Raw genomic sequence first — 82,213 nt, forward strand, 5'->3', positions numbered from 1 at the left:
CCCAACGGTGCTCCGGGTGCTCCCGGTGCCAACGGTTCGCCTGGTGCTCCGGGCGCTCCCGGTCCCAACGGCGCTCCCGGCGCCCCCGGTGCTCCCGGCGCTCCCGGTGCCAACGGCTCGCCGGGTGCTCCTGGCCCCAACGGTGCTCCGGGTGCTCCCGGTGCCAACGGTTCGCCTGGTGCTCCGGGCGCTCCCGGTCCCAACGGCGCTCCCGGTGCTCCGGGTGCCCCCGGCCCCAACGGTGCTCCGGGTGCGGCGGGCTCACCGGGCGCTCCGGGGGCACCTGGTCCCAACGGTGCTCCCGGCGCCCCTGGTGCCAATGGTTCGCCGGGTGCTAATGGTTTGCCCGGTGCCAACGGATTGCCGGGAGCTAACGGCTCGCCTGGCGCCAACGGCTCGCCCGGTGCCAACGGCTCGCCTGGCGCCAACGGCTCGCCCGGTGCCAACGGCTCGCCTGGCGCCAACGGCTCGCCCGGTGCCAACGGCTCGCCCGGCCCTGCTGGGCCGCCCGGCCCTGCCGGACCTGCTGGCCCTGCCGGTCCGGCCGGACCGCCCCAGTCTCCAGGGGGTCACGGCGGTCAGGGTCACGGCGGTCATGAGCAAGGTGATCACGGGAACGACCAGGGCAACCACGGCAGCGTTCCGGCCGACCACGGCAACGGCAAGGGCGGTCACGAACAGGGTGTGCCGGCCGTGCGTCCGCACGAGTCGGGGCAAACACTCGCTGCCACCGGCTCCGGCACGTCGATCGCCATGGCGGTCGGCTCGGCGGCCGCCGTCGTGCTGGGAGGCTCGATCCTCATCCTCGTGAGGCGTAGCGGACGGGCCGCAGCTCGCCGCCGGCACTAGCCCTCGCAGGGACGGGCGGCGCGCGTCCGGAGCGGGTCCACTTCGCGCCGACGGACTGACGCTCGACCACGTGGCGCTGTCCCGGACAGCCGGAAGGCCGTTCCGAGACAGCGCCACGCCCTTGGCCGCAACGGTGGTCGGATCGGTGTTCCCGGCCTCGTGCGCGGGCTGATCCGCCTGACCCGGTACTGTCCGTCGCGGCGGCGAGGAGACGGAAGTAACGGTGGGCTCGACCGGCGTACGGGTCATCGGGGCCGTGCCCGACCAGGAGGCTGCGGCGCTGCCGGGGAGATTCGCGCACCTCGTCACGGCCGACGACTTCCGCAAGCCGACGGGCGTCGTCTCCGCTGCTTGGCTCACCGAGGGCCCGGGTGCGTCGATACTGCGGGCATCTGCATTTTGCAGATGTTGGAGCTAGAATGCAGATATGACAGCCCTCACCATCCGGGACGTCCCGGACGATCAGATCCAGACCCTGAAGATCCGCGCCGCCCAGGCCGGCAAGTCGCTCCAGGCGTTCATGCAGGACCTGATTGCCAAGGAGGTGTCCAAGCCCACGATGGCGGAGATGATGAGCAGGCTGAACCGGGAGACCACAGCCGACATCGGCACCGCTGATGTCCTCGCTGCCATCGACGAGGGGCGAGCCGGGCGTTGATCGTCATCGACTGTTCCGCTCTGGTCCTGGTCCTCACGGCCCACGGTCCCGACGGCGAACTCATCCGGAGCCGGGTGGCCGCGGCGGGGGACGTCCACGCTCCCACCCTCCTGGACTACGAGATCCAGTCGGCCCTGCTCGGCATGCAGCGCGGCGGCAAGCTCACCGAGCAGGAGGTGGAAAGGGCGGTCGCCGCCTACCGGATGCTTCCCATCACCAAGCGGGAGACGCTGCCGTTCTGGGACAGGGTGAAGAAGCTGCATGCCAACCTCAGTGCCTACGACGCCCAGTACGTGGTCCTGGCGGAAGCCCTCGGCGTACCGCTGATCACCAGCGACGCGAGGATCGAGCGCAGCGGGGCGGCGAAGTGCGACATCGAGGTCTTCGCCTCGCTCCGCCCTTAGCCTGCGCGGCGCGACCCCGGTGGTGCGGGCCTTCCGGACTGCGTGCTGCTGGACCTCATGACGGATGACCCCACCTCCCATGGGCGCGCGTGCGGACGGGTCCCGGCGTACTGACGGGTGCCGCCCCGGTCCACCCCCGTGGGGCCGGGGCGGCACCCGGGCTCAGTGGGGGGTGTCCTGCGGGTACCAGCGGAGTTCGACGGTGTTGCCGTCCGGGTCCTGGACGTAGAGGGAGGTGGCGGTGCCGCGGGCGCCGTAGCGGGGGACGGGGCCTTCGAGGACGGTGAAGGTGCCGGAGTCGATGACCTGCTGCCAGTCGAGGGGCTCGACGGTGAGGCAGATGTGGTCGACGTTGGACTCGTGCCGGGGGCGGTCGGTCAGGTCGATGATGGTCTCGGGGGTGACGCGGACGGACGGGAAGGGCGCCTGGCCGGCGCGCCACTCGTCGACGCGGACGGGCTCCAGGCCCAGCGGGCCGGTGTAGAAGGCGAGGGAGCGCTCGACGTCCGAGACGTTGAGGACGAGGTGGTCGAAAGCTACGACGCGCATGGCGGGTCCTTCGGGGGGTGGGGAGGTCGGGGATCGGGCCAGCTGGTGGCGCAGGTGGACCACACTGCCGCGAGCGGTTCCACGTGGTCGGTGACGGGTTCAACGATCCTCCGGAGCGGATCCGGCATCAACGCGCGATGAACGTACGATCGTTGAGCAGGATTCAACGATCGAGGGGTGGGGCGGGATGCTGGAACGGCTGGAGATCGAGGTCTTCCTCGCGCTCGCGGAGGAGCTGCACTTCGGCCGGACCGCCGAACGCCTGCACCTGAGCACCGGGCGGGTCAGCCAGGTGGTGAAGAAGCTGGAGCGCCGGATCGGCGGCCCGTTGTTCGAGCGCACCAGCCGCTCGGTCCGACTCGCCCCGGTGGGGCGGCAGTTGGCCGACGATCTGGTCCCGGTGGTGGAGGCGATGGCGGCGGCCCTGCGCCGGGCGGAGGACGCCGGCCGGGGCGTCACCGGGGAACTGCGGGTCGCGTTCCTCGGTGAATGGACGGCGCCGGTGCTGCTCAAGGCCGTCGCCCTGTTCGGCGAGCGGCACCCCGACTGCCGGGTCGACGTCCGCGAGGTCCAGCTCGCCAACTCCCGGGCGAGCCTGGTGGACGGCTCGGTGGACGTGCTGATCGCCTCGTACCCGTTCGACGGCATGGCCCGCGGCCCGGTGCTGCTGACCGAGCAGCGGGTTCTCGCGGTGGCCGCCGGGCACCCGCTGGCCGCGGAGCGGTCGGTGTCGATCGAGGTGCTGGCCGACCACCCGGTGGTGCAGTACCCGGCCGTCACCTCGGTGACCTTCAAGCGGGACCGCACCCCCGACCACACCCCGGCCGGCCGCCCGGTGCCCAGGGGCCCGTCCGGCGGCACGTTCTCCGAGATGCTCAGCCTGGTCGCCATGGGCCGGGGTGTCCTGCCGGTCGGGGAGCACTCCCGCCGCTACTACCCCCGCCCGGACGTCGCCTACGTGCCGATCCACGACGCGCCTCCGATCGAACGCGGTCCGGTCTGGCGGGAGGGCAACACGACGGGCCGGGTGTTGGCGTTCGTCCGCGCGGCGGCGGACGCCGCCGGGGTGACGGGCTGACCCGGAGGCGCCGGGCAGAAGGAGCCGGGCGGAGGCGCCGGGGCAGCGGGAGTGCCCGGGGCAGGGCTCAGGGTCCCGGCGCGGTTCAGCCGACGTCGTCGGGGCCGGTGAAGGCGGGCGGGGTGTAGCCGGGGCCGGTGAAGTCCGGGGTGGTGAACGCGGCGGGGCGGGAAGTACGGCCCTCGGGGTCGGTCACGCCGTCGGCTCCGGCTCCGGGGCCCGGGCCGGGGCTGGTGAAGGCGGGCGAGGTGTAGCCCGGGCTGCTGAAGTCGGGTCTCACCGCGGCACCGGGCCCCGCCGCGGTGCCGGCCTCCGCCGCAGTGCCGCCACCGGCTCCCGCCGCCGCGCCCGGCACCGGCGGGAGCGCGGCGTGCAGGTAGGGGAGCAGGCCGCGGTCGCGCAGGGCGGCGCGCCAGGCGGCGCGGGCGTCGGCGAGTTCGGCGGCGAGCTCGGGGTCGGTGCCCGCCGGGGCGGCGGCGGTGCCGTCGCGTATGGCGGTGAGCAGGAGCCCGACGATGCCGATGGCCATCGCGGCGACCCCGGCGGCGAGCGCGACCCAGCCGGCCGTGACGAGGGAGCGGGCGAGCGCGAGGTCCGGGTCGGCGGCGCGCAGCAGGTAGCCGATCAGCAGCAGGAGGACGGCGGCGGCCCAGGCCAGGATGGGGGTGAGCACGGTGAGGACCGGGAAGAGCCCGGCGCCGCCGTTCGCCGAGCGCAGCTGGGTGAGCAGGCCGGGGGCGGTGGGCTCGGTGCCGGGCGGCGGCGGGGGGATGGCGCGCAGGCTCTCGCGCAGCCGGGTGTAGTGCGCGTACTCGGTGGTGGCCGCGGCGTTGACGCCGTCGGCGTCGCGCAGCGCGCGGATGCGCAGCTGGTCGGTGGTGAGCGCGCCCGGGGCGCGCAGGGCGGTGAGGACGGTGCGGTCGCGCAGGGCTTCGGCGAGGAGGCGCTCGTACTCCGGGCGGTCCTCGGCGAGCAACGGCGGGGGGTTGGACATGGGGGACCCCGTTCGTGCGCCCCCGGTTCGCTCCGCCCCGGGGGCGCGGGCGCCCTCAGGACGCCGAAACGGGCGCGGAGGCGGGCCGCCGGACGGGCGGCCGGGTGTGGTGTGCCTCATGGTAGGGGCGGGGGCGCCCGGGCTGACAGTCGGTTTCCGGAATTTCGCGCCCCGGGCTGCGCGCGTGCGACGGCCCGGGCGCCGGGAACGGGTGTTCGACCCGGACTGTCCGAGGCTTTTGTCCGGAGCTCTTGTCCGGGGCGCTAGTTGATGGGCAGTCGGGCGACCAGCAGCCGCCCCTCCATGGTCACGCCGCCGTCCATCGCCACCGCGAGTTCGTCCGCGTACACGTACGGGCCGGGGATGTGCGGCGGCTGGCCGTCGTCCGCGTGCACCGCGCCGGTGAGGTACGGGATCGGGCTGTGCCCGTGCACGATCCGGCGGCCGCCGTAGGTGTCCAGCAGCTCGTGGACGGCCATCGGTCCGGCGTCGCCGCGGAAGGCGAAGCGCTTGGTGAAGCGGCGGAAGCAGTCCCACCACTCGTCCACCGTGCCGTCGGCGAGCAGCCCGTGCACGGCGTCGTTGACGTCGGGGATGGACTCGCCGTACTCCAGGTACGCGGTGGTGTCGGAGTGCAGCAGCAGGTGGTCGTCCTCCAGCGCGATGGCGGGGAGCCGGGACAGCCAGCTGATGTGGTGCCCCTCCAGGCGGTCCAGGTCGGTCTGCTGGCCGCCGTTGAGCCGCCAGGCGGCCAGGAAGGAGGCGGTGCCGGCGGTGGACTGGACCGGCTCGTCGCCGTACCGGGCGGCGCCGAGGAAGAGCAGTTCGTGATTGCCCATCAGGGCGCGGCAGTAGCCGCCGGCCGCGGCGGCCTCGGCGGCGAGCTGCATGACCAGGTCGATGACGCCGATGCCGTCGGGGCCGCGGTCGGTGAAGTCGCCGAGGAACCAGATCCGGGCGCGGCCGGCCGACCAGTGGCCGTCGGCGTCGATCAGGCCCTGGTGGTGCAGTTCGGCGCGCAGCTCCTCCAGGTAGCCGTGCACGTCGCCGACGACGTAGACCGGGCCGGGCGGCTCGCCCGGGCCGGGAGCCGGGTACGGGTAGGTCGGGGCGGCCGGGTCGGGCAGCGGCGGGCCGAGCTCGATGGTCGGCGGGTCGTCGCGGCCGTCGAGCTGGAGGGCCGGGGAGGGCTGGTCGGGGAGGGTCGGCTCGTAGCCGGCGCGGTCGTCGTAGCCGCTGGTGTCGTCGTAGGCCGCGTGCTCCTGGCCCTCGTACGTCCCGTGCTCCTGGCCGTCGTAGGCCGGGTGTTCCCGCTCGTCGTATCCCTGGTGGTCCTGGTGGTCCTGGTGGTTCTGGTGGGAGAACGCCGGTGCCTGGTCCTGGGCGTTGCCCCCGCTGTGGCCCTGGGCGTGCACGGTGTGGCCCTGGCCGTCGGTGTGCCAGTGCTGTTCCAGGTAGCGGGCGCCGCCGTAGCCGCTGTACGTCTCGGCGTCGTAGGGGGTGCCCGGGTAGCCCTGGACGGGCTCGGGTTCGTAATAGGTGCCGTACGGCAGCACATCGAGGTCCGGCTGGTGGCGGGGGCCCGGGTGGGGGTGCTCGGGCCCGGGGAAGCGGTCCTCGGGTGTCATTCGCCCATCATAGGAAGACCACTCTCCCGCCGTCGTCACCTGGTGGGCATCCAATCCTCCGGAGCGTCAGCCGGGCGGGCCCTGCGTGGTCCGTTTTGCCCTGGCTCGGTATGGTCTCGTCGGCTCTGGTCGGGCGGCTTTCGTGCTCGCCCGGCTGCGGTCGGTGTCCGGTCGAGGTCCGGACCAGGGGGTGATCGGCGTCCTCGACCGGGGCCGACCGGGGCCGACCGGGGGCCGATCGGGGGTCTTGGCCGACGCCCCGTCACCTCGGTGGACGCCCCCGTCGACGCCGGTCGGTGTCACCGGCCGGCGCCGCCGGGCCCCGCCATCGGTCTAGACCTCACCCGGGAGGCGGGGCGGGCTGACGGTGGTGCGCGGACTCCGGCGCTGGGAGGACGCGCGGACGATCAGCTCGGTCGGCATCAGGGTGCCCGGCGGCGGTCCGGTGCCGGCGGTGCGGAAACGGGGCGGGAAGAGCCGCGCGATGTCCACGCCCGTCCCGGAGTCCACGCCCTCGATGGCGTCGATGAGCAGGTTGACCACGGTGGTGCCGATCTTGCGCGGCTTGAGCGAGAGCGTGGTGATCGGCGGTTCGGTGGCCGCGTAGACGTCGCTCTCGCTGCAGCAGACCAGGAGCAGGTCGTCCGGTACCCGCAGGCCGTACCGGCGGGCGGCGGCGAGCAGGTCGGTCCCGTTGGGGTCGAACAGTCCGTAGACGGCGTCCGGCCGGTCGGGGCGGGCGAGCAGCCGGTCGGCGGCGACCGCGCCGGCCGCCGGGTCGTGCGCCGGGTAGGTCTCGTACACCGGTTCCTGCCCGACCTTGGTGCACCAGCCGAGGTAGGCCTCGGTGGAGAGCCGGGTGTAGGTGTCGGTGCTGGTGCCGGTGAGGAGGCCGATCCGGCGGGCGCCGGCTTCGGAGAGGTGGTCGAGGATGCCGAGCACGGCGGCCTCGTGGTCGTTGTCGACCCAGGCGGTGACCGGGCAGTTGCCCGGTTTGCCGTCGCTGACCACCGGGACGCCGGACCGGTACAGCTCGCTCACCAGCGGGTCCTGGTCGGGCGGGTCGATGACCACGGTGCCGTCCAGGGCGATGTTGCCCCAGACGTCGTGGCGCGAGGAGGCGGGCAGCACCACCAGCGCGTAGCCGCGGCCGAGCGCGGCGCTGGTGGCGGCCCGGGCCATTTCGGCGAAGTACGCGAACTCGGTGAAGGTGAAGGGTTCTTCTCCGTAGGTCGTGACGGTCAGCCCGATCAGGCCGGACCGTCCGGTGCGCAGGGTGCGGGCCGCCGCCGAGGGGCGGTAGCCGAGGCGCTCGGCGACTTCGCGCACCCGGCTGCGGGTCTCGTCGGGCAGGCGCCCCTTACCGTTCAGCGCGTCGGAGACGGTGGTGATCGACACTCCGGCGGCTGCCGCCACATCCCGGATGCCGGCCCGCTCCAGGCGCCGTGAGGTGGTGGGTCGCCGACCGCTCTGGTTGGCTGCTGCTGTCATGGCGGACCGATCGTATGGCTCCTGACAAGGGTCTGTGACCGGCGCATCGGGAGCCTTCGAAGATACGTTTCTCCACGAGTGAGCCGGGGTGCGCTCCTTCGATACCCGCCCGAAACCTGGCTTCTTACCTCTGACATGTGCCAAAGGAACCGGGCAGAATGGCTGATCTCCGCCTGTAACCCGTCCGGGCATCTCACTCCTACGGGTGAGGGCGCTCGGTATCGTGCAAGGCACCCGACCGGGGTGGTCCGGGCGCGTCAGGAGGTCCCGGGCACGGAGGGTGAACCCGTCCGTGGCGGGCGCGCGCACCGGACAGTTGTGCAACTTCTGGAAACGGAGTACGACCGTGAGCAGTGGTACGTCAGCGCAGGGCCCGCGGCTGCGGCCGACCCTGGACGGCATCCCCACCTACAAGCCCGGCAAGCCGGCCGGCGCCGACGCCTACAAGCTGTCCTCGAACGAGAACCCCTACGACCCGCTGCCCGGTGTGCTGGAGGCGGCGGTCAAGGCGGCCGGCTCGCTCAACCGCTACCCGGACATGGGCGTCAGCGAGCTGACCGGGGTGCTCGCCGAGCGCTTCGGCGTGCCCGCCGAGCACATCGCCACCGGCACCGGCTCGGTCGGCGTCGCCCAGTCGCTGATCCTCGCCACGGCCGGCCCGGGCGACGAGGTGATCTTCGCCTGGCGCTCCTTCGAGGCCTACCCGATCATCACCCAGATCGCCGGCGCCACGCCCGTCCCGGTGCCGATCACCGCGACCGGCGACCACGACCTGGACGCGATGCTCGCCGCGATCACCCCGAACACCCGGCTGATCTTCGTCTGCAACCCCAACAACCCCACCGGCAACGTGATCCACCGCGCCGAGCTGGAGCGCTTCCTGGACGCCGTCCCCGGCGACGTCCTGGTGGTCGTGGACGAGGCCTACATCGAGTTCATCCGCGACGCCGAGGTGCCCAACGGCATCGACCTCTACCGCGACCGCCCCAACGTCTGCGTCCTGCGCACCTTCTCCAAGGCGTACGGCCTGGCGGGCATGCGGGTCGGCTTCGCCGTCGCCCACGAGCCGGTCGCGGCCGCGCTGCGCAAGACCGCCGTCCCGTTCGGCGTGAACCAGCTCGCCCAGAACGCCGCCGTCGCCTCGCTGCGCGCCGAGGAGGCGCTGCTGGAGCGGGTCGACGCGCTGGTCGAGGAGCGCAACCGGGTGGTCGCCGGGCTGCGCGCGCAGGGCTGGGAGATCCCGGACTCGCAGGCCAACTTCGTCTGGCTCGGGCTCGGCGAGCGCTCGGCGGAGTTCGCCGCGGCGTGCACCGAGGCCGGCGTGATGGTGCGGCCGTTCCCGGAGGGCGTGCGGGTGTCGATCGGGGAGACCGAGGGCAACTCGATCTTCCTGGCGGTGGCGGAGGCGTTCCGCAAGACGCTCTGAACGCTCTGAACGTTCTGGCGTTCCCGGGCTGCTCGTAGGACGGGCTGCTCGTAGGACGAGCTGCCCGTCCTCGCAGGGGCGCGCCGGTCGACGGCGCGCCCCTGCGGCGTTCCTGCCCTCGTTCCCGTTCCGTTCCCGCGCGGTCCTTCCGGTGTCCGCTCCGCGGTCGTCCGTTCGTTCCCGGCTCGCTCCCGGATGGCTGTGGATCGCTGGGAGCCTGCTGGGAGTTCGGCCAACGGTTGGCCACGGAGCGCCCAAGCGGGCCGCGCGAGCCGGACGTTCTGTCCGGAATGCCCGGATCCGGCCGGTCAGTCTTCTCCCAGCTCGCGCCCAGGGCGACGCAAGAGCTCCCCGCGAAGCTGTCCGGCATGAAGGTGCTCCCACGGCGGCGCGGTGCCGTCCTCGTCAACTCCGCGCTGGGCGTGGCTCTGCTGGGCGGCGTGGCCCTGGTGTACTCCACGGTCAGCGGAAGCTCCGGCCCGGCCTCGGCCAAGCCCACGACCCGTACGGCGACGGTCGCCAAGGGAACGGTCCTGGCCACCGTGTCCGGAACCGGCACCCTGGTGTCTCCCACCGACGCGGCGCAGGATTTCTCCACCGGCGGCCGGCTCACCGCGGTCAAGGTCGCGGTCGGGGACGCCGTCAAGAAGGGCCAGGTGCTCGCCACCGTCGACACCACGGCGGCCCAGCAGCAGGTGGACGCGGCCCGGGTGGCCCTCACCACGGCCAACGCCAACCTCACCAAGGCGCAGGCCGGGGTCACCACCACGACCACCGAGCCGCTGCCCGGCGCCACGAGCGGGGCAGCGGGCAGTGCCGGTGGCGGACGCGGGGCGGGTGGGAGCAGTACGCCCGCCCCGCAGACCACCACCATCACCACCACCAAGGTCGACGACGCGGCCGTGGCCCAGGCCCAGCAGCAGGTCGCCACCGCGCAGACCAACCTGTCCAACGCCCAGGCGGCGCTGGCCGGCACCACCCTGACCGCCACGGTGGACGGTACGGTCGCCTCGATCTCGAACAAGGTCGGCGACACCGTCGGGGCGACCGCCTCCGGCTCCACCGGCTCCGGCACCTCCGCCGCCGGCAAGTCGTCCGGCACCAGCACCGGTTCGGGCACGCCGAGCGGCTTCATCGTGCTCACCAACCCGACCGGGATGCAGGTCACCGCGAACTTCTCCGAGCTCGACTCGCTCAAGCTGAAGAAGGGCGAGGCGGCCACCGTCGCGCTGAACGCGCAGGCCGACACCAAGCTCAACGCGACCGTCCTGTCGGTCAGTTCGCTGCCCAGCGGCAGCGGCTCCGGCGGCGCGGCCGGCTCCTCCGCGGTCCAGTACGCGGCCACGCTGCAGCTGACCGGCGACACCAGCACGCTGCGCACCGGCCTCAGCGCCACCGTCCAGGTGATCACCGGCGAGGCCGACAACGCGCTCTCGCTGCCCACCTCCGCCCTGTCGGGCACCGGCGCCTCCCGGACCGCGACCGTGCTGCACGAGGACGGCAGCTCCGAGCGGGTCACCGTCGGGGTCGGCGTCGAGGGCGACAGCACGGTGCAGGTGGTGTCGGGGCTGAAGGAGGGCGACAAGGTCGAACTCCCCACCACCAGCGCCGGGAACGGCTTCCCGAACGGCTCCTTCCCGGGCGCCGGCAACGGCCGGGGCGGCAACGGCGCGGGCGGCGGGGTCTTCCCCGGCGGTACGGGCGGTGGCGGTGCCGGTGGTGGCGGCGGCGCGGGCGGCGGCCGGGGCGGTCGGGGCTGAGCATGCGTCACGTCATCGACAAGCGCGTCCCCGCGACGCCCGTGCCGGTGATCCGGATCCGCCGGCTCACCAAGGCGTACGGGCACGGCGACGCCACCGTGCACGCGCTGCGCGGACCGGACGATCCGGAGACCGGCGAGCCCCAGGGCGTCAGCCTGGACATCGAGCAGGGCGACTTCGTCGCCGTGATGGGCAGTTCGGGCTCCGGCAAGTCCACCCTGATGAACATCCTCGGCTGCCTCGACGTCCCGACCGCCGGCCGCTACCTGCTGGACGGCGTCGACGTCGGCCACCTGGACGAGCAGCAGCTCTCGCTGGTGCGCAACCGCAAGATCGGCTTCGTCTTCCAGTCCTTCAACCTGATCCCGCGCACCACCGCCCTCGCCCAGGTCGAACTGCCGCTCGCCTACGCGGGCGTGCGGGCCGCCGAGCGGCGCCGCCGGGCGCTGGCCGCGCTCTCCCTGGTCGGCCTCGGCGAGCGGTCCGGGCACAAGCCCAACCAGCTCTCCGGCGGCCAGCAGCAGCGCGTCGCGGTGGCGCGGGCACTGGTCACCGCCCCGGCGATGCTGCTCGCCGACGAGCCGACCGGCAACCTCGACAGCCGGTCCACGGAGGAGGTGCTGGCCCTGATCGACGGGCTCAACGCCACCGGCCGCACGGTCGTGCTGATCACCCACGAGGACGAGGTCGCGCGGCACGCCAAGCGGGTGCTGCGACTGGTCGACGGGCAGATCGTGAGCGACGTCCGGCAGGCCCCGGTGGAGGGGCCGCCACCTGCCCTTCGTGACCTGGGAGTGCCCGCGTGATCCTCTGGCAGACACTCCGCTTCGCGGTCGGCGGCCTCGCCGCCAACAAGGTGCGCTCGGCGCTCACCATGCTCGGCGTGCTGATCGGTGTCGCCTCGGTCATCCTGCTGCTGGCGGTCGGCAACGGCTCGTCGGTCGCGGTCAAGGACTCGATCACCTCGCTCGGCACCAACTCGCTCACCGTCAGCTCCGGTTCGGCGGCCGGCGGCGCGCGGGCGGCCTCCTCGGTGAAGAAGCTGACGGTCGCCGACGCCAAGGCGCTGGCCGGCGACGCCGACCCGGCCGCGGTCAAGTCGGTCGCCCCGGTCGTCACGACCAGCGGGACGGCCCTGTACGGGAACATCTCGTACAGCCCGGGCTCGATCGTCGGCACCTACCCGGCGTACTTCGAGACCTCCAACCAGAAGGTCGCGAAGGGCGAGTACTTCACCAACGACGACGTGCTCGGCTCGCGCAAGGTCGCGGTGCTCGGCGCCACGACGGCGAGGCAGCTGTTCGACACCGAGGACCCGGTCGGCAAGCAGATCGTCCTCGGCGGCACCCCGTTCACCGTGGTCGGCGTGCTGCAGGCCAAGGGCGGCACCGGCTTCACCGATCCGGACGACGTGGTGATCGCCCCGCTGCCGACGGTGCAGAACGCCTTCACCGGGTTCGGCGCGATCAACCAGATCCTGGTGCAGGCCGCCTCGGCGGACACCACGACGGCGGCCCAGTCGGAGATCACCCGGGTGCTGCTCGCGGCGCACGCGATCACCGACCCGACCAAGGCCGACTTCCGGATCACCAACCAGGCCTCGCTGCTCACGGCGCGGGAGAGCACGACGAAGACCTTCACCGTGCTGCTCGGCGCGGTGGCCGCGATCTCGCTGCTGGTCGGCGGGATCGGGATCACCAACATCATGCTGGTGACGGTGACCGAGCGGACCCGGGAGATCGGCATCCGCAAGGCGCTCGGCGCCCCGCGCGCGGTGATCCTCGGGCAGTTCCTGACCGAGTCGACGCTGCTGTCGGTGATCGGAGCGGGGTTGGGCGTGGCGGCCGGCATGGTCGGTTCGCACTTCAGCATCGTCGGCATCAAGCCGGTGGTGATCCCCGAGTCGGTGCTCGGCGCGTTCGGCATCGCCGTCGCCATCGGGCTCTTCTTCGGCAGCTACCCCGCCAACCGGGCCGCCTCGCTGCGGCCGATCGACGCCCTTCGGCACGAGTAGGACACCACTCATGAGCAAAGAGATCGCCACGGTCAGCAGTACCCCGGCCGAGCAGGTCGCCCTGCTCTCCACCCCGCCGGACGCCCGCGACGTGAGTGGGGAGCTGGCCGCTCCGCCCCGGCGGAAGCTGCCCTGGATCAGCCTCGCGCTGGCGGGCGGCGTGATCGCGACCGGCGCGTTCGCGGGCGGGGTCTGGTACCAGCAGAACAACGGGACCACCGACGGGAAGTCCTCCCGGCCCTCGGCGGCCGCCGGTGCCCAGCGGCCCGCTGCGGGCGGCGGCGGGTACGGGCAGGCCGGCGGCGGGCAGGGCGGGGCCGGGCAGAACGGCTCAGGTCGTAGGGGTCAGGGCGCCGGTCAGGGCACTGGTCAGGGTCAGGGACAGGGCGGACAGCCCGGCTTCGCCCGGGGCACGGTGAAAGCTGTGGACGGAAACGTCGTGTACCTGACAGACTCTAATGGCAACACCGTCAAGGTCACCACCGGCGACGCGACGAAGGTCCAGCTCAACAAGGAGGGCAAGGTCGCCGACCTGCAGCCCGGCCAGAGCGTGACCGTCGTCGGCACCCCCGACGCCAACGGTGGCTACACCGCCAACCAGCTCGTCGAAGGCAGCGCTGCCGGCGGCTTCGGCGGCGGAGGCTTCGGTGGAGGTGGAGCCGGCGGCAACCGGAACCCGTCCGGCGGCTGACCCGGAGCCTGTCGGACGAACCGCGAGGCCCTCGCCCTTTCCGGGCGAGGGCCTTCGCGTGTGCTCAGCGCGGTTCGCCCGCGTGTGCTCAGCGCGGTTCGCCCGCGTGTGCTCAGCGCGGTTCGCCCGCGTGTGCTCAGCGCGGTTCGCCCGCGCGTGCCCGGCGCGGTTCGCCCGCGCGTGCCCGGCGCGGTTCGCCCGCGCGTGCCCGGCGCGGTTCGCCGTCGTCCGGGCGCGGCATCCTCAGGGTCGCGATGACGCCGAGGGCCACGGTGGCGATCGCGAGGGCCAGGAGAGCGAGGAGGACGGCCCCGACGAGGAACCTCACCGCTCCCACACCGCGTTCCGGTCGAGTTCGCGGAGGAGGTGGAGGAGGTTGAGGAGCGTGCTCACGGGCGCGTTGGCGAAGTCGACGAGCAGTCGCCCGTCGAGCGTGGTCTCCCCGGCCGAGGCGGAGCCCCACAGGAGCCCGTGCTGCAGGCCCCGCCGGTGCAACTCCCCCAGCAGCGTGGTGATCTGCGGGGCGGAGTAGTCGAGCATCCGGGGGTCGTCCGGGGCGATGGGCTGTCGGCGGATCACGCGGCGCGGTCCAGCTCGTACCAGACCGTTTTGCCACGCTTCCGGGGGTCGACGCCCCAGCGGTGGGTGAGCCCGGAGACCAGCTGGAGGCCCCTGCCGGACTCGGCCGTGGGGGCGGTGGTCCGGTCCTGGGGGAGCGCGTCGCTCTCGTCGGCGACACAGACCCGGAGGGTGTGGTCCAGGAGGGAGAAGTAGACGACGGGCGCCGGGGTGGCACCGTGCCGCCAGGCGTTCGCCTGCTGTCTCTTCCCGTAGTAAGAGAGGCTGAATGAACGCCCCGCCCAGGATCGGCCCGGACGGGGCTGCGAGGGTCTTACTGGTCGAGCTGTGCGCGGACCTTCGGTGCGCACCTTGGGCAAGCCAAGATGGGCCACCCGGGGCCGCTGACGGCCTCGACGTGAGCCACTTCGGTCACGTTGTCGCTGGTGTCGCCACAACGGCGACAAGGGCGCACGGGGGCTTGATCAATGCGGGGCCAGCACTGCCCAAAGGCGTTCGCGTGGTCGCCAGGGTGGAACGGGTCACGCACGCACGGGATGCGGTTGATCCCGATGGCAGGACCGTGCTCCCATCCGGGGCGACGGGCGCCGCAAGTCGGCTTCTCGGTAGCGGCGAGGGTCATCACGCCACCGCCCCAGCGAGGGTGTGAGGGACACCGGTTGTGATGCTGTCGAGCCAGTGTGAGGGGTCGGGCAGATCGAGCTGCGCCGCGAACGCTGCTGCCCGTCGCCGGGTCTGCTCCCAGCGTTCCGCCTGCTCTTCCGCCTGCCGCGCCAGTACAGCCGTCTTCTCGTCGTCGGGGGCCTGTTCCCACGCTTCGAGGTACAAGGGGACGAGCCGGGACGGCTCAGGAACGGGCATGGTGCGAACCAGCAGATGGGCGCCGAAGGGGCGTCGCCACCCGCAGATGACGCGCGGTTGGGGCGCCTGGGTGTCGGGGGCGCGGTGCTGGCCCTGAGCCGGCAGCAGTAGGCGCAACGCCCATAGGAACGCGAGAACGATAAGGTCGGTCACGTCGGAGCCCTCCACGGCTTCGGCCAATCCCCGGGGCGGGTGCAACCGCCGCCGGGGCTTTTGTTGCATTGAAAGTACCCTGCTTGTATAGGTACGTCTACCCTTGATCAGGCTCATCCATGGCTATGGCGCGACGGCCAGGCTTGTCTAGGCTTCTTCCTATGGCTTCCTCCGTGATCGACTATGAGTCCCCCGATCCGCCCTACAGGCAGATTGCGGCGGACCTGATCAGGGATATTGAGAACGGCTCTCTCGCAGTCGGGCGCCCGGTGCCGTCCGAATCTGATCTTGTCCAGCGGTACGGCGTCGCCAGGAACACGGCCCGGAATGCAATCGCCTACCTCAGGCGCGAGGGGTACGCCTTCACGGTGCCCCGGCGCGGCAGCTACGTGAAGGATCGAACAAAGGAGTAGCCCCGCCCAGGCGAACCCGGACGGGGCCGTTTCGAGGGATGATTCAGCGGGACTTCGGGACGACGAATCCTCGCGCCGGACCGGCCTGCCGGGACCGACCCTCGATGACTGTCAGTGCTTCGTCGGTGATGTCCCGCCGGGTAGCAGCATCGGCGCTGTCGTACACCCTCCAACGCCCGTCCGGGTTGTCGTGGTCTTCGGGAGAGACGATTCCCCGAATTCCTAGCTGCCGAAGGGTGTTGGCCACTTGCTGGGCTTCGCTCTCATCCATGCGTCCCGCCCTTTCGCGTTCGGTGGGCCCAGGCTAGTGGGCTTCGCCGCCCCCACCTCCGCCACCGCCGTTGCAGTGCGAAGCGCACGCTCCGGGGTTGATCGGTCCGCACCCGCCGGGCACGGGGGTGTGGGAGCAGTTCGCGGCCACGGCCACCAGTGCGCGGGTCGGGCCGGTCCACAGCTCGTAGTCCGGGGTGTACCCGGCTTCCTCGATGAGCGCTACGGTCCGGCTGAGCGCGTCCGCGTCGTGACGCGTCGGGTCGGGGCGCTCGGGGTAGTGGTGGACGAACCCACCGATCTTGTCGCACAGCTCGGCGTAAACGCGGGTGTGCAGAATGAGCGCGTGCCACCCCTCGTCCACGACGTTGGACGGCGTGATGCGCACGGCAGGGAACGTGCGGGCGGCGACGACGAACTTGAGCGCTTCGGTAACGATGCGCTCGGCGGTGTCGGCGGCCATGCCCGGGTTGTTGTCCAGGACAGTGAAGACAGCTCCGTCGAACTGCGCCGGGGTGAGCAGGTTGCGGACGTCGGGACCGACGGGGCCGGGCGGACGCTCGGGCGTGGTCATACTGGTGTCTCCTCACATCGTGCGGAGTTCCGGGCACCGGTTGGTGTCCGGGGCGTGCGGTGTTGCGGAACCCGCTCCGGCTGGCTGCCTGCCAGGGATGACCGGCCGGGGCGGGGGCTTGTGGTCCGCCCGAACCGCGTAGCCGCTCACGGGCTTGGCCAGTTCGAACGGCTGTCGGGGCGGGCGCCCAAGGCGGTTCGCTTCGTACTGGTTCTCGACGGCCGGCGGGCCCGCGCATCGAATCGTCTTGTACTTCGGACTGCCGTCTTCGACATGCCGGATCAGCACGGCCGTCGCGCGGATCTGGCCCGTCGTTGGGTCAGCAAATTGATCCCGCCCGAGCACCGTCCAGCGACGTCCGAATCCGTCCACGAACACGCCTTGTAGCCCGGGAAGTTGAAGGCGGAGAACGCAGGTGTCCGGTTGGGGGCATTCGCAGCGCCCCGTGTTGGCCACCGTGACAAGTCCAGCCGAGAGGACCACGGGTCCGGAACCGTGGGGGGACACCCGACTACCCCCCGATCGGGTGATAGGTCACCGTGACGTCCGCCCACTCGTGATGAGCACCCGTCGCGTATGTCCACCGCCGCTGCCGCTCTGCGATCTGCCGCCCATGTCGAAGCAGGACTTCCCCGAAGTCGATCATTTCGCGCGGGGGTTCGAGGTCCCACCACTGCCGGGCGGCCGTCGCGATCAACTGGGCAGCCAGACGTTCGAAGCTGTCGCACGACAACCACCCGCGCGTGTCGGCCGTGCCTGCGATTCCGGGCAAGCCATTTGTAGCGGGCACGCCCGGCTGTCCCTTGAACCGAAATTCGGCACGCCACATGCGGTCGACAGGACCGCCACCGGAGAGCATGCCGCCCGTCACGGGCGTACTGGACTTGGGCAGCAACATCGTTCCTCGTGGGCAGTTGTGTGATTCCAGGCGCCGGCCAGCGCCCAGAAGAGTGGTCTGGAGAGGTGGTCCCGCCCATCCACGACGGGGGGCATGCACGGACGGGACCACCGGTTCCCCGCACCGGGACGCCCGCCCAGGTCGTCACCACGGTGGGCGGAGGTACGGGAGTCTGAAGGCGTCACTCGGGAGTGCGGGGGAGTCCCAGGCGCCACCGGTCGAGTTCCGCACGCAGCGCCAGACGCTGGACGTAGGCCCGCTCATCGCGAACGATCTGTCGTCGACGCGGGCTGAACATCGTTACTGGCCAAGTGAATTGAATCTTGAGACCCCAGAGCATCTGAGCTGTGGCCACCGGGTGGGTAATCCGACTAAGCCACAGCCGTCGACGGGACCGACCGATCACGCGACCACCGGGGTGGCGGTGACGCGGGGACGCTTCCGACCGCAGACCTGAACGGCGGGCTCGTCTGGGTGCGTCAGCGCGTAGTCCAGCGGGAGCAGAAAGCCGAACCTCCTGCACTCGCACTGCCACGTGCTGATGCCGTCGGCACCCACGGTGCCGTTGATCACCGTGCCGCACGGGCAGTTTCCCGCGATGACCTGCATGCCTGCTCCCTCGGGCCAGATCCGGACCGCCCAATCTAATGACGGCCGGTCAGTGAACTAGTCCAGAATGAAGAGTGGCCTAGTTCAGCCGCTACGGTTGCGAGTGAACTAGTCTGCTCAAACAGGGGTCGCCCACCGAGCGGAAGCGAGCGAACATGCCGAGCAAGACGCCGAAAACGTGGTCTGTGATCGCAGACCACTACCGCCAGCGAATCCTGTCAGGGGAGCTGGAGCCGGGCGCGAAGCTGCCCAGCAACAAGGAGATCGCCGGCCGCTGGAACGTCGCCGTGGCCACGGTCAGCCGGTCACTTCAGCACCTACAGGTGGAGGGCTATCTCCGCACTTCACCGCGTGGAACATTCGTCGCGGATGATCCACGCGTGAGCGCCAGCAGTCGGGACCGTCTTGCCCGGGTGCAGAGGGTTCAGTCCAGCCTCATGGAGGGCGAGACCAGTCGCGTAACGGCTGCCGAACTCGTCATCCCGCCGCTCTACGTCGCGGATCTCTTCGACCTGGAGCACGGCGCCCAGCTGGTGCGCCGCGAGTACATCGCTGGGCGCGGCAAGTCTCGAACCCTCTTCGCGGTGTCTTGGTACCCCGCGCACTTCGCCGCGCTGGTGCCCGACTTGCTCAACACGGCTCCGGGGCGGAACGACGGAATCACGGCGCGCGTCCTCGAAGCCACTGGCCGAACCATCACAGCGGCACGCGACGACATGCACGCGCGCACGGCAGACCAGCGCGAAGCCGCCGCCTTGGCGGTACCGGTTGGCAGCTCGATCCTGGCTCTCGTCCACCGCTGGTCGGACGACGAAGGGCTGATCGAGTACACGGAGGCTTGCCTGCCTCCCCGGTTCACCATCGGCTACGAGTACACGCCGTAGGTTGACCCAGAACGCAGAAAGACCCCAGCGGGAATCCGCTGGGGTCTCTTTGCTGTTTGGGGAACCTTGCCCGCCCTGATCAGGCAGCTAAGACCGCTTACAGGTAGTCTTTCTCGCGGGCTTGATTTGCCAACTAGTCTGAGATGCAAGAGAGTTGACTCATGGGGGGCATGAAAATGGCATCACACCCAGGGTGCGTGTTTCGAGCTGGGGCCGGGATCGCCAGCGGCCACGGGCCGTGAACTTTCGTCGTGCCCTCCCCGCCCGGCAGCTGGGGCGTCGGGCATCACAAGCAGATGATCACAGCGTCTGACTTTGGTGCTCGGAGCTGGTGAAGCCTCGCGCCTTCAAGTACAGGCAAGCCGTCGGTCCGGCCCGTGTCGCGCCAGCATCCGAGGCACGACGCGTGAACGTTGCTGTGCTCGCGCCTTCCGCCCATGTGGATCGGCTTCGTCCAAGCCAAAACGACGGCGGCAACATGGCCCTTGCCGTCGCACCGCTCACACCGAAGCGGCACGTTCCTGAGCCCGATCTCCGCCATGCGCGCAGCGAGCTCGGTCAGCAACGGCTCGTGGTGCGGCGGCCGACCGCGCCACCGCCACAGACTGGCAAGACGAGCCGCCCCCTTCCTCAGCGCTCCCACTTCCTCGACACCCCCCTACCTCTGATAGCCGTGATCACTGCTGGGCCCGTGCCCGCCGCAGGCGGTCGCGGAGCTGCTGGGCTTCGTCGTCCGAGAGCTGCGGTGCCGACACCGTGAAGCGCTTGCTCGGGTCTGCCTGGCGGCCGACCATCTCCTGTGAATGCTGCGCGGCCTGGGCAGTGAGCATCTCGGGAGAGTTCAGGTCCCGCTCCGGCTGGTCGGCGAACGTCCGAAGGTCGGGGGTCTTGTTCGGGAGCGTGGCGCTCACGATCTGTACCGACCCGGCTTCCTGCACCCAGACGCCAGCCACCCGGGCGAGTGCGCGGAACAGCGCCCGATCCTGCGCGAACGCCTCCGGAGCGGTCCGGGATACCGTGATGGAGATGTCGCTGTGCAGCCCGACAAAGATCCGCGAACTGTCCGCCACCACAGCCGTGTTGGCGGGGAGGTGCTGGGAGACGACCGGGATCAGCCCGTAGATTCCCTCCGTCCACTGGGCGGCAGGGATCTCCGCGCGGAGTGCTTTGGCGGCTACCGGATCAACCCACAGAACCGTGGCCTCAGCGCCGGAGTCTTCCATGCGCTCAAGCGCAGAGCTGATCTCGGCAACGGACGGGGCGACGTTCTTCGTGACGCCCTGAGCCAGCAGTCCGATGACCCGCCGGGGATCGTTCGGGTCGGTCGGTCCGGCACCGTTGAACAGCCCCTTGTCAATCCCGCGCGCCATGGCGAAAGCAAGAGACTGGTTGATCCCGGCGACGAGATCCGGGCGGGCATCCTGGAGGACTTCGGACGATGCCCGCTCCACTGCGCCGAACTTGGCCGCCCAGCAGGTTCGGGAGGGCAGGTCCGTACCCGGCTCCGGGATGGGAGCGTTGGCGCCGACGTATCCGCCGTCGGCGGTCTTGATCGCCGGGAGCATCATCGAACCCGTGCGCATGGGCAGCTTGTTCGACGCCGGGATGTTCGCGAGGAAGCGGGACTTCGGGCCGATCATGTTGACCCACAGTGCGGCCGATTCCGTGGCCGTCCACGCCGCTTCGTTCGGGATGGTGCGCCGGTTCACGGGCAGGAAGCCGTCAGCCGTTCGGATAGGCGCGTCGATCATGCGGGACTCACTCTCAATCGGGTAGACGGCGTTCAGGGAACGGGCGCTTGCGGTTGTCGTCGGGTAGGCCGGGTTGGTTACCGGGCCAAGCTCATAGACGGTCATCGACGTAATCACGCGGACCGGAAGACTGGTCTCGGGGTCGTCGTCGCTGGCCCGCTCTTGCCCGCCCGGGTTGACTCGGAAGGTGAACGAGCTGCCGATCACGTCGCCACGCCTGATCAGTTCCGCGACGTCTTGGCCGGCCCGCGTGTTCGGAACGTCGATCTCATAGCGAATCCCCGACGTATCTACAGCGAGCCGGAGTGTTCCTGAACTACGCCGACCAAGTACGTGATCCACGTTGTGGTTGAACGTGGCGAGCACGTCGCCTCGGTCCGCTACCGGATTCCACGCGTTCGGGGAGATCCACTCTCGAAAGCCGCCCAGATCGTGGCTCAGCTCGTTGAACCGAACGGCATACCCGCTGATCGTGTTGACGCCCCCGGCGCTACGGATAGAAACATCAGACGGAGCCGTCCGCCTCTGGATGCCCGTGCCATGCGGCAGCGCGCGACTCATGGGCCTCCTCCCAAGCAATAGAGAAAACCCAGACTCTTGCCCGCTGTGGCAGCAGCGTCGTTGGCAAAAGTCCGGGCTTGAGATCGGGAAGGCGCACTGCCATGCGCCTGAAAGTGACACAGCGCAGACGTGCTGTTGTCATCAGCACTAGAGCGCAAGGACTTCCCCTGACGGTTTGATGGTTTGGCGCTCGATCTGGTTTGCCTATAGGTTTCTTATGTCAAACCAAAACAGGCATCAAATCGTCAGTTCGTCATCAGGAGTGCCGGCCATCCGCTTCCGCTGCTTGGCCGCTCGGTAGGCAGCTCGGTCCCGGCATCGCTTCGAGCAGTAGCGGGCGGGCCGTCCTCTGCCGCTGTAGGCGACCGCGTAGGCGCACTCTGGCCCCGCACAGGGTTCACCCGCCCGCATGGCCTCAGCGAGCCTGAGGGCATGGGCAATGAGCTTGTGTACATCGGCCCACTTGTTGTCGACCTCCATGGTCCACGCAGCCTCTTCGGCGCGTGTTAGGGCGCTGAGCAGTTCGGCAAATTTCAGAGTATTGATCGCGACACCCCCGTGATATTCGGTGATACGCCAGTGAATCCAGGCGTAACGAGCTCAGCCCGGCATCATTTCGCCGGATTCTCAACTTCTAGAGAGCGCAGAGACTTCCTGGCGCCGTACGCCCGTCTGCGGGCATGAAGAAGCCCCGGCAGGCTCAGGGGCCGTACCGGGGCCGTTGGGTCCGTCAGACTGCCAGGGCGGCTTCGAGAATGCGAATCTTCGACCCTGGGACGAGGGCTCCGCCATCCTTCGGCGGCTCTACGATCTCCCCTGCCGGGTCGTGGTCGATCTCTGCGCTGATCTCGAAGCCAGTCGGGTGGTTCTTGCCTTCTGCCTTCTTGCCCCGGCGCGGGAACAGCCGGACCACGACACCGTGTTCTTCCAACATCTCGCGTCGGGCAACGGTGTCAGCAGCGTGCCACTCGTCGGCCACCGTGCGGCCGGTCGGAACGCTGTACCAGCCTGCGGGCCGCTGGGGCTCCTTCTGCAGCTCTTCGATCTTGTCGCTGATCCGCTTGTACTCGCGCTGGAACCAGGCCGTGTCCTCCGCGGACTCGTACAGTCCGGCTTGCCGATCTGCGCGCAGCCGCTTCTTTGCCACCTCGTGCTCGGCTATCTCGTTGGCGATCCCGTTCCCGGGGTCGTAGACGCGCTGCATGAGCTGACCGGCACCAAACCTGCCCAGGAACCAGGACTCCACCTCGGCATCAAGCGCGGTCACCCCGAAGGAGGGGGCGGGCTTGCAGTGCTGCGCGTCTTCCCAGGCCAACGTGCGTGCCCGGCAGCCCCATGCAGGAATGCTTGTCCGCTTGCCGTTGATGATGCGGTCAGCCGACCCCGCGCGCTCGGCGGTGTGACCGCAGACGCCGCACTTCACCCGATAGGACAGCAGCGCCGTGCCCCTCGGCGCGGGACGCTTCCTCGGGGCCGCGCGCTTGGGGCCGAGCTTCGCCACCAGGGCGTCATGGGTCGCCCTGTCCCACAGGGGCGGCGCGATACGCACGGGCATGCCGTCGTCGCCGATCACTGCACGACGCCCGTGCATCAGGTAGCCCATCGCAGCTTCGCTGGTCAGAATTCGGATCAAGCTGTTCGGCCGCCAAGGCGCCTCCTTCGGCGCACGGCCGTACAGGATGGCAAGGCGGTCTCCAGGGTTCGGCACTCCGGCCCGGGTAAGTCGATGGATCTCGGTCCATGGCGTGATGCTTCCCGACTCGTCCGCCAGGATGCGCCGCGCCACTTCCCGGATCACCTCTGCCGACTCGGGGTCGATCTCGGTGTGCGAGATCTTCGCCGTCGGCGCCGGACGCACATGCCGGTAGCCGTAGCTCGGCTTGTTGGCCACCTGCCCGGCCGCGCGGGCACGCTGGGATTCCTGCCGGTTGCGCTCCCGGATGTTCCGGTGCTCGATCTGGGCGCCGAACAGCTTGAGCGTGAACTCACTTTCCTGGTTGGGGTCTTGGAGATCCCAGATACCCCGGTGGTCTGCGGTGACCAGGAGCTGTCCGCGTCGGCTGGTGTCCCGCGCGAGCGTAAGCCCTTCGAGCACGTCACGACCGATGCGGTCCACGGAGGACGCCACCAGCCCATCGAAAGGGCCGCGCTGCCCGAGAAGCCACGGACCAAGCTGCGGGCGGGTGTTGGGGTCGGTGGCGCCCGAAACCTCCCAGTCGTCGGCCCACCCGATGATGTGTCCGCCAGCCTCGGCGGCAGCGGCAAGAACGTACTCCATCTGCCGCACGGGGCTGCTGGTCGACGCCCGAACCCGCGAGAGTCGGCGAAGTCCGAGCAAGCACTTGCCGCACCCGTCGTACGGGGTCACGGGCGCTTCGGTATTGGCCAGGATCTTTGGCGCCATGGGTAACGCTCCCTACTCGATCTCTTACCGAGCCGGAGAGCGCAGGGACTTCCAGGGCGCTACTACGTGCAGCGCACCTTGGCGTTCACGATCAGCTCGCAGAGGGCGAGTTCGGCGTGGAAGATGGTTTCGGGGTCCCAGCCGTTGCCGGTCAGGACCGACCGGAGCGCCTGCCGGGAGAGGGCGAGCGAGGGGGTGTTACGGGTGCACACGGGAACCTCCGCGAGGCTGTGGTGTGGGGAGGGGGCAGCCGTGAGCCAGGCCGGATGACGGTTGCTCTTCGGCGGGAGGGCAGCAGGCGCCTACTGCCCGATATGGATGTACTTCTGACGATCCATCGGGTCAATCTGGGAACGACCATAACTCACGGCCATGGAAAATTTTCCATGAAGTTGAAATGTTCCCTCGATCGTGGACGCCGGGCTCGGATGGACCCATGTCCGGCAGCGGGGCAGACTGGGACCACCCTTGTCCCGGAAGGAACCATGGCTCGTACGAACCCCACACTTCGTCAGCGCAGGTTGGGAACAGAACTGCGAAGGATGCGAGAGCAGGCCGGCCTCGGCGGTAGCCAGCTCGGCCGCGCGGTCGGCATGAATCCGGCCCAGGTGACGCAGATGGAGTCGGGGAAGATCGGCATCAGCGTCGAGCGGCTGCACACCATTGCCGATACGTGTATGTGCTCCAACCAGCCTCTGATCGACGCGCTCGCCGACATCATCACCGAGCGAGGGCGGCCTGGATGGTGGGAGGAGTACCGGGAGACCTTGGCCTCGGACTTCCTCGACATCGCCGAGCTTGAAGGCCATGCGCGGCGGCTCTCGGTCTACGGAACCACCTTCATCCCAGGACTGCTTCAGACTGGTTCCTACACTGCGGCGTTGTTCGCCCAGGCGTATCCACCACCACTGCGCCATGAGGTCGATCTCAAGACTGCCTTCCGCATGCAGCGACAGCGCATCATCCGATCTGGTGCTACTCCGTACGCTGCGTACATCCACGAAGCAGCCTTGCGTATGGAGTTCAGCGACCCGAAGGTCAACATCGACCAGATCGAGGCTCTCATCGCCGACTCGCAGGAGCCCAGCATCTCGGTTCGCATCGTGCCGTTCGCTGCCGGAGCCGTGCCGAGCCCCTGCGAGAACTTCACCTATGCAGAAGGACCGATCACCGATCTGGATGTTGCGCAGATGGACACCGGTCACGGTGGCAGGCTCTTCGACAGCTCAGCCCACCTCGCAAGGTTCCGGGTCCTCCTTGCCATGATGGACTCCACTGCGCTCTCCGAGGAGAAGTCACGAGACTTCATGCGGTCGATCAAGGAAGAAATGGCAGGCAAGCATGTCTAGCTCGGTGTGGCAGAAGTCCAGCTACTCGGCCTCAAGCGATAACTGCGTTGAAGTGCGTGTAACGGATGGGTTGATCGAACTGCGCGAGTCGGATGAGGGCGACGTCATCGTCCGTACCACTGCGGCCAGGTTCGCCGTCTTCCTTCAGGGTGCGAAGGCGGGCGAGTTCGACCACTTCGCCACCACCGCTTAGCGAACCGTTCCGGCGGCCCTCGCGAAGGAGCGAGGGCCGCCGGGGACGGCTCACAGGCCGGGCACGTGGTAGCCGTTCAGGTACCAGAGTGCGGCCGTGTACCAGAGCAGGGCGATCAGGGTGACCAGGGCGCCGCCTGCCGTGGGCAGGGCCCAGCCGGGCAGTCGGCGGTGGCGGACCACGATGACCTTGGCGACGAACGCCCCGTAGAGGAAGCACCCGGCGAACGAGTGCAGGGCGACCCGACTGTTCGTCAGTTGCACCCCGTACGCCGTGATGCAGTGGTAGGCGATCGGCAGGGAGAGCAGGAACGCGCCCAGGCCGACCAGCCGGTGCCCGGTCCGGACCGACCGGGGCGCGGCCGACAGGCCGGGCAGTCGGCCGTACATCCAGAGGGCCAGCAGCAGCTGGACCAGCGCGAGGCCCAGCAGGGCGGTGCCGAGCTGGGCCTTGAGCTGGTTGGCGTCGTCGAAGCGGCGGCCGAAGAGGCTGCTGGTGTAGTCCGGGGTGTGCGCCCGGCCGTACCAGTAGAGGCCGGCCGTCACCGCCACCGGCAGGAGCGCCCACAGGAAGCCGGCGGCCCGCCGGGGGCGGGAGGGCCGATCGACGCCGTTCATCGGCTCAGCTGCCCTCGATCTTGTTGCCCGCGGTGTTGATCAGGTACCAGGTGGCTCCGAAGGCGTTGGACTCCTCGCCGTTGGTGTCGCCCTGCGCCGTGTCGCCCTCGAAGTAGTAGAGCGGGTGGCCGTTGTAGACGATCTGGGTCGTGCCGTCCTTGCGGGTGCTGGTGGTGAGCTTGGCCTGGTCGACACCGTTGGTGGCGGTGGGGGCGCCTGTGGTCAGCGCGGGGGGCCAGGCGGTGGCGCAGGCGTCGTAGCAGGTGGAGGCGGACGAGGTGTCCGCCTCGAACAGGTAGAGCGACTTGCCGCGGGCGTCGACCAGGAAGTTCTGGTACTTGCCGACGGTGGTCGCCGAGATCGTCGCGGCCGTACCGCTGATCGCGGCGGACGGGCTCGCGCTCGCCGTCTCGGTCGAGGTCGGTGCGGCCGTCGGGCTGCCCGACGCGGTCGCCGACGCGGTCGCCGGGGCGGTCGTCGCCAGCGGCGTGGTCGCCGTGGACGTCGTGTTCTTGCTGCTGGAGCAGCCGCCGCACACCAGGGTGATCAGGGCGACGGCGGTGCCCGCGACGGTCAGCGAACGGGAATTCCTCATGGGCTTCTCTCCGGCGGAGGTGGGAACGGGTGCCGCCACTTCAGCCTGAACGGGCCGCACCGCTCCGCTCGGCACGCCAGCGGGCGGGCAACGCGGGCCCGCCGTTAACCCCGATGGCCGATGCCGACACACCGCCACCGCCGGGTGCCGAGGCAGGTCCATGCGGGAACGTGAACGGTCCTTGCCCGGCGTCCCGCGGGCTCCCCAAGGTCCCAGTGACCGACCCGCACAGCAGGTGGAGGGGAACGATGGAGCGCACGCGGATCGCGGGCGGTGCCCCGGACTGCCGCAACGACGACTGCCCTACGGTCTACGCCACCGACCGGGGCACCATCGCCGTCCAGGGCGACATTCTTGAGCGGCAGACGCCCGAGGGCGAGGCAGTGGTGGAGATCCCCGAGGGTGTGCTGAGGGAGGCGTTCCATGCGCTTGGATGGTGACTCCTGGCGCACCTTCTTCGACTCGTTCGAGCGGGAGGCGTTCCGGTTGGAGACCCGGAGTTCCTGCGCGATGCCCGGCGAGGACGAGGAGTTCCAGGAGTTCCTGGCCACCGGCGAGCTGCACATTCCCGATGACGATGCGTGGCTCACCCGCGTGCGGGACTATCGCGCGACCGACCGGTGGATCGGGCGGGTCCATGTCGTGACCAGACCGCTCTCCGACTACCTGCGCTTCGAGTTCGCCGCCTACGCGTACAACGTCGAGGCCGGTGAGGACATTCGGATCCTGGACCTCACCGGACGGGAGAGTCCCGGCCTTCCGGACCAGGACTTCTGGATGTTCGACGACGCGAAGGTGGTCGACATGACGTACCACGCGGACGGTAGGCAGCTCGGCCGGGACCTTCTGGAGGCGCCGGACCTGGAGAGGACGACCCGACCGTCACCGAGTCCTTCGACCTGCTGTGGAAGGGCGTGGAGATCACCACCGGCGCCCAGCGCGAGCACCGCCACGACCGGCTGGTCGCCCAGGCCCGCGAGAAGGGCATGGACACCGGGCCGCTCTCCGGCTACCTGGACTGCTTCCGCTACGGCACCCCGCCGCACGGCGGCCTCGGGCTGGGGCTCGGCCGGCTGCTGATGCTCGCCCTCGGCCTGCCGTCGATCCGCGAGGCGACCTTCCTGTTCCGGGGGCCGAACCGCCTGGAGCCGTAGCCGTAACCGCGGACAGCGGAGTGGGGCGGGGCGTGATCCGGATGGGCTCCGCCCCGTGGGCGGGCCCGTACCCGGGCGGGTGGAATCCCGCCCGCCCGGGAGTGACCTGGGTCATACCGGTGACGGGGCCGGGGCGGGCACTGTTTCCCAGGAGCGCACTGGGCGTGTTCACGCCCGTCCGCACACCACCGAGTGTCCGCGTATGGGCTTGTCGGCGTAAAACCGACCGATAAGGTGTTAATCCAACATTCATCCATGCCGCGTAGCCTCCGGGGGCTAGCCTCATGCTGAACGTCATCGTCCGACCGGGAGGCGAAAGCCCCGTGCAAGGCACTGTCACCACACCAGGCGGCCCCACGGTGGCCGGGGGCCAGGGCGAGGCGTTCCTGCTCGTCGTGGACGACGAGCCCAACATCCGCGAGCTGCTCGCCGCCTCGCTGCGCTTCTCCGGCTTCCGGGTCGCCTCCGCCGCCAGCGGCACCGAGGCGCTCGACCTCATCGCCGTCGAGCGCCCCGACCTCGTCGTGCTCGACGTGATGCTCCCCGACCTCGACGGCTTCACCGTCGTCGAGAAGCTGCGCGAGCGCACCAGCCGCGGCCAGATAGCCGGGCCGACGCACGGGCACCCCGGCGACCACCTGCCGGTGCTCTTCCTCACCGCCAAGGACGGCGTCGGCGACAAGGTGCAGGGCCTCGCCGCGGGCGCCGACGACTACGTCACCAAGCCGTTCAGCCTCGAAGAGCTGATCGCCCGGATCCGCGCCATCCTGCGCCGGGCCGGCGGACCCGCCGAGGACGGCCGACTGGTCGTCGCCGACCTCAGCCTCGACCCGGTCGCCCACGAGGTCACCCGCGCCGGCACCCCGGTCTCGCTCTCCCCGACCGAGTTCAAGCTGCTGCACTACCTGATGGCCAACGTCGGCCGGGTGGTCTCCAAGGCGCAGATCCTCGACCACGTCTGGGCCTACGACTTCGGCGGCGACCTCTCCATCGTCGAGTCGTACATCTCCTACCTGCGCCGCAAGCTCGACTCCGGCCCCGCCCACGGCGCCAAGCTGATCCACACCGTGCGCGGCATCGGTTACGCGCTGCGCCGCCCCCCGCAGGGCTGACCGGTACCGACCCACGTGTTCGCCCGCTTCTCCTCCCGGCTGTCGCTGCGCGCCCGGCTGCTGGTGCTCGCGCTCGTCCTGGTCACCACCGGCCTCGCGGTCAGCGACGCCTTCGTGCTCGGCACCGTCCGGGCCCAGCTGGTGGAACAGCTCGACGAGCAGCTCCAGCGGTACGGGCTGCCGCTGTCCCGCAAGCCCCCGGCCCAGGTCACCGCGCCGGCACCCGGCCGGCCCGTCCCCAGCGGGCGGCGGGTCAGCCTGCCCAGCCAGTACCTGGTGCAGTTCCTGTCCTCGGACGGCAAGGTCCAGGCGGTCATGCGCCAGCCCGTCTCCGACAGCGACCCGGCGCCGCAGCTGGCCGGCCTGGACCCGACCCGGACCGCCCCCGACGTCCCCTTCGACCTGCCCGACCAGCGCGGCGAACACCGCTGGCGGGTGCTGGTGCTGCCGCTCCAGACCCCCCGCGGACCGGCCGCCACCCCCAGCACCTTCGCCTCGCCCACGGTCACCCCGACCTACGTCATGGTGGCCGTCTCCCGCGAGGACATCGACGCCACCCTCGGCAAGCTCAACACCTCCTTCCTGGCCATCGGCGGCGCCGTCCTGTTGCTGATCGCCGGCCTCGGCTTCTTCGCCGTGCGGGCCGGACTGCGGCCGCTGCGGCGGATCGAGGCGGGCGCCGAGCGGATCGCGGCCGGCGAGCTGTCGCACCGGATGCCCGAACTCTCCCCCGGCACCGAGGTCGGCCGGCTGGCGGTCGCGCTCAACGGGATGCTCACCCAGATCGAGGCCGCCTTCGCGGCGCGCGCCGAGTCCGAGGCCCGGATGCGCCGCTTCGTCGCGGACGCCTCGCACGAGTTGCGCACCCCGCTGGCCGGGATCCGCGGCTTCGCCGAGCTGTACCGGATGGGCGCGCTGCCCACCGAAGCGGACGTCAAGCGCACCATGACCCGGATCGAGAGCGAGGCCGACCGGATGGGCGCCCTGGTCGAGGACCTGTTGGTGCTCGCCCGGCTGGACGAGGAGCGCCCGCTCGACCTCGCCCCGATGGACCTGCGCACCCTCGCCGCCGACGCCCTGCACGACCTCACCGCGCTCGACCCGAGCCGCCCGGTCGCGCTCACCGGCCCCTCCGGTACGGGCGCGCCCGGCGCGGCGCCCGTCATCGGCGACGAGGCGAGGCTGCGGCAGGTGGTGACCAACCTGGTCGGCAACGCGGTCAAGCACACCCCGGCCGGCACCCCGGTCCGGATCGGGGTGGGCGCCGGCGCCGACGGCGTCTGCCTGCTGGAGGTCGCCGACGCCGGCCCGGGCCTCACCGAGGAGCAGGCCCAGCGGGTCTTCGACCGCTTCTTCCGGGTCGACGCCTCGCGCAGCCGGGACAACGGCGGCGGCGCCGGCCTCGGCCTCGCCATCGCCGCCGCCCTCACCCACGCGCACGGCGGGACCCTCAGCCTGGACACCGCGCCGGGCGAGGGCGCGACCTTCCGGGTCGAACTGCCCAGCCACGGCGAACGGCCGTCCTGACCGACGGACGGCCTTTTGTCGACGCGTCAATCAGTCGGCCAACCAGGCACATTGCGCGGTCGCACATTGCCGGAAGGCGACATGGAGCGTAAAGAGAGCTTGCCGCGACCGGCTCCGATCCGGCCGCCCGCGCCACACACTGACCCACCCCGGTTCGCGCCCGCTCGGGAGGAGGCCGCGAACCCACCCGAACCGCAGGACAGGCCCCGGCCCGTCCTGCGGTTCCGGCGTTTCCAGGACCGAAACTCCCCGATCGGGTGAACCGGAAACCGTTCACCCGGCCGATCCCCCGGTCGTGTGCGATGGTCCACGTGCTCACTCAGGCACTGGGAGATCGTGATGGATCCTGATCAGAGGCTGTGGAAGGCGTGGACGTCCATGACCGTCCCGGCGTTCGCCCGCGCGGAGAGGACGGGGTGCGCACCGGTGCGGAGCCGCTGCGTCACTGCCGGTCCGAAGGCGATGACGCCCCACGTCACCGTGGCCCCGACCGGCCCCGGGATCACCGGCGAGCGTCGTGGCTGACGGCGGGGCGTCGTTCAAGCGGGACCTGTCGGAGTGGCGGGTCGCCCTGGTGGCGTGGCGGCTGCTGGTGCTGCAGGCGGCGGATCCGGTGGTGGGGGCCGGGATGGCGGAGCACTCGACGTACCGGGCGCATCCCTGGCGGCGGGTCGAGCACACCCTGGGCAGCGGGCGGCGGCTGTTCTACCAGGACGCGGAGACGCTGCGGCGCGAGGTCGCGCGGCTGGACCGGGCGCACAAGCGGATCCGGGGGACGGCGCCGGATGGGCGGGCCTACGACGCCCGGGACGCGGCGACCAGGGCGTGGGTGCTGCTGACGCTCTTCGAGTGCGTGGTCGCCATGCGCCGACTGGGCGGGGACCCGTACGACGCCGGGCAGTTGGAGGAGGCGTACGCCGAGTTCAAGGGAGCGGTCGCGGCCTTCGGCCTGCCCGAGGGCGAACTTCCCGAGGCGGCGAAGGACTTGCCCGCCTACTTCGCCCGGTACGCCCGGGAGAAGCTGGAGTTCACCGAGGCGGCGCGCTACCTGATGGGCGACCTGTTGCGGGAGGCGCCCCGGCCGCGGCGGCTGTGGTTCCTCGGGGACGCCGGGTGGCGGGTGCTGCGGCGCGTGGTGGCCCGGGTGATCACCGCGCTGACGGTGGCGGACCTGCCGCCGGTGGTGCGCGAGCGGTTCGGGCTCGTCCCCACCCGGCGCGGCGCCCTGCTGTCCGTGCTGCTGCACCGGGGAGCGGGGGCGCTGGTTCCCCTCCTCCCGGACCGGGTGCGCTACCGCTCGCCCGGGGAGCGGCGCCCGCCCGGCCGCTACCGTCCGCAGCGCGACGCGCGCGGGCCCCGGCTGGACCGGTTCTTCCGCGAGGTGCTGGACCAGACCGGCGACGGCTTCGTCACCGTGCACGACCTGCGGGCGATGGCGCACAACGTCTGCTGGCAGCTGGAGCTGGACGAGGCCGGCGAGGCCAGGGTCCACGAGGCCTTCGAGGGCTGGTGGGAGCAGCTGCGCGCGGTGATGGACGCCGACGGCGACGGGAAGGTCAGCCGGGAGGAGTTCGTGGCCGCGACCGTGGCCGGGTACGACCGGGACCGGACGTACCTGGAGCAGGGGCTGCTGCCCGCGCTGCGGGCGGTGTTCGCGGCGGCCGACACCGACGGCAGCGGCTTCCTGGAGTTCGACGAGTACCGCGCGGTGTTCGGCGGCCCGCGCGTGCACCCGGCCGAGCTGTCGCACGGTTTCCGCCAGTTGGACGCGGACGGGGACGGGCGGATCACCCGGGAGGAGTTCCTGCACGGCTTCACCGAGTTCTTCACCGCCCGCGCCGACTCCACCTCGGGCACCCAGCTCCTCGGCCGCGCCTGACCGGCGTCCCCGCCCGCTCGCCCGAAGCCGCGAGCGCCCGCCCGCTCGCCCGAAGCCGCGAGCGCTCGCCCGCTGCCTGAGCAGCCCGTACCACGCCCCGCCCGCCGCCGCGAGCGGGGCGTGGGCCTGTCAAGCGCCGGTTCGGCCAAGAACCCGGCGGCATCCGCCCGCTCGTTCGTTGCCCCGGCCCCGGCGGATCCGCAGACTGTGCGGACCGCTGCGCGAACCGTGACGCACCCCACAGGGCTGTCAACCCCACCCCACCTGCAGTTCCCCCGTAAGGATGGTGGATACTGGCCCTTGTGAACGTGTTCACGTTCACAAGCGGACAAGCTTGCACGGTTCGGCAACGGTCTACGGCTATAGAAGAAGTCTGTCCGGAATGCGCCCGTCACGGCACGGGCAGGTTGGGAGAGAGAGCGACGTGGAACTGGCAATCGCTCACGAGACCATCGCGCGATGGCAATTCGGCATCACCACCGTCTACCACTTCCTCTTCGTTCCGCTCACGATCAGCCTGGCCGCCGTCGTGGCCGGCCTGGAGACCGCCTGGGTGCGGACGAACAAGGAGAAGTACTTCCACGCGACCAAGTTCTGGGGAAAGCTCTTCCTCATCAACATCGCGATGGGCGTGGTCACCGGAATCGTCCAGGAATTCCAGTTCGGCATGAACTGGTCCGACTACTCGCGCTTCGTCGGCGACGTCTTCGGCGCCCCGCTCGCGATGGAGGCGCTGATCGCCTTCTTCTTCGAATCCACCTTCATCGGCCTGTGGATCTTCGGCTGGGACAAGCTGCCGAGGAAGATCCACTGCGCCTGCATGTGGATGGTCGCGCTGGGCACGGTGCTCTCCGCCTACTTCATCCTGGCCGCCAACTCCTGGATGCAGCACCCCGTCGGGTACGCGATCGACCCGGTCACCGGCAAGGCCCAGCTGACCGACATCGCCGCGGTGCTGTTCCAGAACACCACCCTCACCGTCGTCGCCCACACCCTGACCGCCGCCTTCCTCACCGGCGCCGCCTTCATGGTCGGCATCTCCTCCTTCCACCTCTGGAAGGCCAAGCGGCTGCACGAGAAGAGCGGCGGGACCGAGACCGTCGACGCCCGGAAGACCGCCTCGATGCGCACCTCGCTGCGGCTCGGCCTGGTGCTCGCCGTGGTCTTCGGCGCCGGCACCGCGCTCAGCGGCGACGAGCTGGGCAAGGTCATGTTCGAGCAGCAGCCGATGAAGATGGCCGCCGCCGAGGCCCTCTGGGACACCCAGTCCCCCGCGCCGTTCTCGGTCTTCGCGGTCGGCGACGTCAGCAAGGGCCACAACTCGGTCGCGCTGGAGGTCCCCGGGGTGCTGTCCTTCCTCGCCCACAGCGACTTCAGCTCCTCCGTCCCCGGCATCAACGACACCGCCGCGGCCGAGGCCGCCCAGCACGGCGGCGACCCCAAGGACTACATCCCGAGCATCTTCGTCACCTACTGGGGCTTCCGCCTCATGATCGGCTTCGGGATGACCTCCTTCCTGGCCGGCCTGATCGGGCTCTGGACCACCCGGAAGAAGCTCTTCCTGCGGCCCGAGTTCCGCACCGGCGAGACCGAGGTGCCCCGGCTGATGCTCACCCCCGGACGCGAGCTCGGCCCGCTGCTGACCACGTGGAGCTGGCGGATCGGCATCCTGACCATGGGCTTCCCGCTGATCGCCAACAGCTTCGGCTGGATCTTCACCGAGATGGGCCGCCAGCCCTGGGCCGTCTTCGGCCTGATGACCACCGCCGACGCGGTCTCGCCCAACGTCGGCGTCGGCACCCAGATCGGCGCCCTGGCGACCTTCACCACGCTGTACGCGATCCTCGCCGTCGTCGAGGTCCGGCTGCTGGTCAAGTACGCCAAGGCCGGCCCGGTGGTGACCGAGCAGCCGCCCACCGAGGACCCCTCGCTGCGCGGACCGTCCTCGGGCGAGGACGCCGACAAGCCGCTCGCCTTCGCGTACTGAGGCACCGGGACCACTGCGGAACTGAGGATCTGACATGCAACTCCACGACGTCTGGTTCGTGCTGATCGCGGTCCTGTGGATCGGCTACTTCTTCCTGGAGGGCTTCGACTTCGGGATCGGCATCCTGACCAAGCCGCTGGCCCGGGACACCGCCGAGCGGCGGGTCCTGATCAACACCATCGGCCCGGTCTGGGACGGCAACGAGGTCTGGCTGCTGACCGCCGGCGGCGCCACCTTCGCCGCCTTCCCGGACTGGTACGCGACGCTGTTCAGCGGCTTCTACATCCCGCTGCTGGCGATCCTGGTCTGCCTGATCGTCCGCGGCGTGGCCTTCGAGTACCGGGCCAAGCGCGACGGCGCCCGCTGGCAGCGGAACTGGGAGGAGGCCATCTTCTGGACCTCGCTCCTCCCGGCCTTCCTCTGGGGCGTGGCCTTCGCCAACATCGTGCGCGGCGTGGACATCGACGCGCAGAAGAACTACGTCGGCGGCCTCGGGGACCTGCTGAACCCGTACGCGCTGCTCGGCGGCCTGGTGACGCTCTCCCTGTTCACCTTCCACGGCGCGGTGTTCGCCGCGCTCAAGACGGTCGGGGAGATCCGCGAGCGGGCCCGCCGGGCCGCCCTGCGGGCCGGACTGGTGACGGCCGTGCTGGCGCTGGTCTTCCTGGTCTGGACCCAGGGCCACAGCGGCAACGGCCGCAGCCTGGTCGCCCTGGTGATCGCCGTGCTGGCCCTGGTCGGCGCGTTGGTCGCCAACCAACTCGGCCGCGAGGGCTGGGCGTTCGTCCTCTCCGGGGCGACCGTCGTGGCCGCCGTCGCGATGCTCTTCCTGGCGCTCTTCCCGAACGTCATGCCGTCCACCCTGAACCCCGCCTGGAGCCTGACCGTCTCCAACGCGGCCTCCTCGCCGTACACGCTGAAGCTGATGACGGTCGTGGCGGCGGTGTTCACCCCGCTGGTGCTGCTCTACCAGGGCTGGACGTACTGGGTGTTCCGCAAGCGGATCGGCGTCCAGCACATCCCCGGGCACGCCCCCGCCGCCCCGCTCGACCGGGCCTGACGCGATGAAGCCGGTCGACCCCCGACTCCTCGGGTACGCCCGCACCACCAGGGTGTTCCTCGCCGGATCCGTGCTCCTCGGCGCGGTCGGCGCGGCCCTGGTGGTCGCCCAGGCGAGTCTGATCGCCGAGGTCGTCGTCCGCGCCTTCCAGCGCGGCGCGACGCTCGCCGAGCTGACCACGCCGCTGCTGCTGCTCGCCCTGACGGCCGTCGGGCGCGGGCTGGTCGGCTGGCTCACCGAACTCACCGCGCACCGGTCCGTCGCCCGGGTGAAGTCCACCCTGCGGCGCCGGCTGCTCGACCACGCCACCGCGCTCGGCCCGTCCTACCTGGCGGGCCGGCGCACCGGCGAACTCACCACCCTCGCCACCCGCGGCATCGACGCGCTGGACGACTACTTCGCCCGGTACCTGCCGCAGCTGGCCCTGGCCGTGGTCGTCCCGGTGATCGTGCTGCTGCGGATCGTCGGCGCCGACTTCACCTCGGCCGCGGTCATCGCCGGGACGCTCCCGCTGATCCCGCTGTTCATGGTGCTGATCGGGATGGCCACCCAGGCCCGGATGGACCGGCAGTGGGACACCCTGGCGCGGCTCTCGCACCACTTCCTCGACGTGGTCGCCGGGCTCCCCACCCTCAAGGTGTTCAACCGGGCCCGCACCCAGGCCGCCACCATCGCCCGGATCACCGCCGACTACCGTCGGGCCACCCTGCGCACCCTGCGGATCGCCTTCGTCTCCTCCTTCACCCTGGAGTTGCTCTCCACCCTCTCCGTCGCGCTGGTCGCGGTCACCGTCGGCTTCCGGCTGGTGGACGGCACGCTCGACCTGGAGACCGGCCTGCTGATCCTGGTCCTCGCCCCCGAGGTGTACGTCCCGATCCGCCAGGTCGGCGCGCTCTACCACTCCAGCGTCGAGGGACTGACCGCCGCCGACGAGCTGTTCCGGGTGCTGGAGACCCCGCTGCCCGCCGCCGGCACGGTGCCCGCGCCCGCCCTCGCCGGGGCCCTGATCGAGGCGGACGGGCTGGTCGTCCGCCACCCCGGGCGGACCGAGCCCGCGCTGGACGGCGCCGCGCTGACCCTGCGTCCGGGCACCGGCACGGCCCTCACCGGCCCGAGCGGCGCCGGCAAGTCCACCCTGCTGGCCGTCCTGCTCGGCCTCACCGCCCCCGCGGCCGGCAGCGTCCGGATCACCGCCGCCGACGGCCGGTCGTACGACCTCGCCGAACTGGAGCCCGCGAGCTGGCGGCGGCAGATCGCCTGGGTGCCGCAGCACCCGCACCTGTTCGCCGGGACGGTCGCCGACAACCTGCGGCTCTACCGGCCCGAGGCCACCGACGAGCAGCTGTGGACGGCGCTGCGGGCCGCGCACGCGCTCGACTTCGTGACCGACCTGGCCGCCGGGCTCGGCGAGGACGGCGCCGGGCTCTCCGCCGGACAGCGCCAGCGCCTCGCGCTCGCCCGGGTGCTGCTCGCCGACGACCGGCCGCTGGTGCTGCTGGACGAGCCGACCGCGCACCTGGACGGCGCCTCCGAGGCGGCCGTCGTGGACGCCGTCCGGACCCTCGCCGAGGACCCGGCGCGCACCGTGCTGATCGTCGCGCACCGGCCGGCCCTGCTGGCCGTCACCGACCGGCGGGTCCGGCTGGCCGGGCCCGCGCCGCTGGCCGCCACCGCCCCGGTCACCCCGCTCGCGCACGGCGGCCGGCCGACCGCGGCCCCCGCCGTCCCGGAGGAGCCGGAGACCGAGGCCGGCAGCACGCCCCGGCTGGCCCTGTCCGTCCTGCTCGGCGCGCTCGCCCTCGGCTGCGCCGTCGCGCTGATGGCCACCTCCGGCTACCTCATCTCCCGCGCCTCGGAGATGCCGCCGGTCCTCTACCTGATGATGGCCGTCACCTCGGTCCGCGCCTTCGGCATCGGCCGCAGCGTCTTCCGCTACGCCGAACGGCTGGTCTCGCACGACGCGGTGCTGCGCACCCTCGGCACCCTGCGGGCCGCCGTCCACCGGCGGCTGAGCGCGCTCGCCCCGGCCGGACTGCCCGCCTTCCGGCGCGGTGACCTGCTCTCCCGGCTGGTCGCCGACGTGGACGCGATCCAGGACCACTACCTGCGCTGGCGGCTGCCGGCCGCCGTGGCGGGCGTGGTCGGGCTGGCCTCGACGGTGGCGATGGCCGCCTTCCTGCCCGCCGCCGGGGCGGTGCTCGGCCTCGGGCTGCTGCTCGCGGGCGTGCTGGTGCCCGCGCTGGCCGCCCGCTGGTCGGCCGGCGCCGAGCGGCGGCAGGCCCCGGCGCGCGGACGGCTGGCCACCACCGTGGTGGACGCCCTCACCGGCACGGCCGAACTCACCGTGGCCGGCGCGCTGCCCGGCCGGCTCGCCGCCGTCCGCGGCGCCGACGCCGCGCTGACCGGGCTGGCCGCCCGCTCGGCCGCCACCACGGCGCTCGGCACCGGGCTGATCACGCTGCTCACCGGGCTGACGGTGACCGCGGCGGCGGCCGTCGGGATCCAGGGGGTGCGCGGCGGGGCACTGGCGCCGGTCTGCCTGGCGGTGGTGGTGCTCACCCCGCTGGCCGCCTTCGAAGCGGTCACCGGGATGCCGCTCGCCGTCCAGGCCCGCCAGCGCAGCCGCGCCGCGCGGGCCCGGCTGGACGAGGTGCTGAACGCACCCTCGCCGGTCACCGAGCCGTCGGAGCCGGTGGAGCTCCCGGAGCGGCCGCTGCCCGTCGCGGTGCGCGGGCTGACCGTGCGGCATCCCGGGCAGGCGGTGGACGCGCTCGCCGGGGTGGACCTCGACCTCGCCCCGGGCCGCCGGATCGCCGTGGTCGGCCCGTCCGGCTCCGGCAAGACCACGCTCGCCCAGGCGCTGCTGCGCTTCCTGGAGCCGAGCGCCGGGACCGTCACCTTCGCCGCCGGCCGCCCACAGGCCGTGGACAGCCGGGCGCTCGCGGGCGAGGACGTCCGCCGGGTGATCGGGCTCTGCGCGCAGGACGCGCACGTGTTCGACAGCTCGCTGCGGGAGAACCTGCGGCTGGCCCGGCCCGACGCGGGGGAGGACGAGCTGCGCGCCGCGCTCGCCGCCGCCCGGCTGCTGGACTGGACGCAGGGCCTGCCGGACGGCCTGGACACCATGGTCGGCGAGCACGGCGCCCGGCTCTCCGGCGGCCAGCGCCAGCGCCTCGCGCTGGCCCGGGCGCTGCTCGCGGACTTCCCGGTCCTGGTCCTGGACGAGCCCGCCGAACACCTCGACCTGCCCACCGCCGACGCGCTCACCGCCGACCTGCTGGCCGCCACCGAGGGCCGCACCACCGTGCTGATCACCCACCGGCTGGCCGGGCTGGACGACACCACGGTGGACGAGGTGCTGGTGCTGGACGGCGGCCGGGTGGCGGAGCGGGGCCGCTGGTCGGAACTGCTCGCCGACCCGGACGGACGGCTGCGCGCGATGTGGCGGCGGGAGCGGGAGGCGGACGGGCTGCTGGAGGTGGACGGGCTCGGGCCGCCGGAGGTGGACGGGCCGCTGGAGCCGGTGGGGACCCGGTGAGCGTCGGGCCGTCGGCCGCGCCGCCGGTCACGCCGTCCTTCGTCTGAAAAGCGTACAAACTAGGCTTTCTTCATGGACCCGACGCCGGACCTCCCCGAGGCCACCCCCGAGCCGACACCCCATCGGGTGCCCGAGATCGCCTCGCTCGGTCTGGACACCCTGGTCACCGAGGTCGCCGAGCGCCTGCAGTCGGCCGCCGCCGTCACCGACCGGATGCAGCGGCTGCTGGAGGCGGTGGTCTCCATCGGTGCCGGCCTGGACCTGCACGCCACCCTGCACCGGATCGCCACCGGCGCCGCCGAGCTGGTCGACGCCCGCTACGCGGCGCTCGGCGTGATCGCCCCCGGCGGCACCGGCCTGGCCGACTTCATCCACGTCGGCGTGGACGACGGGACCGCCGCCGGGATCGGCGAACTGCCCGCCGGGCGCGGCGTCCTCGGCGCGCTCATCGACCGCCCCGAACCGCTGCGGCTGGCCGACCTCGGCGCCGACCCGCGGTCCTCCGGGTTCCCGCCGCACCACCCCCGGATGAAGACCTTCCTGGGCGTGCCGATCCGGGTCCGCGCCGAGGTGTTCGGCAACCTCTACCTCACCGAGAAGAAGGGCGGCGGCGCCTTCACCCCCGAGGACGAGCAGGTGGTGCACGCCCTCGCCGCGGCGGCCGGCGTGGCGATCGAGAACTCCCGGCTGTACGAGGAGGGCCGCCGCCGCGAGCGCTGGATCGCCGGTGCCGCCGCCGTCACCACCGCGCTGCTCTCCGGTGAGCAGGCCGAGACGGCGCTGACCGTCGCGGCCGAACAGGTGCGGGAGCTGGCGAACGCCGCCCTCGGCATGATCCTGCTGCCGACCGGCCCGGAGGGCGAGGGGGACGGGCAGATGCGGGTCGCCCACGCCTCCGGCGAGGTGGCCGAGTTCGTCCGCGGCGAGCTGCTGCCCAAGGAGAGCTTCGCGGCCCGGCTGCTGGAGGGGGAGAGCGTCTCGCTGGACGACATGTCCAGCGACCCGACCGTGGTGATGCGGCTCGCCCGCCGCTTCGGCCCGTCGATGGCCGTGCCGATGGTCGCCGCCGGGCGGGTGCTCGGCGGTCTCTGCGTCTGGCGGCCGTGCGGCGCGCGGCCGTTCACCGACGTCGAGAAGCAGCTCGCCGAGACCTTCGCCTCCCAGGCCGCCCTCGCCCTGCGGCTCGCCGAGGGCCAGCGCGACCAGCAGCGACTGGCCGTCTTCCAGGACCGCGACCGGATCGCCCGGGACCTCCACGACCTGGTGATCCAAAGGCTGTTCGCCACCGGGATGATGCTGGAGAGCGCGGCCCGGCGGGCCGTCGTCCCCGAGGTGCGGACCGGCATCGGCAAGGCGGTGGACGAGCTGGACGCCACCATCCAGGAGGTCCGCACCACCATCTACGCCCTGCAGCACGACAACCACGGCGACGCGCCCGACACCCTGCGCACCCGGGTGCTGCGGGAGGCCAGCCAGGCCGCGGCGGCGCTCGGCTTCAAGCCCTCGGTGAGCTTCGTCGGGCCGGTGGAGAACCTGGTCGAGGACCAGATCGGCCGTCAACTGCTGGCGGCACTGCGGGAGATGCTCTCCAACACGGCCCGGCACGCACGGGCCTCCCGGGTCGGCGTGGAGATCGACGCCACCATCCACCTGGGCGACGACGGTCGGCCGGTCGGCGGCGACCCGGAGTCGCTGGACCGCGGCGGCCGGCCCGGTGTGCTGCTCTCCGTGACCGACGACGGGGTGGGCATCCCGGAGGGCGGCCGGCGCAGCGGGCTGCGCAACCTCACCCGGCGCGCGGAGGCGCTCGGCGGCGACGCGTGGCACGAGAGCGGGCCCTACCGGAAGGGCACCGTGGTGCGCTGGACGGCCCGGCTCTGAAGGCGCCCGGGCCGCCCCAGGGCCGCCCCCAGGGGGGCCTCCGGGGTGTCCCGAGAGGCCTCCGGTCAAGACAAGTGAAACTTAAACGAGAGAGAACTTCCCGACCAACAGCGCAAGTTGTGAACGTTCTGGGCTTTCGGGAGCTCTGTGTGCACACATAGCTTTACTCCGCTCGGAGGGGAAACCGGAAGGTAACCGGACGGAGGGGCAGTGGACGCTTCCGGCCGCGGTCACACCGCAGCAGGGGCAAGTCGAGGGGGGTTCCGCGCCGAACGGGCCGCGGACGGGCGCTACCGCTGGCAGTTGAAGGCGCCCAACGGTCGGGTGGTCGCGATCACCCCGGCCGCGTTCGAGACGGCCGGTGAGGCCGAGCGCTGCTTCGACGGCCTGCGCGTCGGAGCGGCCGAACTGACCGCCCGCATCACCCACGTCCGGGACGGCATCGGCTGGATCTGGGTCGTCCCGGGTTCGCGCAACCTCCCCGAGGTGCGTTCCAGCCGCGCGTACGAGCGGTACGCGACCTGCCAGAACGCCTTCCGGCGGTTCGTGGTGCTGCTCGCCAAGCAGCCGCCGCGCGAACTGCCGGAGCGTGCGGTGCCGTTGAGACGCGTCGATGGCCGCTGAGCGGCGCGGTCCGCGGCTGCTGATCGTGCCCGCGGCCGACCGTTGCCTCGGCTGGGCGCTGCGTGCCGCCAACGGCAGACCGCTCGGCGTCGGCGTGCGGACGTACCGCACCGAGGACGAAGTCGCCGACGCGGTCAGAGAGTTGCTGATCGAGCGGACCGCGCTGCGGTGCTCGGTCAGCCAGTCCGAGGGGCGTCAGTGGGTCTGGGCCGCCTCCCTGCCGGTGCGCAGCACCCGGCCGGGGGCGGCCTCCGCCGTTCCGGTCGCCCGCAGCGCCCGCGGGTACCTGCGGCGCGACCAGTGCCAGGCCGGGATCGACGGTTTCCTGGCCGGTTTGCAATGGGTGGGTCAAGAGCTGCGCCGGTCGGGGCGCGACGGCCGCCGGCCGCTGTAGCCGACTGCCGGAACCCCCGTTGCCCGTGCGCGTGGTTCGCAAGTCCCCGGGTCTTGGTCGGCGTTCCGTTCGTGCGTTTCCGGTGAAGCCCAGGTTTCCGGCAACACCCCGAGCAGCCTCCTGGAGAAGAACGTCGACCGGCTTCGGAGACCCGGTCGGGCCCCTGCCGCGTCCACGCTGACCAGTGTCTAAACCTCGCTGAACCGATGAGTCGACATTCCCCGGCCGCCCTCGACCTCCCTTCCGGCGGAACCCGCCCGCCGGACAGGATCTGTACTGCCGGACAGGCCGCAGCGGACGCGGTCACCGGCCCCGAACTCCCGACCGGAGTAAGGGTTTCACGCGATGGACGTCTCTCCCACCGGAGGAAGAGAAACATGCGTAAGACCGCTGCCAACCTGCTTGCCGCCGCCGCGCTGGCGACCTCGGTCGCCACCGTCTTCGCCGGCACCGCCGCGGCCGACCCGGCCACCGGTGTCACCCCCCGCGCGATCGACATCGTGGGCGTCGGCTCGGACACCACCCAGGCCGTGCTGAACCAGCTCTCCACGGACTACAACGCGTCGCTGACCAACCCGGCCACCCCGCGCCTCTACAGCTGGGACGCGATCCCCGCCGGCACCATCACCACCAAGACGGGCGCCACCGCGATCACCCGTCCGAACGGCTCCGGCGCCGGCATCACCGCGCTGAACGCCAACACCAGCGCCACCGTGGACTTCGCCCGCTCCTCGCGCGCCCCGCAGCCGACCGACCCGACCACGGACGACTTCGTCGCCCTGGCGAAGGACGCCGTCGCCTGGGCCGCCCCGGCCGCCGGCAACGCCCCGGCGAACCTGACCACGCAGAACCTGAAGGACATCTACACCTGCACGGTCACCAACTGGACCCAGATCAACGCGTCGCTCCCGAACGCCACGATCAAGCCCTTCCTGCCGCAGACCGGCTCCGGCACCCGCTCGTTCTTCCTGACCACCATCGGTGGCGGCACCGCGGTCACCCCGGGCGCCTGCGTCACCAGCGGTACCCAGGAGAACCAGGGCAGCGACCCGGCTCTGGCCGACGTCAACGCCGTCGTCCCCTACTCCGCGGCCCACTACATCGGCCAGGTCTACTTCGGCAAGGGCAGCGGCGCCGACGTCCAGGGCCCGCTGACCATCCGCAACGTCGACGGCGTCGCCCCGGTCGACACCGTGAACAAGACCATCAGCTCCGCGTTCGCGGCCACCACCTACTCCCGCGTGGTCTACAACGTCTTCCGTGACGCCGAGTGGACCGCCACCGACACCCACGGCACCGCCCTGCGCGCCATCTTCGGCAAGGGCGGCTGGATCTGCACCAACGGCGCTGCGGACATCAAGAGCTTCGGCTTCCTGCCGCTGTCCTCCTTCGCCTGCGGCAGCGTCACCCACTCCTGAGTCACCCCGCACCACACCGGCGGCCGCGGGGACCATTCCCCCGCGGCCGCCGGCCCGGTCCGACGACGAGACGAGATCCGGACCTCCGGAGACCCGCTGCCGAAGTCTCCCGCCCGCGGTGGCGTGACCCACGCATGAGCTTCTTCGAATCGCACGACCGGTCATCACCTCTCCCTCTCCCAAGGAGTTCAGCATGTCCCGCATCAGCGCCCGCCTGGCCTCGTCCGGTGCCGCCGTCGTCCTCGCCCTGACCGCCGCGAGCGGTGTGGCCGTGGCGGACACCCCCGCCACCACGCCGGCCGCGGGCCAGGCCGTGATCACCACCGACGTGGACTTCCTGACGAACGCCGTGCGCAACGGCATCCTGGTTCTCCCGATCCAGCCCGCCAACCCGGCGTACGACTCGAACACCGGGCTCACCGTGACCCTTCCGGTGAGCGGTGGCGCCGCGAACATCCCGGCCTTCTACGGCGACGTGCAGTTCGGCGGCGGCCTGTTCTTCCTGAACCTCACCACCGGCAAGAGCGTGACCTTCAAGCAGCTCGACTTCTCGGTCGCCAACGGCTACTTCACCGCCGTGCCGAACGGCTCGACCACGCCCGTCCCGCTGCTGGACCCGGCCGGCGACAACGTGATCAACCGCAACGGCCTCACCCAGAACCTGACCTCCTCCAGCTTCCAGGTCGACGCGGAGGGCGCGAAGTACCTCGACGCCAAGCTCGGCACCACCTTCTTCACCGGTGGCCAGCAGATCGGCAAGCTCGCGCTGTCCTACACCCCGGCGCACTGAACCCCGCGGTACTGAGCCGCAGAGCGGCGGGCCCGTGCCTCGGCACCGGCCCGCCGCTTGTGGAGTTCCCAACTCCGGTACGGAGTCGCCGCGTTGTGGTCTCGTACACCTGGCCGACCGGATCCCGCCATATCCGGCTGGCCGAATAGTACGCACGGAACCGTCCGTCCCCAGCGCGATCGACGCCCTCGCGCCGCCTCCCTCGGCGGCCCGCATCTCCCGGAGGCCTCGCCATGAGAAACCGCGTACCCGACCCGAGAGGCCGAAGGCGGTGGCGCCGTCGACTACCGGCCCTGGCGTTCTCCTGGGCCATCGTCGCGGCGCTCGCCGTCGTTCCGATCGGGTTGGGCGCGGTGCCGCAGGCGCGCGCCGACTCGGCCGTGACGGTGACGGGCCCGAAGGTCTGGATCCCGGCCACCAAGCAGTACGGGCCGGCGGGCAGCGTGACGGTCTCCCAGACGACCAACCTGACCAACCAGGTCCTCCAGGTCTCCTGGACCGGCTTCACCCCGACCGTCGCGATCGGCAGCAAGACCCCGGTCGCGGTGGCGCGGAAGGAGTCGAACAAGATCCTCTACCCGGTGCGGATCTACCAGTGCCGGGGCACCGACCCCGCGGTGACGGACTGCTACGGCAGCACGCTCTACGGCGGTGACCGGTCGAAGGGCTTCGAGCAGCCGCCGCGTCCGACGCGCATGGAGACGCCGGAGTGGCCCTCCAACCAGGTGATCGCCGCGACCGGCCCGGACGGTTCGGGCACCGCCTCGATCGAGGTGTGGAGCGCCAAGGAGAGCGCCACGCTCGGCTGTGACGCGACCCACCCGTGCTCCCTGGTGGTCGAGCCGAACTACGGCGGGGACCCGCTGGACCTCTTCCAGGTCCACGACGGCGGAGCCGACTGTGAGTTCCACGACCTGGACGACGACCTGGACGGCTTCACCGCCACCGACGGGATCATGGCGCCCGGCGCCGCCTTCCAGAACTGGAAGACCGGCAACCGGACCAGTGAGCAGTGCGCCTGGCAGCACAAGACCGTGGTCCCGCTCAGCTTCGCCCCCACGCCGGACGCCTGCGTGGCGGCCGGCCAGGCCTTCGGCGCCGCGGGGCTGGAGATGGCCAACCGGGCCATGCAGCAGTGGCGAGCCGGAATGTGCCTGGGCGACTCGCCGATGACCGTCGGTTACGTCCCGGCCGGCGGCGAGCCGCAGGCCCGGGCGGCGTTCCTGGCCGGCAGCAGCACCACGGAGGTCGCGCTGACGGCGCGGCCGGACCGGTCACCGCCGCCGCGGCCGTACGTCTACGCCCCGCTCGCCACGACCGGCATCTCCGTCGCCTACGTGATCGACGACCCGCAGACCGGTCGGCAGATCCGGGACATGAAGCTGAACGCCCGGCTGATGGCCAAGCTGCTGACCCAGTCCTACGCGTCGCCGGGCGCGCCGATCGCCTCCGTGGCCGGCAACCCGATCTGCCTCTTCACCGACCCGGAGTTCAAGCAGCTGAACCCGGAGACGGAGGCCAACGGCATCCACTGGCCGACCAGTTGCGGCGGGACCCTCACGATCTACCCCGGTGTTCCCGGGGGCACCACCGACTTCACCTACCTGCTCACCTCGTGGGTGGCCACCGACCCGGACGCCGCCCGTTTCCTCGACGGCGAGCCGGACCCGTGGGGCATGCGCGTCGACACCTTCTACCTGAAGCCGAAGTTCGACGGCTACCCGTCGGAGGCCTTCCAGCCCCAGGACTTCTCCGGGCTCGACCGGGACGCCCAGGACTCCGATGTGCGGCACTGGAAGCAGTACGAGTGGAACCCCTCCCTCGACGGCCTCGGGCGTGTGCTCCGCAACCTGATGCAGGCTCAGCCCAACTGCCAGGACCCGAACATCGACCCCGCCACCAACGGCCACAAGGCCTGCCCCGTGCAGCTCCCCGGCTCGCGGGCGATGCTCGCCATCATGGACACCGCCCAGGCCAAGGCGTTCTCGCTGCCCGAGGCGCAGCTGCTCAACCCGGCCGGATCCTTCGTGTCGCCCACCACGGCCGGTTTCCAGGCCGCTGTCGCCGACATGCCGACCGACGCCGCGACCGGCGTCCAGCAGCTGCCCTACGGCACGCCCGACACCGCGTTCTCGCGTGACCAGCGGGCGTACCCGCTGAGCGTCGTCCAGTACGCGATGGTGCCGACCGGCGGCCTGTCCGCCGAGAAGGCCGCCGCGATCTCGCGGTTCCTCAAGGCGGTGACCACGGACGGCCAGACGTACGGGCTCGCCCCCGGCCAGCTCGCCCAGGGCTACCTGGCGCTGACCGGCGCCCAGCGGCAGCAGGCCCAGGAGGCTGTGCAGCACGTCCAGGCCCAGGACGGCAAGCTGCCCGGGAACCAGACCGCTCCGCCGGCCCCCGGCCCCGACCCGGGCACCCCGGAGAGCGGGAACGGCGGCAGCCCCGCGGCCGGTTCCGGCGGCACGTCCGGCACCACCACCGGCGGCACCACCCCGGTGAACGCGTCCGGCACCGGCGGCACGTCCGGCGGTACCGGTACCAGCACCACCGGCGGCACCGGCACCGGCTCCTCGGACGACCTGTCCGGCGGCGGTCTGACCGGAAGCGGCCTGTCCGGCACCGGCTCCACCGGGACGGGTACGGCCGGTGGCGCCGCCGCACCCGCCGCCCCGGCCGCGGCCGGAGCCAAGCCCGGCGCGACCCCGAGCGCCTCCGCCGCCCCCTCGGGCGGCCCGCTCGCCGCGGCCCCGGTCGGCACCCCGGTGCCCGACCGGCCCGGCACCGCCCGGCTGCTGCTGCCCGTCGCGCTGATCGCCGGCCTGGTGCTGCTGATCGGCGGCCCGGCCGCGCTCTTCCTGGGCGGCACCCCGGCCGGCGCGAAGGTGCTGGCCGGCGCCCGCGCCCAGTGGTCGCGCCTGCGCCGCACGTAGGAACCCACGCTCGGCGGGGCCGCCGTTACGGCCCCGCCGAGCGCTTCCCTCCCGCCGAGGCAGCGCCCCGGACCCTCACCGAGCACGCCCGTTCCCGAGCACGGAGAGCACACCATGACATCGGCCGCTGAGCCCGCGGCACCGTACGCCGGGGCGCCACGCCAACCCGACCACGGGCCCGACCAGGACGTCCCGCGCACCATCACCGCCCCCGCGACCCCGGGCGACCGGGTGTTCCGCGGCGCGCTGCGGCTGGCCGGCCTCTCGGTCTTCGCGATCATGGGACTGATCGCCTTCTTCCTGATCCTGCGCGGCACCGACGCGCTGCGCGCGGTCGGCTGGTCCTTCCTGACCGAGCAGAAGTGGCAGACCGCCGCGCACAACTTCGGCATCGCCGCCGTGCTGCCCAACGGTCTGCTGATCGCGGTGATCGCCCTGGTCATCGCCGTCCCGGTGGCGCTCGGCACCGCGATCTTCATCTCCGAGTACGCGCCGGTGCGCCTGCGCGCCGCGCTGATCTCGCTCGTCGACCTGATGGCGGCGATCCCCAGCATCGTCTACGGCCTGTGGGGCCTGTTCTTCCTGCAGCCGCGGATCATCGGCTTCGTCCGCTGGATGGCCAACCATCTGGGCGACGCCATCCCCTTCCTCAAGGTGCGCATCGGCGACATCGGCACCTCGTACACCTCGTCGACCTTCATCGCCGGCGTGGTGGTCTCCCTGATGATCATCCCGATCGTCACCTCGCTCAGCCGGGAGGTCTTCTCCCAGGCCCCGCAGGGCGAGCGGGAGGGCGCGTACGCGCTGGGCTCGACCCGCTGGGGGATGGTCCGCGCGGTCGTCCTGCCGTTCGGCCGGGGCGGGGTGATCGGCGCCGTGATGCTGGGCTTCGGCCGGGCGATGGGCGAGACCATCGCCGTCGCGCTGATCATCTCGCCGAACTTCAAGGCCATCACGCACATCCTGGAGAACGGCGCCAACTCGATCTCCGCGCTGATCGCGCTGCGCTTCGGCGAGTCGGACTCGCTGTCGCTCTCCGCGCTGATGGCCGCCGGTCTGGTGCTGTTCGCGCTCACCCTGCTGGTCAACGTGCTGGCCGGGGTCGTCATCAACCGCTCGCGCTCCGGCGCCGCGACGGCGGACTGAACATGACGAACCGTCAGCCCGACCACCGGGCACGCCGACACCCGAACCGTGAAGGGACCATCCGATGACCACGCTCGACCTGCCGCCGGTCGCGGCGTCCGGGCCCGCCGGCAGGCCCGCGCCCACCGGGTCCGCCACGGCCGGTGCCGCCGCGGCCGGGCCCGCCCGCCCCGAGAAGAAGCTCCGGATCGGCGGCGTCACCCGCGACGACGTCCTCACCGTGGCGGGCGCGACGGCCGGCTCGCTCGCGCTGGACTGGGTGCTCTACGAGCGGGTGCTGCCGTTCAGCGGCGCCTTCGGCTTCCTGATCTGCTGGTACCTGCTCTTCCTGGCCGGCTACTACCTGCTCGGCCGGCTCCAGTGGCACCCGATGATGGTGCGGGACCGGCTGGTCGCCGTGGTCGCCTGGAGCTCCGGGCTGCTGGTGGTCTCGCTGATCGCCGACCAGATCGGCTACGTCGCCGGTCGGGGCTGGGAGGCGGCCCAGCACCTCAACTTCTTCACCGAGTCGATGGAGCACACCGGCCCGCTCGACCCGCTCACCTCCGGCGGCGCGCTCAACGCGATCGTCGGCTCGCTCGAACAGCTCGGCCTGGCCACCCTGTTCGCGGTTCCGCTGGGCATCGCGGCGGCCGTCTTCATGTCCGAGGTCGGCGGCCGGACGGCCCGGCCGGTGCGCACCCTGGTCGAGGCGATGACGGCGCTGCCGTCCATCGTGGCCGGCCTGTTCATCCTCGGCGTCGTGATCATCACCTTCGGCTTCGAGAAGAGCGGCTTCGCGGCCTCGCTCGCGCTCACCGTGATGATGATGCCGATCGTCACCCGGGCCGCCGAGGTGGTCATCCGGCTGGTGCCCGGCACCCTGCGCGAGGCCTCGTACGCGCTCGGCGGCAGCCAGTGGCGCACGGTGTGGAACGTGGTGCTGCCGACCGCCCGGCCCGGCCTGGTGACCGCGGTGGTGCTCGGCATGGCGCGCGGTGTCGGCGAGACCTCGCCGGTGCTGCTCACCTCCGGCTTCACCTCCCAGTTCAACGGCAACCCCTTCGACGGGCACCAGGTCTCGCTGCCGCTCTACATCTGGAACTACGTCAAGCAGCCCTACGACGGGATGATCGCGCGCGGCTTCGCGGCCGGCCTGACCCTGATGGGCGTGGTGCTGATCCTCTTCGTCACCGCGCGCGTGATCGGCGGCCGCCGGCCCGGGCAGCTGACCCGGGCCCAGAAGCGCCGGATCGACCGGGAGGCCCGCCGCCTGGAGGCGGCCGCCGCCGGCTCGGCCGGGCACCCCCTCCGGCCGCGGGCGCAGCACTGATGTCCCGTCCAACCACCCTCCGTACCAGAGGAGTTCACATGTTCCGGGAGGCCGCAAGGCGCTCCATGGCCCGGCTGCTGGCAGGGGCGATGTCCCTGTCGCTCGCCACGGCCTCCCTGCTGATCGGGCAGACCCCGGCCCACGCGGCCTCCGTCTCGCTGAGCGCGGACGGCTCCAGTTGGGCCGGCCCCGCCATCGACCAGTGGCGGCAGGACGTGTCCCCGCAGGGCATCCAGATCAACTTCAACCCGGTCGGCTCGGCGGCCGGCCGCACCCAGTGGTCCATCGGGCAGGACGACTTCACCGCCTCCGACGTGCCGTTCCGCTCCGCGCCGGACACCGGTGTCGGCCAGGGCGGCAAGGGTGCCGGCACCGGCAGCAAGGAGAACCCGGTCTACGGCTTCTCCTACGTGCCGATCACCGCGGGCGGCACGACCTTCATGTACAACCTGGTGGTCGGCGGCAAGCGGGTCACCGACCTGCGGCTCTCCCCGCAGACCATCGTGGACATCTTCACCGGCAAGATCACCAACTGGAACGACCCGAAGGTCACCGCCGACTACGGCAAGGCCCTGCCCAGCCTGCAGATCACCCCGGTGATCCGCTCGGACGGCTCCGGCGCCACCGCGCAGTTCACCCGCTGGATGGAGCACACCCACAAGGACCAGTGGGACGCCTACTGCACCTCGGTCAACGGCGTGACCTGCGGCGACTACACCGAGTTCTTCCCGCCGTCCGGCCGGATGGTCGCCCAGAACGGCTCCGACGTGGTGGCCGGCTACATCAAGTCCCCGGGCAACCAGGGCACCATCGGCTACGACGAGTACGCCTTCGCCAAGCGGAGCAACTGGCCGGTCGTGAAGGTGCTCAACACGGCCGGCTACTACGCGCTGCCGACCGCCTCCAACGTCGCCGTCGCGCTCACCGCCGCCAAGATCCGCGGCGTGGACGACAACACCGCGGCGGACGACCCGAACTACCTGCAGCAGAACCTCGACGGCGTCTACACCATGAACGACCCGCGCGCCTACCCGATCTCCAGCTACAGCTACCTGATCGTGCCGCGCGCCGGGGCGGCGCTGCCCCCGCCGCCGCGCTTCAACAACGACAAGGGCTCGGCGCTCAGCCGCTTCCTCTCCTACGTGCTGTGCGAGGGCCAGGGCAAGGCGGACGACCTCGGGTACTCGCCGATCCCGCGCGGCCTGGTCCGCGGTGGCCTGCTGCAGACCAGGTCCATCCCCGGCAACGCCAGCACGGTCGACCCGAACACCCTCTCCAACTGCGCCAACCCGACCTTCAACTCGGCCGGCGAGCTGACCGTCCTCAAGAACGCCCCGATGCCGAGCGAGTGCGACAAGCAGGGCGCGCCGCTCAACTGCGTGGTGCAGGGCGGCAAGGCGACACCGGCCGGTACGGGCGGCGGCTCGGGCTCCGGCTCCGGCGGCTCGAACGGCTCCGGCGGCGCGGTGGGCGGCTCCGGCGGCACCGGTGGCACCGGCGGGTCCGGGGGCGGCTCCGGCTCCGGCGGCGGTACGGGCGGTGGTGCCGGTGCGGGCGCGGGCGGTGCCGGTGGCGCCGCCGGCGGTGACCCGAACGCGCCCGGCGGCGGTGCCGCCGGTGGCGACCCGAACGCGCCCGGCGGTGACGGCGGCGGTGACGGCGGCGGTGACGTGATCGACCCGCAGACCGGCCAGGTGGTCGCCCGCGGCCGCGGCGGCGCCGCCACCGAGGTGGCGGCCAACGTGGTCGAGGTCAGCGGCAAGCCCGAGGACTGGACGCTGTCCACCCTCACCGCGGTGGAACTGCTCGCCGTGGTGCTCGTCCCGCCGCTGCTCGGCCGCCGGCTGCTGCGCCGCCGCAACGGCTCGGACGGCACCTCGTGACCGCCCCGGTGCTGGAGAAACCGGCCGCGCAGCCGGTGCCGGCGCCCGCCCCGCGGCCCGCCGCCGAGGCCGCCCCGGCGCCGCCCGCCGTCCCGCCCGGACGGCGGCGGTTCCTCCAGGGCGCCTGGGCGGTGAGCCTGGCGGCCGCGCTGGCGCTGGGCTTCGTCGGCTACCTGTTCACGCTCTCGCACGTCCAGGAGCGGCACTTCCAGTCCACCGCCCACAAGACCTTCCGCGACCAGCTGGCCCGGGCCGTCGCCCCGACCGGCTCGGCCGCCGACGGCGAGCCGGTGGCCCTGCTGGACGTCCCGGCGATCGGCCTGCACCAGGTCGTGGTGGTCGAGGGCACCACCGGCCGGGACCTGATGCGCGGCCCCGGCCACCGCCGGGACACCGCCCTGCCCGGCCAGACCGGCGTCGCGGTGGTCTTCGGCCGCGGCACCACGTTCGGCGCGCCGTTCGCCGAACTGTCCGGGCTGCGGATCGGCGACAAGATCGAAGCCACCACCGGGCAGGGCAAGTTCACCTACACCGTCAACGCGTACGGCGACGGCGACCACCCGATCGTCGACCAGGCCCGCAACCGGCTGGTGCTGGTCACCGGGGACTCCGACTGGATCCCCGGCTCGACCGTGCTGATCGGCGCCCGGCTCGACGGCGACCCCGAGCAGAACCCCGGCGGCCGGCCCGCGACCGTCCCGTACGACAAGGCGCTGGCCGCGGACAAGGGCGCGCTGGCCACCTTGCAGCTGTGGTCGCTCGGCCTGCTCGGCGCCGTGTTCGGCGCGCTGGTGCTGGCCCGCTTCTGGCGGCGCTCGGCCGCGTACCTGAGCCTCGCGCCGGTGGTCGGCGCGCTGCTCTGGGCGGTCTACGAGAACGCCGCCGCCCTGCTGCCCAACCTCTACTGACGCGCGCCCGGAGGACCGTACCGATGACCGACGCACCACTGACCGACGACCCGGCGACCGACCCGGCCGCCGACACCCTCACCCTCCCCCCGGTCGCGCCCGCCCCGACCGCCCAACCCTCGCCGTACGGCGAGCCTCCCCGGTACGGCGAGCCCGCCCCGTACGGCGACCGGCAGAACGCGGACGGCCGCCCCGACGGCGAGCCGCTGGCCGGGCTGGAGACCCGCGACGTCTCCGCCTGGTTCGGCAGCCACAAGGTGCTGGAGCGGGTCTCGCTGGCGATGCCGGCCGGCGAGGTCACCGCGCTGATCGGCCCGTCCGGCTGCGGCAAGTCCACCTACCTGCGGATCCTCAACCGGATGCACGAGATGGTGCGCGGCGCCGCGCTCTCCGGTGAGGTCCTGCTGGAGGGGGACGACGTCTACCGGCCCGGCCGGCGCCCCGCCGAGGTGCGGCGCCGGATCGGCATGGTGTTCCAGCGGCCCAACCCCTTCCCGGCGATGTCCATCCAGGACAACGTCTCCAGCGGGCTCAAGCTGGCCGGGATCAAGGTGTCCAAGGAGGAGCGGCAGCACCTGGTGGAGACCAGCCTGCGCCGGGCCGGACTCTGGGACGAGGTGTCCGGCCGGCTGCACACCCCCGGCGGCGCACTCTCCGGCGGGCAGCAGCAACGCCTTTGCATCGCAAGGTCGTTGGCGGTCTCGCCGGACATCCTGCTGATGGACGAGCCGTGCTCCGCGCTCGACCCGACCTCCACCCGGCGGGTCGAGGAGACCATCGCCGAGCTGCAGGGACGGCTCACCATCGTGATCGTCACCCACAACATGCAGCAGGCCCAGCGGGTCTCGCAGACCTGCGCGTTCTTCCTGGCCACCCACGACACTCCGGGCCGGATCGTCGAGGCCGGGCCGACCGGACAGATCTTCGGCAGCCCGCGCGACCAGCGGACCTCGGACTACGTCAACGGGCGCTTCGGGTAGAGGGGTTGCGGCGTCACGGCCCGGGGTCACCGCCCTCGGGTCACGGCTTGGGGCTGCGCGGCCGGTCGAGGCCGAGCAGCCCCTCCAGCACCGCCGCGACGCCGTCCTGCTCGTTGCTCACCGTGTGCAGCGGCACCGCCGCCAGCACCTGCGGGTGGGCGTTGGCGACGGCGTACGCGGTGCCGGCCCAGGCCAGCATCTCCAGGTCGTTCGGCATGTCGCCGAAGGCCACCACCTCGGCCCGGTCGATCCCGTGCCCGGCGCACCAGCCGGCCAGCGTGCTGGCCTTGGTGACGCCGGGCGCGCTGATCTCCAGCAGCGCGATCGGCGCCGAGCGGGTGATCTCGGCCAGGTGCCCGGCCGCCGAGCGGGCCTCGGCCAGGAAGGTGTCCGGGTCGAGCTCCGGGTGCTTGGCGAGCAGCTTGAACAGGCCCCGGACCGGCCCGCCGGCCCCCAGCAGCTCCTCCGCCGAGCCGATCGCGTGCTCCAGGTCGTCGCCCCACATCGGCACCGCGTAGTCGTCCTCGCGGGCCCAGCCGTCCGGGTACTCGAAGGCGAACGCGGTGCCGGGCAGCTTGGCCCGCAGCACCTCGACCACCGCCAGGGTGGTGTCCACCGGCAGCGGGAACGACTCCAGCAGCTCGCCGCGCCGCACGTCCACCACCGCGCCGCCGTTCGAGCAGATCGCCACCCCGTGGCCGCCGATGTGCGGGCTCACCTGCTGCATCCAGCGCGGCGGCCGCCCGGTCACGAACACCACCTGCACCCCGGCCGCCTCGGCCGCCGCCAGCGCCGCGGCGGTGCGGTCGGTGACGGTGCCGCCGGAGCAGAGCAGGGTGCCGTCCAGGTCGGTGGCGATGAGGCGGGGGGCGGTGCGGGGTTCGGTCACCGGTCCATCTTCGCCCATCGGCGTCGCCGGGTCACCGGCGCGGTCGGGGCCGCGGCCGTCCCGGGGCGGGAGGTGCTCCGGGGGCCCTGCGCGGCTCGTTCCGGCCCTTCCTGCGCCCTTTCCGGCCGATCACGCGACCGCCCCGGGTGTCCCGGCCCGGCCCGGGGCAGGAACCGGCCACGGCCACCCCGTCGGCAGGAAGAGCCATGCCCACTCGCCAGCTCCGTGACCAGCCGTCCCCGACCGTCCGCCCGGGCCGCTCCGGCCCTGACTTCTCGCGCCCTGACGTCCCCGGTCCTGACGTCCCCGGCCCGGAGGCGACCGACCCGGAGGCTCCCGGCACCTCGCGCGACCCGGTCCTGATCGGCGACATCCTCTTCCACACCCTCGCGGACCTCGCCCGCCGCACCGCCGCCCCGAGCCTCCCGGCGCAGCGCACCCGCCCGCACCCGTAGCGCCCGCCCGCGTCGGTGCGTACGCCGCTGCCGCGCACCGCTGCCGTGCCCGCCGCAGCGCACGCCGTCCGGAAACGCCGGGGGCCTCCCGGCAGCTCGCGGTGCGAACTGCCGGGAGGCCCCTTTCACGGGTCCCGAGGGCCGCTTAGTGGAGCGCCAGCGACAGGGCCGTCACGCCCGAGTTGTCGACCGGCAGCGCAGCGTGGAACCAGTTGCCGTCGGCGCTGTGCACCTCGTACAGCTTGCCGTCCTCGATCGCCTCGATGACGCGGTCACCACCCGGGGTGATCTTGCCCGACAGCGAGGTGATGTTGCCGGTGACACCGGGGATCACGCCGTCGTGCCAGCCGTCGGAGGCGCTGTACACCTCGTGCAGCTGGTTGTTCTTGATGGCCGAGATCACGCGGACACCGGAGGAGTTGTAGTTGAAGCTCAGCGCGGTGATGCCGGACAGGCCCGGGATCACGCCGTCGTGCCAGCCGTCGGAGGCGCTGTAGATCTCGTGCAGCTCGCCGTCCTTGATGGCCTCGATGACGCGGGCGCCCGAGGGGCTGTAGCTGAAGCTCATGGCCGTGATGCCGGACAGGCCCGGGATCACGCCGTCGTGCCAGCCGTCGGAGGCGCTGTAGATCTCGTGCAGCTCGCCGCCCTTGATGGCCTCGATGACGCGGGCGCCCGAGGGGCTGAAGCTGAAGCTCATGGCCGTGATGCCGGACAGGCCCGGGATCACGCCGTCGTGCCAACCGGTGGCGTCGGTGTAGATCTCGTGCAGCTCACCGTTCTCGATGGCCTCGATCACCCGGTTCCCGTTGGAGTTGTAGGTGAAGCTCAGCGCGGTGACGCCGGTGACGCCCGGGACGAGGCCGTCGTGCCAGCCGGTCACGTCGGTGTAGACCTCGTGCAGCTGGCCGTTCTCCACGGCCTCGATGGTCCGGTCGTAGCCCGCGTTCGGGTTGCAGACCAGCTTCATCACCTTGTCGGCGTCCGGGGTGCCCAGGCCGGTGGTCATGTCGTAGCCCGACGCGGCCCAGTACAGGCCGCCCTGGATGCCGATGTCGTTGTTGCCGGAGGTGACGTCGCGCAGCGGGTTGAGCCCGTGGTTCGCGGCCCAGTAGAACGCCGGGGCGATGAAGCCCACCCGGCCGGTGCAGCCCGGGTTGTTCTGGTGCGCCGTGATGGCGGCCCAGAGCGGGGCGGAGCCGCTGGTGCCGCCGATGATCATCCAGGAGCCGGCGCCGGTGGCGACCACGTAGCCGGTCGACGGGTCGGCGTTGGCGGCCACGTCGGGGACCTGACGGCAGGTCGTGCCGGCCGCGCCCTGGCAGCGGTTGGTGTAGCCCGGACCGTAGTAACCGGTCTGGTACGAGCCGCTGTTGAGGGACCAGCGGGAGATGCCGCCGCCGCTCGCGCCGCCGTTGCGGTTCCACACCGACTCGGAGACGGTGCCGCCGTTGCTGCTCAGCGTGGTGCCGCCGACACCGGTGACGAGCGGCTGGCTCGCCGGGTCGGAGGTGCTCAGCTGGTTGGTGATGTTCGCCGGAGCACCGGCGTTCTTCAGGTAGTTGCAGCCGCTGGAGCCGTCGTCACCGGAGGCCGCCACCACGGTCTGGCCCTGCAGCGCGGCCTGGAGGAAGATGTCCCGCTCGGCCGTCAGGTCGCTGGTCGCCATGACCTGGTCGCAGATGCCCCAGCTGGTGGTGACCACCTGGGCGCGGTTGTCCGAGACGATCTGGCGGTAGGTGTTCTGGATGTCCACCTGGGTGGCGCGCGAGGCGTCCGGACCCTGGTAGACCAGCACGTTCGCGCGGGGCGCGAGACCGATGACGGTGTCGATGTCCAGCGCGGTCTCGACGCCGACGCCGTTGTTGGTCGGCGGGGCCTGGACACCGGCGTTGACCTTGACCCGCTGCACCGAGGCGTTGGTGCCGTAGCAGGACTGGAAGGTGCTCAGACCGGCGTCCGAGAACTCCTCCAGCGCGAAGACGGCGACGGTGGTGCCGGCGCCGCCGTCGGTCATGCCGTTCAGGCCGTAGGCCGAGGCGAGCGCGGAGGGGCTGAAGTAGTCCCTGCCGTCGATCTTGCCCGGGAACTGGGCGGCCGCGCCGCCGCACATCGTCGGGTAGGCGCCGGTCGCGGCGGCCGTCGCGGCCGGGTGCGCGAGGCCCGCGCCGCCCTGGCCGGTGGCCCCGATCACGTGGCTGCTGTGCGCCTGGGCCAGCGTGTTGAGGCCGACGACGCCGGTGATCGCCCCGGCCACGTCGGAACGCACCGCGGGGGCGGCGGTGTTCAGGAAGCCGGTCCGGCCGTCGGGCGTGGTGTAGCCGGCCAGGTCCACGTCGAAGGACTTCTTGGCCTGGGCGACGGTGGTGGAGACCGGGATGGTCAGGCCGTCGGCCGCGAGCGCGCCGGGCTTCAGGCCCTGGGCCGTGAGGGCCTGGCTGACCTTGGCGACGGTGGCGAGGTCGGCGCCGAAGCGCTGCGCGAACTCACCGGTCTGCAGGAAGTGGTGGTACTGCGGCGAGGTCTTGTCACTCACCGCCGCGGCGAGCGCGTTGGCGCCGGCCTCGTTGCGGGACTTCAGGTGCACGCTCAGCTGCACCGGGGTGTCGTCCGCCGGGGCGGCGGTCTTGGTGGCGTCCCCCGGGGCGGTCGGCACGCTGCCGACGCGCTGGGTCGTCGGTGCGTCGGCGTGGGCGGCCGGCAGGCCCGCGTAGGTGACCAGGGCCGCGGTGGCTATCGCCAGGGTGGCCGCACGGGACAGCGGCTTCGCCGTCCACAGCGACCGGGCGTTCGGCGTCGGATGGGACATCCGCGCTCCCCCCAATTCGATGAATCCGATGGACTCTCGAACGAGGGTCCGACGGGAGTTCTATCAGGCCGTGCCGACACCTCCGCAAGCGAATACCCCCCTCACTCCGTTCCGGTGCCCCCGACCCGCCTTCCGAGGCCCGCCGACCCACCTCGATCGCCCACGTCCGGAACACCCCCCGACCCCGCCCCGAACCCCGGCCCCCACCCCCGCCCGACACCCCAACTGCCCACGCCCGAAAGCCCCGAGACACCCCGAGCCCTGCGCCCGTCCACCAGGCCCGCCAACCACGCCCGCCCGCCCCTGAGCCGGCGCGGGCGCGGCTGCCGGAGCGTCATCGACGGTCCGAAGCCCGGCCGATCGGCGCGCGTATCATCACCGCACGCGCTTGAGGACCGTCATCCTCCCCGTCCACCGCCTGGGCACGCTGGCGACCTCGGTCAAGCCTCCTCCACCCATCACTGCCTGGCCTCGCCAGACTGCACCCGAGCCTGTTCGACGAGCAGTCTGTCCGGAGGCGGCCCTGCTCCTCAGGCACGTCCGGATGTGGGCCAGTGCTTCGGAGGAACCGTGGAGGGATCCACGATCCGGAGTCGGCTCTGATGGGACGGGTCGATCGAGGTGAGGGATATCAGAAGTTGGCCCGTCGCGCGGTCGAGTTCGGTCAACGCATGTGGCAGGCCGGCGCAGACGGTAGCGACAGCCGCGCCCAGACCCACGAGGCCACCGTGCTTGTGATTGTGACGGTACTCAATCCTGTGCAGCCCCGATTCGGCGATCGCCGCGACCTCCAATGGCCGTGCCATCTGCTTGGTGTCGTTGGTGATCACGACCTGGAAGCCGGCTGAGGCGGCCCGCGCGTAGAGGTCGATGTCCTTGGTGCCTGCCCAGCCGACGATCTCCGCCACGTGCTGAAGTTCGTGTTGCTTCAGCAGCAATCGAGCCATACGGGCCAACGGCAGGGGGACGTTCTCGTCGAGCAGGATCCTCAAGAGGCGGCCTGCCGGAGGCCCTCGTCCGAGTAACTGTCGACGTAGTCGGTGAAGTCGGCCGCATCACGGGCTGCTGCGGGGGTGACGCCGGGGTAGAAGTCCGTGATCGACTCCGGTCGGATGCCGTCCCTCAGAAGAGCCGCGACCTCCGAAGCAGGAATCCGCGTTCCTTCGATCACCGGCTCACCGCCCCGGACCAGGGGATCGACGGACAGATGATTCCTGGGACGCAGCAGGTTCGGAATCTGTCGGCCGTTTCGATAGAACGGCCGAAGGACATCGACCATCTCGTGGATGACCACGTTGCCCCGCTTGCACACGAGGTCGACAGCGTGGTCCGGATCTGCCAGATAGATCGTGCCGTCACCGGCCACGAGCCGGTAGCTGGACAGATGCTCCCGTTCGTCGAGATCGTCGCGCAAAGTGCCCAGAGCACGGCGGATCTTCTGGAGCGACGCTTCCTCCCGCAGCTTCACGCAGATACGAAGCGCGACCACGTCCCGGAATGAGTAGAGGATCGGCCGGGAAGCGGAGATCTCCGGCACGAGGACGGCACCACGCGGGCCTGTCGCCCTGCGCCAGTGAGACAGCTGGCGCAGGGTGGCGCCGGACAACGCGGCAGCGAGCTTGGGCTCGTAAGACACGGCGGGCACCTCCCATAGCTCACCCGACGACGTCAGGAACCTACTTCATGGTCTCTTACAGCAGGCACGCCCGCCAGGATTTCACCCGAACGGGGACTCGCCAGAGACCGGACCTCTGCTAGTTGTCCCCGAGGAGGTCAGGGGAGATCTCCGAAGGCGCAGGCTACTTCATGAGCAACATCTGCATTACGCGCATGATATTGTGCGCTTGATGAAGATGTCTGCGCCCTCGCTACTTCCGCTCTTCCGGTCCCAGTTGCAAGGGGACCTCCTGGCACTCGTGCTGTTGCACCCGGATCGCAGTTGGACGCTCACCGGCCTTGCCAAGGAGCTCGGGGCCTCGCACACAGCCATCCTTCGAGAGGTGGACCGGCTGATCGGGTCGGAGATCCTCGCGGAGGAGCGGGTCGGACGAACCCGGGTCATCACAGCCAGGACCGACACCGTTCTGTACAGGCCGCTGTGCGACCTGTTGCTGGTGACGTACGGGCCGCTGCCTCGACTGAGTTCGCTCCTGGCCGACCTCGACGGCATCGACGAGGCGTACATCTACGGTTCCTGGGCAGCCCGCCACAGCGGCGTGCCCGGACCGATCCCAGCAGACGTCGACGTCCTTGTCGTCGGACGCCCCGATCCGGACGAACTCTTCGATCTCGCCGAACGTGCCTCCCGGGAGTTGCGCCGGGAGGTCAACGTCCACCGTGTCGCTCCAGAGGCATGGGCATCGCCGAGTGACGAACCCTTCCTGACCTCGGTCCGTGAGCGACCGCTGGTCCGCCTGCACCTACGTGAGGAGAACGGCGAATGAGCCGCTGGGAGCAGGGCCGGACCGTCGTTGACGACCTGATCCATCGCAAGGAGGTCGAGAGGGTGCCGGCCTCGACGGAGCATGCGGAGGCGGAACTCGCCCAGGCCCGACAGCACTTGGCCTCCGCAAGGATGCTCCTCGATGTCGACCCGGTCGGTGCCTACAGCCTTGCCTACGACGCTGCGCGCAAGGCGCTTGCGGCGGTCCTGGTGAACCAGGGACTTCGCGCCACGAGCAGGGGCGGCCATGTCGCGGTCTACGAGACGGTGAAGGCGCAGCTGGACCCGCCACTCGGAGGCATCCTGCGACCGTTCAGCCGCATGCGTGTCCGCCGGAACGAGAGCGAATACCGATCTGCCGAAGCTCCGCCGGTCACCCCCGAGGAGGTCAGGGGAGATCTGCCGAAAGCACAGGCGATCATCGAGCTGGCGGAGAAGGCCATGCCGCACATGGGTCGCTACTGATCACCGAAAACCAGCCTCGGTCACGGGTGGCCGGGTCGATCCGGCACACGCCGTGTCCTGGTGAACCTCTGCCGACGGCCGCCAGCAGCGAGTTCGCTGAGGCGCTCACCGATCACGGAAACGCCCGGGCGGGGCTCCTGCTCGTAGTACCAGGGCTTGCGCCGGCGCAGCAGCTCCTCGCCGTGCTCGTCCCAGGTGAATCCGGGCTTCCGCAGCAGCTTCCGGAACACCTCGTCGACGGTCTCCGGGTGGGCGGCGGCCAGGCGGCGGAGCGGCAGCGGTGCAATCGACTCCTCGCGCAGGTACACGCGCAGCAGGTCCTGGTGCTGCCTGCGGCCAGGGAGGGCCGGATCGGCGAAGAGGTCCCGCAGCATCCCGTAGTCCGGGTAGAAGTTGAGCCCGTCCACTTCGTCGTAGATGACGCCGACCGTGTCCGATTCGGCGAGTCCTCGCGGCAGTTCGAATGCCGGGAAGGCCAGGCCGGGGAGCCGCCTGCCCCGGGCCCGGTCGGGATGCTCGGCGACGGCGGCCTCCTGCCGGTGCCGGTAGTAGGCGTTGAGCCGGTCCTCGACTTCGGCAGGGGGAAGGACCAGTTCGTCGCTGCCGCAGAACTCGACGAACGCGGCCCGGTCCTCCCGCATCGACTCCCATCCCTGCTCGATCTTCTCGGGGTTGCGGAAGACCAGTTCAGGGTGGCTGGTGGCCAGTTGGAGTGCCGCCCGGGCGATCTCGGTGGCGCTGGACTTCGGGTAGGACGACATCGCCCCGGAGATCAGCCACGCCCCGTCCGCCGAGTGCACGGGCACCACGCAGGCGAGGAGGAAGCCTCCCTTGGACACTCCGCGGAAGGCCGCCCGCCCGACGTTCGAGTAGGTGCGGTACTCCAGGTCGTCGACCAGGTTCAGCAGGACGACGGCGTCCCCGTCCTTGCGCCGGATCTCGAAGACGCCCTCGACCGGGTCACGCCAGCCGAGCAGCATCTCCCGATCTGCCTCGGTCAAGCCCCGTCGTCCGGCCACGAACCGGTCCACCACGGTAGAACCGTCCGGCAAGCGGTACCGCAGAATGAAGTTGTCGACGATCCGGATCGCATCGCCTTCCCCCAACTGCCGCTGAGGCCCGGCGGCCTCCAGGAGGAGGGGCGTCAACCACCGGTCGAACCGCGCGCTCTGGGCGAAGGCGACGAGTTCGCCCTTCAGTTCGGAACTTCGCTCGATCAGGCGCCGCAACGACGCCTCGTCCTCGCTCCATACAGCGACAGTCATGAGAGCTCTCTCGGTCTTGAAGGTTCCGACGCTCACTGCGCCCAGTAATGGCGATATGCCTCGACCCACTCCGCTCCGTCCGGCGCCGGGTCCGGCAACGGAAGATCCAGGAGCCCGATCGCCTGCCGGAATCCACCGCGGGTGCACAGGGCGACGATTCTGCCGTCCCGCGAGAGGTCGACGCTGCGCACGGTCACCTCGGCGCCCAGCACCGAGGTGCTGAACGGAACGGCCAGGTTTTCCTCGACGGCGGTGAACAGAGCCGACACCTCCTCGTGCTCGTCGTAGGTGTCGACCGTCGCTTCCTCGACCAGCGCGGTCAGTTCTCGCCTGCTCAGCGTGCCCATGGCGCCACGCTAGCCCACCTGCTCGTGCCGACTTGCGAGCGGTCCGAAGCCCCTCCGGTTCGCGCGAGTATCGTCGCAGCATGCGACTGAGTACCGTGATCCTCCCCGTCCACCGGTGGAGCGAAGGGCAGAAGATCTGGCGGCGGGCCGAGGAGCTCGGCTTCCACGCCGCGTACACCTACGACCACCTGTCCTGGCGGTCGTTCCGGGACGAGCCGTGGTTCGGGTCGGTTCCGACGTTGACCGCGGCGGCCACCGCGACCGAGCGGATGCGGCTCGGGACGCTGGTGACCTCGCCGAACTTCCGGCACCCGGTGACGTTGGCGAAGGAGCTGATCACGCTGGACGACGTGTCCGGCGGGCGGCTGACGCTGGGGATCGGGGCCGGGGGGACGGGCTTCGACGCGACGGCGATGGGGCAGGAGGCGTGGTCGCCGAAGGAGCGGGCGGCGCGGTTCGGGGAGTTCCTGCCGTTGCTGGACGAGCTGCTGCGGGAGGACGCGACGACGCGCGAGGGCGCGTACTACTCGGCGGTCGAGGCGCGGAACATCCCCGGGTGCGTGCAGACGCCGCGGGTGCCGTTCTACGTCGCCGCGACCGGGCCGCGCGGGCTGAAGCTGGCGGCCGAGTACGGGCAGGGCTGGGTGACGTACGGCGATGCGAAGGGCCCGGCGGACGTGCCGGTGGAGCAGGCGCCCGGGGTGATCGCGCAGCAGATCGGCAAGCTGGCGGCGGCCTGCGAGGCGACCGGCCGGGACGTGGCGGAGCTGGAGAAGGTGCTGCTGCAGGGCTCGACGGCGGAGAAGCCGCTGCAGTCGCTGGACGCCTTCGTCGACTGGGCCGGGACGTACCGGGAGCTGGGGATCACCGAGCTGGTGATCCACTGGCCGGTGCCGGACTCGATCTTCGAGAACGACCTCGCCGTCTTCGAGCGGATCGCCACCGAGGGCCTGGCACAGCTGGGTTGACCCCCGCCTGCCGTACCGGCCGCTCACGCACGTCGAGCGGCCCGGCGCGGTCTCGCGACGTGCGCCGTTCCGGCGAGCGCGCAGGGGGCGTCCGATTTCCGCCGACCCCTAGGGGAGAGGCGGCCCGGCGTCATACCCCAGCAGCAGAAGGCCTCGTCATTCCAGCTCATGACCCGTGCCACGCAATCCCGTTACGTTGAGGGCGTGTCCACAGCTGTCATCAAGACGGACGGCCTCACCAAGAGGTTCCCCCGGGTCACCGCCCTCGACCAGCTCACCGTCGAGGTGCAGCCGGGGGTCGTCGGGCTGGTCGGGGCCAACGGGGCGGGCAAGTCCACACTGATCAAGATCCTGCTCGGGCTCGCCCCGGCGACCTCCGGCCGGGGCGAGGTCCTCGGCCTGGACATCGCCACCCGGGGCTCCGAGATCCGCGAGCGGGTCGGCTACATGCCCGAGCACGACTGCCTGCCGCCGGACGTCTCCGCCACCGAGTTCGTCGTGCACATGGCCCGGATGGCGGGCCTGCCCGCCACCGTTGCCCGTGAGCGCACCGCCGACACCCTGCGGCACGTCGGGCTCTACGAAGAGCGGTACCGGCCGATGGGCGGGTACTCGACCGGCATGAAGCAGCGGGTCAAGCTCGCCCAGGCCCTGGTGCACGATCCCAGGCTGGTGCTGCTGGACGAGCCGACCAACGGCCTCGACCCGGCCGGCCGGGACGAGATGCTCGGCCTGATCCGCCGCGTGCACACCGACTTCGGCATCTCGGTGCTGGTCACCACCCACCTGCTCGGCGAGCTGGAGCGCACCTGCGACCACCTGGTCGTCATCGACGGCGGCAAGCTGCTGCGCTCCTCCTCCACCGCCTCCTTCACCGAGGCGACGGCCGTCCTCGCGGTCGAGGTCACCGACCACCCGGAGGACCACGCCCTCGACCCCGGTGCGGCGGTCCGCGAACGGCTCGCCGCCGCCGGCGTCGACGTCCAGTCCGAGGGCTCGCACCTGGTGCTGGTCCGGCTGGCCGACGAGTCGACGTACGACACCATCCGCGACACCGTCGCCGAACTGGGCCTCGGCCTGGTCCGGTTGGAGCAGCGCCGGCACCGGGTCGCCGAGCTCTTCACCGAGGGCCCGGACGCCGCGGCGTCGCCCGTCGGGTCGGGCGCCGCGGAAAGCCAGAACACCCAGGACAGCAGGGGAGGTTCGGACGATGGCGCTGCCTCCTGACACCAGGCCCGCCGACACCGGCGTCATCCACGACATCGGCTACCGCGGCTACACCGGCCCCCGGCTCGGCCGCGGCTACGCCACCCGCGCGCTCTTCACCCAGAGCCTGCGCGCCACGTACGGCCTGGGCCGCTCGGGCAAGTCCAAGGTGCTGCCGATGCTGGTGCTCGGCGTGGTCACCGTGCCCGCCGTGATCTTCGTGGCGATCGCCATCACCCTGAAGCGCGACGAACTGCCGGTCGAGTACGCGGGCTACCTCTCCAACCTCAGCCTGGTGGTCTCGGTCTTCCTCGCCTCCCAGGCGCCGGTGCTGCTCTCCCGGGACCTGCGGTACCAGACCGTGCCGCTCTACTTCTCCCGCCCGATCACCCGCACCGACTACGTCCGGGCCAAGTTCGCGGCCATGGTCTGCGCCCAGTTCCTGCTGATGACGGCCCCGTTGCTGGTGCTGTACGTCGGCGCGCTGCTCGGCGGGATGGACTTCTCGCACAACACCGGGCACTTCCTGTACGGCCTGGCGGCGGCGGCGCTGTACGCCCTGGTGCCGACCTCGGTGGCGCTGGTGATCGCGGCCGCCACGCCGCGCCGGGGCTTCGGGGTGGCCGCCATCATGGGCTACCTGGCGATCAGCGCCGCGGTGGCCGCCGTCGCGGTCGGCATCAGCGACCCGGGCCCGACCGGCTCCGACGCCGCGCAGTGGACCTCGCTGATCTCGCCCACCGACCTGGTGGAGTCCCTGGTCAACGAGCTGTTCGACCTGGGCACCGACTTCGACCGCCGGCACGCGCCGGGCGGGCTCGGCATGGCGGTGTTCGCACTCGTGGCCGTGGCCCTGGTGGCCGGGTCGTACCGGCTGCTGCTGAGCCGCTACAAGAAGGTTTGAGAGAGGGCGGCATGGCCACCATCAGCATCGACAAGGTCTCCCGCTGGTTCGGGAACGTGGTCGCGGTCAACGACATCACCATGGCCATCGGCCCCGGCATCACCGGCCTGCTCGGGCCCAACGGCGCGGGCAAGTCCACCCTGATCCACATGATGAGCGGCTTCCTCGCACCCTCCGGCGGCTCGGTCACCCTGGACGGTGCGCCGATCTGGCGCAACCAGCAGGTGTACCGGCAGATCGGTCTGGTCCCCGAGCGGGAGTCGATGTACGACTACCTGACCGGTTGGGAGTTCGTCCTCGCCAACGCCGAACTGCACGGCCTGCCCCAGCCTGGCGCCGCCGCCCGCCGGGCCCTGGACCTGGTGGAGATGGCCTACGCCAAGGACCGGCGCACCGGCACGTACTCCAAGGGCATGAAGCAGCGGGTCAAGATGGCCTCCGCGCTGGTCCACGACCCGGCCGTGCTGCTGCTGGACGAGCCCTTCAACGGCATGGACCCGCGCCAGCGGCTCCAGCTGATGGAACTCCTGCGCCGCTTCGGCGCGGACGGCCGTACGGTGCTGTTCTCCTCCCACATCCTGGAGGAGGTCGAGCAACTGGCCCGGCACATCGAGGTCGTGGTCGCCGGACGGCACGCGGCCTCGGGCGACTTCCGCAAGATCCGCCGACTGATGACCGACCGTCCGCACCGCTACCTGGTCCGCTCCAGCGACGACCGCCGGCTCGCCGCCGCGCTGATCGCCGACGGCTCCACCACCGGCATCGAGGTGGACGAGCGGGAACGGGCGCTGCGGATCGAGGCGGTCGACTTCCAGGGCTTCACCACCCTGCTGCCCAGGGTCGCCCGGGAGGCCGGCATCCGGCTGTACACCGTCTCCCCGGCCGACGAGTCGCTGGAGAGCGTCTTCTCGTACCTGGTCTCCGCGTGACACCGACCGACCGGGCCCGGGCCGCGCGGGCTGCGCGGTCCGCCCACACCGACCGGGCCCACACCGACCGAACCCACGCCGACCGGACCCAGGCCAACCGGACCCAGGCCGACCGGACCCAGGCCAACCGGACCCAGGAAGGGGCCGACCGACCATGAACCCCACCGTCGCCAGGCTGACCCTGCGCGGGCTGCTGGGCCGCCGCCGCGGCCTCCTGCTGCTGGTGGTCCCCGCGCTGCTGCTGTTCGTCTCCGCCCTCGCGAGCGGATCGACCGCCGACGCGCACGGCCTGACCGTCAAGATCCTGGGCCAGCTCGGCCTCGGCACCCTGGTCCCGATCCTCGGCCTGGTGGTCGGCACCGGGGCCATCGCCACCGAGATCGACGACGGCTCGATCGTCTACCTGCTCGCCAAGCCGCTGCCGCGGTGGCGGATCATCACCACCAAGCTGGCCGTCGCGATCGGCGTCACCTGGCTGTTCTCGGTCGTGCCGACGCTGCTGTCCGGGCTGCTGCTGTTCGGCACCCGGGACGGCATGGTGCTCGGCTACACCGTGGCCGTGATGGTGGCCGGGGCCGCGTACAGCGCGCTGTTCCTGCTGCTCGGGGTGGTCACCCGGCACGCCGTGGTCGCCGGGCTGGGGTACGCCCTGATCTGGGAGTCGGTGGTCGGCAACTTCGTCGAGGGCGCCCGGACGCTGAGCATCCAGCAGTGGGGCCGGGCGGTGGCCGAGGCGGTCGCCGGGGGGGACACCGCGATCGGCGCCGACGTCTCGCTCGGGGCGGCCGTCCCGCTGCTGCTGGTGGTCACCGTCGGGGCGACGGTGCTGGCCTCGGTGAAGCTGGCCGGACTGACCCTGGCCGCCGAGGAGTGAGCCGAGCCGTAGGGCAGCGACCCGAACGGCGGTGAACCGAACGGCGGTGAACCGAACGGCGGTGAACCGAAGACGGCGCTCCGGGAATCCCCGGAGCGCCGTGGCGGGTCCTGACCGCCGCGGTCGGCGTCGAACGCCGCGGGCGGTCAGAGCGTGCGGTTGCGGCCCGCGCCCCAGCCGGCCGCGCCGACCACCAGCACCAGCGCCAGCATCAGCACCAGGGTGGTCTCCCAGCCGCCGGTGAGCTGGTGCAGCGCGCCGGCGCCGACCGGGCCGGCCGCCGCGACCAGGTAGCCGATCGCCTGCGACATCCCGCCCAGCTGGGCGGCGCCGGCCGCGCTGCCGGTGCGCAGCACGATGAACGCCAGGCCCAGGCCCAGTGAACCGCCCTGGGCCACCCCGAGGACGGTCGCCGAGAGCCACGCGGCGGAGACCGGCGCGACCAGCAGCATCGTGATGCCCACCCCGTTCAGGGCGGCCATGGTCACCGCCAGGGCGCGCTGGCTGGTCATCCGGCCGGCCATCAGCGGCACCAGGAAGGCGCCGGCCACCTGCACCAGGTTGGAGAAGGCGAAGACCAGGCCGGCCTGGCCGCGGTCCATGCCGTGGTCGGCCAGGATGGTCGGCATCCAGGCCACCAGGATGTACACCAGCAGCGACGAGATGCCCATGAAGAGGCTGATCTGCCAGGCCAGCGGGGACTTCCAGATGCCCTCGATCGGCTTGCCCGGCACCGCCGCCGCGGCCACCGCGCCCCGCTCCTGGCGGCTGCGCAGCACCTGCGGCAGCCAGGCCACCGCCGCGACCAGCGCCAGCAGCGACCAGGCGCCGAGCGAGGCCCGCCAGCCGCCGCCGAGCGCGTGCTCCAGCGGGACGGAGGTGCCGGCGGCGAGGGTCGCGCCGACCAGCATGGTGGTCGAGTAGACGCCGGTCATGGTCGCCGCGCGGTCCGGGAACTCCCGCTTGACCAGGCCCGGCATCGACACGTTCAGCACCGCGATCGCCACCCCGATCACCACGCAGCCCGCGTACAGCGCGGCCACCGAGGGCAGCACCCGCAGCAGCACGCCCGCGGCCAGCACCAGCACCGCGCCCAGGACCACCCGCTCGGCGCCGAACCGGCGGGTCAGCCGGGGAGTGAGCGGGGCGCCGACGCCCTGGAACAGCACCGGGACGGTGGTGATCAGGCCGCTCGCGGTCGCGGAGAGGCCGAAGGTCCGCTGGATCTCGCCGACCATCGGGGAGACCGCGGCCAGGCAGGCGCGCATGTTCAGCGCGACCAGCACGATGCCGGTCAGCAGCAGGAGCGGATGGGCCAGCCGGGTGCGGACGGGAAGCGGGGCAGGGGTGGTGACAACCGGCTGCTGGGCACGGGTGACGGCCATGGGTGTGCTGTTCTTTCCGGGATGTGCGTGGATGCGGGCGGGAGGGAGGAGGCTCGCGCCGTCCTACTTCCGGGCCGCGATGGCCGCGAGCAGCTGCTCGACGGCCGCGGTCGGGCCGGCGAGCAGCGCACGACACGCCGCCTCGGCCCGGTCCGGGTCACCGCTCTCGATCGCGTCGACCAGTGCCTCGTGGGTGGCCACGACGGCCTCGGGCATGTCGTGGTCGCCGAACGCGGAGGTCATCGCCTCGCGCACGGAGGCGCCGAAGTAGCGGTACACCTCGGCCAGCGCGGGGTTGTGCGCGGCCTCGACGACGGCGGTGTGGAACTCCAGGTCGTGCTCGACGGTGGCCTCGCGGCTCGCCCGCTCGGGGTGCGCCGCGAACACCTCGGCCTCCCGGGCCAGCGCGGCCCGCATCCGCCGGATGTCCTCGGCGGTGTGCCGCAGCGCGGCCAGCCGGGCGCCCTCGGTCTCCAGCGCCGCGCGGACCTCCAGGACGTCCCGGATGCCCGAACGCTGGACGCCGCGCAGCACGGCGGCCGGGTCGCTGGTCGAGCGGACGAACGTCCCCTCGCCCTGCCGGGAGACCAGCATCCCGGCGTGCACCAGCACCCGGATCGCCTCCCGTACGGTGTTCCGCCCGACCTGCAGCCGCTCGGCGAGCTCGTGCTCGGTGGGGATCCGCGATCCCACCGGCCAGACGCCGCCGGCCAGCTGCTCGCGCAGCTGGTCGATCGCGGTGTCCACCAGGGATCGCCGCCCGGCCGCCTGCAGGCCGTTGCCGTCGCCGCTCATTCCGGACCTCCCTCCGCCACCGCGCGCGTCCTCACCGGTCGTCGGTCATCCTACAACCGTTTGCCCGGTCATCCTACAACTGCCTCGCCGGTGGCGTCCGCCGGCGTCCGGCGCCCTTCGGCGGTGCGGTGGTGGAGGGTGATCGGTCGCCGGTGGACGGCGTGCCGTGGGCGACGGACCGCGGCCCGCGGACAGCGCGGCAACCGCGACCGCGGCGACAACGGGTGACAACGGTCAAACGGCACAACGGCCACAACGGCCTCGGCCCGCGCGGATCCTGACGACGCCAGGGGCCGCCGAGGACGAGCCGTCGGCAGCCCCGGGGTCTGACCCCCGACCCCCGACCCCCGGGCCCGACCCCCGACCCCCGGGCCCGGGGTCAGCCGGCGGGGTAGAGGAGCTCCAGGACGGCCGCGACGCCGTCCTCGTCGTTGCTGGCGGTCACGGTGTCGGCGACGGCGAGGAGTTCCTCGTGGGCGTTGGCCATGGCGACGCCGTGGGCGGCCCAGCCGAACATCGGGACGTCGTTGGGCATGTCGCCGAAGGCGATGGTGTCGGCGGCGCGCAGGCCCAGGCGGCGGGCGGCGACGGCCAGGCCGGTGGCCTTGGACAGGCCCAGCGGGAGCAGCTCGACGACGCCGGCGCCGGCCATCACCACGCCGACCAGATCGCCGGCGGCGCGGCGGGCCGCCTCGGCGAGGGCGTCGTCGGTCAGGGCGTGGTGCTGGATGTAGAGCTTGCTGAGCGGGGAGGCGAGCAGGTCGCCGCGGTCGACCCGGACGACCGGCAGGTCGGAGCCGATCAGCAGTGCGTAGCCGGGGCCGGCCAGGACCTGGCCCTCGAGGCCGTCCTGGTTGGCGGCGATGGCGAGCGGGCCGGTCTCGGCCTCGATCTTCTCGATGGCGAGGGCGGCGAGTCGGCGGTCCAGGGTGAGCGAGGTGAGCAGCTTGTGCGCGCCGGCGTCGTAGACCTGGGCGCCCTGGCCGCAGACGGCTATCCCGGTGTAGCCGATCTCGTCGAGGACCGGGCGGGCCCAGACCGCCGAGCGGCCGGTGACGACGATGTGCAGCGCGCCCGCGCCGGTGGCCGAGGCCAGGGCGGCGCGGGTGCGCTCGGAGACGGTCTCCTCGCTGGTCAGCAGGGTGCCGTCGAGGTCGGTGGCGACCAGCCGGTAGGGCAGGTCGCCACCGTTCCGGGTGCGGTCCGGGGAGACGGGGCTGGGGCTGGTGGTGCTCATGGGCCGGTCGTCTCCCGGGAGTTGCGGGTGGTGCGGGTGTGGCGGGTGGCGCGAGCGGTGCGGGCTGCGCCGGCGGCAGCCGGGCTACTTGACCGGTTCGAGGACGGTCCGGCCGCCGAGGAACGGCCGCAGCGCCTCGGGCACGATGACCGAGCCGTCGGCCTGCTGGTGGTTCTCCAGGATCGCCACGATCGTGCGCGGGACCGCGACCAGGGTGCCGTTCAGGGTCGCGAGCGGGCGGGTCTTGCCCTCCTCGCGCATCCGGATCGACAGGCGGCGGGCCTGGTACTCGGTGGTGTTGGAGGTCGAGGTGACCTCGCGGTACTTGCCCTGGGTGGGGATCCAGGCCTCGATGTCGAACTTGCGCGCGGCCGAGGAGCCGAGGTCGCCGGAGGCGACGTCGATGACCCGGTACGGCAGCTCCAGCGCGTTGAGGAAGTCCTTCTCCCACTGGAGCAGGCGGCGGTGCTCGTTCTCCGCGTCCTCGGGGGTGGTGAAGACGAACATCTCCACCTTCTCGAACTGGTGGACGCGGATGATGCCGCGGGTGTCCTTGCCGTAGGTGCCGGCCTCGCGGCGGAAGCAGGACGAGTAGCCGGCGTAGCGCAGCGGCAGCTTGTCGGCGTCGAGGATCTCGTCCATGTGGTACGCCGCCAGCGGGACCTCGCTGGTGCCGACCAGGTACCGGTCGTCCTCGGCGAGGTGGTACACGTTCTCGGCGGCCTGGCCGAGGAAGCCGGTGCCGTCCATGGCGGCCGGGCGGACCAGGGTCGGGGTGATCATCGGGATGAAGCCGGCCGCGGTGGCCTGCGCGATCGCCATGTTGACCAGGGCGAGCTCCAGCAGCGCGCCGACGCCGGTCAGGTAGTACGAGCGGGCTCCGGCGACCTTGGCGCCGCGCTCGGTGTCGATGGCACCCAGGATCTGGCCGAGCTCGACGTGGTCGCGGGGCTCGAAGCCCTCGGCGGCGAAGTCGCGCGGGGTGCCGATCTCCTCCAGGGTGACGAAGTCCTCCTCGCCGCCGACCGGGGCGGCCGGGTCGATGAGGTTCGCCAGCGAGCGGAGCAGGCGGTCGGCCTCCTCCTTGGCGGCGCCCTGTTCGGCGTCCGCGGCCTTGACCTCGGCGGCCAGGTCCTTGGTGCGCTGCAGCAGGGCGGTCTTCTCGTCGCCCTTGGCCTGGGCGACCTGCTTGCCGAGCACCCGCTGCTCGCTGCGCAGTTCGTCGAAGCGGCTGCCCGAGGACCGGCGTCGCTCGTCGGCGGAGAGGAGGGCGTCGACCAGGTCGACGTCCTCGCCACGGACGCGCTGCGAGGCGCGCACTCGGTCAGGGTCCTCACGGAGCAGGCGAAGGTCAATCACAGGCCCAAGCGTACCGGGCGGGCGTTCCTCCGCCGGTACCGGTTTTCCCCTGGGGATAACCGCCCCGATCCTGTGGATAACTTCTGTGCGGAACGCTCCCGGGGTGGGTTATCCACAGGCCTGGAGGCGGGGCTGTGGATCGAAGGGGAGGATCACCCTCCGCGCGAAGGTGCCAGGGAATTGAGGTTTCAAACCTCATTCGACCTTCCCGAGTGAGGGAATTGAACCACTCAGACGGGTGATTTGCTGGCAACCGGGTGACTCTGGTCCGATTAGTCATCTCTGCGGCGCAAACCGATGGTCCGACCAGTTCTGGGCAATGGCTATACCGGTTTGTCGACTCATCCCCAGGCCTGTGGATAACTTCGGCCTGTGGACAGCGGAGAGGCCTGTGGACAGCGGCCTCCGGCGCCGGGCGCCCCTGTGGACGACGGGTTCGGTCGCCCGACCCGCCTGATCGGCCCGGTCCAAAACGGTCGGAAAAGGTCAGAAAGACAAGGGGTGTCGCTCAGATGACTCAGTCGGCTCGGCTGACTCGGCTGACGCGGATCGCTCGGCCGACTCAAGCCGGCTCAGACGTCAGGCCGGCTCAGACGTCAGGCCGGCTCAAGCCGGCTGAAGCCGACCCGGCCGACTCAGATGTCCCCGCGCCCGTCGAGCGCGCGGGAGAGCCAGTCCGCCGCCGCGCTGAAATCCGCGTCCGAGGTCCCCGGCCGCCGGTGGATGGACACCTGCCGGTCGGCGCGCGGATAGGAGCCGAGGAACCGCACCTGCGGGGAGATCCGCTTGAGCCCCATCATCGCCTCGCCCACCCGGCGCTCGGACAGGTGGCCCTCGCAGTCGATCAGGAAGCAGTAGTTGCCCAGGCCCTCGCCGGTCGGCCGGGACTCGATCCGCATCAGGTTGATCCCGCGCACCGCGAACTCCTGCAGCAGCTCCAGCAGCGCGCCCGGGTGGTCGTCCGGCAGCCAGACCACCATCGAGGTCTTGTCCGCGCCGGTCGGCGAGGAGATCCGGCCCGGGCGGCCCACCAGGACGAACCGGGTGGTCGCGCTCTTGGCGTCGGCGATGTCCTTGACCAGCGGTTCCAGCCCGTAGATCGGCGCCGCGAACTCGCCCGCGAACGCGCCGTCGTAGCGGCCCTCGGCGACCAGCCGGGCGCCGTCGGCGTTGGAGGCGGCCGACTCCCAGGCCGCCTCCGGCAGGTTGGCCGCCAGCCAGCGGCGCACCTGCGGCTGGGCCACCGGGTGGCTGGTCACCGTCTTGATCCCGGACAGCTCGGTGCCCGGCCGCACCAGCAGCGCGAACGAGATCGGCAGCAGCACCTCGCGGTAGATCATCAGCGGTGTGCCGGAGGCCAGTTCGTCGTTGGTCGCGGTGACCGCGCCCTCCACCGAGTTCTCGATCGGCACGAACGCCCCGGCGGCCTCCCCGCCGCGCACCGCTTCCAGCGCCAGCGCCACCGAGGACAGCGGCACCAGCTCCCGGGTCGCCGCCTCGGGCAGGGTGTGCAGCGCCGCCTCGGTGAAGGTGCCGGCCGGGCCGAGGTAGGTGTAGCGGGTGGCCGACATGACGCCTCCGTGGGAACTCGGTGCTGCCTGGGACGGGTGGTGCGGTGGGGTGGTGCTTCGCAGCGGTGCCGCGGTGTGGTGCCGGAGCTGTCACCCTAACGATTCCCCGGGCGTGGCAGGAAAGCGTTTCGTCGGCCGGACAACACCGCCGCCGCGGTCCGTGGTGCGAACCCTTGCGGACCGCGGCGGCCGCCGGCGGCTACCCCTCCAGTAGCTGCTGCCCGAGGTAGCCGTCGGCCGGCGCGGCCGGGGGCACGGCGTACAGGCCGCTCGCCTCGTGCCGCAGGAAGCGGGAGAGGCCGTCGCCGCGCGAGAGCTTGCGCTGCACCGGGGTGAAGCCCTTGTCCGGGTCGGCCTGGAAGGCGAGGAAGAGCAGCCCGGCGTCGGGCGAGCCGTCCGGCAGCAGCCCGTCGTGGTACGAGAAGCCGCGCCGCAGCATGGCCGCCCCGCCGTTGGCCGCCGGGGCGGCGACCCGGACGTGCGCGTCGGCGGGGATCGCCAGGGCGCCGTCCGGGCCCTGCGCGGACAGGTCGACCGGGGCGTGCTCGCCGGCCCCGGCGGGCGTGCCGAGCGGGGCGCCGTCCGCCTTGCGCCGTCCGATCACCCGTTCCTGGCGGTCCACCGGCAGCGCCTCCCAGTGGTCCAGCAACATCCGGATCCGCCGGAACACCAGGTACGAGCCGCCGGCCAGCCAGGTCGGCCGGTCGCCGCCGGCGGCGCAGAACACCTTGGCGGCGAAGCCGTCCTCGCCCGGCTTCGGGTTGTTGGTGCCGTCGACCTGGCCCATCAGGTTGCGGCCGGTCACCGGCTTCGCGGCGGCCCCGGGGGTGCGGGCGAAGCCGGCCGACTGCCAGCGCAGCGCCGCCGTGCCGGCCGCCAGCCGCTGCAGCACCCGCAGCGCGTGCACCGCGACCAGCGCGTCGTCGGCGCCGATCTGGACGAACAGGTCGCCGTCGCCGCGGGCGGGGTCGAGCGCGTCGCCGGGGAAGGCGGGCAGCGGTCCGAGCCCGGGTGGTCGGCGGTCGGCCACCCCCGCCTTGTCGAAGAGCGCGGCGCCGAAGCCGACGGTGAGGGTGAGCGAGCAGGGCCCGGCGTCCAGCGCGATCTGGTTGTCGAACTCCTCGGCCGGCTCCCCGGCGGTCAGCCGCTCGGCCGCCTTCGTCCAGCGCTGCAGCAGCCCGCGCAGTCCGTCCCGGCCGATGCCGTCGGACAGGTCGAAGGCCGCCAACTGGACCCGGGCCTGCTGCGGTTCGAGGATCCCGGCCTGGTGCTCGCCGCGGAACGGCACCCGGGCCGCGCCGAGTGCGCCGCCCGCGGCCGCAGCGGCCGCGGGGTGGCCGGTGCGGTCGGCGCGGTCCAGGGCGCCCGCCCCGGCGACGCCCGCCCCGGCACCGACCAGCAGGCCGGCGCCGGCGGTGCCGAGCAGCGCCCGCCGGGTGAAGCCCGTCCGGCCGTCGGCGGCCCGCTCCGCCGCCGGCTCGGCATCCGTCCCGTTCGCCGTCCCGTGCGTCGCCATGTCGTTCGTCGCGTTGTTCGTCGCGTTGTTCGTGGTCACGTCGTCCACCGCCGTCAGCCGATCTTGAACTGCTGGGTCGGCGTGGTCTGGTCGATGTCGGAGGAGCGGACCTGCACCGACACCACCCAGGTGCCCGCCAGCGGCAGCTGCGCGGTGCCGCTCCAGCGGCCGGTGCCCTCCGGGGTGAGCGCGACCGGCAGCGGGCCGAGGTCGCGGTCCGGCAGGGTGAAGGCGAGCTGCACCTCGGGGACGTCCACCGGCTGTCCGTCCGCGCCGTCCAGCGCGAGCTTCACCTCGTTCGGGCCGGTCCGGGCCGGGTTGAGGGTGACGGTCGCGGTGCCCTTGGCGTTCGGCGTCCGGCCCTTGGTGTCGTACGGGAGCTTGAGCTCGACGGTGCGGCCCGGCTCGGTCTGCGGCGCCGCCGCCGCAGCCCCGTCGGTGGCCGGCGCGGCGCTCCCGGACGTGACCTCGCTCGCGACCCGTCCGGGCGGGGAGTTGGTGAGCATCGTGGTGACCACCAGCACCGCCACCGCGACCAGCGCCTCGACCAGCACCGAGCGGCGCAGCCCGGCCCGGGTCGGGGTCAGCCCGCGCTCGCGCCCGGCGCTCTCCCGGGCGGCCCGCTGACGGTCCAACTGGGCCTGGCGGACCGGGTCCGCGCTGTGCGCCGCGACGCCGACCGGCTCGGGCACCTCGGCCTGCTCGACCTCCGCCGCCTCGGCCGGGGCCGAGCGCAGCCGGGCCAGCCAGGAGCGGGAGATCCAGGCGACGCCGAGCATCACGACCACGCAGCCGGTCTTCACCAGCAGCAGCCGCCCGTACTCGGTGCCGGTCAGCGCCCCCCAACTGCCGAGGCCCCGCCAGGACTGGTAGATCCCGGTCGCGACCAGTACGGCCACCGAGCCGAAGGCGATCCTGGAGAAGCGGTCCACCACCTCGGCGCCGGCGCCCTCGCGCAGCGCGACCAGCAGCGCGGCCAGCCCGCCCAGCCAGAGCGCCATCGCGATCAGGTGCAGGATGCCGAACGGCAGCGCCAGCCAGACCTGGATGCCCACCGAGGCGTGGTCGGCGCCGACCCAGGTCGCCGCGAGGGCGACCGCCAGCACCAGCCCGGCCACGCCGAGGCCGAGCCGGGCCTCCCGCTGCGGCCGCTCGGCGGCCCGCTGCTCCAGCTCGCGCAGTTCGGCGGCCTCGGCGTCCTCCCCCACACCGCTGCCCTCGGATCCGCCGCCGCCCTCGACGTGCGGCTTCGCCGGGAGCGGCCGCGGCGGCTGGCCCAGCTGGCCGACCAGCAGTGACAGGAACACCCCGCCCGCCGCGAGCAGCAGCAGCCGGGCCGCCAGCGCGGTGCCGATCCGTTCGTCCAGGGTGGCGCGCACCAGTGACAGGTCGAAGGCCTGCCCGACCCCCGAGCCGCGCTCGTACGGGCCGCGCAGCATCAGCACCGCGACGGTCGAGACCAGCAGCGCCGTCCAGCCGGTCATCAGCAGCCGCTGCACCGGGCGCCGGGTGGTGCCGGTCGGCCAGCAGATCAGCACGAAGGCGGCGACCCCGGCCAGCAGCGCGAACGCCGCGTACGCCACGGTCCGTCCGGTGCCGTACAGGGCGGCGACCAGTGAGTCGGCCTTGGCCCCCTGCAGCGCGGTGGCCGACACCGAGGTGTCCGAGGGCGCGCCGATGGAGAAGGTGAACGCCCCGCCGACCGGGTGCGAGTCGTCCGAGACGGCCCGCCAGGCGACGGTGTACGTGCCGTTGGCGAGGCCGCCCTTCAGTCCGACCCGGGCGGTGTTGCCCTTGCCGTCGGCGTGCGCCGGGTCGCCGGTGTCCACGGCCTTGCCGGCCGGGTCGAGCACCCGGACGGAGTCCGAGGAGAGCGACACGGACTCGCTGAAGGTCAGCGTCACCGCCTGCGGGGCGGTGGCGACCACCGAGTTCTGCCGCGGGTCGGTGGAATCCAGGGTGGCGTGCGCGGAGGCCGGTCCGGCGCCCGCGAGCATCAGCGCGAGCAGCGCGCCGAGCACTCCGAGCACCCCGGCGATCCGGCGGTGCGAGGCCTTCTCCAGGCCGGCCGACTGCATGGTGACGGGTCCCCTAACTCTGGCCGGGGCGGTAGGTGAGCTCCTTGACCGGAACCTTGACCGCGATGGTGCCGGACTTGGCGAAGGTGAGGTCCAGCTCCAGCTCGTCGCCCAGGACGGGGGCCTTCTGCCAGCCCATGATCATGAGGTGGGTGCCGCCGCGGGAGAACTGCAGCGCGCCGTGCGCGGGCACGTCCAGGCTGGTGACCTGCTCCATGCTCGACGGGGTCGAGCGGTGCATGGTGACCGACTCGGCGCCCGGGCTGCTCACGCCGACCAGCTGGTCCCGCCCGCCGTCGTTGCGGACGGTCAGGTAGCCCGCCGCCATGCCGCCCGCCGGGGGCAGCGGGATGTAGGAGTCGGCGACACTGAGCCGGGCCGGCCCGCCGGCGGCACCGTCCTGGCCGTCCGTCCCGCAGGCGACCAGGATGGCGCCGCCGCCGAGGGCGGTCGCGACCACGGCGCCCAGCAGGGCGGTACGGCGGAAGCGGCCGGTCCCGGCGGTCACGCCGCGACCCCCTTGGCGAGCAGCGGCAGGTCGTGCTCGTAGGTCTTCTCCTCGGTGCCGCTCATGTAGAGCACGTGCGCCTTGTCGTCCGAGGGGAGGAAGGCCAGCACCTGCGCGCCGTGGGTCGAGGTGACCGTGCCGTCCGCGTTGACCACCGGGTCCTCGATCATGATGCCGAGCGACCTGGCGGCGGTCTTCACCTTGGCGAGGTCGCCGGTCAGGCCTATGAAGTCGCTGCCCATGGAGTCCAGCCAGGTGCGCAGCACCTTGGGGGTGTCGCGCTGCGGGTCGGTGGAGACGAAGACGACGTTGACCTTCTGCCGGTCCTCCGGGGAGAGCGCCTTCATCGCGACGCCGATGTCGCCCATGGTGGTCGGGCAGACGTCCGGGCAGCTGGTGTAGCCGAAGAACAGCAGGGTGGCCTTGCCGTTGGTCTGCTGCCGCAGGTCGTACGGCCGGCCGGAGGTGTCGGTCAGCTGGAGGTCCGGCTTCTCGAAGTTCCTGGCCAGCTTGGTGCCCTGGTACGGGGTGTCCTCCTTCTGCTGGGTGACCTTCGCGGCGGTGGAGCCGCCGGAGGAGCCGCAGGCGGACAGCGTCAGGGCGGCGGCCAGCGCGAGGGCGGCCGCGCCGGCCAGCCGGGCGGTGCGGGCGGTGCGGGGCATGGGGGGATCCGATCGTGCGCGGTGAACCGCCGGCGGGGCCGCACCCACGGTGTCGGTGCGGCCCCGCCGGCGCGGGGGTCAGGAGGCGGAGCCGCCGTTCTTGCGGCGCAGGCCGAGCACGCCGACGGCGGTGCCGAGCACGCCGACCACGATGCCGACCACACCGAGGGTGCGGGCGGTGGAGTCACTGGCCTTGGTGGCGCCGTCCGAGGACGCGGCGTGGTCGGAGCTGTCGTTGTGGGCGCCCGCGGCCGGGGAGGCGGTGACGCCGTGGCCGTCGCCGCCGTCGGCCTTGGTGAGCTTCAGGACGGGCGCGGGCTTGGCCGGCTCGGGCTGGCCGTCCTTGGACTCGTCGATCCAGCGGACCACGTCGCCGTTGTCGTAGGTCTGCAGGGTCTTGAAGACCAGGCTGTCCGAGTCGGTCGGCAGCGGGCCGAGCGAGACCCGGAACTCCTGGAACTGGCCAGGGGCGATCTTGGTGCCCGCGTCGGCGGTCCAGGTGATCTTGGAGACGGCCTCGTTGACGTCGTTGCCGTGCACCTTGATCGGCTTGTCCAGCTTCGACTTCTCGACGGTGGCGGTCCAGCCCGGCAGCGGCAGGGTCCGGACCGAGGCCAGCGGGTGGTCCAGCGGGAGGTTGACCTCCAGCTTCACCGTGCTCGCGGCGTCGCTCTCGTTCGGCACCCGGAAGTCGACGGCCGTGTAACCGCCCTGGGGGGCCGCGCCCGGGTTCACGGTGACGTGCGCGAAGGCGGGGCCGGCCAGCGCCACCACGGAGGCGGCGGCGGTCAGGGCGACGGCGGCGATACGGCGGGTGGGAAGGGAACGCATGATGCGGGGTCTCCGATCGGAGCTCGGCAGGCCGGGACCGGGCGGCGGACGGAGCCGCGCCTCGGGGGCCGCGCGTGGGGACGTGTGGGGGCAGAGCCTCGGGGCCGGACCCGGTGGTCGGGAAACGGCCCGGACGGTGCGCACGCCCGGCACCCGGAACGGCCCGCAGGCCGCCAGGAACACGGATCAGTACGCGAAGACCCCGCGCGGCGGCCCGCGCCGCACCACGCTGTGCCGCAGCACGGCACTCACCGGAAGCGGACCCTCGCCGCCCCGGGCCCCGAACCGGCGGACCGGACCGGCCACGCCGAACAGGCCGCGCAGCAGCGCGGCCGCCAGCACGAACACCGACCTCAGCGGCGCCGCCCAGTGCTCCCGGGCCGCCGACGCCACCACCCGCAGCAGCCGCCACAGCGCCGCCTCGCCGCGCCGCAGCCACCAGCCCGCCACCAGCGCGGCGGCCAGGTGCCCGGCCAGCATCGACGGCGTCAGGCCGAACACACCGCCCTGCCACCACGGCACGGTGGCGAACGCGTGCGGGTCCAGCCCCGCCGACGAGACCAGCTGCTCCGCGGACGGACTGCCGGGCAGCCCGGCCAGCGTGCCCGGGCGGGCCTCGTTGCAGATCAGCCGACCGGCCACCTGCGGCACGGTCAGCGGACCGGAGCCGCCGTGCCCCATGCCGGACATGGCGGTGGAGTCGTGGCCGCCCAGGCCGTGGAAGAGGACGTGCAGTCCGAGCTGCCCCGCGCCCAGCGCCCCGGCGATGCCCGCCAGCGAGCGCTCCCGCCCACCACAGGCCGCGGCGAGCGCCAGTACCGCGGCGAAGCCCGTCGCCAGTGCGGTCGGGGGGACGTCCCCGCCGCCGGCCAGGGCGTGCCCGGCGGCCGCTATCAGCGTGCAGAGCAGCGCGAACGGGACCGCCCGGGCAAGCCGCAGGTCCCAGGCGGCGGACCCCACCGGCTGAGCCGGTCCGGGTGCGCCCGGGATCGGGGCGGCGGCGAGGGCAGTCATGGCCGGGCCATCCTCTCATTGCGTACACCGCCGACACGGGCAGGGTCGGAAATCCCTACGAATGCCCCTTTCGGCGGCGGCGTGCGGGGCCGGGTGCGCGCCGCCCGGCACAGACCCCGTCCCCCAGTCCATCCGCCGAACGGGCGGTAGCGGCCCCCGGGCACGGTTCACCGCCGAATCGCCCGGAGATACCTAGTTGTATGTGGAGCCGCAGCCAGGAGGGACCTCCCGTGGACATCCGGTGGACTCTGCACCTCAAGCGCGACCCGGCCAGCGTTCCGCTGGCCCGGCGCATCCTGCTCGGCGCCATGGCGACGGCCGGCGTCGACCCGCAGATCGCCGACGACCTCGGCGTCGCGCTCAGCGAGGCCTGCGCCAACGCCGTCGAGCACGGCGCCACCGGGCGCGCCGACGACGGCTTCCAGGTCACCGCCTCGATCAGCGGCGACCGGCTGCGCATCGAGGTCACCGACTCCGGCCCCGGCCTGCCCACCCCCTCCGCCCCGCCGGCCCGCCGCCCGGCCGCCGCCGCCCCGAGCCGCCCGACCGCGACCGGCCGCGGTCCGCACCGCTCCCGTCGCGGCCGCGCCACCGTCCCGGCCCGGGTCCTCGCCGCCCACCGCCCCCGCCGCGACGGCCACCCGTACGACACCCACGTGCTCCCCGGCCGCCCCACGGCTCCCACGCTGCGCCCGGTCGACCTCGACACCCTCCCCGACCTCACCGCCGAATCCGGCCGCGGCCTCTTCCTCATCCACGCCCTCGCCGACCACGTCCAGCTCCGCAACCATCCCCTGCGGGGGGCGATCGTGAGCTTCGACAAGATCCTCAAGTGGCAGGACGGCGCATTGCTGCGGGCGGCCTCGTAGCGCCACTGCGGCCTTGAACTGCGAAAACAGCACCGAGGTGTACGCATGCCGCAGGGCGTGCATGCCGTCGTCCAGGGCCGCCTGGAAGTACTTCGCCCCCTTCTCACGTGGCGGGATCACCCCGGCCGCGACGAGCGCGAGCTTCCAGGCGCCCGTGTTGAAGACGTTGCGGTGGTACCCCTTGGCGCTGTCATCGGTGAAGAGCAGGTTCGCCGCGTGGGCCTCACCGTCTGCGGTACGCCAGGGGAGCGTGACCCGAGTCGGCGGGAACCTCTTCATGTGGGCCTTCAACGCACGCGCCAGGCCATCGGGCAGCGGGACCTGCCGGACCTTGCCGCCCTTCGGCAGCGCGAACACCATCTTCGTCGCCACGAAGCGGACCTGCCGACGCACCGTCACCATGCGACGTCGGAAGTCGATGTCGTCCACGGACAGGGTGAAGACCTCGACCTGTCGCAGCCCGCAGCCGAACGCGACCGAACCGTCGGCCTGGAAGCGCTCCGTCAGGCCGTTAATGACCGCGTGGACGCGCTCCACGGCCACGGGACGACCGGGCTCCTTCTCCACCTTCGGGAAGCTCACCGACTTGGCCCGGCGGGGGTTGGTGGCCATGGCGCCGTCGTCAACTACCTCATCCAGCATCATGATCAGGACGGAGCCGTACCAAAGGGCGGGTTCTCCGCCTGCACCGACAGCATGGCCTGGGCGGCGGGCATGGCGTTCACCAAGCTGTACCGGGAGACCGGCCAACGGCGCTTCCTGGACGGCGCGTTGAAGACGGCCAACTGGATCCGGACGAACGCCGCCGGCACCCGGGGCGCGGGCGGCTGCACCGGGGGCTGCGCAACGACGACGGCACCGGGCGGAGCATGGTCCCAATCAGCTGGAAGGCCGCCGAGCACGACATCGACACCGGCGCCACTGCGCCCCGGCGCCACCACCTGGTGCGTCATCGCCGCACAAGGAGGGCCCCGGTTCCGCTTGTAGGCATGCTTCGACCGGAGGCAGCGCGAAGTCCGCATCAACTAGCTGCAAAATGAAGAAGTTTCAGCCATAAGGACGCCGCAGTCGATCCATGGGTCGACTGCGGCTTCCGCCTATATGTGCGTAAAAGTCAGCAGAATTAGCTGAGCTGACGGCGTGTGATCAAGCCACGTGCCTCGTTGATCATTTTCACTAAACATTGACTCATCTGTGTACCGAGTGAAGGATCGGGATCCGTGACCAGCCGTCTGGTTCCGGACCGGGGGCCGAAGGGCAACGCCGGCCGGAGGTCACGGGCGGTCCGCCGAACGAGCGGCCCCCAGGTATTCACCCATCCATCGCCCGAGGGGGAATCCTCCATGTCGACTACGCACGTCCTCTCTCGCTCCCTGGCCGTCACGGCCGCCGCGTGCCTCGTCGCCGGCATCCTCACCACCACTCCGGCCTTCGCCGCCGACCCCTCCGCGCCACCGTCCGCGCCCACCGTCGTCGACAACGACAAGGGCGGTGCCGGGCAGGGCCCGTACGCCGCGCCCGCCCTGCTGGCCGCAGGCCCCCGGATCACCCGCAGCGAGGTGATCAACCGCGCTGCCTCGTGGGTCGGCCAGGGCCTCAAATACACCCACACCGGAGAGACCTACCAGGGCTATCGCAAGGACTGCTCCGGCTATGCCTCGATGGCCTGGAAGCTCTCCACCTACATGGGAGGACTGGACACCACCAGCTTCGTCCCGACCGGTGTCGCCTCCTGGATCGGCAAGGAGGAGCTGAAGCCCGGCGACGCGCTACTCAACGACGCGGCGGGCTACTCCGGGCACATCGCTCTCTTCGCCGGCTGGACGGACTCCTCGCACTCCTCCTACGACGCCTACGAGTTCACCGGCGACGGCGTGCACCACCGGACCATCCCCTACCCGTACTTCCCGGGCCACGGCACCTTCAAGCCGGTCCGCAACAACAGCATCGTCGAGGACTCCGGTGACCAGCCGGTGGCCGGGAACTGGGACGGGGGCGCGGCGGGCAACGTCGGTGTCTGGCGTCCTTCGACGGGTCAGTTCCATCTGCGTTTCG

At 71.9% G+C, this 82,213-nt stretch carries 72 protein-coding genes and 3 pseudogenes; 43 read left to right on the plus strand and 32 right to left on the minus strand.

From position 1 onward, the window contains the following. Positions 1-1,276 precede the first annotated feature (1,276 nt). Together AB0Q99_RS14975 and AB0Q99_RS14980 are read left to right on the plus strand one after the other, a co-directional pair. A complete protein-coding gene (locus tag AB0Q99_RS14975) occupies positions 1,277-1,507 on the plus strand; it encodes an antitoxin (protein ID WP_363571697.1) in 231 nt (76 codons plus the stop codon). Continuing rightward, positions 1,504-1,911, plus strand: coding sequence for a type II toxin-antitoxin system VapC family toxin (locus AB0Q99_RS14980; RefSeq protein ID WP_363571699.1), 408 nt, complete (start codon positions 1,504-1,506; stop codon positions 1,909-1,911). The genes AB0Q99_RS14975 and AB0Q99_RS14980 overlap by 4 nt, the downstream gene beginning before the upstream one ends. Positions 1,912-2,073: 162 nt before the next feature. On the opposite strand, the gene AB0Q99_RS14985 is transcribed toward AB0Q99_RS14980, so the two are convergent. Further along, complete coding sequence (locus AB0Q99_RS14985) at positions 2,074-2,460, minus strand: VOC family protein (RefSeq protein ID WP_363571701.1); 387 nt, start codon at positions 2,458-2,460, stop codon at positions 2,074-2,076. Between the two features lie 187 nt (positions 2,461-2,647). Here AB0Q99_RS14985 and AB0Q99_RS14990 point away from each other — a divergent pair, with 187 nt between their 5' ends. After that, a complete protein-coding gene (locus AB0Q99_RS14990; protein WP_363571703.1) occupies positions 2,648-3,538 on the plus strand; it encodes a LysR family transcriptional regulator in 891 nt (296 codons plus the stop codon). 85 nt (positions 3,539-3,623) lie between these two features. Here the strand turns inward: AB0Q99_RS14990 and AB0Q99_RS14995 are convergent, their stop codons facing one another. From AB0Q99_RS14995 to AB0Q99_RS15005, 3 genes are all read right to left on the minus strand, one after another. Further along, entirely contained in the window at positions 3,624-4,532 is a 909-nt protein-coding gene (locus AB0Q99_RS14995) for a hypothetical protein (protein WP_363571705.1), read from the minus strand. Between the two features lie 263 nt (positions 4,533-4,795). Beyond that, positions 4,796-6,160, minus strand: a complete 1,365-nt coding sequence (locus tag AB0Q99_RS15000) for a metallophosphoesterase (protein ID WP_363571707.1) — start codon at positions 6,158-6,160, stop codon at positions 4,796-4,798. Between the two features lie 333 nt (positions 6,161-6,493). Continuing rightward, complete coding sequence (locus AB0Q99_RS15005; protein ID WP_363571709.1) at positions 6,494-7,651, minus strand: LacI family DNA-binding transcriptional regulator; 1,158 nt, start codon at positions 7,649-7,651, stop codon at positions 6,494-6,496. 346 nt (positions 7,652-7,997) lie between these two features. On the opposite strand from AB0Q99_RS15005, the gene hisC reads away from it, so the two are divergent. The 5 genes from hisC to AB0Q99_RS15030 all read left to right on the plus strand — a co-directional run bounded on the left by hisC (position 7,998) and on the right by AB0Q99_RS15030 (position 13,542). After that, positions 7,998-9,077, plus strand: coding sequence for a histidinol-phosphate transaminase (gene hisC, locus AB0Q99_RS15010; RefSeq protein ID WP_363571711.1), 1,080 nt, complete (start codon positions 7,998-8,000; stop codon positions 9,075-9,077). A 368-nt stretch (positions 9,078-9,445) separates the two neighbouring features. Beyond that, positions 9,446-10,837 carry a biotin/lipoyl-binding protein gene (locus AB0Q99_RS15015; RefSeq protein ID WP_363571713.1) on the plus strand — a complete coding sequence of 464 codons (1,392 nt, stop codon included), beginning with the start codon at positions 9,446-9,448 and terminating at the stop codon, positions 10,835-10,837. A gap of 2 nt (positions 10,838-10,839) precedes the next feature. Next, the gene (locus tag AB0Q99_RS15020) at positions 10,840-11,643 is read left to right on the plus strand and encodes an ABC transporter ATP-binding protein (protein ID WP_363571715.1); all 804 of its coding nucleotides are present in this window, start codon (positions 10,840-10,842) and stop codon (positions 11,641-11,643) included. Further along, complete coding sequence (locus AB0Q99_RS15025; RefSeq protein WP_363571717.1) at positions 11,640-12,851, plus strand: ABC transporter permease; 1,212 nt, start codon at positions 11,640-11,642, stop codon at positions 12,849-12,851. The genes AB0Q99_RS15020 and AB0Q99_RS15025 overlap by 4 nt, the downstream gene beginning before the upstream one ends. Positions 12,852-12,861: 10 nt before the next feature. Then, positions 12,862-13,542 carry a hypothetical protein gene (locus tag AB0Q99_RS15030; protein ID WP_363571719.1) on the plus strand — a complete coding sequence of 227 codons (681 nt, stop codon included), beginning with the start codon at positions 12,862-12,864 and terminating at the stop codon, positions 13,540-13,542. 324 nt (positions 13,543-13,866) lie between these two features. Here the strand turns inward: AB0Q99_RS15030 and AB0Q99_RS15035 are convergent, their stop codons facing one another. Continuing rightward, positions 13,867-14,121: a hypothetical protein gene (locus AB0Q99_RS15035; RefSeq protein ID WP_363571721.1), complete on the minus strand. Its 255-nt coding sequence runs from the start codon at positions 14,119-14,121 to the stop codon at positions 13,867-13,869. 621 nt (positions 14,122-14,742) lie between these two features. Then, entirely contained in the window at positions 14,743-15,135 is a 393-nt protein-coding gene (locus AB0Q99_RS15040) for a hypothetical protein (RefSeq protein ID WP_363571723.1), read from the minus strand. Between the two features lie 161 nt (positions 15,136-15,296). On the opposite strand from AB0Q99_RS15040, the gene AB0Q99_RS15045 reads away from it, so the two are divergent. Continuing rightward, complete coding sequence (locus tag AB0Q99_RS15045; RefSeq protein ID WP_363571725.1) at positions 15,297-15,548, plus strand: winged helix-turn-helix domain-containing protein; 252 nt, start codon at positions 15,297-15,299, stop codon at positions 15,546-15,548. 43 nt (positions 15,549-15,591) lie between these two features. Here the strand turns inward: AB0Q99_RS15045 and AB0Q99_RS15050 are convergent, their stop codons facing one another. The 4 genes from AB0Q99_RS15050 to AB0Q99_RS15065 all read right to left on the minus strand — a co-directional run bounded on the left by AB0Q99_RS15050 (position 15,592) and on the right by AB0Q99_RS15065 (position 17,899). Then, positions 15,592-15,819 (minus strand): hypothetical protein, encoded by a 228-nt coding sequence (locus AB0Q99_RS15050; RefSeq protein WP_363571727.1) that lies wholly within the window; start codon positions 15,817-15,819, stop codon positions 15,592-15,594. A gap of 33 nt (positions 15,820-15,852) precedes the next feature. Further along, positions 15,853-16,392, minus strand: a complete 540-nt coding sequence (locus AB0Q99_RS15055; RefSeq protein WP_363571729.1) for a hypothetical protein — start codon at positions 16,390-16,392, stop codon at positions 15,853-15,855. Positions 16,393-16,903: 511 nt separating this feature from the next. Continuing rightward, positions 16,904-17,290, minus strand: a complete 387-nt coding sequence (locus AB0Q99_RS15060) for a hypothetical protein (protein WP_363571731.1) — start codon at positions 17,288-17,290, stop codon at positions 16,904-16,906. Between the two features lie 402 nt (positions 17,291-17,692). Then, the gene (locus AB0Q99_RS15065; RefSeq protein WP_363571733.1) at positions 17,693-17,899 is read right to left on the minus strand and encodes a hypothetical protein; all 207 of its coding nucleotides are present in this window, start codon (positions 17,897-17,899) and stop codon (positions 17,693-17,695) included. A gap of 155 nt (positions 17,900-18,054) precedes the next feature. Between AB0Q99_RS15065 and AB0Q99_RS15070 the strand changes: the two genes are divergently transcribed. Continuing rightward, positions 18,055-18,783 (plus strand): GntR family transcriptional regulator, encoded by a 729-nt coding sequence (locus tag AB0Q99_RS15070; protein ID WP_363571735.1) that lies wholly within the window; start codon positions 18,055-18,057, stop codon positions 18,781-18,783. Positions 18,784-19,460: 677 nt separating this feature from the next. Here the strand turns inward: AB0Q99_RS15070 and AB0Q99_RS15075 are convergent. The 3 genes from AB0Q99_RS15075 to AB0Q99_RS15085 all read right to left on the minus strand — a co-directional run bounded on the left by AB0Q99_RS15075 (position 19,461) and on the right by AB0Q99_RS15085 (position 23,711). Then, positions 19,461-21,095 (minus strand): HK97 family phage prohead protease, encoded by a 1,635-nt coding sequence (locus AB0Q99_RS15075; RefSeq protein WP_363571737.1) that lies wholly within the window; start codon positions 21,093-21,095, stop codon positions 19,461-19,463. A 730-nt stretch (positions 21,096-21,825) separates the two neighbouring features. Then, complete coding sequence (locus AB0Q99_RS15080) at positions 21,826-23,499, minus strand: recombinase family protein (RefSeq protein WP_363571739.1); 1,674 nt, start codon at positions 23,497-23,499, stop codon at positions 21,826-21,828. Positions 23,500-23,561: 62 nt separating this feature from the next. Then, complete coding sequence (locus tag AB0Q99_RS15085) at positions 23,562-23,711, minus strand: hypothetical protein (protein WP_363571741.1); 150 nt, start codon at positions 23,709-23,711, stop codon at positions 23,562-23,564. Between the two features lie 273 nt (positions 23,712-23,984). On the opposite strand from AB0Q99_RS15085, the gene AB0Q99_RS15090 reads away from it, so the two are divergent. Then, positions 23,985-24,848, plus strand: coding sequence for a helix-turn-helix transcriptional regulator (locus AB0Q99_RS15090; RefSeq protein ID WP_363571743.1), 864 nt, complete (start codon positions 23,985-23,987; stop codon positions 24,846-24,848). Further along, positions 24,841-25,041: a DUF397 domain-containing protein gene (locus AB0Q99_RS15095; RefSeq protein WP_363571745.1), complete on the plus strand. Its 201-nt coding sequence runs from the start codon at positions 24,841-24,843 to the stop codon at positions 25,039-25,041. Before AB0Q99_RS15090 ends, AB0Q99_RS15095 begins: the two co-directional genes overlap by 8 nt. Before the next feature lie 50 nt (positions 25,042-25,091). Here AB0Q99_RS15095 and AB0Q99_RS15100 read toward each other — a convergent pair whose 3' ends face one another. Together AB0Q99_RS15100 and AB0Q99_RS15105 are read right to left on the minus strand one after the other, a co-directional pair. Then, positions 25,092-25,658, minus strand: coding sequence for a DUF6529 family protein (locus AB0Q99_RS15100; RefSeq protein ID WP_363571747.1), 567 nt, complete (start codon positions 25,656-25,658; stop codon positions 25,092-25,094). A gap of 4 nt (positions 25,659-25,662) precedes the next feature. Continuing rightward, positions 25,663-26,253, minus strand: coding sequence for a hypothetical protein (locus tag AB0Q99_RS15105; protein ID WP_363571749.1), 591 nt, complete (start codon positions 26,251-26,253; stop codon positions 25,663-25,665). A 248-nt stretch (positions 26,254-26,501) separates the two neighbouring features. Between AB0Q99_RS15105 and AB0Q99_RS15110 the strand changes: the two genes are divergently transcribed. The 20 genes and pseudogenes from AB0Q99_RS15110 (at position 26,502) to AB0Q99_RS15205 (ending at position 52,779) form a co-directional block, all read left to right on the plus strand. Continuing rightward, the gene (locus tag AB0Q99_RS15110) at positions 26,502-26,693 is read left to right on the plus strand and encodes a hypothetical protein (RefSeq protein ID WP_363571751.1); all 192 of its coding nucleotides are present in this window, start codon (positions 26,502-26,504) and stop codon (positions 26,691-26,693) included. Continuing rightward, positions 26,677-27,105: pseudogene (locus tag AB0Q99_RS15115) on the plus strand (DUF6879 family protein); the annotation flags it as partial. The gene AB0Q99_RS15110 and the pseudogene AB0Q99_RS15115, both read left to right, overlap by 17 nt. 17 nt (positions 27,106-27,122) lie before the next feature. Beyond that, a pseudogene (locus AB0Q99_RS15120) lies at positions 27,123-27,407 on the plus strand (amino acid--tRNA ligase-related protein); the annotation flags it as partial. 359 nt (positions 27,408-27,766) lie between these two features. Next, positions 27,767-28,519, plus strand: a complete 753-nt coding sequence (locus AB0Q99_RS15125; protein ID WP_363572092.1) for a response regulator transcription factor — start codon at positions 27,767-27,769, stop codon at positions 28,517-28,519. Positions 28,520-28,534: 15 nt separating this feature from the next. Continuing rightward, positions 28,535-30,046 carry a HAMP domain-containing sensor histidine kinase gene (locus AB0Q99_RS15130; protein ID WP_363571753.1) on the plus strand — a complete coding sequence of 504 codons (1,512 nt, stop codon included), beginning with the start codon at positions 28,535-28,537 and terminating at the stop codon, positions 30,044-30,046. 517 nt (positions 30,047-30,563) lie between these two features. Then, positions 30,564-31,925 (plus strand): EF-hand domain-containing protein, encoded by a 1,362-nt coding sequence (locus AB0Q99_RS15135; RefSeq protein WP_363571755.1) that lies wholly within the window; start codon positions 30,564-30,566, stop codon positions 31,923-31,925. Between the two features lie 424 nt (positions 31,926-32,349). Further along, on the plus strand, positions 32,350-33,912 hold the full coding sequence (locus AB0Q99_RS15140) for a cytochrome ubiquinol oxidase subunit I (protein ID WP_363571757.1): 1,563 nt from the start codon (positions 32,350-32,352) through the stop codon (positions 33,910-33,912). 34 nt (positions 33,913-33,946) lie between these two features. Beyond that, entirely contained in the window at positions 33,947-34,972 is a 1,026-nt protein-coding gene (gene cydB / locus AB0Q99_RS15145) for a cytochrome d ubiquinol oxidase subunit II (protein WP_363571759.1), read from the plus strand. A 4-nt stretch (positions 34,973-34,976) separates the two neighbouring features. Then, a complete protein-coding gene (gene cydD / locus AB0Q99_RS15150; RefSeq protein ID WP_363571761.1) occupies positions 34,977-38,510 on the plus strand; it encodes a thiol reductant ABC exporter subunit CydD in 3,534 nt (1,177 codons plus the stop codon). Between the two features lie 213 nt (positions 38,511-38,723). Continuing rightward, positions 38,724-40,391, plus strand: a complete 1,668-nt coding sequence (locus tag AB0Q99_RS15155) for a GAF domain-containing protein (RefSeq protein ID WP_363572094.1) — start codon at positions 38,724-38,726, stop codon at positions 40,389-40,391. Positions 40,392-40,601: 210 nt separating this feature from the next. After that, on the plus strand, positions 40,602-41,015 hold the full coding sequence (locus AB0Q99_RS15160) for a hypothetical protein (protein WP_363571763.1): 414 nt from the start codon (positions 40,602-40,604) through the stop codon (positions 41,013-41,015). After that, complete coding sequence (locus AB0Q99_RS15165; protein ID WP_363571765.1) at positions 41,005-41,409, plus strand: hypothetical protein; 405 nt, start codon at positions 41,005-41,007, stop codon at positions 41,407-41,409. The genes AB0Q99_RS15160 and AB0Q99_RS15165 overlap by 11 nt, the downstream gene beginning before the upstream one ends. A 377-nt stretch (positions 41,410-41,786) precedes the next feature. Further along, a complete protein-coding gene (locus AB0Q99_RS15170) occupies positions 41,787-42,827 on the plus strand; it encodes a substrate-binding domain-containing protein (RefSeq protein ID WP_363571766.1) in 1,041 nt (346 codons plus the stop codon). Positions 42,828-43,020: 193 nt separating this feature from the next. Further along, a complete protein-coding gene (locus AB0Q99_RS15175) occupies positions 43,021-43,617 on the plus strand; it encodes a hypothetical protein (protein WP_363571768.1) in 597 nt (198 codons plus the stop codon). Between the two features lie 233 nt (positions 43,618-43,850). Continuing rightward, the gene (locus AB0Q99_RS15180) at positions 43,851-46,550 is read left to right on the plus strand and encodes a hypothetical protein (RefSeq protein WP_363571770.1); all 2,700 of its coding nucleotides are present in this window, start codon (positions 43,851-43,853) and stop codon (positions 46,548-46,550) included. Between the two features lie 114 nt (positions 46,551-46,664). Further along, the gene (pstC, locus tag AB0Q99_RS15185; protein ID WP_363571771.1) at positions 46,665-47,696 is read left to right on the plus strand and encodes a phosphate ABC transporter permease subunit PstC; all 1,032 of its coding nucleotides are present in this window, start codon (positions 46,665-46,667) and stop codon (positions 47,694-47,696) included. A 64-nt stretch (positions 47,697-47,760) separates the two neighbouring features. Beyond that, complete coding sequence (pstA, locus tag AB0Q99_RS15190) at positions 47,761-49,008, plus strand: phosphate ABC transporter permease PstA (protein ID WP_363571773.1); 1,248 nt, start codon at positions 47,761-47,763, stop codon at positions 49,006-49,008. A 38-nt stretch (positions 49,009-49,046) separates the two neighbouring features. Further along, positions 49,047-50,891, plus strand: a complete 1,845-nt coding sequence (locus tag AB0Q99_RS15195; RefSeq protein WP_363571775.1) for a phosphate ABC transporter substrate-binding protein PstS — start codon at positions 49,047-49,049, stop codon at positions 50,889-50,891. Then, complete coding sequence (locus tag AB0Q99_RS15200; protein WP_363571777.1) at positions 50,888-51,799, plus strand: class E sortase; 912 nt, start codon at positions 50,888-50,890, stop codon at positions 51,797-51,799. The genes AB0Q99_RS15195 and AB0Q99_RS15200 overlap by 4 nt, the downstream gene beginning before the upstream one ends. A 23-nt stretch (positions 51,800-51,822) precedes the next feature. Then, positions 51,823-52,779: a phosphate ABC transporter ATP-binding protein gene (locus AB0Q99_RS15205; protein ID WP_363571779.1), complete on the plus strand. Its 957-nt coding sequence runs from the start codon at positions 51,823-51,825 to the stop codon at positions 52,777-52,779. A 40-nt stretch (positions 52,780-52,819) separates the two neighbouring features. Here the strand turns inward: AB0Q99_RS15205 and AB0Q99_RS15210 are convergent, their stop codons facing one another. Further along, positions 52,820-53,686 carry an HAD family hydrolase gene (locus tag AB0Q99_RS15210; RefSeq protein WP_363571781.1) on the minus strand — a complete coding sequence of 289 codons (867 nt, stop codon included), beginning with the start codon at positions 53,684-53,686 and terminating at the stop codon, positions 52,820-52,822. Between the two features lie 188 nt (positions 53,687-53,874). On the opposite strand from AB0Q99_RS15210, the gene AB0Q99_RS15215 reads away from it, so the two are divergent. Continuing rightward, the gene (locus AB0Q99_RS15215; RefSeq protein WP_363571783.1) at positions 53,875-54,123 is read left to right on the plus strand and encodes a hypothetical protein; all 249 of its coding nucleotides are present in this window, start codon (positions 53,875-53,877) and stop codon (positions 54,121-54,123) included. 145 nt (positions 54,124-54,268) lie between these two features. On the opposite strand, the gene AB0Q99_RS15220 is transcribed toward AB0Q99_RS15215, so the two are convergent. The 3 genes from AB0Q99_RS15220 to AB0Q99_RS15230 form a co-directional block, all read right to left on the minus strand. Beyond that, positions 54,269-56,932 carry a protease pro-enzyme activation domain-containing protein gene (locus AB0Q99_RS15220; RefSeq protein WP_363571785.1) on the minus strand — a complete coding sequence of 888 codons (2,664 nt, stop codon included), beginning with the start codon at positions 56,930-56,932 and terminating at the stop codon, positions 54,269-54,271. A 530-nt stretch (positions 56,933-57,462) separates the two neighbouring features. Further along, positions 57,463-57,924, minus strand: coding sequence for a DUF5615 family PIN-like protein (locus AB0Q99_RS15225; protein ID WP_363571787.1), 462 nt, complete (start codon positions 57,922-57,924; stop codon positions 57,463-57,465). Then, positions 57,921-58,568: a DUF433 domain-containing protein gene (locus tag AB0Q99_RS15230; RefSeq protein ID WP_363571789.1), complete on the minus strand. Its 648-nt coding sequence runs from the start codon at positions 58,566-58,568 to the stop codon at positions 57,921-57,923. The genes AB0Q99_RS15225 and AB0Q99_RS15230 overlap by 4 nt, the downstream gene beginning before the upstream one ends. Before the next feature lie 211 nt (positions 58,569-58,779). Here AB0Q99_RS15230 and AB0Q99_RS15235 point away from each other — a divergent pair, with 211 nt between their 5' ends. Both AB0Q99_RS15235 and AB0Q99_RS15240 read left to right on the plus strand, forming a co-directional pair. Further along, a complete protein-coding gene (locus tag AB0Q99_RS15235) occupies positions 58,780-59,376 on the plus strand; it encodes an ArsR family transcriptional regulator (protein ID WP_363571791.1) in 597 nt (198 codons plus the stop codon). Beyond that, positions 59,373-59,840: a HEPN domain-containing protein gene (locus AB0Q99_RS15240; RefSeq protein WP_279096592.1), complete on the plus strand. Its 468-nt coding sequence runs from the start codon at positions 59,373-59,375 to the stop codon at positions 59,838-59,840. Before AB0Q99_RS15235 ends, AB0Q99_RS15240 begins: the two co-directional genes overlap by 4 nt. 20 nt (positions 59,841-59,860) lie before the next feature. Here AB0Q99_RS15240 and AB0Q99_RS15245 read toward each other — a convergent pair whose 3' ends face one another. Further along, on the minus strand, positions 59,861-61,105 hold the full coding sequence (locus tag AB0Q99_RS15245) for a hypothetical protein (protein ID WP_363571793.1): 1,245 nt from the start codon (positions 61,103-61,105) through the stop codon (positions 59,861-59,863). Between the two features lie 32 nt (positions 61,106-61,137). Next, positions 61,138-61,452, minus strand: coding sequence for a hypothetical protein (locus tag AB0Q99_RS15250; protein ID WP_363571795.1), 315 nt, complete (start codon positions 61,450-61,452; stop codon positions 61,138-61,140). Positions 61,453-61,532: 80 nt separating this feature from the next. On the opposite strand from AB0Q99_RS15250, the gene AB0Q99_RS15255 reads away from it, so the two are divergent. The 5 genes from AB0Q99_RS15255 to AB0Q99_RS15275 all read left to right on the plus strand — a co-directional run bounded on the left by AB0Q99_RS15255 (position 61,533) and on the right by AB0Q99_RS15275 (position 66,333). After that, the gene (locus tag AB0Q99_RS15255) at positions 61,533-62,420 is read left to right on the plus strand and encodes an LLM class flavin-dependent oxidoreductase (RefSeq protein ID WP_363571797.1); all 888 of its coding nucleotides are present in this window, start codon (positions 61,533-61,535) and stop codon (positions 62,418-62,420) included. Positions 62,421-62,624: 204 nt separating this feature from the next. After that, positions 62,625-63,647: an ABC transporter ATP-binding protein gene (locus AB0Q99_RS15260; RefSeq protein WP_363571799.1), complete on the plus strand. Its 1,023-nt coding sequence runs from the start codon at positions 62,625-62,627 to the stop codon at positions 63,645-63,647. Continuing rightward, the gene (locus tag AB0Q99_RS15265) at positions 63,631-64,530 is read left to right on the plus strand and encodes an ABC transporter permease (protein ID WP_363571801.1); all 900 of its coding nucleotides are present in this window, start codon (positions 63,631-63,633) and stop codon (positions 64,528-64,530) included. The genes AB0Q99_RS15260 and AB0Q99_RS15265 overlap by 17 nt, the downstream gene beginning before the upstream one ends. Positions 64,531-64,541: 11 nt before the next feature. After that, complete coding sequence (locus AB0Q99_RS15270; protein ID WP_363571803.1) at positions 64,542-65,459, plus strand: ABC transporter ATP-binding protein; 918 nt, start codon at positions 64,542-64,544, stop codon at positions 65,457-65,459. 154 nt (positions 65,460-65,613) lie between these two features. After that, positions 65,614-66,333, plus strand: a complete 720-nt coding sequence (locus AB0Q99_RS15275) for an ABC transporter permease (protein ID WP_363571805.1) — start codon at positions 65,614-65,616, stop codon at positions 66,331-66,333. A 146-nt stretch (positions 66,334-66,479) separates the two neighbouring features. Here AB0Q99_RS15275 and AB0Q99_RS15280 read toward each other — a convergent pair whose 3' ends face one another. The 11 genes from AB0Q99_RS15280 to AB0Q99_RS15330 all read right to left on the minus strand — a co-directional run bounded on the left by AB0Q99_RS15280 (position 66,480) and on the right by AB0Q99_RS15330 (position 79,289). Beyond that, positions 66,480-67,718, minus strand: coding sequence for an MFS transporter (locus AB0Q99_RS15280; protein WP_363571807.1), 1,239 nt, complete (start codon positions 67,716-67,718; stop codon positions 66,480-66,482). A 63-nt stretch (positions 67,719-67,781) separates the two neighbouring features. Beyond that, positions 67,782-68,513: a FadR/GntR family transcriptional regulator gene (locus tag AB0Q99_RS15285; RefSeq protein WP_363571809.1), complete on the minus strand. Its 732-nt coding sequence runs from the start codon at positions 68,511-68,513 to the stop codon at positions 67,782-67,784. A 379-nt stretch (positions 68,514-68,892) separates the two neighbouring features. Further along, positions 68,893-69,750, minus strand: coding sequence for an HAD family hydrolase (locus AB0Q99_RS15290; RefSeq protein WP_363571811.1), 858 nt, complete (start codon positions 69,748-69,750; stop codon positions 68,893-68,895). Between the two features lie 84 nt (positions 69,751-69,834). After that, positions 69,835-71,109 carry a serine--tRNA ligase gene (gene serS, locus AB0Q99_RS15295; RefSeq protein WP_363571813.1) on the minus strand — a complete coding sequence of 425 codons (1,275 nt, stop codon included), beginning with the start codon at positions 71,107-71,109 and terminating at the stop codon, positions 69,835-69,837. Positions 71,110-71,744: 635 nt separating this feature from the next. Next, positions 71,745-72,680 (minus strand): prephenate dehydratase, encoded by a 936-nt coding sequence (gene pheA, locus AB0Q99_RS15300; RefSeq protein ID WP_363571815.1) that lies wholly within the window; start codon positions 72,678-72,680, stop codon positions 71,745-71,747. 199 nt (positions 72,681-72,879) lie between these two features. Then, complete coding sequence (locus tag AB0Q99_RS15305) at positions 72,880-74,235, minus strand: Dyp-type peroxidase (protein WP_363571817.1); 1,356 nt, start codon at positions 74,233-74,235, stop codon at positions 72,880-72,882. A 14-nt stretch (positions 74,236-74,249) separates the two neighbouring features. Next, complete coding sequence (locus tag AB0Q99_RS15310) at positions 74,250-76,274, minus strand: FixH family protein (protein WP_363571819.1); 2,025 nt, start codon at positions 76,272-76,274, stop codon at positions 74,250-74,252. A 13-nt stretch (positions 76,275-76,287) separates the two neighbouring features. Next, on the minus strand, positions 76,288-76,782 hold the full coding sequence (locus AB0Q99_RS15315; protein ID WP_363571821.1) for a copper chaperone PCu(A)C: 495 nt from the start codon (positions 76,780-76,782) through the stop codon (positions 76,288-76,290). After that, a complete protein-coding gene (locus tag AB0Q99_RS15320) occupies positions 76,779-77,444 on the minus strand; it encodes an SCO family protein (protein WP_363571823.1) in 666 nt (221 codons plus the stop codon). Before AB0Q99_RS15320 ends, AB0Q99_RS15315 begins: the two co-directional genes overlap by 4 nt. Positions 77,445-77,522: 78 nt before the next feature. Next, positions 77,523-78,275 (minus strand): YcnI family protein, encoded by a 753-nt coding sequence (locus tag AB0Q99_RS15325; RefSeq protein ID WP_363571825.1) that lies wholly within the window; start codon positions 78,273-78,275, stop codon positions 77,523-77,525. A gap of 186 nt (positions 78,276-78,461) precedes the next feature. Further along, positions 78,462-79,289, minus strand: coding sequence for a hypothetical protein (locus tag AB0Q99_RS15330; RefSeq protein WP_363571827.1), 828 nt, complete (start codon positions 79,287-79,289; stop codon positions 78,462-78,464). A gap of 230 nt (positions 79,290-79,519) precedes the next feature. On the opposite strand from AB0Q99_RS15330, the gene AB0Q99_RS15335 reads away from it, so the two are divergent. The 3 genes and pseudogenes from AB0Q99_RS15335 to AB0Q99_RS15345 all read left to right on the plus strand — a co-directional run. Next, a complete protein-coding gene (locus tag AB0Q99_RS15335; protein ID WP_363571829.1) occupies positions 79,520-80,158 on the plus strand; it encodes an ATP-binding protein in 639 nt (212 codons plus the stop codon). A 45-nt stretch (positions 80,159-80,203) separates the two neighbouring features. Then, positions 80,204-81,145, plus strand: coding sequence for a hypothetical protein (locus tag AB0Q99_RS15340; RefSeq protein ID WP_363571831.1), 942 nt, complete (start codon positions 80,204-80,206; stop codon positions 81,143-81,145). Between the two features lie 356 nt (positions 81,146-81,501). Further along, positions 81,502-82,213 (plus strand): annotated as a pseudogene (locus tag AB0Q99_RS15345) (hypothetical protein); the annotation flags it as partial.

This window comes from Kitasatospora sp. NPDC086791 (genome assembly GCF_040685975.1).
Taxonomy (GTDB): domain Bacteria; phylum Actinomycetota; class Actinomycetes; order Streptomycetales; family Streptomycetaceae; genus Kitasatospora.

What these genes read in the sequence shown, in the direction of transcription:
- AB0Q99_RS14975 (WP_363571697.1), top strand. Translation starts at nt 1,277, where the DNA reads ATGACAGCCCTCACCATCCGGGACGTCCCGGACGATCAGATCCAGACC.
- AB0Q99_RS14985 (WP_363571701.1), bottom strand. Translation starts at nt 2,460, where the DNA reads ATGCGCGTCGTAGCTTTCGACCACCTCGTCCTCAACGTCTCGGACGTC.
- AB0Q99_RS14990 (WP_363571703.1), top strand. Translation starts at nt 2,648, where the DNA reads ATGCTGGAACGGCTGGAGATCGAGGTCTTCCTCGCGCTCGCGGAGGAG.
- AB0Q99_RS14995 (WP_363571705.1), bottom strand. Translation starts at nt 4,532, where the DNA reads ATGTCCAACCCCCCGCCGTTGCTCGCCGAGGACCGCCCGGAGTACGAG.
- AB0Q99_RS15000 (WP_363571707.1), bottom strand. Translation starts at nt 6,160, where the DNA reads ATGACACCCGAGGACCGCTTCCCCGGGCCCGAGCACCCCCACCCGGGC.
- AB0Q99_RS15005 (WP_363571709.1), bottom strand. Translation starts at nt 7,651, where the DNA reads ATGACAGCAGCAGCCAACCAGAGCGGTCGGCGACCCACCACCTCACGG.
- AB0Q99_RS15015 (WP_363571713.1), top strand. Translation starts at nt 9,446, where the DNA reads ATGAAGGTGCTCCCACGGCGGCGCGGTGCCGTCCTCGTCAACTCCGCG.
- AB0Q99_RS15020 (WP_363571715.1), top strand. Translation starts at nt 10,840, where the DNA reads ATGCGTCACGTCATCGACAAGCGCGTCCCCGCGACGCCCGTGCCGGTG.
- AB0Q99_RS15030 (WP_363571719.1), top strand. Translation starts at nt 12,862, where the DNA reads ATGAGCAAAGAGATCGCCACGGTCAGCAGTACCCCGGCCGAGCAGGTC.
- AB0Q99_RS15045 (WP_363571725.1), top strand. Translation starts at nt 15,297, where the DNA reads ATGGCTTCCTCCGTGATCGACTATGAGTCCCCCGATCCGCCCTACAGG.
- AB0Q99_RS15050 (WP_363571727.1), bottom strand. Translation starts at nt 15,819, where the DNA reads ATGGATGAGAGCGAAGCCCAGCAAGTGGCCAACACCCTTCGGCAGCTA.
- AB0Q99_RS15055 (WP_363571729.1), bottom strand. Translation starts at nt 16,392, where the DNA reads ATGACCACGCCCGAGCGTCCGCCCGGCCCCGTCGGTCCCGACGTCCGC.
- AB0Q99_RS15060 (WP_363571731.1), bottom strand. Translation starts at nt 17,290, where the DNA reads ATGTTGCTGCCCAAGTCCAGTACGCCCGTGACGGGCGGCATGCTCTCC.
- AB0Q99_RS15065 (WP_363571733.1), bottom strand. Translation starts at nt 17,899, where the DNA reads ATGCAGGTCATCGCGGGAAACTGCCCGTGCGGCACGGTGATCAACGGC.
- AB0Q99_RS15070 (WP_363571735.1), top strand. Translation starts at nt 18,055, where the DNA reads ATGCCGAGCAAGACGCCGAAAACGTGGTCTGTGATCGCAGACCACTAC.
- AB0Q99_RS15075 (WP_363571737.1), bottom strand. Translation starts at nt 21,095, where the DNA reads ATGAGTCGCGCGCTGCCGCATGGCACGGGCATCCAGAGGCGGACGGCT.
- AB0Q99_RS15080 (WP_363571739.1), bottom strand. Translation starts at nt 23,499, where the DNA reads ATGGCGCCAAAGATCCTGGCCAATACCGAAGCGCCCGTGACCCCGTAC.
- AB0Q99_RS15090 (WP_363571743.1), top strand. Translation starts at nt 23,985, where the DNA reads ATGGCTCGTACGAACCCCACACTTCGTCAGCGCAGGTTGGGAACAGAA.
- AB0Q99_RS15095 (WP_363571745.1), top strand. Translation starts at nt 24,841, where the DNA reads ATGTCTAGCTCGGTGTGGCAGAAGTCCAGCTACTCGGCCTCAAGCGAT.
- AB0Q99_RS15100 (WP_363571747.1), bottom strand. Translation starts at nt 25,658, where the DNA reads ATGAACGGCGTCGATCGGCCCTCCCGCCCCCGGCGGGCCGCCGGCTTC.
- AB0Q99_RS15105 (WP_363571749.1), bottom strand. Translation starts at nt 26,253, where the DNA reads ATGAGGAATTCCCGTTCGCTGACCGTCGCGGGCACCGCCGTCGCCCTG.
- AB0Q99_RS15110 (WP_363571751.1), top strand. Translation starts at nt 26,502, where the DNA reads ATGGAGCGCACGCGGATCGCGGGCGGTGCCCCGGACTGCCGCAACGAC.
- cydB (WP_363571759.1), top strand. Translation starts at nt 33,947, where the DNA reads ATGCAACTCCACGACGTCTGGTTCGTGCTGATCGCGGTCCTGTGGATC.
- cydD (WP_363571761.1), top strand. Translation starts at nt 34,977, where the DNA reads ATGAAGCCGGTCGACCCCCGACTCCTCGGGTACGCCCGCACCACCAGG.
- AB0Q99_RS15155 (WP_363572094.1), top strand. Translation starts at nt 38,724, where the DNA reads ATGCAGCGGCTGCTGGAGGCGGTGGTCTCCATCGGTGCCGGCCTGGAC.
- AB0Q99_RS15165 (WP_363571765.1), top strand. Translation starts at nt 41,005, where the DNA reads ATGGCCGCTGAGCGGCGCGGTCCGCGGCTGCTGATCGTGCCCGCGGCC.
- AB0Q99_RS15170 (WP_363571766.1), top strand. Translation starts at nt 41,787, where the DNA reads ATGCGTAAGACCGCTGCCAACCTGCTTGCCGCCGCCGCGCTGGCGACC.
- AB0Q99_RS15175 (WP_363571768.1), top strand. Translation starts at nt 43,021, where the DNA reads ATGTCCCGCATCAGCGCCCGCCTGGCCTCGTCCGGTGCCGCCGTCGTC.
- AB0Q99_RS15180 (WP_363571770.1), top strand. Translation starts at nt 43,851, where the DNA reads ATGAGAAACCGCGTACCCGACCCGAGAGGCCGAAGGCGGTGGCGCCGT.
- pstC (WP_363571771.1), top strand. Translation starts at nt 46,665, where the DNA reads ATGACATCGGCCGCTGAGCCCGCGGCACCGTACGCCGGGGCGCCACGC.
- pstA (WP_363571773.1), top strand. Translation starts at nt 47,761, where the DNA reads ATGACCACGCTCGACCTGCCGCCGGTCGCGGCGTCCGGGCCCGCCGGC.
- AB0Q99_RS15195 (WP_363571775.1), top strand. Translation starts at nt 49,047, where the DNA reads ATGTTCCGGGAGGCCGCAAGGCGCTCCATGGCCCGGCTGCTGGCAGGG.
- AB0Q99_RS15205 (WP_363571779.1), top strand. Translation starts at nt 51,823, where the DNA reads ATGACCGACGCACCACTGACCGACGACCCGGCGACCGACCCGGCCGCC.
- AB0Q99_RS15210 (WP_363571781.1), bottom strand. Translation starts at nt 53,686, where the DNA reads ATGGGCGAAGATGGACCGGTGACCGAACCCCGCACCGCCCCCCGCCTC.
- AB0Q99_RS15215 (WP_363571783.1), top strand. Translation starts at nt 53,875, where the DNA reads ATGCCCACTCGCCAGCTCCGTGACCAGCCGTCCCCGACCGTCCGCCCG.
- AB0Q99_RS15220 (WP_363571785.1), bottom strand. Translation starts at nt 56,932, where the DNA reads ATGTCCCATCCGACGCCGAACGCCCGGTCGCTGTGGACGGCGAAGCCG.
- AB0Q99_RS15235 (WP_363571791.1), top strand. Translation starts at nt 58,780, where the DNA reads ATGAAGATGTCTGCGCCCTCGCTACTTCCGCTCTTCCGGTCCCAGTTG.
- AB0Q99_RS15240 (WP_279096592.1), top strand. Translation starts at nt 59,373, where the DNA reads ATGAGCCGCTGGGAGCAGGGCCGGACCGTCGTTGACGACCTGATCCAT.
- AB0Q99_RS15245 (WP_363571793.1), bottom strand. Translation starts at nt 61,105, where the DNA reads ATGACTGTCGCTGTATGGAGCGAGGACGAGGCGTCGTTGCGGCGCCTG.
- AB0Q99_RS15250 (WP_363571795.1), bottom strand. Translation starts at nt 61,452, where the DNA reads ATGGGCACGCTGAGCAGGCGAGAACTGACCGCGCTGGTCGAGGAAGCG.
- AB0Q99_RS15255 (WP_363571797.1), top strand. Translation starts at nt 61,533, where the DNA reads ATGCGACTGAGTACCGTGATCCTCCCCGTCCACCGGTGGAGCGAAGGG.
- AB0Q99_RS15265 (WP_363571801.1), top strand. Translation starts at nt 63,631, where the DNA reads ATGGCGCTGCCTCCTGACACCAGGCCCGCCGACACCGGCGTCATCCAC.
- AB0Q99_RS15270 (WP_363571803.1), top strand. Translation starts at nt 64,542, where the DNA reads ATGGCCACCATCAGCATCGACAAGGTCTCCCGCTGGTTCGGGAACGTG.
- AB0Q99_RS15275 (WP_363571805.1), top strand. Translation starts at nt 65,614, where the DNA reads ATGAACCCCACCGTCGCCAGGCTGACCCTGCGCGGGCTGCTGGGCCGC.
- AB0Q99_RS15280 (WP_363571807.1), bottom strand. Translation starts at nt 67,718, where the DNA reads ATGGCCGTCACCCGTGCCCAGCAGCCGGTTGTCACCACCCCTGCCCCG.
- AB0Q99_RS15285 (WP_363571809.1), bottom strand. Translation starts at nt 68,513, where the DNA reads ATGAGCGGCGACGGCAACGGCCTGCAGGCGGCCGGGCGGCGATCCCTG.
- AB0Q99_RS15290 (WP_363571811.1), bottom strand. Translation starts at nt 69,750, where the DNA reads ATGAGCACCACCAGCCCCAGCCCCGTCTCCCCGGACCGCACCCGGAAC.
- pheA (WP_363571815.1), bottom strand. Translation starts at nt 72,680, where the DNA reads ATGTCGGCCACCCGCTACACCTACCTCGGCCCGGCCGGCACCTTCACC.
- AB0Q99_RS15310 (WP_363571819.1), bottom strand. Translation starts at nt 76,274, where the DNA reads ATGCAGTCGGCCGGCCTGGAGAAGGCCTCGCACCGCCGGATCGCCGGG.
- AB0Q99_RS15320 (WP_363571823.1), bottom strand. Translation starts at nt 77,444, where the DNA reads ATGCCCCGCACCGCCCGCACCGCCCGGCTGGCCGGCGCGGCCGCCCTC.
- AB0Q99_RS15325 (WP_363571825.1), bottom strand. Translation starts at nt 78,275, where the DNA reads ATGCGTTCCCTTCCCACCCGCCGTATCGCCGCCGTCGCCCTGACCGCC.
- AB0Q99_RS15330 (WP_363571827.1), bottom strand. Translation starts at nt 79,289, where the DNA reads ATGACTGCCCTCGCCGCCGCCCCGATCCCGGGCGCACCCGGACCGGCT.
- AB0Q99_RS15340 (WP_363571831.1), top strand. Translation starts at nt 80,204, where the DNA reads ATGCCGCAGGGCGTGCATGCCGTCGTCCAGGGCCGCCTGGAAGTACTT.